The sequence below is a fragment of the Aeromonas sp. 84A genome, from assembly GCF_051919345.1.
Lineage (GTDB): Bacteria > Pseudomonadota > Gammaproteobacteria > Enterobacterales > Aeromonadaceae > Aeromonas > Aeromonas veronii.
Genome location: NZ_JBQBEW010000001.1, coordinates 367,672 through 462,500 on the forward strand (window position 1 = coordinate 367,672; position 94,829 = coordinate 462,500).

Genomic DNA, 94,829 nt, shown 5'->3' on the forward strand with positions numbered 1-94,829 from the left:
ATTAACCTCAAGGGGACTTACCACTTCGAATTGAGCGAAAAATTGCCAGATCTGGAGGCGCTTATGCGCTCAATCGAGGGATATTTACCCGTCAGCGAAAAGTAATACCCCTCTGGAGGCCACGGACGGCGCGGCCTCCAGAGCACTTTGTCGTTTTTGGACGGAAAATCCCTAGAACCCCATCTTGATGCGCGGCAGTAACTGGCTGGTTTGGTCGATCAGCGCCTGCGCCCGATCCGGCACCGCCGCATCCAGCGGGGTGATTTTCAGCCCTGACTCGGTGAGGATGGCATCGGGCAGCTCGTTGTCCTTGGCCAGGCGGGTGACGGTGGCCAACTGCTCGTCCAGCAGCTGCAAACGCTCTTCCAGGTACTGGTCGCTGTTCGGGTTGATCGCCAGGGGCAGGGCCTGCTCGCGCTTGAGTGCGGCGAACTTCTCGGCCGGCAGCAGGTAGTCGTCGAAGTCGCGGAACTGCCGCGAGCCCTTGACCCAGATGTCGCCGGAGCGCAGGGCGTTCTTCAGCTCGGACAGGGCGCAGATTTCGTAGAATTTCCGGTCGAGGCCTTCCGGGGTGATCACCAGCGGCTTCCAGCGCGGCTTGATGAAGGCCGTGGGTGCATCGGCCGGCACCTTGCGCAGGTTGTCGGCGTTCATCTCACGCAGGGTCTGCACGGCTGCCAGCACGCCTTGCGCGGCCGGCCCGTGCTGTTCCCCAACTTTTCGCTCGGCGAAGAGTATGAACATGCGCCGCCGGCGACGAATCGCCAAATCTCACCGTATCTCCCGAGCGGACGATTTCGCACCGGTCTGCCCGTCGAAGGGCTTGCGATCGAACGGGGCGACCTTTTCTATGCATGTCCGCGAGCCAGCGTCTTTTATGGCACGGCGCTCGACGCCGACCTTCGGACGCGCGGCGTAAGCACGCTTGTCATGGCCGGGATAAGCACCACCGGCGTTGTTCTTTCAAGCGTCGCCTGGGCTAGTGATGCGGACTACGACGTGCGTTTGGTCCAGGACTGCTGCTACGACCCGGATCGGGATGCCCACGAAGCTCTGTTGCGTTCCGGGTTCGGCGGACGTGTACAGGTCGTGTAATTTTCGGGCCTCGCATGATCGCGGCCATAGCCGCAGGTGGATTGGTGCGAGGCAGGGCCAGTCCAAGTCAGGGTGCGGTCATCGCGGCGCCTGCAACTCTCAAAAACCCATCGCCGTAGCGGAGGTCTTGTAATCGCATGTCATTACGCACGCCCGATTTATTGTTCACAGCGATAGCACCTGCCATTTGGGGCAGCACCTACATTGTCACCACCCAATACCTGCCGAACTTCTCACCGATGACGGTCGCGATGCTGCGGGCGTTGCCGGCGGGTTTATTGCTCGTGATGATCGTCCGACAGATTCCAACGGGAATCTGGTGGATGCGCATCTTCATCCTCGGCGCACTTAATATTTCGCTATTCTGGAGCTTGTTGTTTATTTCGGTCTACCGCCTGCCGGGCGGGGTCGCGGCGACGGTAGGCGCTGTGCAGCCGCTGATGGTCGTGTTCATCTCTGCCGCTCTGCTAGGTAGCCCGATACGATTGATGGCGGTCCTGGGGGCTATTTGCGGAACTGCGGGCGTGGCGCTGTTGGTGTTGACACCAAACGCAGCGCTAGATCCTGTCGGCGTCGCAGCGGGCCTGGCGGGGGCGGTTTCCATGGCGTTCGGAACCGTGCTGACCCGCAAGTGGCAACCTCCCGTGCCTCTGCTCACCTTTACCGCCTGGCAACTGGCGGCCGGAGGACTTCTGCTCGTTCCAGTAGCTTTAGTGTTTGATCCGCCAATCCCGATGCCTACAGGAACCAATGTTCTCGGCCTGGCGTGGCTCGGCCTGATCGGAGCGGGTTTAACCTACTTCCTTTGGTTCCGGGGGATCTCGCGACTCGAACCTACAGTTGTTTCCTTACTGGGCTTTCTCAGCCCGGGGACCGCCGTGTTGCTAGGATGGTTGTTCTTGGATCAGACGCTGAGTGCGCTTCAAATCATCGGCGTCCTGCTCGTGATCGGGAGTATCTGGCTGGGCCAACGTTCCAACCGCACTCCTAGGGCGCGTATAGCTTGCCGGAAGTCGCCTTGACCCGCATGGCATAGGCCTATCGTTTCCACGATCAGCGATCGGCTCGTTGCCCTGCGCCGCTCCAAAGCCCGCGACGCAGCGCCGGCAGGCAGAGCAAGTAGAGGGCAGCGCCTGCAATCCATGCCCACCCGTTCCACGTTGTTATAGAAGCCGCATAGATCGCCGTGAAGAGGAGGGGTCCGACGATCGAGGTCAGGCTGGTGAGCGCCGCCAGTGAGCCTTGCAGCTGCCCCTGACGTTCCTCATCCACCTGCCTGGACAACATTGCTTGCAGCGCCGGCATTCCGATGCCACCCGAAGCAAGCAGGACCATGATCGGGAACGCCATCCATCCCCGTGTCGCGAAGGCAAGCAGGATGTAGCCTGTGCCGTCGGCAATCATTCCGAGCATGAGTGCCCGCCTTTCGCCGAGCCGGGCGGCTACAGGGCCGGTGATCATTGCCTGGGCGAGTGAATGCAGAATGCCAAATGCGGCAAGCGAAATGCCGATCGTGGTCGCGTCCCAGTGAAAGCGATCCTCGCCGAAAATGACCCAAAGCGCGGCCGGCACCTGTCCGACAAGTTGCATGATGAAGAAGACCGCCATCAGGGCGGCGACGACGGTCATGCCCCGGGCCCACCGGAACGAAGCGAGCGGGTTGAGAGCCTCCCGGCGTAACGGCCGGCGTTCGCCTTTGTGCGACTCCGGCAAAAGGAAACAGCCCGTCAGGAAATTGAGGCCGTTCAAGGCTGCCGCGGCGAAGAACGGAGCGTGGGGGGAGAAACCGCCCATCAGCCCACCGAGCACAGGTCCCGCGACCATCCCGAACCCGAAACAGGCGCTCATGAAGCCGAAGTGCCGCGCGCGCTCATCGCCATCAGTGATATCGGCAATATAAGCGCCGGCTACCGCCCCAGTCGCCCCGGTGATGCCGGCCACGATCCGCCCGATATAGAGAACCCAAAGGAAAGGCGCCGTCGCCATGATGGCGTAGTCGACAGCAGCGCCGGCCAGCGAGACGAGCAAGACCGGCCGCCGCCCGAAACGATCCGACAGCGCGCCCAGCACAGGTGCGCAGGCAAATTGCATCAACGCATACAGCGCCAGCAGAATGCCATAGTGGGCGGTGACGTCGTTCGAGTGAACCAGATCGCGCAGGAGGCCCGGCAGCACCGGCATAATCAGGCCGATGCCGACAGCGTCGAGCGCGACAGTGCTTAGAATTACGATCAGGGGTCTGTTGGGTTTCACGTCTGGCCTCCGGACCAGCCTCCGCTGGTCCGATTGAACGCGCGGATTCTTTATCACTGATAAGTTGGTGGACATATTATGTTTATCAGTGATAAAGTGTCAAGCATGACAAAGTTGCAGCCGAATACAGTGATCCGTGCCGCCCTGGACCTGTTGAACGAGGTCGGCGTAGACGGTCTGACGACACGCAAACTGGCGGAACGGTTGGGGGTTCAGCAGCCGGCGCTTTACTGGCACTTCAGGAACAAGCGGGCGCTGCTCGACGCACTGGCCGAAGCCATGCTGGCGGAGAATCATACGCATTCGGTGCCGAGAGCCGACGACGACTGGCGCTCATTTCTGATCGGGAATGCCCGCAGCTTCAGGCAGGCGCTGCTCGCCTACCGCGATGGCGCGCGCATCCATGCCGGCACGCGACCGGGCGCACCGCAGATGGAAACGGCCGACGCGCAGCTTCGCTTCCTCTGCGAGGCGGGTTTTTCGGCCGGGGACGCCGTCAATGCGCTGATGACAATCAGCTACTTCACTGTTGGGGCCGTGCTTGAGGAGCAGGCCGGCGACAGCGATGCCGGCGAGCGCGGCGGCACCGTTGAACAGGCTCCGCTCTCGCCGCTGTTGCGGGCCGCGATAGACGCCTTCGACGAAGCCGGTCCGGACGCAGCGTTCGAGCAGGGACTCGCGGTGATTGTCGATGGATTGGCGAAAAGGAGGCTCGTTGTCAGGAACGTTGAAGGACCGAGAAAGGGTGACGATTGATCAGGACCGCTGCCGGAGCGCAACCCACTCACTACAGCAGAGCCATGTAGACAACATCCCCTCCCCCTTTCCACCGCGTCAGACGCCCGTAGCAGCCCGCTACGGGCTTTTTCATGCCCTGCCCTAGCGTCCAAGCCTCACGGCCGCGCTCGGCCTCTCTGGCGGCCTTCTGGCGCTCCTGCTGCGGCGTCCGCTCGTGGGCCGTGGCGCGGGTCCGCGCGCCGGCCTCGTGCGCCTGGCGCTCGCGGGCGAGGTCCAGGGCGGCCGTCTTCACGTTCTGCCTTGCGCAGATGAGATAGGGGCGCAGTGGCGGTTTTCATGGCTTGTTATGACTGTTTTTTTGTACAGTCTATGCCTCGGGCATCCAAGCAGCAAGCGCGTTACGCCGTGGGTCGATGTTTGATGTTATGGAGCAGCAACGATGTTACGCAGCAGGGCAGTCGCCCTAAAACAAAGTTAACCTCTGAGGAAGAATTGTGAAACTATCACTAATGGTAGCTATATCGAAGAATGGAGTTATCGGGAATGGCCCTGATATTCCATGGAGTGCCAAAGGTGAACAGCTCCTGTTTAAAGCTATTACCTATAACCAATGGCTGTTGGTTGGACGCAAGACTTTTGAATCAATGGGAGCATTACCCAACCGAAAGTATGCGGTCGTAACACGTTCAAGTTTTACATCTGACAATGAGAACGTATTGATCTTTCCATCAATTAAAGATGCTTTAACCAACCTAAAGAAAATAACGGATCATGTCATTGTTTCAGGTGGTGGGGAGATATACAAAAGCCTGATCGATCAAGTAGATACACTACATATATCTACAATAGACATCGAGCCGGAAGGTGATGTTTACTTTCCTGAAATCCCCAGCAATTTTAGGCCAGTTTTTACCCAAGACTTCGCCTCTAACATAAATTATAGTTACCAAATCTGGCAAAAGGGTTAACAAGTGGCAGCAACGGATTCGCAAACCTGTCACGCCTTTTGTACCAAAAGCCGCGCCAGGTTTGCGATCCGCTGTGCCAGGCGTTAAGGCTACATGAAAATCGTACATTACGAAGCGAATGCACCATGGATAGGAAGAATGAAATGCCCAAACCCAAAGTGTGGGAAGGAAACTCCTGCCTGGCAATCGAGCGGCATGAGCGACAGTTGCCCGCATTTTTTCTGTGATACTTGCTCGAATGTAATCCATAGAGAGCAGGACCATGCATTACTGTATGAAAATGAAATCAATCAAGAGCTCTTGGATCGAATAGCAGCAACTCTTCCAGATTGCCCTTGCGGGGGTAGGTTTGTTCCTGGTGCAAACCCAAAGTGTCCGAGTTGCAAGACCGAGTACGTGCACCAATGGGATGCAGTGAAAAGGTTGAATGTACCTTTTATGCCAATCTTGGATGGTTCCTGCTTGATTCGAGATAGGCTGTATTCGTATGAAGTATGCATTGGTTCTAAACCAAAATACTGGTGGCGTTTGTTCACAAATGCCTTAACAAGTTTAGGCAAGGGACGCTCCTGACGTCGCGCCCCTGCTAAAAGCGTTAGATGCACTAAGCACATAATTGCTCACAGCCAAACTATCAGGTCAAGTCTGCTTTTATTATTTTTAAGCGTGCATAATAAGCCCTACACAAATTGGGAGATATATCATGAAAGGCTGGCTTTTTCTTGTTATCGCAATAGTTGGCGAAGTAATCGCAACATCCGCATTAAAATCTAGCGAGGGCTTTACTAAGCTTGCCCCTTCCGCCGTTGTCATAATCGGTTATGGCATCGCATTTTATTTTCTTTCTCTGGTTCTGAAATCCATCCCTGTCGGTGTTGCTTATGCAGTCTGGTCGGGACTCGGCGTCGTCATAATTACAGCCATTGCCTGGTTGCTTCATGGGCAAAAGCTTGATGCGTGGGGCTTTGTAGGTATGGGGCTCATAATTGCTGCCTTTTTGCTCGCCCGATCCCCATCGTGGAAGTCGCTGCGGAGGCCGACGCCATGGTGACGGTGTTCGGCATTCTGAATCTCACCGAGGACTCCTTCTTCGATGAGAGCCGGCGGCTAGACCCCGCCGGCGCTGTCACCGCGGCGATCGAAATGCTGCGAGTCGGATCAGACGTCGTGGATGTCGGACCGGCCGCCAGCCATCCGGACGCGAGGCCTGTATCGCCGGCCGATGAGATCAGACGTATTGCGCCGCTCTTAGACGCCCTGTCCGATCAGATGCACCGTGTTTCAATCGACAGCTTCCAACCGGAAACCCAGCGCTATGCGCTCAAGCGCGGCGTGGGCTACCTGAACGATATCCAAGGATTTCCTGACCCTGCGCTCTATCCCGATATTGCTGAGGCGGACTGCAGGCTGGTGGTTATGCACTCAGCGCAGCGGGATGGCATCGCCACCCGCACCGGTCACCTTCGACCCGAAGACGCGCTCGACGAGATTGTGCGGTTCTTCGAGGCGCGGGTTTCCGCCTTGCGACGGAGCGGGGTCGCTGCCGACCGGCTCATCCTCGATCCGGGGATGGGATTTTTCTTGAGCCCCGCACCGGAAACATCGCTGCACGTGCTGTCGAACCTTCAAAAGCTGAAGTCGGCGTTGGGGCTTCCGCTATTGGTCTCGGTGTCGCGGAAATCCTTCTTGGGCGCCACCGTTGGCCTTCCTGTAAAGGATCTGGGTCCAGCGAGCCTTGCGGCGGAACTTCACGCGATCGGCAATGGCGCTGACTACGTCCGCACCCACGCGCCTGGAGATCTGCGAAGCGCAATCACCTTCTCGGAAACCCTCGCGAAATTTCGCAGTCGCGACGCCAGAGACCGAGGGTTAGATCATGCCTAGCATTCACCTTCCGGCCGCCCGCTAGCGGACCCTGGTCAGGTTCCGCGAAGGTGGGCGCAGACATGCTGGGCTCGTCAGGATCAAACTGCACTATGAGGCGGCGGTTCATACCGCGCCAGGGGAGCGAATGGACAGCGAGGAGCCTCCGAACGTTCGGGTCGCCTGCTCGGGTGATATCGACGAGGTTGTGCGGCTGATGCACGACGCTGCGGCGTGGATGTCCGCCAAGGGAACGCCCGCCTGGGACGTCGCGCGGATCGACCGGACATTCGCGGAGACCTTCGTCCTGAGATCCGAGCTCCTAGTCGCGAGTTGCAGCGACGGCATCGTCGGCTGTTGCACCTTGTCGGCCGAGGATCCCGAGTTCTGGCCCGACGCCCTCAAGGGGGAGGCCGCATATCTGCACAAGCTCGCGGTGCGACGGACACATGCGGGCCGGGGTGTCAGCTCCGCGCTGATCGAGGCTTGCCGCCATGCCGCGCGAACGCAGGGGTGCGCCAAGCTGCGGCTCGACTGCCACCCGAACCTGCGTGGCCTATACGAGCGGCTCGGATTCACCCACGTCGACACTTTCAATCCCGGCTGGGATCCAACCTTCATCGCAGAACGCCTAGAACTCGAAATCTAACGTCCGTTCGGGCATCGAGGTCCATGTCGGGGTGGGACGGGCCCGTGGCTTCAAGATCACTTGCAGTCCGACCGCGATGTCTTGGTTGCGCGAGAGGTTGTCGATATCCTCCACTTCCATCATCAACCCTGGATAATGCCGCCGCCGTCATCGCCGCCGACGCCCGTGCCGGGCTTTTCGGGCCTGTCAGGCTTGCTCGGCCTTCAGCCTGCCTGGGCGAGATCTCCGGCGGACGGATTAACGGCGGAGCTTCGCCGCCTTTCGTGCGTGTGAAGGCCGAAGATAGTTCTCTCAAAAACATCCGTTTATGAGAGATACCAAATGTCATTTTCAGAAGACGACTGCACCAGTTGATTGGGCGTAATGGCTGTTGTGCAGCCAGCTCCTGACAGTTCAATATCAGAAGTGATCTGCACCAATCTCGACTATGCTCAATACTCGTGTGGGCTCTGTTGCAAAAATCGTGAAGCTTGAGCATGCTTGGCGGAGATTGGACGGACGGAACGATGACGGATTTCAAGTGGCGCCATTTCCAGGGTGATGTGATCCTGTGGGCGGTGCGCTGGTATTGTCGCTATCCGATCAGCTATCGCGACCTTGAGGAAATGCTGGCGGAACGCGGCATTTCGGTCGACCATACGACGATCTATCGCTGGGTCCAGTGCTACGCCCCGGAGATGGAGAAGCGGCTGCGCTGGTTCTGGCGGCGTGGCTTTGATCCGAGCTGGCGCCTGGATGAAACCTACGTCAAGGTGCGGGGCAAGTGGACCTACCTGTACCGGGCAGTCGACAAGCGGGGCGACACGATCGATTTCTACCTGTCGCCGACCCGCAGCGCCAAGGCAGCGAAGCGGTTCCTGGGCAAGGCCCTGCGAGGCCTGAAGCACTGGGAAAAGCCTGCCACGCTCAATACCGACAAAGCGCCGAGCTATGGTGCAGCGATCACCGAATTGAAGCGCGAAGGAAAGCTGGACCGGGAGACGGCCCACCGGCAGGTGAAGTATCTCAATAACGTGATCGAGGCCGATCACGGAAAGCTCAAGATACTGATCAAGCCGGTGCGCGGTTTCAAATCGATCCCCACGGCCTATGCCACGATCAAGGGATTCGAAGTCATGCGAGCCCTGCGCAAAGGACAGGCTCGCCCCTGGTGCCTGCAGCCCGGCATCAGGGGCGAGGTGCGCCTTGTGGAGAGAGCTTTTGGCATTGGGCCCTCGGCGCTGACGGAGGCCATGGGCATGCTCAACCACCATTTCGCAGCAGCCGCCTGATCGGCGCAGAGCGACAGCCTACCTCTGACTGCCGCCAATCTTTGCAACAGAGCCTCCGTCGCCATGCTCACCTCGCTTTGGTGCACACGAGTATTGAGCATAGTCGGGCACTGTTGCAAATAGTCGGTGGTGATAAACTTATCATCCCCTTTTGCTGATGGAGCTGCACATGAACCCATTCAAAGGCCGGCATTTTCAGCGTGACATCATTCTGTGGGCCGTACGCTGGTACTGCAAATACGGCATCAGTTACCGTGAGCTGCAGGAGATGCTGGCTGAACGCGGAGTGAATGTCGATCACTCCACGATTTACCGCTGGGTTCAGCGTTATGCGCCTGAAATGGAAAAACGGCTGCGCTGGTACTGGCGTAACCCTTCCGATCTTTGCCCGTGGCACATGGATGAAACCTACGTGAAGGTCAATGGCCGCTGGGCGTATCTGTACCGGGCCGTCGACAGCCGGGGCCGCACTGTCGATTTTTATCTCTCCTCCCGTCGTAACAGCAAAGCTGCATACCGGTTTCTGGGTAAAATCCTCAACAACGTGAAGAAGTGGCAGATCCCGCGATTCATCAACACGGATAAAGCGCCCGCCTATGGTCGCGCGCTTGCTCTGCTCAAACGCGAAGGCCGGTGCCCGTCTGACGTTGAACACCGACAGATTAAGTACCGGAACAACGTGATTGAATGCGATCATGGCAAACTGAAACGGATAATCGGCGCCACGCTGGGATTTAAATCCATGAAGACGGCTTACGCCACCATCAAAGGTATTGAGGTGATGCGTGCACTACGCAAAGGCCAGGCCTCAGCATTTTATTATGGTGATCCCCTGGGCGAAATGCGCCTGGTAAGCAGAGTTTTTGAAATGTAAGGCCTTTGAATAAGACAAAAGGCTGCCTCATCGCTAACTTTGCAACAGTGCCGCGCGACGAGCAGCAGCACCAGGAGCAGAAGCACGTCGAGAAAAAGCAACAGCAGATCGAGCAGCGCCCACGGCGGGCCGCTCGCATCGGATAAGTCGAAAAATCCGGCTAAAGTGGCCGAGCTGCACATCAGGCCGCGCGGTTTTCCTCCCTGATCGCCGGCGCGGTTTCTTCCTCCCTGAACCGCATGCAGACTTGCCGCCTCGGACACCCCGAGGCGGTTTTTTTTCGCCTCGCTCGAGCATCGCCGCATCCGACGATGCCGAGACGACCAGGCCGCGCACGTCGAGCTGCAGCATCGCCATTGCCGACGATGGCACCAGGTCGCCGGCGGTGGCCACCGACCTCGAGCTCGCATCGCCACATCCGACGATGCGCGCCGGCGTCGACCATCGCCAGGTCTGACGATGGCGGCCGCCCTGCCCTGGATCTCGCATCGCCATTTCTGGCGATGAGATCCACGGAGCGGCCATTTAGACCCGCCAATAACGACCCGGCCAAGATAAATCGCATGACGGCCTTTTTGGCCGGGGGTAGCATGACCGGACACTTTGCGTATGCCCAAAGGAGCCCGCAAGTATGCGCAGGACGAAGCCAGTAGCCGCGCCGATGGTGGCGCGGGTCTATCTGCGCGTCAGCACCGACGCGCAGGACTTGGAACGCCAAGAGGCGATCAAGGCCGCCGGCTACTACGTCGCCGGCATCTACCGTGAGAAGGCATCCGGCGCACGCGCCGACCGGCCTGAGCTGCTGCGCATGATCGGCGACCTACAGCCCGGCGAGGTGGTCATTGCCGAGAAGATCGACCGCATCAGCCGCCTACCTTTGCCCGAGGCCGAGCGCCTGGTGGCCTCGATACAGGCCAAAGGCGCAAGCCTGGCCGTCCCTGGCGTGGTCGATCTATCCGACCTGGCGGCCGAGGCCCAGGGCGTCGCCAAGATCGTGCTGGAAGCCGTGCAGATCATGCTTTTTCGCCTGGCCTTGCAGATGGCCCGCGACGACTACGAGGACAGGCGCGAACGCCAGCGCCAAGGCATTGAGTTGGCCCGCCAGGCCGGGCGGTACAAGGGCCGCCGTGCTGATCCGAAGCGCCGCGCCCAAGTTGTCGCGCTGCGCAAGTCCGGCTACAGCATCAACAAGACCGCCGAGCTGGCCGGGTACAGTGCGGCCCAGGTGAAACGGATATGGGCCGAGGTCAGCCAGGCCGAAGCGAAGCAGCACGGCGCGTTCGTGGAGGACGCATTGACGGAAGCCGATGCCCTGGCCGCTGTCGGCCAGGATGAGCGCCAGGAGGAAAGGGCATGAAGAAGCCGAACCAAGACGACGAGCCGTTTTTCATCACCGAGGAGATTGCGGCCGAAATGATCGCCGGCGGCTATGAGTTCGAGCTGCCGCCCATTCCTTGCACCATCCGCCTACGCGACGTGCTGGAGCGCATGACCGATGCTGAGCTAGCATTGCAGCCGGGCGAGATCGCCGACCAGGAGCGTGAACGCTGCCGGCGCAAGCCGTGTTCAACCTCATGATCTGGTCATGGTATTTTTCATGGCACTGAGCCTGATAGTTCTTGCAAATTGTTGTCACTAAAGGGTTTTGTGTGCTTGTTTACAATCGAGTGGGAGTGACGGGCACTGGCTGGCAATGTCTAGCAACGGCAGGCATTTCGGCTGAGGGTAAAAGAACTTTCCGCTAAGCGATAGACTGTATGTAAACACAGTATTGCAAGGACGCGGAACATGCCTCATGTGGCGGCCAGGACGGCCAGCCGGGATCGGGATACTGGTCGTTACCAGAGCCACCGACCCGAGCAAACCCTTCTCTATCAGATCGTTGACGAGTATTACCCGGCATTCGCTGCGCTTATGGCAGAGCAGGGAAAGGAATTGCCGGGCTATGTGCAACGGGAATTTGAAGAATTTCTCCAATGCGGGCGGCTGGAGCATGGCTTTCTACGGGTTCGCTGCGAGTCTTGCCACGCCGAGCACCTGGTCGCTTTCAGCTGTAAGCGTCGCGGTTTCTGCCCGAGCTGTGGGGCGCGGCGGATGGCCGAAAGTGCCGCCTTGCTGGTTGATGAAGTACTGCCTGAACAACCCATGCGTCAGTGGGTGTTGAGCTTCCCGTTTCAGCTGCGTTTCCTGTTTGCCAGCCGGCCCGAGATCATGGGGTGGGTGCTGGGCATCGTTTACCGCGTCATTGCCACGCACCTGGTCAAGAAAGCGGGCCATACCCACCAAGTGGCCAAGACGGGCGCGGTCACCCTGATCCAGCGTTTTGGATCGGCGCTCAATCTGAATGTTCACTTCCACATGCTGTTTCTCGACGGTGTGTATGTCGAGCAATCCCACGGCTCAGCGCGTTTCCGCTGGGTCAAGGCGCCGACCAGCCCAGAGCTCACCCAGCTGACGCACACCATCGCCCACCGGGTGGGTCGCTATCTGGAACGGCAAGGCCTGCTGGAACGGGATGTCGAAAACAGCTATCTGGCCTCGGATGCGGTGGATGACGACCCGATGACACCCCTGCTGGGGCACTCGATCACTTACCGTATCGCTGTCGGTTCACAGGCGGGGCGAAAGGTGTTCACTTTGCAAACTCTGCCGACCAGTGGTGATCCGTTCGGTGACGGGATTGGCAAGGTAGCCGGGTCCAGCCTGCACGCCGGCGTGGCGGCCAGGGCCGATGAACGCAAGAAGCTCGAACGGCTGTGCCGGTACATCAGCCGCCCGGCGGTATCCGAGAAGCGGCTGTCGTTAACACGAGGCGGCAACGTGCGCTACCAGCTCAAGACGCCGTACCGGGACGGCACCACGCACGTCATTTTCGAACCATTGGATTTCATTGCAAGGCTGGCCGCCCTGGTACCGAAGCCCAGAGTCAACCTAACCCGCTTCCACGGGGTGTTCGCACCCAACAGTCGGCACCGGGCGTTGGTCACGCCGGCAAAACGGGGCAGGGGCAACAAGGTCAGGGTGGCTGATGAACCGGCAACACCAGCACAACGGCGAGCGTCGATGACATGGGCGCAACGGCTCAAGCGTGTTTTCAATATCGACATCGAGACCTGCAGCGGCTGCGGCGGCGCCATGAAAGTCATCGCCTGCATTGAAGACCCTATAGTGATCAAGCAGATCCTTGATCACCTGAAGCACAAAGCCGAAACCAGCGGGACCAGGGCGTTACCCGAAAGCCGGGCGCCACCGGCTGAGCTGCTCCTGGGTCTGTTTGACTGACGAGCCTGAAGGCCAACGATACCAATCAAAATGCTGCGTTCACAGCGCCGCGGCAGGGATCCGCCGTGCTGGTTGTCGGAAAAGGAGCCGCTAGTGGGAAAGAGGAGGGTAAATTTTCAGCGTTGCTGGCTCCCCGTCAGCCGGATTGGGTTGCATCGCAGGGGTGTCGAAAGAGTCAACTGCGGTCCAAAGCTGTTGGACTTGGGTGAAAAGGGCGTTTATTCTTCCTATACGTGCCGCGTTCCAGGCGGCGACTATGAGGGCTATGTCGATGCCCATGTGCGCCGGCTGGAGGCGCTACGCCGGGCCGGTATCGTCGAGCGGATCGACGCCGACCAATGGCGCATCCCCAATGATCTGGTCAGCCGTGCCGCCGCCCATGACGCCGGCCGAGACAGTCAGGCCAGCGTTCGCGTCCTTTCCCCGGTCGATCTGAACAAACAGATCGGATCGGACGGCGCGACCTGGCTGGACCGGCGGCTGATCCACGGCGAGACGGCCGACCTTGCGCCAACCGGCTTCGGGCAACAAGTCCGCGAAGCCATGGACCAGCGCCGCGAGCACCATATCGAACAGGGCGACGCCACCCGCAGCCGGGACAGCCGCGTCTTCTACCGGCGCAACCTTCTCGCCATCCTGCGGGAGCGCGAGGTAGCCGGCGTCGGATCGGATATGGCTTTGAGTAAGGGCCTGCCGTTCCGCGCCGCCACGGACGGCGAGAGCGTCAGCGGCAAGTTTACCGGAACCGTGCATCTATCGAGCGGCAAGTTCGCCGTGGTCGAGAAATCCCATGAGTTCACCCTTGTCCCGTGGCGGCCGATCATCGACCGCCAACTCGGCCGCGAGGTTATGGGCATCGTGCAGGGCGGGTCGGTGTCGTGGCAGTTAGGGCGGCAGAGGGGGCTGGAACGCTGAGTGCGCCCATGCCGCATTGCGAAGCAAAAGATAATCGGATAAAATGTAGCAATTCATATTCGTAAGCGTGGAGTAATCAGATGGGAAATTCCAAGTCAGCAGACAAGTAAGCCGCAACAACCAGTATTGTTGTTGCGGCGCTCTGTAAGGCTAGTCTCATCTGATTGCTGACGAGCAGACGTCGCCCGGTATTCCTTAATCGAGGGTTGATTCGTCATGACCACCACACGCCCCGCGTGGGCCTATACGCTGCCGGCAGCACTGCTGCTGATGGCTCCTTTCGACATCCTCGCTTCACTGGCGATGGATATTTATCTCCCTGTCGTTCCAGCGATGCCCGGCATCCTGAACACGACGCCCGCTATGATCCAACTCACGTTGAGCCTCTATATGGTGATGCTCGGCGTGGGCCAGGTGATTTTTGGTCCGCTCTCAGACAGAATCGGGCGACGGCCAATTCTACTTGCGGGCGCAACGGCTTTCGTCATTGCGTCTCTGGGAGCAGCTTGGTCTTCAACTGCACCGGCCTTTGTCGCTTTCCGTCTACTTCAAGCAGTGGGCGCGTCGGCCATGCTGGTGGCGACGTTCGCGACGGTTCGCGACGTTTATGCCAACCGTCCTGAGGGTGTCGTCATCTACGGCCTTTTCAGTTCGATGCTGGCGTTCGTGCCTGCGCTCGGCCCTATCGCCGGAACATTGATCGGCGAGTTCTTGGGATGGCAGGCGATATTCATTACTTTGGCTATACTGGCGATGCTCGCACTCCTAAATGCGGGTTTCAGGTGGCACGAAACCCGCCCTCTGGATCAAGTCAAGACGCGCCGATCTGTCTTGCCGATCTTCGCGAGTCCGGCTTTTTGGGTTTACACTGTCGGCTTTAGCGCCGGTATGGGCACCTACTTCGTCTTCTTCTCGACGGCTCCCCGTGTGCTCATAGGCCAAGCGGAATATTCCGAGATCGGATTCAGCTTTGCCTTCGCCACTGTCGCGCTTGTAATGATCGTGACAACCCGTTTCGCGAAGTCCTTTGTCGCCAGATGGGGCATCGCAGGATGCGTGGCGCGTGGGATGGCGTTGCTTGTTTGCGGAGCGGTCCTGTTGGGGATCGGCGAACTTTACGGCTCGCCGTCATTCCTCACCTTCATCCTACCGATGTGGGTTGTCGCGGTCGGTATTGTCTTCACGGTGTCCGTTACCGCGAACGGCGCTTTGGCAGAGTTCGACGACATCGCGGGATCAGCGGTCGCGTTCTACTTCTGCGTTCAAAGCCTGATAGTCAGCATTGTCGGGACATTGGCGGTGGCACTTTTAAACGGTGACACAGCGTGGCCCGTGATCTGTTACGCCACGGCGATGGCGGTACTGGTTTCGTTGGGGCTGGTGCTCCTTCGGCTCCGTGGGGCTGCCACCGAGAAGTCGCCAGTCGTCTAACCGACGACTGGTAGCAGGCCCGCTCCGATGCGGCGCACTAACCATCGAAACCTCGTGAATGTCGGTATCCTGTCTGGCAGGATACCGCTCATTTCCCTTGTTCAGTTCATCGCCGTCGCCGAGCATCTGAATTTTCGGCATGCGGCCAAGGCACTTGGTATCAGCCAGTCGAGCGTCAGCGCGCGTGTGAAAGCGCTGGAGGATAACCTTGGTGTCCTGCTATTTGAGCGCCATGCGCGGGGCGTTCGGCTAACAGACGCAGGCAGGCACTTCATGGAGCGTGTCACGGCGGGTGTCGATCAACTCGATCACGCAGTGAAGACCGCGGAGTGACGGGCACTGGCTGGCAATGTCTAGCAACGGCAGGCATTTCGGCTGAGGGTAAAAGAACTTTCCGCTAAGCGATAGACTGTATGTAAACACAGTATTGCAAGGACGCGGAACATGCCTCATGTGGCGGCCAGGACGGCCAGCCGGGATCGGGATACTGGTCGTTACCAGAGCCACCGACCCGAGCAAACCCTTCTCTATCAGATCGTTGACGAGTATTACCCGGCATTCGCTGCGCTTATGGCAGAGCAGGGAAAGGAATTGCCGGGCTATGTGCAACGGGAATTTGAAGAATTTCTCCAATGCGGGCGGCTGGAGCATGGCTTTCTACGGGTTCGCTGCGAGTCTTGCCACGCCGAGCACCTGGTCGCTTTCAGCTGTAAGCGTCGCGGTTTCTGCCCGAGCTGTGGGGCGCGGCGGATGGCCGAAAGTGCCGCCTTGCTGGTTGATGAAGTACTGCCTGAACAACCCATGCGTCAGTGGGTGTTGAGCTTCCCGTTTCAGCTGCGTTTCCTGTTTGCCAGCCGGCCCGAGATCATGGGGTGGGTGCTGGGCATCGTTTACCGCGTCATTGCCACGCACCTGGTCAAGAAAGCGGGCCATACCCACCAAGTGGCCAAGACGGGCGCGGTCACCCTGATCCAGCGTTTTGGATCGGCGCTCAATCTGAATGTTCACTTCCACATGCTGTTTCTCGACGGTGTGTATGTCGAGCAATCCCACGGCTCAGCGCGTTTCCGCTGGGTCAAGGCGCCGACCAGCCCAGAGCTCACCCAGCTGACGCACACCATCGCCCACCGGGTGGGTCGCTATCTGGAACGGCAAGGCCTGCTGGAACGGGATGTCGAAAACAGCTATCTGGCCTCGGATGCGGTGGATGACGACCCGATGACACCCCTGCTGGGGCACTCGATCACTTACCGTATCGCTGTCGGTTCACAGGCGGGGCGAAAGGTGTTCACTTTGCAAACTCTGCCGACCAGTGGTGATCCGTTCGGTGACGGGATTGGCAAGGTAGCCGGGTCCAGCCTGCACGCCGGCGTGGCGGCCAGGGCCGATGAACGCAAGAAGCTCGAACGGCTGTGCCGGTACATCAGCCGCCCGGCGGTATCCGAGAAGCGGCTGTCGTTAACACGAGGCGGCAACGTGCGCTACCAGCTCAAGACGCCGTACCGGGACGGCACCACGCACGTCATTTTCGAACCATTGGATTTCATTGCAAGGCTGGCCGCCCTGGTACCGAAGCCCAGAGTCAACCTAACCCGCTTCCACGGGGTGTTCGCACCCAACAGTCGGCACCGGGCGTTGGTCACGCCGGCAAAACGGGGCAGGGGCAACAAGGTCAGGGTGGCTGATGAACCGGCAACACCAGCACAACGGCGAGCGTCGATGACATGGGCGCAACGGCTCAAGCGTGTTTTCAATATCGACATCGAGACCTGCAGCGGCTGCGGCGGCGCCATGAAAGTCATCGCCTGCATTGAAGACCCTATAGTGATCAAGCAGATCCTTGATCACCTGAAGCACAAAGCCGAAACCAGCGGGACCAGGGCGTTACCCGAAAGCCGGGCGCCACCGGCTGAGCTGCTCCTGGGTCTGTTTGACTGACGAGCCTGAAGGCCAACGATACCAATCAAAATGCTGCGTTCACAGCGCCGCGGCAGGGATCCGCCGTGCTGGTTGTCGGAAAAGGAGCCGCTAGTGGGAAAGAGGAGGGTAAATTTTCAGCGTTGCTGGCTCCCCGTCAGCCGGATTGGGTTGCATCGCAGGGGTGTCGAAAGAGTCAACTGCGGTCCAAAGCTGTTGGACTTGGGTGAAAAGGGCGTTTATTCTTCCTATACGTTGTCGGCAGCGGGCCAAAAAGGAATACGTCCATGCCCATCGAGGTGAAACCGGCTGTGAGCGCGGGTTCAAGCATATAGCCCGACAGGCGCGTATCCTTGCCGATCACGACACGATGGCGGTGGTCACCGCGACGAAAGACACGGCCAGCCGCCATGCCGACGCGCAAGGCGGTTTCCGCCGTCATCGCGCCTTCGTTGGCTTTGCCACGAATACCGTCTGTGCCGAAATATTTGCGCACCATAAGGTCGATTATCCTGTCGTCGGGTCGCCCTCAAAGGGGACATGCCTGCTGAACCGCGAATATAGAGAAATATCCCGAATGTGCAGTTAACGAATTCTTGCGGTTTCTTTCAGCGCCGCCAATACCGCCAGCCCGTCGCGCAAGGGGCGCGGCTCGTGTGTGCGGATGAAGTCAGCTCCACCTGCGGCGGCGGCAAGCTCTGCAGCGAGTGTCGCGGCCCCGACATCCCCCGGACCACGGCCTGTGAGCGCGCGCAGAAAGGATTTGCGCGAAACAGACAGAAGCACCGGCAAATCGAAGCGCAGCCGCAATTCATCGAACCGCGCCAGCACCGAGAGCGAGGTTTCGGGAGCAGCCCCCAGAAAAAACCCCATGCCGGGATCAAGGACAAGGCGGTTGCGTTTGATACCGGCACCCGTCAGCGCCGCGATGCGCGCGTCAAAGAACGCCGCAATGTGATCCATGATGTCGCCAGCGGGTGCCTCGCGCCGATCTGCCTGCCCGTCTTGCACCGAATGCATAACGACGAGTTTGGCAGATGATTTCGCCAATTGCGGATAGAACGCAGCGTCTGGAAAACCGCGAATATCATTGAGATAGGCCACACCACGCGACAAGGCATAGGCTTGCGTCGCGGGTTGATAACTGTCGAGCGAGACGGGAATGCCATCTGCCTTGAGCGCGTCCAGCACCGGCGCGATACGCGCGATTTCTGTGTCGGACGAAACAGGCGCGGCGTCGGGATTGCTGGATGCCGGACCGAGGTCGATCACATCTGCCCCCTCGGCCATCAGCTTACGCGCCTGCGCAATGGCTGCGTCTGGCGCCAGATACCGGCCTCCATCGGAGAAACTGTCCGAGGTTATGTTGACGATGCCGAAAATGATGAGCGATTTATTCATGGGGGCTTCTATAATAATAATAATCGAGCATGAGTCTCATACGGATGCTCGGGTCGAAAGGGAATCCCCAGGCGAGTAACCTGTTTGCGGTGATCCATTAGCTGCAGGAGCAGAATAGCATACATCTGGAAGCAAAGCCAGGAAAGCGGCCTATGGAGCTGTGCGGCAGCGCTCAGTAGGCAATTTTTCAAAATATTGTTAAGCCTTTTCTGAGCATGGTATTTTTCATGGTATTACCAATTAGCAGGAAAATAAGCCATTGAATATAAAAGATAAAAATGTCTTGTTTACAATAGAGTGGGTATCGGAGACGAAGAAGGACAAGGTACATGCTGACCGATACCAAGCTGCGCAATCTCAAGCCCAGGGACAAACTCTACAAAGTGAATGACCGGGAAGGTCTCTATGTGGGGGTCGCCTCAGAAAACGGAATCTATGGTCACTCCCGTTTTTGCAACACCGATTTTGACGACAAGTTGGCTTGCTTGAATCTATCCGGCGTCTGAATGGGATTTTATTCCCGCGCCTCGATGAGTTCCGCGCCTGATGAACCTCCAGAAAATATACGGCTTCAATGAGCCTTTCCGTTTTACAGGTTCCTCAACAGGCCGGTGGGCCGTTAGTATCATCAATATCAGTATTCGCAAAACCAGATGAATGATTGTTTAAACTGGTGTATTTCTGCCTTTATGCTTCGTAAGTTTGCTGTCGCGCCGTCAGTGCCCAGGCTATTCTGGCCAGCTTGTTTGCCAGAGCACAGGTGACGACAAAGTTGCTTTTCCGACACAACAACTCCCTGACCCAGTCGGCCAACTTGCCAGACTGGTGTTCCAGTTTTTGTATGAATACCCTGGCACACTGAACCAACAAAGTTCGGATCTTTTTGGGGTTCTAGGGATTTTCCGTCCAAAAACGACAAAGTGCTCTGGAGGCCCCGCCGTCTGTGGCCTCCAGAGGGGTATTACTTTTTTCGAGATCCCTATTTGGGCTCTGTTTGAGTAAGATTTAGTCTTTTTGGGCTAAATCCATGGCATTCGAAGAACGTGTCCAAATCTTGTCCGAGGCAGAACAAGATGAGTTATATGGACCCCCCGCTTTCACCTCCGCCGACCAACGCTTCTTTTTCTCGCTGAACGATAAGGAACTGGCGATCGCTAAAAGCCTCCGTCATCGGGGCCAGCGTTACATGCTGGTGGTACTGCTGGGCTATTTCAAAGCCAAGCCGGTGGTGCTGAATCCCGGCTTTCATCAGATCAAGCAGGACCTCAAATACGTTTATCAAACCGTTCTACCAGGCCCAGGCTGTAGACCCTTTAATCTCACGCCAAAAGAGAACGAACGGATTTACCAACGTGTTTTCCAGCTCTGCAACTACCAGCGCTGGAATGTCAAAGACCATGGAGCGGCGTTGAGAGATTACTTATCCCAGCAAGCCAGAGCCTGGACAGCGCCTAGGCACCTCTTCGATGCGGCCATTGAATATTGTTCGGGGCAGAAGATCGCAATCCCTGCCTACAGCACGCTGCAAAAGATCATCAGTCAGGTGGTGGGAGACGAACAGGAACACATGGCCGCGCACCTTGAGCGTGCAATGTCACGCGGTCTTAAGCAAGCACTGGCGGAGCTCGTGAACGGCACAGGTCCACTGCCGTTCCGACAGTTGCGACAATCGGCTCGTAACTTCACCGGAACCGAGTTGGAGAAAGAACTGATTGTCTATCGCCATATCCAGCATTGGATGCCGGAAGTGGATCTGCTGTTGAGCACGCTATCACTGTCGCAGAAAAATCTGCAACACCTGGCAGAGAAAGTCGACTACTACGGTGCCAAACTGAAACGTCAAACCGTAGGCAGCCAATGGCTGTATTTATTGTGCTATCTTCAAACGCGATGGCAGCAAGCGCTGGAACGTATTGCCGATGGCTTTGTGCATCATGTCAGACAGACCAAACAGAAGGCAAAGGATTATGCGCAGGAAGCGGTGTTTAAGGATTGGCAAAAAGCAGCTAAAAATGTCAGCAAGGCAGCTGAAGTACTGCACCTGTTCATTGATGACAGCATTGATCTGCAACTACCGTTTGCAACAGTAAGACAGCAAGCACTGAGCCTGCTGACCAAAAGGGATCTGGAATCTGTATGTCTCTTCCTGAACGAGCAGCGACGATCGGTCGATGAAGCCATGTGGCAGTACTGCGACGAGAAAGAAAGTCTGCGGAAAGGTTTGCTGCGAGAGTTGTTCCTATGTCTGCGCTTCGAAGGCTGCGACGGCACCCAGCACTTAGCGGCCGCCTTGGCGAAAACACAAAACGAACTCAACGGCCAGGACGCTCAGTTGCAAACTGCCGACACCAGACTCCTTTCCAAAAAATCACGTGAATTCCTGCTGGATGGTGAAGGGAATATCCTGATCGATCGTTATGAGTGGTTCCTCTATCAACAGATTCCTGATCGCCTGAATGGCCAGCTGACGCTGCCTGATATCACTAAATACCGGGCACTCGACGCCGACCTGATCGACGGGGAACATTGGCGAAAAAACAAATATACGCTGCTTCAACAGAGCCATTTTACAAAATTAGCGGAGGAGCCTGAAAAGCTGATCAAACAGATGGCCATGGAATTGGATACCCGTTTGTACGAAGTCGGCGAATATCTTGAACAGGAAGACAACCGGAATATCATCTTGCGTAATCCGCAGGGTAAACGCTTCTGGCGCCTGCCTTCGGCCAGCAAACATCATCTGGTCAACAATCCCTTCTTCCAGCAAATTCCCACAACGGGGATTGCGGATGTACTGCGCATGGTTGATCGTGACACCGGTTTCATTGACTGCTTCGCTCATGTGCTGGGTTCCCAATCCAGAAGCCGTTCCCATGAATATGACCTGTTGGCAATTCTGGTCGGCAATGCAACCAATCAAGGCATTTACGGCATGGCACAGATCTCTGATCGTACCTATGATCAGCTCAGCACTATCCAGGCGAACTATCTTCGCCTGGAAACATTGAATGCTGCTAACGACAACATCAATAACGCGACAGCCAAGCTACCCATCTTCCGGTACTACAACATCCAGGAAGATGTGATCCACGCCAGTGCCGATGGTCAAAAGTTCGAAGCCCGGCGCGAGACCTTCAAAACCCGTTATTCGTCGAAGTACTTTGGCACTCAAAAAGGTGTTTCTGCCATGACCTTGATCGCCAATCACGCTGCGATCAACGCCAGAGTGATCGGCGCCAACGAACATGAATCGCACTACATCTTTGATTTGTTGATGAGCAATACGTCAGACATCATTCCGGATGTGCTCTCAACCGATACCCATGGGGTGAACCATGTGAACTTCGCGTTACTGGATCTGTTCGGATACCAGTTTGCCCCACGCTATGCCCAGGTTGGCAAAGTGATCAATGACATGTTTGATGTCAAGGAAGACAAAGAACACCGAATTCAGCTGTGCTTAAAAAAGCCAATCAATACCCATCGTATTGCGCAGCACTGGGATACCATCCAACGGATTGCAGTATCACTTAAGCAGCGGAAAACAACGCAAGCCACCTTGGTGAGAAAGCTCTCGGAGTACAAGCGCAATCACCCGCTGCTGGAAGCCCTGACGGAATACAATCGCCTGGTGAAAGCGAATTATCTACTGTGCTACATCGATGATGCCAGTTTAAGAAACTATGTTCAGCGCGCGCTGAACCGGGGAGAGGCCTATCACCAACTGCGTCGGGCCGTGAGCAGCGTCAATGGGGATCAGTTCCGGGGCAGTTCAGACGAAGAAATCCAGCTATGGAATGAGTGCGCTCGCCTGGTCACCAATGCCATCGTTTACTTCAACTCCAGGATACTCAGCCAGCTGTTGACCAGCTTCGAATACCAAGGAGATACCAAGAGAATAGATATCGTCAAACAGGCATCCCCTGTGGCCTGGCACAACATTAACCTCAAGGGGACTTACCACTTCGAATTGAGCGAAAAATTGCCAGATCTGGAGGCGCTTATGCGCTCAATCGAGGGATATTTACCCGTCAGCGAAAAGTAATACCCCTCTGGAGGCCACGGACGGCGCGGCCTCCAGAGCACTTTGTCGTTTTTGGACGGAAAATCCCTAGAACCCCATATCTGGTTTGAAGCAGAAGGCTACCTCGTCGTGCTGGATGATCGCGGAGAATATATCCTGCCGTGGACGGCATTTTTCATCGAACATGAACACGAACGGCGCAAGTACAACAAGCGCTGGAAACGGTATGGGAGTTATTGACTGCTAGGGGAGGGAATTAAGCTGGCCGCGCCCTCCGGAGAGGACGGGGCCGTAACTCCTTCTACGCTGACGCCAAAGGCTGGTAGATGAGATGCGCAAAGTGTAACGGTTACCCCGATGATTAGCAACCGACTGGCTGTATGGCGAAGTAATAAGACGTGTATGCCGACACAAAGACAGATTCAAAAAAACAACCCCGGCGTAAGTTGCAACGCAACCAAGCGGCCGGGGTCATGTTGCTGGCAACCTTAAAGATACGCCCTCTTTCAGTCAATCATTTTTACCCCATTTTGTGACGGATCTGGTGGAGCCTGATGACTTTACTGGCGGTTTCTCGCCAAAATTTCACATGTGAAAATTTTCCAGAAAACGCTGTAAGTGCCCATTTTGGGCACTTACAGCGCTCTGGATTTCGTTAGGTCCTCGGTACGCTCTTGCATGTTGATGTTTGTTACAGGGAGATCATCTGCATGCGTGAGCAAAATCCGGCTATTTACAGCGATCCTACGGGTTCGATTCTGCGTGAACTCCATGAGTTGAAACATCTAGTTCGCCAACAGGGGTTAGCACAGAGAGAGGTTCTCTCGGCTGAGGAGTGCGCCGAACTGCTGGGGGTATCGGTCAGCTATGTGTACCGGTTGACCAGCGAGAGGCGCTTACCGCACTACAAGCCGCAAGGGAAAAAAATTTATTTCAGGAGGGATGAGCTGCTGGACTGGCTGCTCTCCCATCGCATCTCGCCAGATGTTGAGCTGGCTGAGCATGTGAACACGAGGGTTCGACGAGCCCGCCATGGGGGGCGGTGAGGTATGGGGATGGAAAAAGATCTGACCACAACCTATTGGCCCCTAGATCTCCAGGTCGCATTTTCTGAGTCCCCTAGCCCAATCGATTTTGTCCTACCAGGGCTCCCGGTTGGCTGTGTTGGGGCCTTGGTGTCACCGGGTGGTGCGGGTAAATCCATGCTGGCATTGCAGTTGGCAATCCAGATAGCCGGTGGGCCGGATTGGTTAGAACTCGGCAAGTTGGAGAGAGGCTCTGTGCTCTACCTGCCAGCCGAAGACCCTCGGCCCGTGTTACATCACCGGTTGTTTACCCTTGGCCAATATATTGATACACGGCAGCGTGTTTCACTGGAGCGCGACCTTCGATTGATACCGCTTCAGGGGGCCAGTCCGAATGTGTTGAATAGCCACTGGTGGGAAGCGATTGCCATTTGGGCTGAGGGGGTCAGGTTGGTGGTTATCGATACACTGAGACGCTTTCACGATGCCGACGAGAATGCAGCCTGTGCTATGACGCAGGTGCTGGGTCAGTTGGAGCGGCTGGCCATGGGGCAGGGATGTAGCGTGCTATTTGTACACCACACCAGCAAATCCGCAGCATTCCAAGAAGCTGGCGATCTGCAGCAGGCCAGCCGAGGTTCGTCGGTACTAGTGGACAACGTCCGCTGGCAGGCCTATCTCGCTACTATGACCAAGAAAGAGGCGCAGCAGCTGGGCGTATCGGCAGAGCAGAGCCAGCGCTACGTGCGGTTTGGGGTAAGCAAAAGTAATTATGGGCAGCCACTACCAGAGCGCTGGTTGGTGCGGGGGGAAGGTGGCGTATTGTACCCCGCCAAATTGGACGAAACGCGCCGAGAGAGAGGTAAACGTGCCTTGCTTTGAATTGACCCATGCTCGGCATGACCATATGCACTGCCTGGCACCAGGATTGTTCAGAGCCATCGCTCCAGGTCAGCGCCGCCGAGACAAGCTGGATGCGGTGTATCGATTCGGTGGGGGCAATCAGATTGAGTTTTCCGGGCCAGAGCCGCTGGGTGCCGATGACCTTCGTGTGCTTCAGGGACTGGTTGCCCTGGCTGGTGTTGAGGAATATAGCGCCATCATTGAGCCCATTGCAGCTACCGGGGAGGGCAACAGCTTGCGTACCCTGCTAGAGCCTCGCTGGGCAGCCAATCAGCAACGAGTCTTGGTGGTCAAAAGCAGCCTGCACAAACTGGCCAAGGAGATTGGCTACGCCAACCCTCGTGACACCAATACGGTGCGCCGTTGTGTCGAGCGGTTATGGAAGGTGTCGGTAATAGCGCAGGTAGCAGGCCAGCGCAGCGGTTTTCGTCTGCTTGCGAACTATTCCAGCGATGCCCTGACCGACGGGCTCTTTGTAGCGCTCAATCCTTTGCTGACCTCCGCCATTATGGGCTCTGGCCGCCATGTTCGTATCGACATGACAGAGGTGCGGCGCCTGAGTGGCTGTATCACCAGACTGTTGCATCAGCGGTTATGTGCCTGGGTCGATGTTGGCCAGAGTCGGACGGTACAGCTAGACACCTTGGTTGCTTATGTTTTTCCTGAGGAAGCCAGTATGGCCACTCACCGCAAGCGGCAATCGCGAGTCCGCAAGGCATTGAATGAACTGGCTGAACTGGGCTGGTCAATCAGTGAACATGCCAAGGGGCGGTTTACCATCGGTCGGCCTGCGCTATCACGATAATGGTCACAAACCATCACGATAATGGTCACAAAGTTCACGATATTGGTCACAGGACTAATCAGTCAAACCCAAGTGCTACTTGGGCTGCAGACCGATCCTGAAATTCGATCTAGATTATCTAAGATGATCTACGCCAGCGCTGTGTAGCGCCGGCGTTTTTGTTGGCTCTTCCTGGCTAGGATTTGCTTCCTGCACTTACTGGTTAAGTATCAGTGCTGCCTGCCGGTTGGCTACTGCGGCTACTTCAGGCTTCTCACTGGCTAGGAGCTCATCAAGGGCGCGTCCCATCTTCTATCACTCCAATACGTTGGGAAAATCGAGCATGGCATCTCGGCGCCGTGATTCAAGGATGTCTGCATAGATCTCTGTGGTTCTCAACTCGCTGTGTCCCAGTAAGCGGGAGAGAGCATAGATATCGACGCCGCGGTTAAGCTGGATCACGGCGAAGGTATGACGCGCGCTGTGGAAGGTTACCTTCTTGGTTATACCCGCCTGCAACGCCCAGCGGGTGAGCTCCATGTTGTGCCAAGCCGAATACTTGAGGCCCTTGAAGATCCGCTCTGTTACCTTGCCTGGGCGCCCCATCAGCTGCATCGCCATGTCATTCAAATCCAGGTATTGCAGGCCGCTGGTCTTTTTCTGGGTGAAGACGATACGGTAATGGCCATAGAAGGGCTCCAGCTCGGCCCAGGTCAGCTTGTGAATGTCGGACCAGCGCAAGCCAGTGCAACAAGAGAACAGAAAGGCGCGCTTAAGAACGTCGTAGCGGCACTCGGCGTGGGCCAGGGCTCGAACTTCGTCTTCGGTCAGGTAAACCCGTTTGTTCTTCTCCCCCTGGATAGCTTTGACACGTCGTACCGGATTATCCGGTAGCAGCCGTTCCTGCTCTGCCTGGTTCAGGGCCGCCCTTAACTTGTTGAAATAGGCACTCTGGGTGTTGCGGCTCAGTGGTGTGCCGCTTTTGGTGCGAGCTTTGTGCATCAGGTAATGCCGAAACCCCTCCAGGAACAGCTGATCTACTTCCTCGAAAGTCAGCTCCGGCAGCTTATGGTACTGGCGTAAATGCTTGAGGGCTGATATCCAGATGGAATGGTTGCTCTTGCTGCCTGCCGCTTTTTGGTCTGTAACCTCTTGGAAGTACTCGAAGAAGCTGGCCTTGTAGGCGTTCGAGAAATCCAGATGGTGTTTACCAGTCTCGTACTCGAAGAGTCGCTTGGCGCGGATGGCTTCGGCTACTCGCTGGGTTTCTTTGTTGTGGAGCCGCTGTGCTGGGGTACGCGGCTTGTCGTATAGGAAGAGATCCAAGGGCTCTCTGCTGCGTTTGTGCTTGCGGATGCCCGTGGCTGGTTCAAGGTAGGAGCCGGCGTAATAGGTTAAGCGCAGAGCGCGCTTGCCTTCGGCGTCAGGTTCGCGGAATTCGATGCTGATCTTCATAATTGTCCCCCGAAAGTACCCCGAGAGGTTACTTCGGGGTACTCTCGGGGTAAATTCTCACGAAACAAGATCAGGCAAGAATAGCCAGTAAAAATAAAATTCAATATTTACAATGTCTTATGTTGTCACTGGCTGCTTTTTATTGCTGATTTTTCACCACATTACTTGCCGATGCAGAAGCTGGAGAAGATACGGCCCAGCAGATCGTCGGAGCTGAATTCGCCGGTGATCTCGGAGAGGGACTCCTGCGCCAGGCGCAGCTCTTCGGCCACCAGCTCGCCAGCCACGAACACTTCCAACTGCTCTTTGGCCACCAGCAGCCGCTCGGCGGCGCGCTCCAGCGCATCCAGATGGCGGCGGCGGGCCATAAAGCCCCCTTCGGTGTTGCCCTGGAAGCCCATGCAGGCTTTCAGGTGCTCGCGCAGGGCAGGCAGCCCCAGCTCGGTCTTGGCGGAGATGCGGTAGACTGCGTGGCCCTGCTCCTGGCTCGGTGCCAGATCCTCGCCGGTCAGATCGGCCTTGTTGCGAATGACGGTGAGGCCGATGTTTTTTGGCAACCGATCAACAAATTCCGGCCAGATCTCCCGCGGGTCAACCGCGTCCGTGGTGGTGCCATCCACCATAAACAGCACCCGATCGGCCTGTTCAATCTCGGCCCAGGCGCGTTCGATACCGATCTGCTCCACCTTGTCCTGAGTGTCGCGCAGACCGGCGGTGTCGATGATGTGCAGCGGCATGCCATCGAGATGGATATGTTCGCGCAGCACGTCGCGGGTGGTGCCAGCGATCTCGGTGACGATGGCCGACTCGCGGCCCGCGAGGGCATTGAGCAGGCTCGATTTGCCGGCGTTGGGACGACCGGCGATCACCACCTTCATCCCTTCCCGCAGCAGAGCGCCCTGTTTGGCTTCCCCGCGCACGTCGTCCAGCTCGGACATGATGGCGTAGAGGTCGCCCGCCACCTTGCCGTCGGAGAGGAAGTCGATCTCCTCGTCCGGGAAGTCGATGGCCGCTTCCACATAGATGCGCAGCCGGATCAGGCTCTCCACCAGTTGCTGGATTTTGCTGGAGAACTGCCCCTGCAGGGAGTGCATGGCGCTGCGGGCGGCCTGTTCGCTGGAGGCTTCAATAAGGTCAGCGATAGCTTCGGCCTGGGCCAGATCCAGCTTGTCGTTGATGAAGGCGCGCTCGCTGAACTCGCCGGGGCGGGCAGGGCGGATGCCATCGATTTTCAGAATGCGGCGGATCAGCATGTCCATGATGACGGGGCCGCCGTGGCCCTGCAGCTCCAGCACATCCTCGCCGGTAAAGCTGTTGGGTGCTTTGAACAGCAGGGCGATGCCCTGATCCAGTACCTGGCCTTGCTCATCCTTGAACGGCAGATATTCGGCGTAACGCACCCGCGGGAGCTTGCCGAGCACTATCCCGGCGACCTGTTCGGCGGCGGGGCCGGAGACCCGGACTATGCCGACGCCACCACGGCCTGGCGCGGTGGCCTGGGCCACGATCGTATCTGTTGTCATCTTGCTTGGCTCGTTTGTTCGCTGATAGGAAAACGTAGTGGGAGACATTGTAATAAAAAAGGCGGCCCGAAGGCCGCCTCTTTTGTCATCACGGGAAGATTAGCTGCGTGAATGCAGTCCTTTCTTCTCCAGCTGACGATAGATGATGGTCTGCTGGATGATGGAGATGACGTTGCTCACCAGCCAGTAGAGAGTCAGGCCAGCCGGGAACCAGAGGAACATGAAAGTGAAGATGATCGGCATGAACTGCATCACTTTCTGCTGCATCGGGTCGGTTACGGTGGTCGGGCTCATCTTCTGCAGATACCACATGGAGGCACCCATGAGGATTGGCAGCACGAAGAAGGGGTCCTTCACTGACAGGTCAGTGATCCACAGGGCAAACGGCGCGTGACGCAGTTCAACGGACTCCATCAGTGCCCAGTAAAGGGCGATGAAGATCGGCATCTGAACCAGGATCGGCAGGCAGCCACCCAGCGGGTTGACCTTCTCCTTCTTGTACAGCTCCATCATGCCCTGAGACATCTTCTGGCGGTCGTCGCCGAAGCGCTCGCGCAGGGCCGCAATCTTGGGTTGCAGCATGCGCATCTTGGCCATGGAGGTGTACTGGGCCTTGGTCAGCGGGAACATGATGCCGCGCACCAGCAGGGTCAGCATGATGATGGCCAGACCCCAGTTCTGGACGAAACCGTGGAACACGGTCAGCAGCCAGTGCAGCGGTTGGGCGATGAACCACAGCCAGCCGTAGTCGACGGTCAGGTCGAGGTGGTTAGCCACCTTGGCCATTTGGTCTTGCAGCTTGGGACCGACCCACAGCTTGCTGGTCACTTCAGCCTGTTGGCCGGCAGCCACGTCAACCAGCGGCGCTTTGTAACCGATGATGGCCTGGCCTTTGCCCGGGATCACACGGCTGTAGAAGCTGTTGGTATCGTCGGCATTCGGTGCCCAGGCAGAGACGAAGTAGTGTTGCAGCATGGCGACCCAACCACCCTTGGTGGTCTTGTTCAGGTCGGCATCCTTCATCTCGTCGAAGGTGTACTTCTTGTAGCGGGTATCTTCAGTGGAGAAGGCACCACCACGGTAAGCGCTGGCTACCATGGCATGACCTTCCTGATCCTTCGGCGTTGCTACGGTCTGCTTCAGCTGACCATAAAACTGCACCTGAACCGGCTCGGCAGATTTGTTGTCGATCTTGTAATCAACGCCAACGGCATAGTCGCCACGCTTGAGGATGAACTCCTTGGTGAAGACCACGCCCTTGCTGTCGGTCCAGGTCATCGGAACGACGACTTGATCCTGACCATCGGCCAGCTGATAGCTGGTCTGGGCGGCTTCATAGGTAGGACGACCTTCGGCCTGACTGTCCGGACCGTTGCGACCCACCAGACCGCTCTGGGCGATATAGAGGTGCTCAGGCTTGCTGGTCAGCAGCACGAACGGTTGGTCCTTGCCCTCTTCCAGTTTGTGAGACAGCAGTTCGGCAGACACGACGTCACCACCCTGGGTATCCAGGGTCAGCTTGAGCACGTCAGAGGAGACGGTGATCAGCTTGCGTGCGGCAGTCGCGTTGGCTTGCTCGGAAACCTGAGGAATATCACCGGTCTGACCGGCTTCAGGTACGAAATGTTCGGTTTGGGCCACGGTAGTCGGGGCCGGCTTCGGAGCCTTGTCGGACTCCCACTGTTGCCAGAGCAGAAAGCTCACGAACAGCAAACCGATCAGGAGTAGATTGCGTTGTGATTCCATAGTCTTCAGTTTCTTCGCTTTGGTTGCGGAACCGGGTCATAACCACCCTCGGATAAGGGATGGCATTTTAATAGACGTTTGCTAGCTAACCAAACGCCTTTTATGAAACCGTGAAGTCGGATGGCTTCTATCGCAAATTGGGAACAAGTTGGAGTAAAACGGCAGCGCGGCCCGAGCAGAGGGCTAATGATTAGCTGATACAGGCGTATCAGTTTGATAGCTACCCATTGCAACGGCGTGACAGAGTGCGCCATAGCTTTTCCAGTAACTTGAACAGTTCCTCGTTATCCATCTCTTTCACACCGGCTTTGGCGATCACCACGATGTCGATAGCGGGCAGCTGATGTTGTTTGAGGCGGAAACTTTCCCGGACCACCCGTTTGACACGGTTACGCCAGACGGCACGCTTGAGTGCTTTTTTGGGCACAGCGAGACCAAGACGAGAGTGTTCGAGTGAATTGGGGCAGGCGAGAAGCGTAATTTGCGGGGAAGCAGCCCGGACAGGCTCGGCGAAAACGCGTTTGAAGTGTTCGGGAGTTAACAGACGTAACTCCCGAGAGAAGGTGTGCTGGGTAGGCATTAAACTACCAGACGGGCACGACCCTTGGCACGACGAGCGGCCAGAACTTTACGACCGTTGGCAGTTGCCATGCGGGCGCGGAAACCGTGAGAGCGCTTGCGCTTCAGGTTGGACGGTTGAAAAGTACGTTTCATGATTCGATTCCGTATTTCTGTACAGTTTTGATTGTCACACTTAGCCGACGCGCCAGCTATAGCGTGTGACGACTAGCAAAAGAGGCCGAATTCTAAACAGAGTTCGGCTTTTAGTCAATCCGCCGTTCCCTCTCATCCTGCCGTGGTCTTGAAAAGGCCACTGCCGAGCGTGAGGATCCAGAGGATCAAGGGCTCCGGATTATACTGGCAACCCGGGGTTAAACAAGGGATCCCTCAATAAAAAAGGCGGCCAGGCCGCCAAAGAGAGAGCTATTTAAGGACTTTCCGCAAGAACTCCCGGGTACGGGGATCCTTGGGATCGACCAATATCTGATCCGGCGGGCCCTGCTCGACGATCCGCCCCCCTTCCATGAAGATCACCCGATCGGCAACATCACGAGCAAATTCAATCTCATGAGTCACCACCACCATGGTCTGGTGCTGGCGGGCCAACTCTTTCATCAGTCCCAAAACCTCGTCGACCCACTCGGGATCGAGGGCCGAGGTGGGCTCGTCAAACAGGATCACTTTGGAGTGGGCCGCCATGGCGCGACCAATGCCGACCCGCTGCTGCTGGCCGCCGGAGAGGGAGGCCGGATAGGCATCCTGCTTGTCGGCAAGACCAATGTCCTTGAGGATGCCGAGCGCTGTGGCGCGGGCCTCCGCTTTTGGCTGCTTCCAGACGGTGATCAGCCCTTCGGCGATGTTGTCGAGCGCTGTTTTGTTGGCAAAAAGGGCGTAGTTCTGGAACACGAAGGAGGCCCGCTTGCGCAGCTCGATCGCCTGCTGTTCGCTGGCCTTGGCCAGATTAAGCTCGAGATCGTCGATGGCAAGGGTGCCCGCATCCGGGGTCTCCAGCAGGTTCAGGCAGCGCAACAGGGTCGACTTGCCGGTGCCGGAGGGGCCGATGATGACGACAATTTCCCCCTTTTTGACCTCCAGATCGATGCCGTTGAGCACCTGATTGCCGTGATATGCCTTGGAGAGGCCGGTTAGCTTGATCATGAGAGCCCTCCTTTAATAGGCACGGTTGAGACGAATTTCCAGCAGATGCTGCAAGCGGGTAAAGAAGATCACCACTACCCAGTAGATAAGCGCCACCGCCATAAAGCTCTCGAAGAACTTGAAAGAGGAGGAGGCTTCCATCTGCGCTTTGCCCATGATCTCGGCCACTCCCAGGGTGAAGGCCAGCGAGGTGCTCTTGATCATGTCGATGAAGTAGTTCATCAGCGACGGGGTGGCGATACGTGCCGCCTGCGGCAGGATGATCCGCTGCATCGCCTGATAACGGCTCATGCCGATACTGAGCGCCGCTTCCATCTGGCTTTTGTGAATGCCGAGGATGGCTGCGCGGATCGACTCGGCCATATAGGCGGCGAAGTGCAGGGTCAGACCGACGATGGCGGCGGTAAAGGCATCCATCCCCACGAAGATCGGGAACAGTTGCGGCAGTCCGTAGTAGAGCAGGAACAGCTGAACGAGTAGCGGTGTACCCCGAAAGAACGAGATATAGAGCATCGCCAGCCAGTGAATCGCGGGGACGCGAAACACCCGTACTATCGCCAGGGCCAGCGAGAGTACGAGTGCCAGCACGAATCCCCACAGGGCCATTTCCATCGTGGTGCCCAGATATTTGAGCAGGATGGGAAACAGCCCCAGCGTGTATTCGAGGTCAAATTCCATCATTTATTTGTCGGTGATGTCGGAAGCGAACCATTTCTCGGAGATCTGGCGAAGGGAGCCATCCTTGCGCATGGCGGTCAGGGCCTCGTCGACCTTCTTCAGCAGCGCCTGTTTCTCCGGGGTCTTCAGGAAGGGCAGGGCGTTCTCGATAGTCTCGAACGGTGCGCCAGCCTGTTGCAGCGGCAGCTTGGACTCCTTGATCAGCTGGGCGGTGGAGACGCGGTCCATCACGAAGGCATCGATGCGACCCAGGGCGACATCCTGCTCGAAGGCGGAGTCATAGGTGCGGATGTCGATCTTCTTGTTCGGGTCGTTCTTGCGCAGCAGCTCTTCGAAGTTGGAACCCAGGTTCACGGCCACCTTCTTGCCTTCCAGATCCTTGATACCGTGAATGGTGCTGTTGCCCTTGCGTACCACAATCTGGGCGCCGTCATAGACGTAAGGTTGGGAGAAGTCGTACTTCGCCTTGCGCTCGTCGGTGATGGTGATCTGGTTGGAGATGGTGTCGATGCGGCCGGTTTCCAGCATGCCGAACAGGCCGGAGAAGCTGGCGGTCACGAATTCGACCTTGTAGCCGGTGCGCTCGCCGATCTGGTTCCACATATCCACTTCAAAGCCCTGCAGCTTGTCCTGCTTGACGAAGGTGAACGGGAAATATTTGCCAGACATGCCGACCTTGATGGTCTCCTGGGCGATGGCCTGACCGGACAGGGTGGCGAGCAGGATGGCTGCGCCGGAAATCAGTTTGATGGATGTTTTCATGGTGTTTCTCTCTCAATGTCTTGTATTTGTAGTTGTAATAACTGGTTTGGCCCTGATGTTATTGGAATAAAATTTAAAAAATAAATGACATTTGGTTATATGAAATAACAGGAGAGAAGCACGGGATCGACCAATCCGGACGGTGGATCAAGCTGTGGGTAACTTTGGGGATGAAATCCGATCCAAAGGCGCTGGATCCTTGAAAGTCAAGGATCTTATTTGCTGGATCCACCGGGCGATGGCTGGAGATCCGGCGGCTAAAAACGTAGAATAGCCGGTCTTTAGTTAATCAATCGACAGGAGTTTAGAGTGACTGCTTCGCTATGGCAGCAGTGCCTTAACCGGCTGCAAGATGAGTTGCCCTCGGCAGAATTCAGCATGTGGATCCGGCCGCTTCAAGCGGAGTTGAGTGACAATACTCTGACCCTGTATGCACCGAATCGCTTTGTTCTGGACTGGGTACGAGACAAGTATCTCATCCGGGTTAACGGCATCATCAACGAACTCTGCGGGGTCGACGGCCCCGCCCTGCGTTTTGATATAGGCAATCGTCCCCATCCTGTTGCTGTCGCCAGAGCGCCGGTACAGGGTGCCACGCCTGTGAATAACTTGCAGAAGAGCTGGGAAAGCAAGGCTGAAGCCAAGCCCGAGCCGAACCACAAGAGCAACACCAACGTGAACTATACCTTCGAGAATTTCGTCGAGGGTAAGTCCAACCAGTTGGCGCGTGCGGCTGCCCGTCAGGTAGCGGACAATCCGGGTGGTGCTTACAACCCTCTGTTCCTCTATGGCGGCACCGGCCTGGGTAAAACCCACCTGCTGCACGCCGTTGGCAATGCCATCAAGGAGAGTAAAAAAGATGCCAAAGTCATCTATATGCACTCCGAGCGGTTTGTTCAGGACATGGTGAAAGCGCTGCAAAACAACGCCATTGAAGAGTTCAAGCGTTACTACCGCAGCGTCGATGCCCTGCTCATCGATGACATCCAGTTCTTCGCCAACAAGGAGCGCTCCCAGGAGGAGTTCTTCCATACCTTCAATGCCTTGCTGGAAGGTAATCAGCAGATCATCCTGACCTCGGATCGCTATCCGAAGGAGATCAACGGTGTCGAGGATCGCCTCAAGTCCCGCTTCGGCTGGGGCCTGACCGTGGCGATCGAACCGCCGGAGCTGGAGACCCGCGTCGCGATCCTGATGCGCAAGGCAGACGAGAACCAGATCCATCTGCCGGACGAAGTGGCCTTCTTCATTGCCAAACGTCTGCGATCCAACGTCCGTGAACTGGAAGGTGCCCTCAACCGGGTGATCGCCAACGCCAACTTCACCGGCCGTGCCATCAACATCGATTTCGTGCGCGAAGCGCTGCGCGACCTGTTGGCACTGCAAGAGAAGCTGGTCACCATCGACAACATCCAGAAGACGGTGGCGGAGTACTACAAGATCAAGCTGGCGGATCTGCTCTCCAAGCGTCGTTCCCGCTCTGTTGCCCGTCCGCGCCAGCTGGCGATGGCACTGGCCAAGGAGCTGACCAACCACAGTTTGCCGGAGATAGGTGATGCCTTTGGTGGCCGTGACCACACTACCGTTCTTCATGCCTGCCGCAAGATCGAGCAGCTGAAGGAGGAGAGTCACGACATCAAGGAGGACTATTCCAACCTGATCCGTACCCTTTCTTCCTGATAACGGAATCGAGTGGACAGATGCAGCGCGAATATTCCAACCTGATCCGAATCTTTTCCTCCTAATCACAACGGAGAGCACAGATGCAGCTCGAAATTAGCCGTGAGGCCCTGTTACGTCCTCTGCAACTGGTGTCCGGCGCCCTCGGCGGCCGACCGACCCTGCCGATCCTCGGCAACGTGCTGCTTGATGTCAGCAACGGTCTGCTGTCACTGACCGGTACCGATCTCGAAGTAGAGATGATCGGTCAGGTCTATCTGAACGGGGCCAGCGAAGATGGCCGCACCACAGTACCGGCGCGCAAGCTGCTGGATATCTGCCGTGGTCTGCCGGAAGGCGCCGAGATCCGTCTCAATACCGAAGGCGAGCGCCTGATCATCCGGTCCGGTCGTTCCCGCTTCAACCTCTCGACCCTGCCGGCGACCGAGTATCCGAACATCGAGGATTGGGAATCCGTGCTCGAGTTCGATATCAGCCAGCTGGAGCTGAAGAAGCTGATCGATGCGACCCAGTTCTCCATGGCCAGCCAGGACGTGCGTTACTACCTGAATGGCATGCTGTTCGAGAGCGAAGGTCACGGTCTGCGCACCGTGGCGACCGACGGTCACCGTCTGGCCACCTGCCGCCGCGAGGTAGTAGGGGAATCGCTGCCCGATCATCAGGTTATCCTGCCGCGCAAAGGGGTATTGGAGCTGGTGCGTCTGCTGGAAGCGGAAGACAAGCCGGTGCGGCTGCAGATCGGTCGCAGTAATCTGCGTGCTGCGCTGGACGGTTTCATCTTCACCTCCAAGCTGGTGGATGGCCGCTTCCCGGACTGGCGCCGCGTCATTCCGCGCAACAGCGACAAGGCTCTGATCGCCGGCCGTGAGGATCTGCGTCAGGCGTTTGCCCGCGCGGCGATCCTCTCCAACGAAAAATTCCGTGGGGTGCGTCTCAATCTGCAGGAAAACCTGCTGCGCATCACCGCCAACAACCCGGAACAGGAAGAAGCGGAAGAGCTGCTTGACGTACAATACGCTGCTGGCGAGATGGAGATCGGATTCAACGTCTCTTATGTGCTGGACGTGCTGAATACGTTAAAATGTGAGCAAATCCGGGTTAGCCTGAGCGATTCCGTCAGCAGCGCCATTATTGAGGATTTTGAAAATCAGGATGCTCAGTACGTGGTAATGCCGATGCGGATCTAGTCGTGTCTCTGGTCAAACTCCAGCTCAGCGACTTTCGCAATATCCAGCAAGCCAGTCTCGCGTTGTCACCCGGCCTCAATATTCTGGTCGGGTGCAATGGCAGCGGCAAGACCAGCGTGCTGGAAGCCATTCACTACCTTGGTCTGGGGCGCTCCTTTCGCACTCATCTGACCGGGCGGGTTATCCGCCAGGGGGAGAGGGCGTTTACCCTGTTTGCCCAGTGCGAACTGGATGGGCGTCAGGTGCCTATCGGTCTTGCCAAGGACAAGAGTGGCGAGACCCAGCTCAAGATTGCCGGAGCGCAGGCGCAGCGATTGGCCGATCTGGCCGAACTGCTGCCGGTGCAACTCATCCATCCGGATGGCTTCAATCTGTTGACCGGGGGGCCGCAGGCTCGTCGGGCCTGGCTCGATTGGGGGGTGTTTCATCAGGAACCCACCTTCTTCGCCCTGTGGGGGCGGGTGCGGCGGCTGCTGAAACAGCGTAATGCGCTGCTGCGCCAGAGCACCCAATATCGCCAGCTGGCGTTCTGGGATCAGGAGCTGGTGCGGTTGGGTGGTGAACTGGCAGGCTTTCGCGCCAGTTATTGTCAGGCCATTACGCCCCTGATCAAGGAGATGACGGCGGATTTTCTGCCGGAATTCGATATCAGTCTTGGTTTTTACCGGGGCTGGGAGAAAGATACCCCCCTCAACGAACTGCTGGAGGCGGGGTTTGAGCGGGATCGGGCGCTGGGCTACACCGGTGTCGGTCCGCAGAAAGCCGATGTGCGCCTCAAGGCGAACGGGGTGCCTGCTCAGGATATTTTGTCCCGGGGTCAGCTCAAGCTGCTGGTTTGTGCCATGCGCTTGGCCCAAGGGCTTTATTTGAATCAACATAGCAGCCGTGGCTGTATTTTTTTAATTGACGATTTTGCCTCTGAACTGGATGTCGAGAAGCGTCGCCTCTTGGCCGCAAGGCTGAAGCAGTGCGCGTCCCAGGTGTTTATCACCGCCATCGATACCGGTCAGCTCGCAGACATGATGGATGCGAATGACTGCAAGTTGTTCCACGTGGAACAAGGCAAGATCTCCGAAACGTTAGAGAAGGCAGAGAGTAAGCTATGAGTGAAAATACTTACGACTCCTCGAATATCAAGGTGCTGAAGGGCCTGGATGCGGTCCGCAAGCGCCCGGGGATGTATATCGGCGATACGGATGATGGCTCGGGTCTGCACCACATGGTGTTCGAAGTCGTCGATAACTCCATTGACGAGGCGCTCGCTGGCTACTGCTCCGATATTCAGGTCAAGATCCATTCCGATGGCTCCGTCTCCGTGCGCGATAACGGCCGTGGTATTCCGGTCGATATTCACCCGGAAGAGGGCCGCTCCGCTGCCGAAGTCATCATGACCGTGCTGCACGCTGGCGGTAAGTTCGATGACAACTCCTACAAGGTTTCCGGTGGTCTGCACGGCGTGGGCGTCTCTGTTGTTAACGCACTCTCTGACAAGCTGCTGCTGACCATTCGTCGTAACGGCCACGTCTACGAACAGACCTATCATCTGGGTGAGCCGCAGGCTCCGCTCAAGCAGATCGGCGACAGCACTGGCACCGGGACCGAAGTTCGCTTCTGGCCGAGCCCGACCATTTTCAGCGATACCCTGTTCCATTACGAGATCCTGGCCAAGCGCCTGCGCGAGCTCTCCTTCCTCAACTCCGGTGTCTCCATCCGTCTGCAAGACGAGCGTGATGGCCGCGAGGCGCATTTCTGCTACGAGGGCGGCATCAAGGCATTCGTTGAATACCTGAACCAGAACAAGACCCCGATCCACCCGAAGGTGTTCCATTTCACCACCGAGCAGGATGGTATCGGCGTGGAAGTGGCGATGCAGTGGAACGACGCCTATCAGGAAGGGGTCTACTGCTTCACCAACAACATCCCGCAGCGGGATGGTGGTACTCACCTCGTTGGTTTCCGTACCGCGCTGACCCGTACTCTGAACTCCTATATGGACAAAGAGGACTACAGCAAGAAGGCCAAGTCTGCCGCCAGTGGCGACGACGTGCGTGAAGGTCTGATTGCCGTTATCTCCGTGAAGGTGCCGGATCCCAAGTTCTCCTCCCAGACCAAGGACAAGCTGGTCTCTTCCGAAGTGAAGACCGCCGTTGAACAGGCGATGGGTGAGAAGCTGGCCGACTTCCTGCTGGAAAACCCGGGCGATGCCAAGATCGTGGTCAACAAGATCATCGATGCGGCCCGTGCCCGTGAAGCGGCCCGCAAAGCCCGCGAACTGACCCGCCGCAAAGGCGCGCTGGATATCGCCGGTCTGCCCGGCAAGCTGGCTGACTGTCAGGAAAAAGACCCGGCGCTCTCCGAACTCTACATAGTGGAAGGGGACTCTGCTGGCGGTTCCGCCAAGCAGGGTCGCAACCGTAAGAACCAGGCCATTCTGCCGCTCAAGGGCAAGATCCTGAACGTGGAGAAGGCCCGTTTCGACAAGATGATCTCCTCGCAAGAGGTGGGCACCCTGATCACCGCACTGGGCTGCGGTATCGGTCGCGACGAGTACAATCCGGACAAGCTGCGTTATCACAACATCATCATCATGACCGATGCGGACGTCGATGGTGCGCACATCCGAACCCTGCTGCTGACCTTCTTCTATCGTCAGATGCCGGAAATCATCGAACGTGGCTATGTCTACATTGCCCAGCCGCCGCTCTACAAGGTGAAGAAGGGCAAGCAGGAGCAGTATCTGAAAGACGAAGATGCGCTGCTGCAGTACCAGACCGCCATGGCGCTGGATGGTGCGACCCTGCACGTTAACGAATCTGCCCCGGCTATCGGTGGCGAGGCACTGGAGCGTCTGGTCAACCAGCACCGCTCGGTGACTCACCTGATCACCCGCATGTCTCGTCGTGCGCCAGAAGCAGTGCTGACCCAGCTGATCTATCAGCCGGAGTTGAACGAAGCGCTGCTGAACAGCGAGAGCGATCTGCTGGCCTGGTGTCAGGGTATGGAAGCCGTGCTCAACGAGAGCAACCATGGTATCCAGTACCAGATCCAGGTTCGTCGTGACGAAGAGCGCAGCCTGTACGTGCCGCACGCCGTGGTACGTCAGCACGGTGTTGACCGCGAATACCCGCTCAGCTACGACTTCCTGCAATCCGGTGAGTACCGTCAACTGGTCTCGCTGGGCAAGGAGATCGCCAACCTGATCGAGGAAGGTGGTTTCATCAAGCGTGGCGAGAAGGTCAAGCCGGTTGCCAACTTCGTGGAAGCGGTCGAGTGGCTGATGGGCGAAGGCAAACGTGGCATCTACATCCAGCGCTATAAAGGGCTGGGTGAGATGAACCCGGACCAGCTGTGGGAAACCACCATGGATCCGGAAGCCCGTCGCATGCTGCGCGTCACCATCGACGACGCCGTAGGCGCTGACCAGCTCTTCTCCACCCTGATGGGTGATGCCGTTGAGCCCCGTCGTGACTTTATCGAGACCAACGCTCTGCGCGTAGCCAACCTCGACGTCTAATCGACGCTTTCAGCCCGATATAAAAAAGCCGCTCCCTGTGAGTGGCTTTTTGTTTTTCTGGCGGAGGATGTTGCTCGTTCCACGTGGAACATCGTGCTTTGGTATCAGGGGTTCTGGCCACGAAAAGAGCGTCGCCACTCGCTGGGGGAGATGGCAAAGCGGGCGCGGAAGTGATTGCGCAGGGAGGTGGCACTCTTGAAGCCGACCAGCTCGGCGATGCGGTCGATGGAATGGCCGCTTACCTCCAGCAGCTCCTGACTGCGCCTGAGCCGTTCCGCCAGCAGCCATTCACCCACCGAGAGGCCGGTAGCCTGATGAAAACGGCGGGTAAAGGTGCGGCGGCTCATCAGGGTGTGGGCCGCCAGAGAATCCAGGGTATGGTGGGCGGCCAAATGGGCACGCAAGTGATCGAGCAACTGGTTCATCCGGACATCGCGGGTGGAGGCGGGCACCGGCTGCTCGATAAACTGGGCCTGCCCCCCTTCCCGGTGAGGCGGGATCACTAGCCTCCGTGCCACCTTGTTGGCGATGGCCGATCCGTGGTACTGGCGTACCAGATAGAGGCAGCAGTCCAGCCCGGCGGCAGTACCTGCCGAGGTGACCAGCCCATCGTCATCCACATAGAGGGCGTTGGTATCGAGCTGCACGCAGGGAAAGCGGCGGCAGAAATCCTGTTCGTACTCCCAGTGGGTCGATGCTTTGCGACCATTAAGTAGTCCGGCGTAGGCGAGCACATAGGTGCCAAGACAGAGCCCGACCAGTCGGGCGCCTCTGGCTCTGGCGGCTATCAGGGCATCGAGCAACGCAGCGGGTGGCCGTGCTGCCGGGTCGTGCCAGAAGGGGATGACGATGATCTCCGCCTCGGCCAGCATCTCCAGCCCATGGGGCGCCTGAATGGTGAAGCCTTGCGCCGAGTGTGAGTGGTGGTTGCTATCACCGCAGCAGATCATGAGCTCGAACAGCGGCTGGCCCGGCAGGATGTCGCCGAAGATGAGGCAGGGGACGGCGCAGTGAAAAGGGCTGAAGTGATCGAAGGTCACCACGGCAACGATCGGGGTGGGCATTATGTTGGCTCCTCTCTGTGCGCAGACCACTCATCATAAGCGTCTGACAGTGAAAGCCGAAGGGCCATCTCTGGCATAGCCCCCCTGCGGATCACAGCGATATCGCCTCGCCATCTTGCGGCACCCGTACCCGATCCGTCATGCCCCGGTCCATCAGATAGTCGCGCAGCTCCTGGCGTGACAGCACGGCGTGGTTGACCGCCTCCATATGGCTGGCGATCAGCGTGGCTTGCGGTGCGGCCTGATAAACGGCGGCGACATCCTCCTTGCCCATGATGATGGAACCGAGTCCGGGCACCTGTGCATCGCCGCAGTTGAGGATGATGACCTCAGGCTGATGCTGTTGCAGGGCTTGCTCGACCGTGGGATGCCAGATGGTATCACCGGCCAGATAGAGGCACTGCTCATCGGGGTGGGAGAAGACCACGCCGCACACTTCTCCCATGCGCTCGCCCAGTACCGCCATCAACTGGTCGCTGCCGTGTTGGCCACCGGTCTGCTGCAGGCGAATGCCGGCAAACTCGGGCTGGTCGCTCAGCAGGTGTACATCCTCAAAGCCACTGGCACGAATGGCATCGGCATCTTTCTGATGTTGTACCAAGATCGGCAGATGTTTGGGGATTAGCGCTCTGGCGGCGTCATCCCAGTGGTCGGGATGGTCGTGGGTGACGATAACGGCATCCACATCGACCAGCTCATCGATCGGCAGCGGCAGCTCGACCAGCGGATTACGCAGCTGGCTGTTGGCGGTGCCCTCAAAGCCGGGGAAGGCCCCTTTGGCCGAGAGCATGGGGTCGATCAGAAAGCGGGTGCCGGCATAGTCGAGCAGCAAGGTGGCGTTACGAACCTGGGTAATCTTCATGAGATGGCTCCATGTTGGCTGGTGGATATGCAACCAATTATGGAGTGCGGAGCGCATTGCCATCAGTGGCCCACGGGTCGATTATCATCACTATCGGGCCAACAGGTTGATGTTCTACAGGTCGGTGCGGCCATTTAAAAAATTTGAAAAAATCCCCTTGAAAGGAAAAAGTGAGCCCCTATATAGGTAACAAGGCCGGAACGCTCGACAGAGGTTTCGACCAGGCGCCCGTCCATAAGGAGGGCAAACAATCCGTTATCGCTCATAAGAGGGTAATACTATGCGTTCTATCGACTTTTCTCCGCTCTATCGTTCTGCCATCGGTTTCGATCGTCTGGCCAATCTCATCGAATCTGCGGCCAGCAATGGCAATGCCGGTTATCCCCCCTACAACATCGAGCAGTTGGGTGACAACGACTACCGCATCAGCATGGCGGTGGCGGGCTTTACCCAGGAAGAGCTGGAGCTGAGCTTTCAGGAAAATCTGCTGACGGTGAAGGGCAACAAGCAGGCCGACACCGGGCGCAACTATCTCTATCAGGGGATTGCCGAACGTGGTTTCGAGCGTCGCTTCCAGTTGGCCGACTATGTGCGGGTGAAAGGGGCCGACCTGAAAAACGGCTTGCTGCACATCGAGCTGGTGCGTGAAGTGCCCGAGGCGATGAAGCCGCGCAAGATTGAGATCAACGGCTGATAGCCTGAATTCACTGAAATTTTAAAATTTCCCGGGTGCCGATGACGGGCCTGTGGAGAGTTGAACCTGTTGCTTATTAGAAGGATAGGATTATGCGTAACCTCGATTTTTCTCATCTCTATTCCAACGCTGTCGGCTTCGAGCGGATGGCCCGTGAGCTGGAAGGTTTGTTCGAGCAGAAGACCGCCGCTTACCCCCCGTACAACATTGAAAAGCGCGATCAGGATGGCTATCGCATCACGGTCGCCGTGGCTGGCTTCGAGCGCGAAGAGCTGGAGCTGGAGACCGAAAACGGCACCCTCAAGGTGAAGGGGCGCAAAGGGGCTGCGGCCGGTGAGCGTCAGTTCCTCCATCAGGGGATTGCCGAGCGTGACTTCGAGCTCGCCTTCAAGCTGAGCCAGCACGTGGAGGTGCAGGGCGCCAAGCTGGAGCATGGTCTGCTGACCATCGATCTGGCTCGCGAGCTGCCGGAGGCGCTCAAGCCCCGCGCCATCCCCATCGGCAAACCCGAGCAGCTGGCGCTGCCCGGCTAAGTAAACCGGATCGCGATAGACAACAAAGGCCTGCATCTGCAGGCCTTTCTGTTTTTGGGTGGCCGGACTGACTTAGCCGGCGTAGAGGGTGTTGATTTCGTCGGCCAGAATGGCGATGCCGCGACGCACCAGCTCCTCGCTCTGGGAGTAGTTGAGGCGAATGCACTCCTGACTGTGGCGCCACTCGGGGTCATCAATGCCGGGGAAGAAGTAGTGACCCGGCACGATCAGCAGGTTCTTCGCTTTCAGTCGCTCATAGAGCTCCTGACAGTGGATCGGCAAATCTTCAAACCAGAGCCAGAGGAAGAGGGCGCCTTCCGGCTTGTGGATATGGAAGCGCGGGTCGGGGATCGCCTCGCGCAGCAGTTGCACCGCCAGCTCCGCCTTCTGCTGATAGAAGGGCTTCACCACCTGTTCGCTGAGGGCGATGATCTCGCCGCTCTCGATCATCGGGATGGTGATGGCGGGCCCCAGACTGCCCGGCGCCAGATTGATGATGCCGCTCAGGTTGGTGATGGCCTGGATGATCTTCTCGTCGGCGATGACGATGCCACAGCGGGTGCCCGGCAAGCCCAGCTTGGAGAGGCTCATGCAGAGGATGGTGTTGGCATTCCAGAACGGCTTGGCTTCGCTGAAGATGATGCCCGGGAAGGGGACGCCGTAGGCGTTGTCGATCAGCAGCGGGATCCCCTTGTCGCGGGCGATCTGATCGAGGTGTTCGATCTCTTCGTCGGTCAGCACGTTGCCGGTGGGGTTGGTGGGGCGGGAGACGCAGATCACCCCGATATCGTCACCCACCTGCAGGCTCTCGAAGTCCACATGGTATTTGAACTGGCCATCGGGCAGCTTCTCAATGGTGGGCTTGTAGGCCACGAAGTAGTCGTCGGCCAGCGCCGAGTCGGCATAGCCGATGTACTCGGGGGCGAGCGGGAACAGCACCTTCTTCTTGCGGCCATCAGCAAATTCACCGGCCAGCAGGTTGAACAGGTAGAAGAAGGCATTCTGGCTGCCGTTGGTCAGGGCGATATTGCGGGCTGAGATATCCCAGCCCAGCTCCTTGCTGAGCAGTCCGGCTAGCGCCCTGGTGAACCTGTCTTTGCCTTGCGGGCCATCGTAGTTGGCCATCGCCTTCACCAGTTCGCCGTTGTCGAGCAGGGTTTTGGCCTCGGCCTGAAAGCGCTCCAGCATGGCGGGGATCGGGGCCGGATTGCCGCCACCCAGCATGATGGCGTCCGTATTGGTCAGCCCCTGATTGAGGTCATCCATGAGTTGGGTAATGCCGGCGTGGCGAGTGAACTTCTCGCCGAACAAGGAAAATTCCATTCAGTGACAGATCCAGATTTGAGTTACGGGGATGTAGCACCATAGCTCAGTTTAAAAGCGGGTGTCGATCAAAATGATGGGACGTTCCACGTGGAACATGGTGCAAAAATCAAGCGTGGTTAAAATCACCAACTGTTGGTTTAAAAATGACTGGGCGGGATGCATTTTGCGACTCAATTTGGTATCGCAAGATAGTTAATTTAAACAAAATCATCATGTTATGAATTGCATGAGGATTGGCACAACTATTGGAATAGCTATCTGGTCATCTCAACCATACCGGAGCAAACCTGATGAAAAGCCTGATCGCTACCCTGATTGTGAGTGCCCTGAGCCTGAACGTGATGGCCAACGAAAACCCGCGGCCCGAGCTGGAGAGTGCCCAGCTGGAGCAGGATGTGCAGAGCGAGTTGCAACAGGCATCCCATGCCGTGGTGCAGGATGCGCTGCACAACCTCAAACCGCTGGCGCTGGATACCCTGGTGGTGGAGGCGAGCCAGGCTGTGGCGACTCACCCCGAGAGCTGAGGTAGCGCAGGGGGGTCTGTCCCGTATGTTGTTTGAAGAAGCTGATAAAGGCGCTGTCGCTGGAGAACTCCAGCGCAGCGGCAATCCGGCTGATGGACTCGCTTTCTGCCAGCAGCTCCATGGCGCGCAACAGCCGCCACTGCTGGCGCCACGCCTGATAGCTCATGCCGGTCTCCCGCATAAAGATGCGGCCAATGGTCTTGTCACTGGCACCCACCCGTTCGGCCAGCCGGTTGAGCCGATCGGGCAGGGCATCTCCCCGTTTCAACTGCTGTAGCCAGCCGCCCAGTCTGGGATCGGTTGGCAGCGGCAACTGCCACGACTCCCGCGGCGCCTGCCCCAACTCCTCCATAAACAGAGCCACCGTCCGTTGTTGCTGCTCTTGCGGTTTGTCCCACGGCCAGAGCGCCATCCGTTCGATCAGTTCGTGCAGCAGCGGATTGACCGCCAACACCTCTACCGTGCCGGGCAACTCGGGGTGCGGCTGGAAGTAGAGAGAGCGGTAGGCCACCACACCGCGCATCAAGATCCTGTGGGCGGTGCCCGCTGGCAGCCAGGCGGCGCGGGTGGGTGGCAGCAGGCAGACCCGACCTTCCAGCTCCATGGTCATGCAGCCGGATTGGGCGAACAGCAGCTGATGGCGTTGATGTTGATGCAGGCCCGAGTCGTGCCAGCCGAGGGCGGAGGCGATGCCGATCACGCTGCCCGTCAGCTGGTCGGGGTCAAAAGGGTGATCGGGAAGAATAAAGGCCATATGTCCGATTTTTGATGTTTATAGTCCTGATTATTGTAATCAGACAGTCGGCATCTCTCTAGAATGGCGACCTCTTGTGAAGGAGGTTTGTCATGAACAACAAGTTGCCACCGCTCTGGCTGGTGGTGGGATTGATGATGTTTCCCCAGATTGTGGAGACCATCTACAGCCCGGTACTGACCCACATCGCCAGCCAGTTTCAGGTGAGCGAGGGGCAGGCATCCCAGACCCTGTCGGTCTATTTTCTGGCGTTTGCGGTGGGCGTGGTCTGCTGGGGACGGCTCTGCGATCTGATCGGGCGCCGTCCCGCCATGCTGGCGGGTCTGCTCACCTATGGCGTCGGCACCCTGCTGGCGCTGCTGGCCAACCAGTTTGAAACCCTGCTGCTGGCCCGGGTCATCTCGGCCTTCGGCGCAGCCGTGGGATCCGTGGTGACCCAGACCATGCTGCGCGACAGTTATCAGGGCAGCGATCTGGCGCGGGTCTTCTCGGTGATGGGCATAGCGCTCTCACTCAGCCCGGTGCTGGGGCTGCTCAGTGGCGGGCAGCTGGCGAGCCGGTTCGGCTATCTCGGGGTATTCAGCGGTCTGCTGATACTGGCTGTAGGCTTGCTGCTGGTGGCCTGCTGGCAACTGCCGGAAACCCGTCCGGCCACCACCCGGCAAGTCGCACTCTGGCCGCTGGCGTGCCGGATGATGAAGGATGGCGGGCTCTGGCGCAGTGCCATGCTGGTCGCCCTGTTCAACACCATGCTGTTTGGTTACTACAGTCTGGCGCCGTTCCTGTTTGCCGGATTGGGATTGAGCACCGGAGAGTTTGGTTACTCGGGGATCTTGCTGGCACTGGCGACCCTACTTGGCAGCCTGCTCAACAAGCATCTGCTGGGGAGGGGGTGGCTGCCGTCCTCTCTGATCAGACTGGCTTGCGTTTTGGCACTGGTTGCCGGGCTGCTGGTCTGGACGACTCAGGCCAGCCTCTGGTTCCTGCTGCCCATGATGGGAATCGTGGTGGCCTTCGGACTGGCGATCCCCAACGTGCTGAGTCAGGCACTGTTGGCCTATCGCGAGGTAGCAGGCAGTGCAGGCGCTCTGTTCGGGCTTGGCTACTACCTGCTGTTCAGTCTGGGATTGGCGGTGGCGGCCGGATTGCAGGATCTCGGCCTGTTGCTCAGTGGCTGCGGTCTGCTGGCACTGATTTGCAGCGGGCGTCGTTCCACGTGAAACGTCAGTTGCCGATAAAGCGGTAGCCAATACCTGATTCGGTCTCGATAAGCGTCGGTTGCTGGGGGTTATCCCCCAGTTTTTTGCGCAGGCTGGCGATAACGATGCGCAGGTAGTGGGTGTCCTCCTTGTGGCTTGGCCCCCAGATGTCGTTGAGCAGCTGGGTCTGCATCACCAGCTTGCCGGGGTGGCACACCAGCGCCTGCAGCAGGGCGAACTCCTTGCGGGAGAGGGGGATCTCCTCCTCCTTCATGGTCACCTTGTGGCTGCTGATATCCAGCGTCAGGCCGCATTGGGGGAAGTGGCGCCGCTCGCCACTGCTGACGCCAGCCCGCTGGCGCAAGAGTACGCGAATGCGGGCCATCATCTCGCCGATGCCAAACGGCTTGCTCATGTAGTCGTTGGCACCAGCATCCAGCAAGCGCACCTTCTCCTGCTCCGAGTCACGGGCCGACAACACCAGCACCGGGTTGGGGTGGTGTTCGCGAATGGCCTGCAATACCTGAATGCCATCGCCATCCGGCAGACCGAGATCGAGGATCACCAGATCGGGGTTGAGGTGGCGATACTGCTCCAGCCCCTCGGTGACGCTGACCGCTTCGCTTACCTGATGCCCTTCGGCAATCAGGCTGATCCGCAGAAAGCGACGGATCGCCGCTTCATCATCTATGACCAGAATGTGCGCCATCAAACCTCCGGTGAATTGAGCGCGAGCGGCAGGGATATGCGCATGCAGGTGCCGTTGCCATTGGGGCCGGAGAAGGCCCAAATTTTGCCGCCGTGGGCCTCTATCATAGCGCGGGAAATGGCGAGGCCAAGCCCGGTGCCACGGCTGCCGCAATCGCCCACCGGCTGGGTGTAGAAGAGGTTGAAGATCTTCTCCCGATCCGACTCGGCGATACCGACCCCGATATCGATGATATCGATGATGAGATCGGGTTCGGCCACCATCACCTTGAACTCGATGGGGGTGCCTGCCGGCGAGTAGCGGGAGGCGTTATCGAGGATGTTGACCAGCACCTGCTCGATCAGGGCGCCATGGACATAGAGCTGTGGCACATGCTGATCGATGTGTACCAGCAGCTTGTGCTGGCGCCAGGAGGAGTCGAGCCGCTTGCGGGCGCTCTCCACCAGATCGGTCAGGTCGACCCAGTCCCGCTTCAACTGGAAGTCGGGGGAGCCGATACGGGTCATATCCAGCAGGTTCTGTACATAGCTGTGCAGGCGGCGCGCCTCGTCCTGTACCGAGTGGAGCAGTTCGTTGCGATCATCCGGCGGGATCCGGTCACCATATTCCAGCAGGGTGCTGCCGGCCCCCATGATGGTGGCCAGCGGTGTCTTCAAGTCGTGGGAGACCGAGGAGAGCAGGGCGGCCCGCATTCGATCTGTTTCCGCCTGCAGCTGGCTGTCAGCCAGCCGCTCGTTGAGGTCGATCCGCGCCAGCGCGGCGCGAATGTCGGTGAGCAGCGCCTGCAGCTGATGCTCGGCAGAGGAGGAGAGCGGATTGGCCAGCGTTATGCCAATCACCAGATCATCGCTGAGGTGGTGATACTGGGCCTCGGCGGCATTGAGGGTGGCGGTGTGGGCACCGGCGCTCTGCTTCTGGGCCAGACACCAGTCGATGGCCGCCTTGTCGGTCTGGCCGGGTCTGTGCTTCTCGTTGCCGAGGCGGTCGTGAAAATCCTTGTCGATCACTACGGTCGGCTGGCCAAGCGCCAGCGAGATCGCTTGTGCCCCTTGTCTGAGCACCTCCTCCGGGCTATTGGCGGTCGCCAGCCCCTGACTGAGGGAGAGCAGGGCATTGCCCAGCTGCTGGGTCTCGCGCAGGCCGATCAGCTGCTGGCGCTGGCGGGAGGCGAGGCGTCCCGCGGTCATGCCGACGATAAGCAGCACGAACAGGGTGAGCAGGTCGCTGTGGTTGGCGACGCTCAGGGAGAAGTAGGGGGCGGTAAAGAGCAGATTGTGGGCGATAAAGCCCAGCACGGCCGCCAGCGTGGCGGGCACCAGACTGGTGGTAAGGGCAGTCGCCAGCACCCCCAGCACGAAGATGAGCGGCAACGCTGCGGGGGGCAGCCAGTAGGAGAGTCCCCATGCAATGGCCGAGGTGATCCCCATGATGGCCACCGCCAGCAGGCTGTGGTGAATATCCTTCGGCGTCGGGGAGCGCATCCCCACTCTGTGTTTTTGCTTCTCGGTATCGACCAGGGTGATCTCCAGCCCCTGTGCCTGCTTGAGCAAGTGCTGCACCAGCGAGCGACGCCACGGTGCCTTGTGGGGTTTGCCAAGCAGCAGCTGGGAGACCTGCTGCTGCTCGGCAGTCTCCAGCAGGGTATTGGCGACCGCCGGACTGGAGAGGGTCAGCACCTTGGCTCCCAGCTGGGAGGCGAGCGCCAGCGCCTGCTCCACATCGGCCGAGCTGTGGCCATTGCTGTCCACGTGCACCACCAGCCAGGGCAGCTGGCGACGCTGGGCAAAGCGGTGGCCATAGCGCACCAGCGCAGCCCCGTGCTGGTTGCCGAGGCAGACCATCAGCTTGCCCCGCAGCGGCAATGTGGTCTTGCCCGCCGCCTGCCATTGCAGTTGCAGATCGCCCTCCACATGGCTGGCTGCGGTCTGCATCGCCAGCTCCCGCAATGCGGTGAGGTTGTTGAGGGAGAAGAATGATTGCAGGGCTGCTTTGGCCTGATGAGGGACATAGACCTTCCCCTCGCGCAGGCGGCCGAGCAGCTCCTTGGGGGGGAGGTCGATAAGGATAATGCTGTCTGCATCGAGCAGAACCTGATCGGGCAGGGTCTCTTTGACCCTGACCCCGGTGAGCTGCCACACCAGATCGTTGAGGCTCTCCAGATGCTGGACGTTGAGGGTGCTGTAGACGTCGATACCGGCGTTGAGCAGCTCCTCCACATCCTGCCAGCGCTTCTCATGGCGGCTGCCGGGGGCGTTGCTGTGGGCCAGCTCGTCCACCACGGCGATGGCCGGTTTGCGCGCCAGCAGGCCGTCGAGATCCATCTCCTCCAGTCGCTGCTGGCGGTGCATGTGGATCTTGCGCGGCATGATGGCGAGCTTGTCGAGCAGGGCCAGGGTCTCCTGCCGGCCGTGGGTCTCCACCACGCCGATCAGGATGTCGACCTCCTCTTTGGCCTGTTCCCGCACAGCCTGCAGCATGGCGTAGGTCTTGCCCACGCCGGGAGCGGCGCCGAGAAACACCTTCAGCTTGCCCTTGTGCTCCTGTTCCAGGCTCGCCAGCAGGGCGTCGGCCCTTACCTCATCACGCATCCCCATGCTCCTGCATCAGAATCGCCAGCAGGGCGTCGGCGCTTGCTACATCAGCCATTGTTATCCCTATCGAGCCAACCGCCCGTTGCGAAAATCGAGGTCATCACCAAACCGGAATGGGCACCATCAGGCGCCCTTTTGATGATCCAGTTGCAGATTCAGCTGGAGAATGTTGACCACCTGCGGGCCAAGGATACCAGCTTGTGTGGCCGACTTGACCTGCTCCGTCAGTTGGGCGGGATCCAGTCCACGTTCTTTGGCGACGCGGTCCACCTGAGCCAGCACCGCATCCAGCGGCAGGTGGGGATCGAGGCCGGAGGCGGAGCGGGTCAGCATGGCGGGGGAGCGGGTTCCCAGCTGTGCCTTGGCCACCTGTTCGGCAAACTCTGCCCGCAGCGGTGAGCTCATCCCCAGATTGCTGGCGCTGCCGCCAATGGTGTTGAAATCGCTGGCGGAGGGACGGGGATGGAAGTAGTCAGCCCGCTCGAATTTCTGCCCCAGCAGGGCGCTGCCGATGAGCTGTTGTTTGCTGTCGGTCAGCTGGCTGCCGTTGGCCTGCCAGGGGAACAGCAGTTGGGCCAGCCCGGTGACGGCCAGTGGATAACCCACTCCCAGCAGCAGGGTCAGGGTCAACAGGGTTCTGATTGCTATCATGATTCTCTTGCTCCAAAGGATGGCTGGGGATGCGGATCTGACCCGCATCCCGGTTATGTCGTTACACCAGACCCAGGCCGGTGATGACCAGGTCGATCAGTTTGATGCCGATAAACGGCACCAGCAGGCCGCCGACACCGTAGATCAGCAGGTTCCGGCGCAGCAGGCTGGCGGCCGAGCCTTTCAGGTCGACACCACGCAGTGCCAGCGGCACCAGCGCCACAATGATCAGGGCGTTGAAGATGATGGCCGACAGGATGGCGCTCTGCGGGCTGCCCAGCTGCATCAGGTTCAGTGCCCCCAGTTGCGGGTAGGCGGCGATGAACAGGGCTGGCAGGATGGCGAAGTACTTGGCCACGTCGTTGGCGATGGAGAAGGTGGTCAGGGCGCCACGGGTCACCAGCAGCTGTTTGCCGACCAGCACCACATCCAGCAGCTTGGTGGGGTTGGAGTCGAGATCCACCAGATTGCCCGCCTCCTTGGCGGCCTGGGTGCCCTCGTTCATGGCCAGACCCACGTCAGCCTGCGCCAGTGCGGGCGCATCGTTGGCGCCGTCACCGCACATGGCGACCAGACGGCCATCGGCCTGCTCCTGCCGGATATAGGCGAGCTTCTTCTCCGGCGTCGCTTCGGCGATGAAGTCATCCACCCCGGCTTCGGCGGCGATGGCGGCGGCGGTTTTCGGGTTGTCACCGGTGATCATCACGGTACGGATCCCCATGTGGCGCAGGATCTGGAAGCGAGCCTTGATACCGGGCTTGATGATGTCCTTGAGGTAGACCACCCCCAGCAGTTTCTCCTGAGTGCAGACCAGCAGCGGAGTACCCCCCTGACGGGCGATGCTGTCGACCGACTTGAGCACCAGCTCAGGCACCGCCTTGCGGTCGAGGCTGAGGTAGTTCAACACGGCATCCACCGCACCCTTGCGATATTGATGACCGTTGCGATCCAGTCCGCTCAGGCGAGTCTCGGCGCTGAAGGGGATCACCTTGTCGCTCTCCAGCTGGCTCGGCTTGGCCATGCTCTTGCTGGCCAGAGTCAGGATGGATTTGCCCTCCGGAGTGTTGTCACCCAGCGAGGCCAGCATGGCCGCTTGTGCCAGCAGGGCGGGGTCGACACCCGGTGCCGGGATCAACTCGTCGGCCATCCGGTTGCCGAAGGTGATGGTGCCGGTCTTGTCCAACAGCAGGGTGCGCACGTCACCGGCCGCTTCCACGGCACGGCCAGACTTGGCGATGACGTTCAGCTTCACCAGTCGATCCATACCGGCAATGCCGATGGCGGAGAGCAGGCCGCCGATGGTGGTCGGGATCAGGGTGATAAAGAGAGCGATCAGGTAGAGACGCGGGACCTGGGTGCCGTTGTAGTCGAGGAACCAGGGCAGGGTGGCGACCACCAGCAGGAAGATCAGGGTCAGGCCCACCAGCAGGGCGTCGAGCGCCATCTCGTTGGGGGTCTTTTGGCGCTTGGCCCCTTCCACCAGTGCGATCATCCGATCCAGCGTACTTTCGCCCGGATTGTTGCTGACGCGCACCCAGATCTCGTCGGAGACGACCGTCGTGTTGCCGGTCACGCCGCTGCGGTCGGTGCCCGACTCGCGGATGACGGGGGCGGATTCGCCGGTGATGGCGGCCTCGTTGACCGAGGCGATACCGGCGATCACTTCACCGTCGGCCGGGATCATCTCGCCGCTGCGTACCAGCACCAGGTCCCCCTTCATCAGGCTGGTGGCGGGTACCCATTCGCCCTGACCATCTTTGGCATTCGCCACACGACGGGCCTTGAGCTGGCTCATGCCCGCCTTCAGGCTGTCGGCGCGGGCCTTGCCGCGTCCCTCGGCCAGGGTTTCCGCGAAGTTGGCAAACCAGAGGGTGAGCCAGAGCCAGGCGGTCAGCTGCCAGGCCAGTGAGGGAGCAACGCCGGAGAAAGGCTGCCCCAGCAGGGACTCCACCGTCGCCATGACTGCGGCCAGCCAGAGGGTGAACAGGATGGGGCTGCCAAACAGCGCCTTGGGATTGAAGCGATAGAGGGCCTCAACCATTGCCTGGATGATCTGTGATTTCTGTTTTTTGCCCTTCACCAACATGGTGTCGGTGCTCATTGCAGTGGACTTGCTCATTGGAAAGCTCCCAGCATCAGATAGTTGGCCATTGGCATCCGGATGGTGATCGACAGGGTCAGGTTCATCAGAATGCTCCTCCGATCAGACTCAGATGTTCGGCCACCGGGCCCAGTGCCAGCACCGGAAGGAAGGAGAGGCCACCTATCAGCAGGACGGTGATGATCAGCAGGGTAACGAACAGCGGGCCGCTGATGGGGAAGTCCCCTTCGCTCGTCTCCTGACGGGGCGCACGGGCCAGCTGACCGGCGATGGCCAGTACCGGAATGATGTAGCCGAAGCGACCGAGCAGCATGACCAGACCGATGGCGATGCACTGCCAGTTGTCACCGGCGGCAAAACCGGCGAAGGCGGAGCCGTTGTTGCCGGCAGCCGAGGCGTAGGCATAGATGAGGCGCGACAGACCGTGCGGGCCATCATGGCCGATGATGGTGCTGGCATCCGGCATCAGTAGGGTGACACCACCGATCACCAAAACACCCACCGGCATGACCAGCATGCTGGCGACCACCCACTTCATCTCGGTGATGCCGAGTCGTTTACCCAGATAGGTCGGGGTACGTCCCACCATCAGGCCGCACAGGAACACGGTCAGAAGCACAAACAGCATCATGCCGTAGATACCGGAGCCGACCCCGCCGAAGATGACCTCACCCAGCAGCATGTTGATCATGCCCACCATGCCGCCGAGCGGAGTAAAGCTGTCGTGCATGGCGTTGACGGCACCGTTGGAGGCTGCAGTGGTTGCCACTTCCCAGATGCTGGAGAGCACAGGGCCGAAGCGGCTCTCCTTGCCTTCCCAGTTGCCAGTCATGTTGCTGGCGTCAGTGGTGAGGTGGGCGAGGGCGTAATCCGGTTTCAGCTCCTGGGAGAGGGAGATGAAGAGCCCCAGCACCAGCATGAGGGTCATGGCACCGAGAATGGCGCGGCTGTGGGCCATGTCCTTCACATAGCGGCCCAGAGTAAAGACCATGGCGGCGGCGATGGTGAGCAGGGCGACCATCTCCAGCCAGTTGGAGAGGGCGGTCGGATTCTCGAACGGATGTGCCGAGTTGATGCCGAAGAAGCCGCCGCCGTTGGAGCCAAGCTGCTTGATGGCGATCTGCGAGGCTGCCGGGCCGAGGGGCAGCAGTTGCTCCTGACCTTCCACACCGTGGAACGGCAGATAGGCGGAGAGGCTTTGCGGCACCCCTTGCCATACCAGCACCAGCGCCATGATCAGCGCGATGGGCAGCAGCACATAGAGGCAGAAACGCACCAGATCCTGCCAGAAGTTGCCAAGGTTGATGGTCTGCTGGCGGGCGATGCCGCGGAACAGGGCAATGGCGACGGCGGCGCCCGTCCCTGCGGAGACGAAGTTCTGGGTGGTCAGCCCAACCATCTGGCTGAAGTAGGAGAGGCTGGCCTCACCGGAATAGGCTTGCCAGTTGGTGTTGGTCATAAAGCTGACCGCGGTGTTGAATGCCAGTTGCCAGCTCAGACCCGGCAGTTGTTGCGGGTTGAGGGGCAGCAACCCCTGCGCCATCAGGATCAGGAACAGCAGACCGAAACCGGCGCCGTTGAAGGCCAGCAGGCTGAGGGCGTAGGACTTCCAGTCCTGCTCCCGTCCATCGGTGCCACAGCAAGCCAGCGTGGCGCGCTCGACCGGTGCCAACCAGCGGATTTTGCCTTCAAATACCCGGTAGATGTAGTTGCCCAGCAGCGGTGCCGGCAGCAGAACCAGCAGCACGAAGGCCACCGGATAGATTATTTCTTGCCACATGTTCTAGTTCCTCACTCGTGGTCACGGTGCGTCAGGGCACGCATTGGATTGCTCACGAGGCTCGGCAGTTTGCTGGCCACCGGGTAGATAATTTCTTGCTGCATATAGGTAGTCCCTCACTCGTGACTGCGCGTGAGTGCGCGCATCAGATAGGCCATCAAGGCGAGGACGAGCAGCAGATATAGCCAATTCATATCGACTCCATTGAGATAATTAGCTGCGAGAGCCGATGTAAGACCATATCGGCTCTGTTGGTGTCATTGACGCTGAAAAGGGTATGTAAAACAGGCGTAAAGGCGCCATAAAGCGCCATGTGGCAGGCGTAAAATCGGCGTAAAGAACGACGGATTTGCGAGAGAAATGGCGAGGAGGGATCAAAAAACCCGGCCTGAGCCGGGTTTGGGAGAAGGGGTTAGATGGTTGTCGAAGCCGGCTCCTCGTGAAAGGTCAACTTCAAACGTACCTATCGCATTGTCACGAACTCTTCAGCGCTGGTGGGATGAGGCATGGGAACGCAGTTGTTGAAGTTGGCCTGATAATGACAGGCCTGCTTCAAACGTGCTTATCGCATTGTCACGAACTCTTCAGCACTGGTCGGATGGATAGCCACGCAGTTGTCGAAATCAGCCTTGGTGGCACCCATCTTCATGGCGACGCCGAAACCTTGCAGGATCTCGTCCATCGCAAAGCCGATACCGTGCAAACCGACCACCTTCTCTTCCGGGCCGACGCAGACCAGCTTCATCCGGGTGGGCTGGCGATGCTGGGTCAGCGCCGAGTACATGGCGGTGAACTGGCTGCGGTAGACCTTCACCTGGTCCTCGCCGTATTCGGCGATGGCTTCAGGTTCGGTCAGGCCTATGGTGCCGATGGGCGGGTGGCTGAACACCACGGTCGGCACCAGATCGTAGTTGAGGTGCTCGTTCGGCTTGTTGTTGAACAGCCGTTCGGAGAGGCGACGGCCCGCAGCGACGGCCACCGGGGTGAGCTGGATGCGACCGGTGTTGTCACCCACTGCATAGATGTTGGCGACGGCGGTGTTCTGGAACTTGTCGGTCGGGATAAAGCCCTTCTCGTCCAGCGCGATGCCTGCGGCGGCCAGATTCAGGTTGTCGGTAGCCGGTACCCGGCCGATGGCCCAGATCAGGCAGTCGACGGTGAGGTGGCGACCATCTTCCAGTTGCAGGGTCAGGCTGTTGTCAGCGTTTTTGAGCACGGCTTTGGGAATGGCGTGGGTGTGCAGCTTGGGCCCTTCCTGCGCCATGATTTCGACCAATGTCTCGTGGATCATGGGGTCGAAGTTGCGCAGCGGCGCGTGCTTGCGCACCACCAGATGGGTCTCGGAGCCGAGCGCCTGCATCACCCCTGCGATCTCGACTGCGATGTAGCCCGCACCCACTACGGCAACCCGCTTGGGTTGGCTTTGCAGGTCAAAGAAACCGTCGGAGTCGATACCCAGCTCGGCACCCGGGATCGCCGGAATTTCCGGGCGGCCACCGGTGGCGATCAGGATGTGATCAGCCGTGTAGTGCTCGCCATTAACCTCGATGGTGTTGCTGCTGACGAAGCGGGCGAAGCCCTTGATGACGGTGATCTGGTTCTTGCCCAGCACGTTCTGATAGGACTGGTGAATGCGGCCGATGTAGGCCTGGCGGGACTCGACCAGCTTGGCCCAGTTGAAGTGGTTGAGGGTGGTGTCAAAGCCGTAGTCGGCACCATATTTCAGGGCATCGGCGATCTGGCCTGCATACCACATGGCCTTCTTCGGTACGCAGCCTACGTTGACGCAGGTTCCACCCAACTCTTTGGCTTCAATCAGGGCAACTTTCTTACCGTACATGGCAGCACGGTTGGCAGAGGCGATACCGCCGCTGCCGCCGCCGATGGCGATATAGTCAAAATGCTGTGCCATTGCGAGGTTCTCCGCTCATTAAGAATGCAATCACAGCATGATGGGGATAAAGCGGCTGGCTCACAAGAGCCAGCGCTCAGTTATGTTGGATCGGCAGGCGAATATGGAACTGGGCGCCCTGGCCCGGTTCGCTGGCACAGCTGATACGGCCTTTTAGCAGTTGTACTACCAGGTTGTAGATGATGTGAGTGCCCAGACCGCTGCCCCCCTGACCCCGCTTGGAGGTGACGAAGGGATCGAAGATGCGCGGCAAGATTTCGGGCGGGATGCCGCGGCCGTTGTCCGAATAGTCGATAAACAGCTCCTCTCCCTGCTGTTCCACCTTGATGGTGATCTTCTTCGGTTTGTCCCAGCTGTCGAACCCGTGGTTGATGGAGTTGAGGATCAGGTTCGAGTAGATCTGGGTAAAGCTGCCCGGGAAGGAGAAGATTGACAGCTTGGGATCGCACTGGATATCCACTTCGCACTGGCTCTTCTTCAGTTTGTGGCCAAGCGAGACCACCACCTGATGGAGGTTGTCGGCGAGGCTGAAGTTGTAGCGTGCTTCCGATGACTGGTCGACAGCCACCTGTTTGAAGCTGGCGATCAGCTCGGAGGCGCGCCGCAGGTTGCTCTGCAGCAGTTGCATCGACTCGTCGAGGTTGATGGTGAACTCGTTGAGATAGGAGCGCGACAGCTGCTTGGAGTCGATATGGGACTTGAAGTCGGCGACCCGCTCCTGCAGGTAGGAGGAGGCGGTCACGCTGATGCCGATCGGAGTGTTGATCTCGTGTGCCACCCCGGCCACCAGCGAGCCGAGGGAGGCCATCTTCTCGGACTCCACAAGGGTCTGCTGGGCCTGTTTCAGGTCGTCGTACGCCTTGCCGAGCTGGTTGTTGGCTTCGCTCAGGCTGCGGTACGCTCCACCACCTTGCCTTCCAGCTGTTCGTTGAGCTGGATTATCTCCCGCTCGACCTTTTTCAGCTGGGTGATGTCGTAGCCGAAGCCGATCTGGTACTTGAGGTTGGGGCCATCGTAGAAGGGGACGAAGGTCCATTGCAGTACCAGCTCATGGGCCTGCTGGTCATGCATGATGACCTCTTTGTCAGCCAGTGAACCTTCCGCCGCCAGAATATCGTTCAGCTCTTCCCGTTGCGCCGGGCTGACAAAGAGATCCAGCCAGTTGTGCTGCAACAATTCTTGCTGGTGGTAGCCGGTCAGCAGTATGGCTGCCGGGTTGATGCTGGCGATGGTCAAATCCGGTTCCATGCAGCAGATGACCATGTTGGCGGAGTTGATCAGGGTGGCGGAGAAGTCCCGCTCCTTTTGCAGCTGTTCGACCGCCTGATGGCGGGCAACCAGCTCGTCACGCAGCCGGGTACGCATCTGGTTGAGGGTGGAGACCAGGGTATCCAGCTCATCGGGTTTCTTGCGTGGCTGCGGGCGGCCTTCCAGCTCCAAAGCCATGTCGAGCCGATCGAGGTTGAACTTCTGGGCGTAGTTGGCGATGCGGTTGATGTGCCTGACTACAAGATAATAAATGATGATCAGGATGCAAAATGAGACCACCAGGGTCTTGATGGTCTGGCTGACCATGATCAGCACCGATTTTTCGATGAGGCGCTGGTAGATCTGCTCGAGAGAGGCGGCAACGAACAGCTTGCCGACGATTTCACCCTGATAGGTGAGGTTGAATTCGCGGGAGATATCATAGCTCTCCCGCTCGACCCCCTGGGTCAGCAGCGGGACTTCGGAGTTGCCGAGCATCTCCTTGACCATCACGAACTGCATGTTGGGCAGGTTCATGATCCCTTCAATTTGCACTTTGACCTGCTCTTCATCCAGGTTCCACAAGCTGGCGGCGATGGGTTGCAGGAACGAGGCCTCGATCTGGCCGATGCTGTCTTCGATGACGGCAACATCCTTGCGGTAATCCCAGGCGAGTTGCAGCGCCGTAATGATCATCGCCAATACGGTACTGCAGACCAGAATGTAGGAGAGCAGGCGATATGAGAGTCCGTTGCGGCCTACGGCCCTGGCGGTCTTGGAGAAGAGTCCTGACATGGCGTCCTTGCGGTCTGGATGTGGTGTTTTTTAGTTTAACTGCTTCATGCACTTATGTCGTCTTTCCTGCGAAGCATAAAAAAGGCCCCGTATCGGGGCCTTCGCATGTGATTGATGATTAATGTCCGCCGTTTGCTTTGGGCGGAATGGTTTCATCGAATACCGGCAAGGGTTTGTGCTCGGAAGCCAGATAGGTGTATATCACCGGAAGCACGAACAGGGTGAACAGGGTACCGATGGCAAGACCTGCCACGATGACGATACCGATGCTGAAACGCTGTGCCGCACCGGCGCCTGCGGCGTAGAGCAGCGGGATCAGACCGGCAATCATGGCGGCAGTGGTCATCAGGATCGGACGCAGACGCACCTTGGCGGCCTGCATCACGGCTTCCATCCGGTTCATGCCGCGCAGCAGCTGCTCTTCCTTAGCTACTTCACAGATCAGGATACCGTGCTTGGTAATCAGACCCACCAGGGTGATGAGGCCCACCTGGGAGTAGATGTTCATGGTCGCCATACCCCATGCCAGGGCAATCAAGGCCCCGCTGATGGCGAGCGGTACAGAGACCATGATGACCAGCGGGTCACGCACCGACTCGAACTGGATTGCCAGCACCAGGAAGATGATGGCCAGTGCCAGTGCGAAGGTGGCATAGAGCGCATTGCCTTCGGTGACGAACTGACGGGCTTCACCCATGAAGTCGTAACGATAACCTTGCGGCAGCTTCTCGTCAGCGGTGGTCTGGAACCAGTTGATCGCATCACCCATGGCCACGCCCGGAGCCGGAACGGCGCCTATGGTGGCGGAGTTCAGCTGGTTGAAGTGAGGCAGGGCGCGGGGCTCGCCAACCACTTCAATGCTGATCAGGCTGCCGAGCGGGATCGACTTGCCGTCTGCGGCCCGCACGTAATAGCCCTTGATGGACTCCGGATTGAGACGGTATTTGCGCTCGACCTGCGGGATCACCTCGTAGGAGCGGCCATCCAGGTCGATACGGTTGACGTAACCGTCCGCCATCATGGTGCCCATGGTGATTCCGATATCCTGCATGGTGATGCCGTAGGCACCCGCCTTGTCCTTGTCGATGCGGATCTTCATGGTGGCGGAGTCGTAGTTCAGATCGAGATCCGAATAGACGAACTGACCGTTACTCTGCGCCGCTGCCAGAATTTCACCGGCCACCAGGAACAGGCTTTCGAAGCTGTTCGGGGTGGTGATGACGAACTGGATAGGCAGACCACTCGATGCACCCGGCAGTTCCGGGAACTGGAAGGTGGTGATGGCCATACCCGGGATGTCTTTCACCAGATTGGCGACCCGGTCCAGTACCTCTTTCTGGCTCGCTTCACGCTGGCTCCAGGGCACCATGGAGGCGATACCGAACGCCTGGTTGGCGTTGAACACCCCTGAGAAGACCTGGGAGAAGGCGATCTCGGGCTGGTCGTCCAGGATCTTGTTCACATCCGCCATGGTGTTTTCGATGTAGTCCAGGTTGGCGTTGGACGGTGCGGTACCCAGCACGGCCATTACCCCCTTGTCCTCTGACGGTGCAAGTTCGCTCGGGATGAACTTGAACAGCAGCGGCAGGCTGGCGAAGACGATGACGGCGAACACCACGATGACGGGGCGCTTTTTCATCACGGCGTGCAGCATGCTGTCGTAGCGATCGGTCATCCGCTCCAGAAGGTGGTGGACTGTGCTCTCGAACTTGCCTGGCTGCTCGTTGGCCTTGAGCATCTTGGAACACATCATCGGTGACAGAGTCAGGGCGATGATGCCCGAGACGAACACGGCGCCAGCCAGGGTCAGGGCAAACTCCTTGAACAGGGAGCCGGTGATACCACCCATCAGGGCAATAGGCGCGTATACCGCCGCCAGCGTAACCGTCATGGCGATAACCGGCACCGCAATTTCACGGGTACCGATAATGGCGGCCCGGAACGGTTCTTCCCCCTCCTTGATATGACGGTCGACGTTCTCCAGCACCACGATGGCGTCATCCACCACCAGACCGATCGCCAGCACCATCGCCAGCAGGGTCATCAGGTTTATCGAGAAGCCGAACATATCCATCATCATCACCACGCCGATAAGACTGAGCGGAATGGTGATGATCGGGATGATGACCGCGCGGAACGAACCGAGGAACAGGGTGATGACCACCAGAACGATGGCGGCTGCCTCCAGGATGGTCTTGATAACCTCGTGGATGGACTCGTTGATCGCCACGGTGGAGTCATACATCACGTTGAGACGCATGGTGCTCGGCATGTTGCGCTCAAGGCTAGGCAGCAACGCCAGCACATCGTGGGCGATGTTGATGGGGTTGGCTGTCGGCGCGGCGTTGACCGCCATGACCACGGCTTCGCGGCCGTTGGCGCTGGCGCGATAGATGTCGTGGCTCTTCTCGAGGGTCACCTTGGCAATGTCGGAAAGGCGGATCACCTTGCCGTCACGGGTAGCAACGACCAGACGCTTCAGTTCGTCGACATCCTTGACCTGGGTCTCGGCGTTGCCGTTGAACAGGGTAAAGTAACCGGTCGCCTGACCTGTCGCGGACTGATAGTTGTTGCTGTTGAGCACCGTCATCACGTCACTGGCAGTCAGGTTGAAGGCCGCCATCTTGGCCGGATCCAGCCATACCCGCAAGGCAAACTCGACACCGCCGTAGAGGTCAACCTTGGAGACCCCGCCGACAGTAAAGAGCTGCGGCTTGATAACCCGCTCCAGATAGTCGGTGATCTGGCTGGAGTTGAGCTCCGGGCTGGTAAAGCCGAGGTAGAGCACCGCCGTGGTTGAACCGGTGGAGGAGGTGACCGACGGGTCTTCCGCCTCTTTCGGCAACTGGGAGCGCACCGAGTTCACCTTCGCCAGGATGTCGGACAGCGCGGCGTTGGGGTCGGTGTTGAGCTTCATGTACGCAGTGATGGTGGAGCTGCCCAGCTGGCTGGAGGAGGTCATGAAGTCGATGTTGTCGGCTTGCGCGACCGCCTGTTCCAGCGGCTGGGTGATGAACCCCTGGATCAGATCAGAACTGGCGCCATAGTAGCCAGTGCTGACGGTGATCACCGTGTTGGTCACCTCGGGGTATTCCCGTACCTGCATCTTGAAGATGGCCTGAAAGCCCAGCAAGGCGATCAGGAAGCTGAGCGAGATCGCCAGCACAGGCCGTTTTATAAATATGTCAGTAAATCGCATCGCAGATCTCCGCGCTTACAGCATCGGGGTTTGTGCCGGAACGGCCAGGGCATCGTTCTCGACCACATGCACCTTGGTGTCGTTGCTCAGGCGAACCTGACCCGACAGTACGATCTGGTCACCGGCCTGGATGCCGGAGAGCACATGCACATCGTTGCCACGGCGCTCACCGGCCTTGACCACAACCTGCTTGGCTCGCAGCACTTTCACCTTGTTACCCTCTTTGTCGGTCTCTTCGCCCTCTTTGAGCACGTAGACGTTCTGACCGTAAAGGGTGAAGGAGATAGCGGTTTGCGGGATCACAATCTGATCTTTCACCGTCGGCAGAATGATGCTGGCGCGGGCGAACATACCGGAACGCAGCTGACCGTCGTTGTTCGGAATGTCTGCCTGTACCTGGATCAGGCCGCTCTGGAAGTTGACCGCAGGCTCTATGGCGGTGATGTGACCGTCAAACTGGGTTTGTGGATAGGCATCCACATTGATCTTGATGGTCTGGCCCAGCTTGATTTTGGAGATATCGGTCTGGGGCACGGTGAAGCGCAGGCGCATCACGCTGGTATCTTCCAGGCGCACGATATCTGTGCCCGGCTGCAGATACTGACCGAGGAACACATTGCGCAGGCCGACCACGCCGCTAAAGGGCGCACGGACTTCACGACGGGCAATGGTCGCCTTCAGACTCTCGATATCTGCTTCCAGCGAGCGATAGGCAGCTTCAGCTTCATCCAGCTGTTCTTTGGAGATGGAGCTGGTTTTGTAGAGGTTCTGGAAACGATCGAACTTGGCTTTTGCCGCCGGCAGCTTGGCCTGGGAGGCGCGCAGATTGGCCCGCTCCACGGTGGAGTCCAGGCTCAGCAGCAGCTGGTCAGCCTTGACCGGTTTGCCTGATTCAAAGGTGATGGCGTCAATGGTACCGGCCAGTTCGGTGGAGAGGGTCACCCCCTGATTCGGCTCGATGAAGCCGATCGCTTCGATGGTCGGTACCCAATCCTGCGCCTTGGTCACCATGGCGGTGACGGGGAACTCGGGTTCCGGCCGGTTGGCCATATATTGGGCAATCATCTTCTGTTTGAACAAATTGAAGCCGATGACGCTGCCAAACAAGGCGATCGCTATCAGCAACATAATGGCCATCCACTTTTTCATGAACAGGCTCCTGAGGTGGAAAGATTGGGGGATAAAATGGCATTCCAGCTGGCCCGGATCGCGGTTTCCAACTGCGATTCGGTCAGCGTGATGTTGTGCACCCTGCACTGCAGGGCCAGATGCATGACACTGTCCAGACTCAACACCTGGAGTGCCCGTATCGGTAAATCAATAAACAATCCTTGTTCAACGCCCTGTTCAAAAAATCGGTCCAGAGGCTCCCAGGCAGCCAGAATGACAGGATTGGTCTCCAATTCTGCCCCTAGCGGAGAGCTCTCGTACTGCAATTTGCACCGGATAGCGTTGGGTTCGTTAACAAAAATGGCATGAATATTGAGCCATAATTGGCGAAATTGTTGAAATGAAACTTTATCGATTGCTACATCGGCCATGACCATGGGCACACACTGCAAGATAGTGTGCTGGTGCAGTTGCCGGATCAGATCATCTTTGTCGCCGAAGTAGCGATAGATGGTGCCGGTGGCAACATTGGCCTTCTTGGCGACTTCCGCAATCGACAGACCATGAAAACCCCGTTCACCCAATACCTCATGGGCCGCGTTGAAGATGCTCTCTTTTTTATCCAGAATCATCAGTGTGACTTTCGATTGAATGAACGTTCATTCATTCTAGATGGGCATCAAATCAAGTCAAGGCAGCAAGGTGATTTGCGACTGCGATCTGCCCCTTTTCGGCTGTCAGCAGGGGAATAGTGGAAGAAAAGTGCGCAATGTGCTTGAAAAAACAACGAACAGTGTTTCGGTGACAGAAAAGTGTAGACAAACCAGCAACCATCATTAATAATGCGCCCCGTTCGACAGCGTAGCGCCCGTAGCTCAGCTGGATAGAGCGCTGCCCTCCGGAGGCAGAGGTCACAGGTTCGAATCCTGTCGGGCGCACCATCAAAAGTGCGTCGGTTAAACGGGCGTTGTTGTGGAACGAAAGCAGCTGTGGTGGCTGTAGCTCAGTTGGTAGAGTCCCGGATTGTGATTCCGGTTGTCGTGGGTTCGAGCCCCATCAGCCACCCCATTTTACAGCTTGTCAGGTACGCGAAGGTGGCGGAATTGGTAGACGCGCTAGCTTCAGGTGTTAGTGCCCCCCGGGTGTGAGGGTTCGAGTCCCTCTCTTCGCACCATACTTGCTGTATGACGAGGATGACCATCAGGTCGTCTTTGTTTTTTTGAAGTAAACTATTTTGAAAGAAATAGCCTCGGTGATTAGCGCAGTCCGGTAGCGCATCTGGTTTGGGACCAGAGGGTCAAAGGTTCGAATCCTTTATCACCGACCACATTTAGAAAAACCTCGCTTCGGCGGGGTTTTTTGCTTTCCGGCCTCCGCTGGGCCAGCACTCTCTCCCTGTTACGTCTGTTTACACTCTATTTGGGCAGCGCGCCCCGCCTTTCGGTTATGCTTCAGCCTCGAGTCACTGACAACCGGATGTCATCGGCCCATTTCAGGCATTTTTCCATGAATAACAAAATTTCCTTTGCTTGCTCTCCCGCCCTGCTGGCTGCCTTGCTGCTGGGTGGTTGTACCATCAAGCCGCCATCCACCGATGTGATGATGGGCTCCATTGCTTCACAACCGCAGGAGGAGCGTTCTCTCTCCCCCTTGCTGACCAGCGGTGATTTTTGCGTTGCGGTGTCCCAACAGAAGGTGTTGGCACAACCTTGCAGCGGAAAAGACGATCAACTGTTCGAGTGGGATCTGGGTGAGTTGCGCCTGCAGGATCTCTGTTTGCAAGCCAAAAACGACAGCGAGTTGATGCTGGCACCCTGTGACGGTCAGGCGCAGTGGGAGTGGCAGAAAGACAGGCTGTTCAACAGCAAGGTTGCCCGTTGCCTCGATGTGGCCGGGCGACGCCATACTCCCGGCACGCCGCTGCGGTTGGCTGAATGCTACGGCGGGGCGAACCAGAGCTTCAGCTGGCAGCGGCCCAATCCCTGGCTGGAAACCCTGAAAAAACAAAGCCTCACATGGTGAGGCTTTGCTGAATCGGATGGCGGGCTGAAGAGGATCAGGCTGCGCTGACGCTCTCCAGCTCGAACAGCTTCTCCAGATAGACGGCGACGCCATCTTCATCGGAGGTGAGGGTCTGCTCATACTCCGGCAGCGCCATTTTCAGGCGGTCATGGGCGTTGCCCATCACGATGCCGCGTCCCACCATGGTCAACATCTCGAAGTCGTTCATGCCATCGCCGAAGGCGATCGCCTCCGACATGTCGAACCCGTTCTGCTCCAGCACGGCTCGCACCGCATTACCCTTGTGAACCCCGGCGTGCATGACTTCGAGGCAGTCCGGCAATGAGAAGGTGACGTTTAGCTGATCGCCGTAGCGCTGGTTGAGGTGCGCCTCGATCTTCAGCAGCTTCTCGTGGTCGCCGATGTAGAAGACCTTGTTGATCTGCTCTTTCGGTTCCTGTTTCAGGTCATCGACCAGACGGTAGGTGAACCCTGACTCGTCGTGGAACTGCAGCAGCCAAGGGAGCTCTTCTTCCACCACCCAGTCATCACCCTGATAGACATTGAGGTGGATAGAGGGGTCGCGCTCCAGCGCAATCAGTTCGGCGGCGATCTCGGTCGGCAGCGGCTGGTTGAAAATCAGCTGATCCTGTTTGTCATGGACCACGGCGCCATTGGAGGTAATGAGGTAGATGTCCATCCCCAGCGCATCGCGGAAGCTGCGAACGTCAACATGATGACGGCCGGTGGCGACCACGAATTTCACACCTTGTTCTACCAGGCGGTGCAGGGTATCCCGGGTACGGGGAGAGATCTGGTGCTGCTTGTTGAGCAGAGTGCCATCGAGATCGGATACAACTACCTTGAACATCATTACCTCGGCATCGATTGAAAACAGGGGCAGTTTACCTTAGCCCGCACTGTCACCCCATTTATTTAGGGTTACAAAAAATAGCCAGCTCAGAAGCGGGCGAAAAAGTCGACCATCGCGGTCAGGGCGGGCTGGCGCTTGTCATCGGATTCGATAAACAGCTCGTGCCAGGCCCCCTCGATGCGCAGTGGTTTGCCCCCTTCGCACCTGGCAATGGTGCAGAAGCGATCCTGCGCGGCATTGTCCACCACGCTGTCGTTGCCAGCTTGCAGCACCAGCAGCGGGGTTTTGATGGCGCCCGCATCGGCGATGGCGGCATCGGCACCGGTGATCCCCTGATAAATCCAGTGGGCGGTGGCGCCACCCAGCTTGATCTGCGGGTGCTGCTCGTAGATTTGGCGGAAGGCCTGATAGCGGGGCTGGCTGTGAGTCAGTTCGTTATCGGCAAAGCCGTGATCCTGATAGGCGCCCTGACCGGGGCCGTAGGGAGGCTCGCCAAGCCAGCCGCCGACCGTGCCTATGGTGCTCGCCAATCCCTTGGCCAGCCACTTGGGCAGACCGCCGAGATTGATGCCCAGCATGGGGGAGGAGAGCACGGCTGCCTTGATATCATCGGGCCAGCGTTCCATATAGCGGGCCGAGATGGCGCCGCCCATGGAGTGGGCCAGCAGGAACAGCTTGGCAGGCTGGTCCGCCATGATGATCTGGTCGTGAAACTGCTTGAGATCGACCACATAATCGTCGAACTGGTCGACATATCCCTTCTGCGGGTCATTCAGCATCCGGTCGGACATCCCCTGACCACGATGGTCGATGAGATAGAGGCTGTAGCCCTGACGCCAGAGATCCCACGCCAGCTCCTGATACTTGAGGTAGCTTTCGACCCGGCCATTGACGATCAGGATGGCGCGATCAACCTTGGCTTGCCGCAGCGCAGCATAGCGGATGGTCACCCCGTCCTTGCCCTTGAACTCCCCTTCAACCGCATGCTGGCGCCAGAAGTCGGGCAGGGTTTGCTGGTAGAGGCTGGGTACATCGGCTTCGCTGGTGAGCTGATAGGTATTGGTCACGGCAAGGGCTCCGGCAGAAAACAGGGTCAGGGCCAACAGGGAAAGAGAGAGGGATTTCATCAGGCACACTCCTGTTGCCAATGGTGATAAAGGGCGGCGATATCCCCCGAGCAGAGTAGCGCCATGCTGGCTTGCAAGCGGGGCAGGGGCCAGTCCCACCACTGCATCTCTTGCAGCATGAGGATCTGCTCATCGCTGAAACGACGGCGGATTGGTTGGGCCGGGTTGCCGCCGACTATGGTGTAAGGGGCCACATCTTTGGTCACCACGGCGCGGGTGGCGATGACGGCGCCATCACCTATGGTGATGCCGGGCATGATCATCGCTTCCGAGCCGATCCAGACATCGTTGCCAATCCGGGTGTCCCCCTTGCGCAGAAAGCCGCTGCGGGCCCCTTCGCCAAAGGTGTCGGGGTTGAACGGGAAGGTGGAGACCCAATCCAGCCGGTGGCCCTGATTGCCCGCCAGCATGAAGGTGGCGCCCGAGCCGATGGAGCAGAACTTGCCAATGATCAGCCGATCCACCTCGCCCCAGAGGCCGCTCTCCCAAGTGTCGCGGGTCGAGCCATCGCCGAGCAGGTAACGGACGCAGTGATCCTCGAACGGCTTGCCGTGGTAGTAGCCGGAGTAGTAGCTGTAGTCGCCGACCTCTATGTTCGGGTTGGTCAGGTGATCCCGGATGATGCGGGATTCCAGCCAGCTGCCAAAAGGGTTCTCCATCACTCCTCCTGTAGGTCGTCCTGCTCGCTCTGCTGCGCCCACCCTTTGCGGGTCAGCTGCATCCGTTGCCACCACTCTTCGTCCGCCAGAATTTCACCGGCCGGGCCGAGCTGGGGGTGGGGCATCTCTTTCTCTTTGCAGAGCTGGGCATAGATAGGATAACCCCCCTCGAACAGGATGCTGTTCTGCTCCTCCAGTGTGAGCGGGCAGCCGCGCTGATAGCAACCTGCCAGCTCGCGCTGGCGCTGCGCCTCGTAGAGGATGGCAGCGGCAGCCACCGAGACGTTGAGGGACTGCACCATGCCCACCATGGGGATGACGATATGGTGGTCGGCCAGCGCCAGCGCCTCTTCACTAATGCCATGCTTTTCCTGACCCACCAGAATGGCGGTTGGTTTGGTGTAATCGATGGCGCGAAAATCTACCGAGCTGTCTGAGAGGTGAGTCGCCAGGATCTGCATGCCGGAGGCTTTCAGCTCGGCAACGGCTGTGCCGATATCCGGGTGCAGTTTTACATCCACCCAGTTCTGGCTGCCGCGGGCGGTGCCCTTGCGCTTGTGGATCCAGGTTTTGGGCCAGACGGCGTGTACCCGGTGGATGCCGATGGCATCGGCGGTACGCACGATGGCGGCCAGATTGTGAGGTTTGTGGACCTCTTCCATACAGACGGTCAAATCGAGCTGACGCTGGGCCAGCATATCGGTGATGCGCTTGAAGCGTTCGGGGGTCATGGCTTGTCTCTATAAAAGCAGCAGGCGGCTTGCGCCGCCTGTGTTCAGTTCTTCTGTCGGCTCACCTTGAGCACGTTGGGCATAACGCGGATCTTGCGCATGATGTTGGCCAGGTGGATGCGGCTCTTGGTGGTGATGAGCAGGCTGACCTGATAGACCCGGCCATCCTTCTCTTCGGTGCTGATGGCGTGAATATTGGCGCCGGTGGCGGCAATCACGTTGGCCAGCTCGGCCAGCGCACCCTGATGGTTGACGATCTCGATGCTGATGCCGGTGCGGAACTCCTGTTCCTGCTCCTTGTCCACTTCCCACTGCACCGGCAGGTACTTGTCCGGCTCCTTGCTGTAGCCCTTGATGTTGCGGCAGGCTTCCTGGTGGATCACCAGACCCTTGCCCGGGCTGATGTGGGCGATAATGGCATCTCCCGGGATCGGACGGCAGCAGTTGGCGAAGGTGACCAGCATGCCGTCGGCACCCTTGATCGGCATCTTCTTGCTGCTGGACTTGGGTTGCTCTTCCGGCGGCAGTTCATCTCCCAGCATGCGGCGCGCCACCATGACACTCATGGCGTTGCCGAGGCCCACATCGGCCAGCAGCCCCTGCAGGTTCTCATGCTTGGTATCGGCCAGCACCTGCTTGATGCGCGGCTCGGGGATGTCTTCGATATTCTTGGCGCCCAGCGCATGGTTGAGCAGGCGGCGACCCAACACCACCGACTCTTCGGTGCGCAGGTTCTTGAGGAACTGGCGGATCTTGGAGCGCGCCTTGGTGGTCACCACGAAGTTGAGCCAGGCCGCGTTGGGGCGAGCGCCCGGCGCCGTGATGATCTCCACCGTCTGGCCCGAGTGCAGCGGGCTGCTGAGCGGGTAGGGGTGGCGGTCGACCCGCGAACCGACGCAAGCGTGGCCGATGTCGGTGTGCACCGTATAGGCGAAGTCCACCGGCGTGGCGCCAGCGGGCAGCTCCATGATGCGTCCTTCCGGCGTGAACACGTAGATCTCGTCGGGGAAGAGGTCGGTTTTGACCCCTTCGATGAATTCAAAGGAGCTGCCGGCGCTTTGCTGCAATTCCAGCAGGCTCTGCATCCAGCGCTGGGCGCGGATCTGGGCGGTAGTACCCGAACTGTCGCCATCCTGCTTGTAGGCCCAGTGGGCGGCAACCCCTTTGTCGGCCATCTGATCCATGAACTCGGTGCGAATTTGCACCTCGACCGGTACCCCGTGCGGCCCCACCAGCGAGGTGTGCAGCGACTGGTAGCCGTTGGTCTTGGGGATGGCGATGTAATCCTTGAAGCGGCCGGGGCGCGGTTTGTAGAGGCTGTGCATCTGTCCCAGCACCCGGTAACAGGTATCTATGTCCTTCACCTTGACACGAAAGGCGTAGATATCCATTACCTCATGAAATTGCAGCTCTTTTTTCTCCATCTTGTTGTAGATGGAGAAGAGATTCTTCTCGCGGCCACTGACCTGATGCTCAATCCCCGCCTCTTTCAGACGACCGCTGATTTCGCTCTGGATGGAGTCGATGATCTCGCGGCGATTGCCACGGGCGCGGCGCACCGATTCGCGCAACACGCGGGATCGCATGGGATAGAGCGCCTCGAAACCCAGCTCTTCCAGCTCGTTCTTCATGGTGTGAATACCGAGGCGGTTGGCGATGGGGGCGAAGATTTCGAGGGTTTCCCGGGCGATGCGGCGGCGTTTGTCAGGGCGCAGGGAGCCCAGGGTGCGCATATTGTGGGTGCGGTCGGCCAGCTTGATCAGAATGACCCGGATATCCTGGGTCATCGCCATCACCATCTTGCGGAAGTTCTCGGCCTGCGCCTCTTTGCGATCGCGAAATTTCAGCTTGTCGAGCTTGGAGACCCCGGCCACCAGTTCTGCAACCGCATTGCCGAATTGTTCGGCCAGATCGGCCTTGGTGACAGAGGTGTCTTCGATGACGTCGTGCAGCACGGCGGCCATCAGGGTTTCATGATCGAGGCGCATGTCACCCAGGATTCGGGCAACGGCAACAGGGTGGGTGATATAGGGTTCGCCACTGGAACGCATCTGGCCCTGGTGGGCATCACGGGCCACCACATAGGCTTGCTTGAGCTTCTCAACCTGCTCTGGCGGCAGGTAGGAACTGGCTATTTCTTTAAGGTTTTCAAATAAATACAAGACAGTCCCCGCAGCGGTGAAACGGCAATTCGTGGAATTGAGGGTATAGCCCTGAGTTTGCGAGGTTTTCGAGCGGTTGTAAATGGGGATGAACAGTCGGCACCCGGGCGGGTGCCAACCGGAGGAATAACTTAACCGCGGCCTTCGGCGATGGCAGCAACGGCAGCCAGCTCGGCGGCTTCCTGCTCTTGCTGTTCGTAGCGGTCCTGGGTGTCCATCACTTGATTGTTCACCAGACCCAGCTCGATCTCACGCAGGGCGATCACAGTCGGCTTGTCGTTCTCTTCGTCGACCAGGGGATCTTTGCCTTGTACCGCGATTTGACGAGCGCGGCGCGCGGCGACCAGCACCAGGTCAAAACGGTTACCTACCTGTTTTACAGCATCTTCTACAGTAACGCGTGCCATGCAGGACTCCAGTGTTTGGGCTTTCTGTATTTAGAAAAGCAGTGTTTAAAAATGACGCAAAAGTTTACTTGTTTTTGGCTTACTCTGCCAGTAGCTGTTGCAGCAAGTTTTTTTGAGCCTGTTGCTGGTGACGCATCTCCAGCCGTTGGCACTCAATAATGGACCTGAGCTGGAACAGCGCCTGCTCGAAGTCTTCGTTGATAATGACATAGTCATACTCGTCGTAGTGCACCATTTCGGCAATGGCTTTCGCCATCCGGCCGGCAATCACTTCGGCGCTGTCCTGACCGCGCCCAATCAGGCGGCGTTCCAGCTCTTCGCGGCTGGGGGGCAGGATGAAAATGGATTTGGTCGGCATCTGCTCGCGGATCTGGCGGGCACCTTGCCAGTCGATGTCGAGGAATACGTCGATCCCCTTGGCCAGACAGGCTTCGATGGCGGCGCGTGAGGTGCCGTAGTAGTTGCCGAACACTTCGGCCCACTCCAGAAAATCACCGCGCTCGATCAGCGCCTTGAACTCTTCCACCTGGACGAAGTGGTAGTGGACGCCGTGCTCTTCGCCAGGACGGGTGGCGCGAGTGGTGTGGGAAACCGACAGCTGCATCTTGCCCGCAGCGTTATGTTGGGTCAGCAAGGCATTGAGCAGACTGGATTTACCCGCGCCGCTCGGAGAGGAGATGATATAGAGAGTGCCTTGTTGCGCCATATTATTACCTTTAATCGAAACCGCTGTTTTGGTTGTAGCAGAGACCGCCGTCTTGTGCCCGAAAGGGAGACAGCCAAACGCAAAACGCGGAAAATTCTTGAGTCAGGAGGATGTAAAGGCGGCGAATTTTACCAGAATGCGGCGAATAAAAAAACGGCCGGAATCATATTCCAGCCGATCAAAGTATTCGTAGCTTGCTGCGGGAGCGTAACCCACATCAGCCTGCATTGTGCCTTTGGCTGAGGGCAGAGGCTATCAGGTTATCCCTGCCTGATGGCTCGGAATTCCCGAGGTGCTCTGTCACTACGGCAGCTGACGATCTGCACAGAGGCGGTCGAATGCGGCGATCACCTGCTCGCTGGTGATTTTTCGCATGGCCTCCGGGTCTTTGAGACGGGTGCGCCAGCTCAATTCGGCCAGCGGCTTGCCGGTCTCCTGCTCGACCAGCTCCTGATAGACGCTGACCACGTAGTCGCGGCACAGATATGGGCCGGTGCGGGCCGGATTGTGGTGGGCATAGAGACCGATCACCGGCGTGCCCACTATGGTGGCCATATGGGTGGGGCCGGTATCGGGGGCCAGCACCAGACTCGCCTCGCCAATCAGCGCCAGCAGCTGCTTGAGGTTGGTCTGCCCCACCAGATCGACCGGCTTGCTCTGGCTTAAGCGCTGGATGTCGGCAGCCAGATCCCGCTCCAGTTTGGCAGGCCCGCCACAGAGATAGACCTGAAAGCCCTTGTTGGCGGCGTGATCCGCCAGCGCGGCATAGCCTGCGGCCGTCCAGTTTTTGAATGCCTTGCTGGCGGCTGCGCAGATCAGCAGAGTCGGTTTGCCGCCAATCTTCTCCCTTGCCCACGCCTGATGATCGGCGCTGATGGACAGTTGCCAGTCCGGGGTCAGATCCTGGATGCCGAGCTCTTTGGCGAAGGCGAGGAAACCGTCCAGCACATGGGGGGAGGCAGGCGAAGGCACCTTGTGGTTGGTGAACAGCCACTGGCCGTCGTTGGCCCGCTCCCGATCAAACCCGAGTTTGACCTTGGCGCTGATGCCGAGGGTGGCGATGCTGGCCCGCATCGCCGCCTGAAGGTGGAGCAGGGCATCGAATTTGCGTCCCTTGAGGGTCTGCCAGAGATCGCGATAGCCGCGCCACCCCTTGCTCTTGTCGAAGGGGATCACCTCGACGCCGGGCAGATCGGCAAACAGGGTTGCCTCGATTTTGCCGGTGATCCAGGTGATACGGGTCTGTGGCCACTCCCGCTGGATGACGCGCACCAGCGCCAGTGCGTGGCAGCAATCCCCGATGGCGGAGAGCCGCAGGATGCAGATGGAGGAGGGGGGCGTTTGAAATAGCGGCATGTTGTGGCGCACGGCTGGCAAAAAGGGTGGATGGCATTATGCAAACTCCCCTCTGGATTGTAAAATTGCGCACAATCGTCAGCCAGGATAGGCCGGGCCCAGCGCCATGACCTGTCTCTGCACGTCGTTGATTAAAGGCCACTATTGCGGGCATGCCAGAGCGGCAGCCTCATCGCCAATTGAAAAATTGCGATCCATGACCCACCGAGCGGGATCTCCACGATGCGAGTACAGACCGAACACAACCAGATCTGCTGGTATGCCGAAGGGGCCTTTCGCGACCCCTCTCCCCAGTTATTCGATCCTGCCTGGTGGCAGAACAACCGTCAGGTGGTGGGAACCTCCATCGGGCGGGGGGTGACCTGGTTTGTCAAGGATGAGTCCCGCCATCTGGTGCTGCGCCACTACTATCGTGGCGGCATGGTGGGCAAGGTGGTGCGGGATCGTTTCTGGTTCGAAGGGGTCGAGTCGAGCCGCGCCATGGCCGAATATACCCTGCTGGCCAAGCTGTGCGAGCTGGGGCTGCCGGTGCCGCGTCCGTTTGGTGCCCGCATGGTCAAACAGGGCCCCTTCTATCGTGCCGATATCCTGATCGAGCGAATTCGCGGTGCCAAGGATATGGTGGCGCTGCTCAAGCAGGGGCCGGTGGCGACCGAGGTGTGGCACAAGATAGGCCAGACGGTGCGCCAGCTGCACGATGCCGGGGTCTATCACGCCGATCTCAACAGCCACAACCTGCTGCTCGATAAAGAGGGCAAGGTGTGGGTGATCGATTTTGACAAGGGTGCGATCCGCTCCCCCGGCGAATGGCAGAAGGCCAATCTGGAACGCTTGCTCCGTTCATTCAATAAAGAGTCTCAACTGCATACCAGTTTCCACTTCGTACCGGAGAACTGGCAGACCTTGATGAACGGGTATCAGGGAAAAGCGCTCTGACCCTGTTGCTCGGCGTGAACGCCAATGTTACTTATTGAGCAGGTATTCAGATCCTGTTTCGAGGCGCCCCATGGAAATGCTCAAGACACCTTTAGTCGATGTGACTGCCCGGCTTGATCCGGGTCTGCTGTCTGATGCCATGGCGCTGCTGGAGGCGGGGATCTGGAGCTGGTCAGCCCAACATGGACTGCAGCGTGATCCCTCCTGCCTGCGCCTGCTGGGATTGGGAGAGTGCTGGCCGGATGATCTTGGCTGGCTGGATCGGGTTCATCCCGACGATGTTGCCCGGCTGGAAGATGCCCTGCTCGCCTGCCAGAGCGGCCGCAGCAGCGGTCTGCGCCTCGAATACCGCATTCTGCATCATCACGGTCACTACATCCGGCTGGAAGAGCGGATGCGTCGCGATGAGCGGGGTTATCTGCTGGGGGTCGTCCGTCACCTCGATCCCGCTGCCGTGCTGGTGGAGGAGCGACATGGCACCGATCCGCTGACCGGACTGGAGAGCCGTGGCCGTTTCGAGCAACTGCTTGAAGAGCGGCTGGCGACCGAGAGCGGCACTTTCAGTCTGCTGCAGTTTTCGGTCGATCACATGGCCAAAATCCAGCAGTTGTTTGGTGAAGCGGCTTGCGACGCCATGCTGGCCAAGCTGGCGCGTATCGTACGCCACGAACTGCGGCGGGAAGATCCCTTCGCCCGCTGGGATGAGGACGGTTTTATCCTGATGCTCTCCCAGACCGAGCGGATGAGTGCGCTGGAGATCGCCGAGCGGCTGCGCCTCGAGATTGCCGATGCCAGCCTGCTGTCACAGCGGCCGGTCACCGTCAGCATCGGGCTGGTGCAGAGTCAGGCTGGCGAGCAGCTCGATCACCTGCTGGCCCGGCTGGCCAGCTGTCACAGTCAGGCCAGACGGGAGCACAACACCGTCGTCGGCTGAGTGTGGTCAGGGTTGGCCGCGCTTGTCACGCTGGCAGATCCAGAGCGAGGCCAGCATCAGCAGGCCGCCGATGGTCAGCCGGGTCAGGTCGGTATCCTTGCCCCAGAGCAGCAGATTGACCAGCAAGCCGGCCGGAATGAGCGCATTGTTCATGATGGCCAGCACCCCGCTGGTGACCAGCGTCGCCCCCTTGTTCCAGAGGAAGTAGCCGAGGCCGGAGGCACCTACCCCCAGCCAGAGCAGAATGCCCCACTGCAACCCTGACGTTGGGTATTGTGGCTTGCCCAGCAGCCACCAGGCGGGCAGTGCGATCATCAGCGCCCCCAGATAGAAGCAGCCGAACACCGCCAGTTGCGGTGGTTGCTCCGCCTCCCGCGCCAGCAGTACCTTGTAGCCCACCTGACCCAGCGCGAAACAGAGGTTGGCCCCCTGCACCACCAGAAATCCCAGCACATAACTTTCGGTCAGGCCGTCGAAGCGGATGACGGCTGCCCCGATCACCGCCAGCAGGGCGCCCCACAGATAGGTAGGCTTGAAGCGGCGCTCCAGCAGATCGTGGAGCAGGGTGACGTAGATGGGGGTGAAGATGGTAAAGACCAGCACTTCCGGCACCGTCAGCAGCAGGAAGGAGTGGTAGTAGAAGAGATACATGATGCCGAGCTGGATGGCGCCGAGGGCCATCAGCTTGGCCGCCAGATCGGGGCGCAGCCAGCGGCGGCGCAGGAAGGGCAGAAACACCAGACTGGCGAGGGCGATTCGGGTCAGCACCGAGAAGTAGGCATCCACCTGACCGGCGAGGTAGACCCCGATCAGGCTGAAGGAGAATGACCAGAGCAGGGTGACCCCTATCAAGTAGTTCATGTGTTTGATTTATCGTCAGTTGTCAATTTTAAGGGGGCTATGATGGCCGAGATGGAAGCGGCAATCCAGCGTTTATGGGCGCGATTGCCACAGGTCGGAGCATTTTCCTTTACCGCCAGCAATGGCGAGGGGTCGGCGACCGACTGGAATGGTCGGGGCGAGGGGCGTGTACAGGTGACCGATCATCAGGGAGACTGGCTGTTTAACGAGCAGGGCCGTTACATCACGCCTCATGGCAGGGAACTCGCCATGCATAACCGCTTCTGGTGGCAGCGTAGCGAGCGGGGGATCCGCCTTTCTCACCTGCGTTATGAAGCGCCGGTCGAACTGTTCGAGCTGCTGCCGCAGGGGGATGGCCGCTGGCTGACCGCCGAGCCCCATCTGTGCGGGGCGGATCACTACAGCGCCGAGTTGACCGAGATCGACGGTGGTTTTCTGCTGAGCTGGCAGATTACCGGGCCGCGCAAGAACGAGCGACTCAGCTATCGCTATCTGATCTGACGCCGGCTGGCAGGCATAAAAAAACCGGCGCAGAGCGCCGGTAGCGGGGGACAAATCGGAGGTTTTTTAAAACAGTCCCAAAAACAGGAGAGATAGACTCTCGTCACACATTCAGAGATGGACTTCAGGCATTCAGGGCATAGCTCAGCATGGCTTGCAGCTTGCTATCGAAGAACCAGGGCAGCAGTACCATCAGCAGGCCCAGGATCCCGGCCAGCCGCTGGCGATACTGCCAGCCGGCAATCAGTACCAGACCACCGCACAGTGTGGTCAGGATGCCTGACATAGGGAGACCTCGCGCTGCATGCGACGCTGCTGCGCCCACTGGTTCATGGCGACCGAGCCGAGGATCAGGGCCAGAGCAACACCTGTGGTGGGATGGATCTGCTCGCCGAGGAACAGGGCACCCAGCATCACGCCGAACAGCGGCACCAGATAGTTGCTGAAGGAGGCGAACGTCGGGCCGGCCTTCTGGATTAGTGCCATGTAGAGGAAGTAGACCAGACCGGTACAGAGGGTACCCAGCACGGTAATCGCGCTCAGGGCCTGGGTGCTCGGCAGGGTCAGGCTGCCGAGATCAACCATGAAGGGGGCGACCAGCAGCAACTGGATTGCCGAGGAGATCAGGATATTGCGGGCGACCACGACCGGATGGTCCTTGGCGAAGCGCTTGATCATCAGCAGGCCGATGGCGAAGCAGCTGGCACCCAGCAGGATGGCCATGGCACCGAGCAGACCGGCGTTCATGCCCTGGGAGAGTTTCGGCCAGAACAGGGTGAGCACACCGGCAAAGCCGATGATCACGGAAAGCAGGCCGGTTTTGGTGATTCTTTCACCAGAAATAAACAGCGGTGCAGCCAGAATGGTCACAAACGGGATACAACCCATGACCACGGCAGCGATGGCGCTATCCACATACTGTTGGCCCCAGGCGACCATGATGAAGGGGATGGTGGCATCCAGCAGGGCGATCAGCATATAGGTGCGCCACGGGGTGTGCTCACTCTTGAGCCGCATGAACAGGCAGAGCAGACCCAGGGTCAGGCTGCCGCACAGGGCACGACCGGCAGCCACCAGAATGGGGGGCAACTCGGCAACGGCCTGGTGCATGAAAATGAACTGGGAACCCCACAGCAGGCCAATGGCCAGCAATAACAGATAGCTACGCATTTGAATCTCCGATGTATTAAGCCAGCGCATTCTAGGCAATCTGTTACTATGGTAAAAATGAATTGTTGGCATTTAACTATGGCTAATATCGATGGATAGCTCGCTCGCCCGTCTCGACCTCAACCTGCTCGCCGTATTCGACATGCTGATGCAGGAGCGCAATGTCACCCGTGCCGCCGAACGGCTGCATCTCTCCCAGTCCACCGTCAGTCACGCCTTGGGGCGGCTTCGAGTGGCGCTGGATGACCCGCTGTTCGTGATGAGTCGGCGCGAGATGATGCCGACCGAGCGGGCCAAGGCGCTGGCCGGGCCGGTACGGCAGGCGCTGGCGATGCTGGAGCAGGGATTGCGGCAGGCCAAAGGGTTTGATCCCGCCACTGCGCGGCGGATTTTCCGCATCGCCACCCCGGGTTCGGTAGAGCACGGGCTGGTGCCAATGCTGGTGGAGCGGCTCCATCGGCAGGCCCCTCACTGTCGGCTTGAGGTGTGCGAGCTGGCGGACAGCGACTACGAGCGGGAGTTGGAAAAGGGTGAGCTGGATCTGGTGATCGGTTTCGCCGGGGCGAATCACCTCTCACCCCGTTTGTGGCGGGAGGAGTGGTTCAACAACCCGCTGGTTTGCCTGTCGCCGCTCGGCAGCGAATTGCCCGATGTGCTGACTCCGGTCGAGCTGGTGAGCCGCCCCCACATCCACACCTCCAGCTGGGGTCACAGTCAGGCGATGGTGGAGCTCTGGCTGGCCCGCTTCGGGGTGGAGCGGGAGTTGGGCGTGCGGTTGCCGAGCTTTATGGCGGTGCCGCCGCTGATGGCGACTGGCCGCTATCTGGTGGTGGTGCCCGAGATGATCGGGCGCCACTTCTGCCGCTACTACCCGCTGCGGATGCACCAGCTCGACCCCGCCATCCCTATCGTCTACCTGATGGCGGGGCACCCGCTGACCGCTCACGACGAAGCGATCGGCTGGTTCAAGAGCCTGCTGCACCAGCTGGTGTTCGACCTCTATGGCGACGATGCGCTCGGGACTCCCGCTCAGCGGATGCTGGCGAAGTAGTCGAGCCCCATGGCGCTTTTCACCTCCGCCAATACCTCATCGGTGATGATGCGAGCCTGCTCGGTGCCCTGATAGAGCAGTTCCAGCAGCATCTTCTTGTCGGCAATGGCCGCGGCACGGCGCTCCCGCATCGGGGCGAGCAGGGTCTGCAGGCAGTCATTGAGCACCTGTTTGCAGCGCATGTCCCCCAGTCCGCCTCGTCGGTAGTGGGCCTTCATCTCGGCGACCAGCGCCTTGTCGGGGTGGAAGGCATCGAGATAGGCGAACACCGTATTTCCCTCCACCTGACCCGGATCGCTCACCTTGAGGTGGTTGGGGTCGGTATACATGGCGAACACCGCCTGTTTGACCTCTTCCGCCGACATGCCGAGCTCTATGGTGTTGCCGAGGGATTTGGACATCTTGGCCTTGCCGTCGATGCCGGGCAGGCGGCCGGTGTCGCTCAGGATCGGCTGGCATTCGGTCAGCACCTCTTTGCCTACCAGAGAGTTGAAGCGGCGGACGATCTCGTTGGTCTGCTCCAGCATCGGCAGCTGATCCTCCCCGACCGGCACATGGCTGGCGCGAAAGGCGGTGATGTCGGCGGCCTGACTGACCGGATAGACCAGAAAACCGGCCGGCAGCGTGCGTTCGAACCCTTTCTGCTGGATCTCCGCCTTGACGGTGGGGTTGCGCTCCAGCCGGGCGACGCTGACCAGATTGAGGTAGTAGCAGGTGAGCTCGGCGAGGGCGGGCAGGGCGCTCTGCAGGCAGAAGGTGGTCTTGGCCGGGTCGAGGCCGACCGCCAGATAGTCGGCCATTACCTCCAATACGTTGTCGGTCACCTTGGCCGGGTTGTGGCCGTTGTCGGTCAGCGCCTGCAAGTCGGCGATCATCACGAATTGACGGTAGTGGTGCTGGGCTTCGACGCGCTGGCGCAGGGAGCCAACATAGTGGCCGATGTGCAGTTTGCCGGTGGGACGATCGCCAGTCAGGATTACGGGGTTGTGCATGTCACTCTCTCCAGTTGGGTGAGCCGGGAGGCGACAAAGGGATAAAAACAGTTGACCGCCTCTCGGCGGTCACGGTGTTTTCTTTGGGAAATTTACAATAGAAACGCGGTGCCGCCTGTTTAGGAGCAGCACCACCAGTAGTTGTGATTGAGTGCGGTCATGTTCATAGCAAATCAAACTACGCCGGTTTCATTACTTCTGCAAGGGGACGACCAGCAGATCGCAGGGCACCGTATTCATCAGCTGACGGGCGCTGGAGGTGAGCAGGCTCCAGAAGCTCTGGCGATGGCCGCACACCAGCAGGTCGATCTCGTACTCCTTGACCGCCTGATTGACCCGCTCGCTCAGATCGCCGCAGATCACCAGCTTCTTCTCGATGGGATAGTCCACCGAGGCCAGAAATGCCTCCAGCTTCTCTTTCGCTTCGGCGATCACCTGATCCTGCACGTTGTCGATGTCGATATCGATCATCTCGGTGTAGAGATCCTTGAGGTCCACATCGACATGGATAACCGACAGCTTGGCGCCGTTGGAGCGGGCTCTGTCCACCGCTTTGTCGATCACCTTGCGGTTGTCTTCAGAGAGGTCGATCGCGGCCAGAATATGCTTGTAATAGGTTGTTCCACTCATGGGGGTTCTCCTTACCGATCCTTCAGCCCACTATACCAATCTCTGCTGAAACTAAAATGGTGCCTCAGGCACAGTTTTGGGATTTAAATGAGTTTAATGACGTGTGACACAGGGTCAGTCACTCAGTTATTAACCACTATTTGCCTATAAATTAAACAATAGTTTGACGCCGGTCACACCCCCCGGCTTGCCGATCAGGGGGGAGAGGCATAGGATGGGCCCGTGCTTCGCAATGAACACAAAACAACAAAAAGCATCTGAATACCGCTTTGGGGAGCCACGTGCTCCCTTTTGTTTTTCTGCCTCAATTCCCGCGGCTTTTCTGACTGATAGCGATCCGGCATCAAGTTAATCTCTTTCGATTTGGTTATGCTGTAGCCAGTTTCTTTGGAGGCCTTCCCATGATCATTCATCCCCAGATTCAAGGTTGTGTTGCCCGCAACTGTCATCCCATCGGCTGTCGCGCCGCCGTGCAGCAGCAGATCGAACGTATCAAGGCTGCTGGCTCGTTCAACGGCCCCAAGCGGGTGCTGGTGCTGGGTGCCTCCTCCGGGTTTGGACTGGCGTCGCGCATTGCGCTCGCCTTTGGTGCCGGTGCCGACACCATTGGTATCTCCTTCGAACGTGGCCCTTCCGACAAAGGATTGGGTAGCGCCGGCTGGTACAACAACATCTGGTTTCGCAAGGAGGCGGAGCAGGAGGGGCGTATCGCCATCAACCTGATCGGTGATGCCTTCTCCGACGGGATGCGCCAGCAGGCCATCGACACTATCCGCCAGCAGCTGGGGCAGGTGGATCTGGTGATCTATTCGCTCGCGAGCGGCATCCGGGTGCTGCCCGATGGCACGCAGGTGCGTTCGGTGCTCAAGACCACCGGCCAGCCGTTCAGCGGTTGGGGGTTGGATCTGGAACGCGATACCTTGGTGCAGCAGTCGCTGGCGCCCGCCACGCCTGAGGAGATCCGCGATACCGTCACTGTGATGGGGGGCGAGGATTGGCAGCTCTGGATGCAGGCGTTGCAGCAGACCGATTGTCTCGCCCCCGGTGCGCAAACCGTGGCCTACTCCTACATCGGCCCCGAATCCACCTATCCCCTCTATCGGGATGGCACCATCGGTTATGCCAAGGAGCATCTGCACGCCACCGCCGAGACCATCAACCTGCAACTGGCCGAGATTGGCGGCCATGCCTGGGTGTCGGTCTGCAAGGCGCTGGTAACCAAGGCGAGCGCCTATATTCCGGTGCTGCCGGTCTATCTCGGCTTGCTGATGGGGGTGATGAAGGAGCGCGGTGTGCACGAAGGCTGCATCGAGCAGATGCAGCGACTGTTTGCCGCCAAGATGTACGGGGCCAATGGGGTGGTGGCCGATGGTAACCGGCTGATCCGGATGGATGACCACGAGCTCGACCCGGCCATTCAGGCCGCCGTCTCGGCGCTCTGGCCCAAGGTGACGCCGGACAATTTCCACGCGCTGGGGGACTTTGCAGGGCTGCGGCAGGACTTCATGCAACTCAATGGCTTCGAGCTGCCGGGCGTCGATTATGCTGCGCCGGTGGATGTCGCCTCCCTTGGCGAGCTGACCCCCTGAGCTGAAAGAAACGGGATCTCCCTCTCGTTGGCGGGTTGATTCGCGGCGGGAGTGTGGCGACAATCGATACCAAATCACTGAGGAGAAACAAGATGCTGGCCCAAGCCATGATCGAGAAGTTGAACGAGCAGATTAACCTGGAGTTCTACTCCTCCAATCTCTATCTGCAGATGAGCGCCTGGTGCGAAGACAAGGGCTTTGAAGGGGCGGCGACCTTCCTGCGCCAGCACGCAGTCGAGGAGCGCCAGCACATGGAGCGTCTGTTCACCTACGTGAGCGAGACCGGTGCCATGCCAAAACTGGGTGCCATCGATGCCCCTCCCCACGAGTTCAAGTCGCTGGGCGACGTGTTCCGTACCACCCTGGAGCACGAGTATCACATCACCAAGTGCATCAATGGTCTGGCTCACGTAGCCTTCACTACCCAGGACTACTCCACCTTCAATTTCCTGCAGTGGTATGTGGCCGAGCAGCATGAAGAGGAGAAGCTGTTCAAGAGCATCGTCGACCGTCTGGGTCTGGTGGGTGAAGATGGCAAGGGCCTCTACTTCATCGACAAGGAGCTGGCCGAACTGGCCAAAGGCGCCCCTGCCAGCATCATGGACAGCAACGCCTGATAGTCGTGGACACTTAGTGTTCAGCCAGTACAATAACGGCCCTTTTAAGGGCCGTTGTTTATTCTGGTGGGCAGCCACTATGGTTGTGTTCCGCCAGAGGCAATCTCGGTTCTGGCCAGGTGCCGTTTCTATTTTTGATAAGTGAGTGATGATGAAGCAGGTCGATGTGGTGGTGATCGGGGCCGGTGCGGCCGGATTGATGTGTGCAGCGCAGGCGGGCTACCGTGGCCGCTCCGTGCTGGTGCTCGACAACGCCAAGAAGCCGGGCCGCAAGATCCTCATTAGTGGCGGTGGTCGCTGCAACTTCACCAACCATCAGGCTGGCGCTCACGCCTACCTGTCGGAGAATCCCCACTTCAGCAAGTCGGCGCTGGCCCGCTACACCCAGCAGGACTTTATCGATCTGGTGGACCGCCACGGGATCAACTATCACGAGCGCACCCTGGGGCAGCTGTTCTGTCTCGAGAGCGCCAAGGATATCGTCGATGTGCTGCTCACCGAGTGTGACTGGGCTGGGGTGACCCTGCAGTTCCAGACCGAGATCCTCACCGTCAGCAAGCAGGATGAGGGTTTCGTGCTGACCACCAGCAAGGGTGAGATCGGCTGTCACTCGCTGGTGGTGGCGACCGGCGGTCTCTCCATGCCCAAGCTGGGGGCGACCCCTTATGGCTTCAAGCTGGCGGAGCAGTTCGGCCTCAAGGTGCTGCCGACCCGCGCCGGTCTGGTGCCCTTTACCCTCCATCAGGCGGAGAAAGAGGCGTTTGCCGATCTGGCGGGCATCAGCCTGCCGGTAGCGGTCACCGCCGAGGATGGCACCTGCTTCAAGGAGGCGATGCTGTTCACCCATCGCGGCCTCTCCGGCCCCGTTATCCTGCAGATCTCCTCCTACTGGCATGCGGGTGAGAAGATCCACATCAACCTGCTGCCGGAGCTGGATATTCCAGCCGCCCTGCGCGAATGGGCGCTGGCGCACCCGGCGCAGGAGCTGAAAACCGTGCTGGGGCGCGAGCTGCCCAAGCGCTTCATCGACAAGCTGGTGGAGCTGGGTCAGCTGGTCAGCAAGCCGATGCGCCAGTACAACGAGCGGGAGTTGGAAGCGGTGGCCAACCTGCTGGGTGACTGGCAGATCCTGCCCAACGGCACCGAGGGGTATCGCACCGCCGAAGTGACCCTGGGGGGCGTCGATACCAACGAGCTCTCCTCCAAGACCATGGAGGCGCGCAAGGTGCCGGGCCTCTACTTCATCGGCGAAGTGGTGGACGTGACCGGTTGGCTCGGTGGCTACAACTTCCAGTGGGCCTGGTCCTCCGGCTGGGTGGCCGGTCAGTACTGTTGATGTCACAGGGGCTGGTTTATCCGGCCCCGATTTATTGGTCGGGGTTATGGTGATCGGTCGGGTTGCCGCAAGGGGGCGCAGATGCTTGAAAATCAGATGATGTTGTTGGCGGTGTTCGAACGGGCGGCGCTGATGCTGATGACCCTCTTCTTCCTGACCCGCACCCGGCCGTTCCAGCGGCTGTTCCAGAAGCGGGATCACACCCCGGCGGAACTGGTGCTGGTGGCCTCCATTTTCGGCCTGTTTGCGGTGTTCAGTACCTACACCGGCATTCCGGTAGAGGGGGCGCTGATCAACGTGCGGATCATTGCCATCATCTCGGGCGGCATCCTGTTCGGCCCCTGGGTCGGCATCCCGGCCGGGGTTATCTCAGGCCTGCACCGCTACCTCATCGATATGGATGGTCACACTTCCATCCCTTGCCTTATCGCCAGCATCATCGCCGGCCTGCTCGCCACCTGGCTGCACCTGCGCTGCCGCAAGTCGCGGCTCTGGCTCTACGGCATTCTGGCGGGGATGCTGTGTGAAGGGCTCACCATGCTGCTGATCTGGCTGCTGACCGAGCCCCACGAAGTCGGGGTGGAGATCGTCAACCACATCGCCTATCCGATGATCGCCGGGGCGCTCTGCATCGGCCTTATCATCAAGCTGGTGCAGGATCTGGATGACGAGAAGGAGCTGATTGCCGCCAAGCAGGCCAAGCTGGCGCTCGATATCGCCAACAAGACGCTGCCTTTCTTCCAGAACATCGATCGCCACTCCCTCAGTCAGGTGTGCGATGTAATCCGGCGCGACATCAGCGCCGATGCGGTGGCCATCACAGATACCCATGACGTGCTGGCTTATGTCGGGGTGGGCAAGGACTATTACGAGCTGGATGAGCACCACGCCATCAGTGGCATGACCCAGCAGGCGGTGCTGCTCGATCAGATCATCATCAACAACGATTTGCGCCAGTATCACCTCTCTGATTTCCACTCGGTCATCATTATTCCGCTACGGGAAAACGGCGCGGTGAGCGGCACCCTCAAGATCTACTACCGCCGCACCCACAGCATCACCAGCTCGCTGCGGGAGATGGCGGTGGGCCTCTCCCAGCTCATCTCCACCCAGATGGAGGTGTCGCGCATCGAGCAGCTCAAGGAGATGACCCGCAAGGCGGAGTTCACCGCCCTGCAGAGCAAGATCAACCCGCACTTCCTGTTCAACGCCCTCAACGCCATCTCATCCTTGATCCGCATTCGCCCCCAGCAGGCGCGCCAGCTCATTGCCAATCTGGCGGACTACCTGCGCTACAACCTCAACAAGGGGGATGAGCTCATCGACATTCAGGAGGAGCTGCAGCAGGTGCGCGACTACGTGGCCATCGAGCAGGCCCGCTTCGGCGACAAGCTGGAGGTGGTGTTCGAGGTAGACGATGTGCATATTCAGGTGCCGAGCCTGTTGTTGCAGCCGCTGGTGGAAAACGCCATCCTGCACGGCATCCAGCCCCGCAGCGCGCCGGGTCGGGTCACTATCGAGGTGAAACAGCTGGCGGGCGGCATCCGGGTATCGGTGCGGGACACCGGTTACGGCATCAGTCAGGCGGTGATCGACGGGGTGGCCGCCGGTCGGGTGGAGAGCCGCAGCATCGGCCTGATGAACGTGCATCAGCGGGTTAAGCTGCTCTATGGCGACGGCCTGCACCTCAAGCGGCTGGAGCCGGGTACCGAAGTGAGTTTCTATCTGCCGGATCAGGAGTCGATGCCATGCTGAGTGCCATCATGGTTGAGGATAAGTGTGTGCCGCGAGAGGTGTTGTCATGCTGAAAGCGATCATTGTGGAAGACGAGTATCTGGCCCGTGAAGAGCTGGCCTATCTGGTGGGGCAGCACAGCCAGATCGAGATAGTGGCGAGCTTTGAGGACGGGCTGGAGGCGTTCAAATACCTGCAGGATCACGAGGTGGATGTGGTGTTTCTGGATATCCAGATCCCCTCCATCGACGGCCTGCTGCTGGCCAAGAACCTGCACAAGTCGAGCCATCCGCCCCACATCGTCTTCGTCACCGCCTACAAGGAGTTTGCGGTGGAGGCGTTCGAGCTGGAGGCGTTCGACTACATCCTCAAGCCCTACAACGAGCCCCGCATCATCAATCTGCTGCAAAAGCTCGAGCATGCGGGCAAGTCGCAGCCAGCCACCACAGGGGAGGCGAGCGGCGAGGGGAGCAGCCCCCACAATCGCACCGTCAATCTGGTGAAGGGGGAGCGCATCATCGTCACCCCCTGCGAGCAGATCTACTACGCGGAAGCCGACGAGAAGCTCACCTATGTCTACACCCGCGACGATCGCTACGTGATGACCATGACCATCAGCGAGTTTGTCAGCCGCCTGCCTGCCGAGGGGTTCTTCCGTTGCCACCGCTCCTACTGCGTCAACATCAACAAGATCCGCGAAATAGTCCCCTGGTTCAACAGCACCTATCTCATCCGGCTCCATGATCTGCCGTTCGAGGTGCCGGTCAGTCGCAGCAACATCAAGGCGTTCCGTCAGCTGATGCGGCTCTGATTGTCATTCATTCCCGCCGATCTGCATTTCATGCCTTAATCGATCGGCGCGAACTGCGTCTTGTCTATAGTGGCCTCAATTTCCTTAAGGCCATCGACCGAGACGCATCATGACCATCGATCTGAACCGCACCCGGTACCTGACACTGATCGGTACCATTATCACCCAGTTCGCACTGGGTTCCGTCTACACCTGGAGCCTGTTCAACGCCCAGCTCTCCGACAAGCTGGACGAGCCGGTGAGTCAGGTCGCTTTCGCTTTCGGCCTGCTCAGCCTGTCGCTGGCAGTTGCCTCCTCCATGGCGGGCAAGCTGCAGGAGCGGTTCGGGGTGCGTAACGTGACCCTGGGTGCTGGCGTGCTGCTCGGCATCGGCTTCTTCCTCACCGCTCACGCTAGCAATCTGGCGATGCTCTACCTCTGCGCGGGCATTCTGGTTGGTTTTGCCGACGGTACCGGCTACCTGATGACCCTCTCCAACTGCGTGAAGTGGTTCCCGGAGCGCAAGGGGCTGATCTCCGCCTGCTCCATCGGGGCCTATGGTCTCGGCAGTCTCGGTTTCAAATACATTAACCTGCTGCTGCTCTCCAGCTCCGGCCTTGAGACCACCTTCCAGCTGTGGGGCTTGATTGCGATGTCCATGGTGCTGGTGGGCGGCATGCTGATGAAGGATGCGCCCAAGCAGGCCGCCTCCGTGCAGCAGAGCGAGAGCCGTGACTTCACCCTGGCTGAGGCGATGCGCAAGCCGCAGTACTGGATGCTGGCGCTGATGTTCCTCACCGCCTGCATGAGTGGCCTCTACGTCATCGGTGTGGCCAAGGATATCGGCGAGAAGATGGTGGGTCTGCCTGCCGTGGTCGCCGCCAATGCCGTCGCCATCATCGCCATGGCCAACCTGGGTGGCCGTCTGGTGCTGGGTATCCTCTCTGACAAGATGTCCCGTATCCGGGTCATCACCATTGCCCAGCTGATTACCCTAGCGGGCATGGCGCTGCTGCTGTTCGTGCCGCTCAACGCCAACCTGTTCTTCGTGGCGGTGGCCTGTGTGGCCTTCAGTTTCGGCGGCACCATCACCGTCTACCCCTCGCTGGTGAGCGACTTCTTCGGTCTCAACAACCTGACCAAGAACTACGGCGTCATCTATCTGGGCTTTGGTCTGGGCAGCATCATCGGTTCCATCGTGGCCTCCCTGTTTGGCGGCTTTATGGCGACTTTCCACCTGATCCTGGTGTTGCTGGTGGTGGCGCTGGTGCTCTCCCTCACCATCCGCCTGCCGGCACCGGTAGCGGTCGAGCGGGCCTGATAAGTCTCCCTGCCACAGCAAGCAAAAACAGAGACCCGGGCCATGCCCGGGTCTTTGCATTTCCGATGCTCGATCAGCGTGGCGCTAGCCCCAGCAGCTGGCGGGCCTGACGGCAGCTCTCTTCCACCGTTGACCACTCGTCACCGGTCACCGTGATATGGCCCATCTTGCGGCCGGGGCGGGGTTCGCCCTTGCCATAGAGGTGCAGATGCAGGCCGGGCAGCGCCAGCAGGGCGGCCCAGTCTGGCGTGCCGTTCTGCCAGAGATCCCCCAGCAGGTTGATTAACAGGGCGGGCCGCACGGCGTTCAGCTTTGGCAGCGGCAGATCGCACAGGGCCCGCACCTGCAACTCGAACTGGCTGCATGCGGCGTTGTCGAGGCTGGGGTGACCCGAGTTGTGGGGGCGGGGCGCCAGCTCGTTGACCAGCAGTCGCCCCTCCACCAGAAAGAACTCCACCGTCAGTACCCCCACGTAATCGAGGGCGGCAATCAGTCGCTCAGCGATCCCTTTGGCTTCGCTCTCTAGCACCGGCACATTAGCCGGGGAGCGAGTCTGATCGAGGATGCCGCCGCTGTGCCAGTTCTGTACCAGCGGCAGGGTGCTGATGGCACCGTTCGGGCTGCGGGCCAGGGTCAGGGCAAACTCCCCCTCCAGCGCCAGCCGTTGTTCCAGCACGCAGGGTACGCCACTGGCTGCCAGCGCCGTCGCCAGCTCATCTAGGTCGCTCACCTGCCACTGTCCCTTGCCGTCGTACCCTTCGCGGGCCGTCTTGAGAATGGCGGGCAAGAGTTCGCTGGCCTGTGCGGGGATAGGCTCTTCCGGCAGTAGCGCCAGATAGGGGGCGACCGGGATGTCAGCACCGCGCAGAAAGGCTTTCTCCTCGCGGCGATCCTGACAGACCCGCACAGCGCTGGCGGCCGGGCGCACCGGCTTTTGTTTTTCGAGCAGCGCGAGGGTGGCGGCAGGCACGTTCTCGAACTCGCAGCTGATGGCCTCGCTGCGGCTGGCCAGCTCGAGCAGGGCGGTCTGGTCGTCATAGGGGGAGACAATATGGTGATCGGCGGCGGCACCGGCGATGCTGGCCGGGTCGGGATCCAGCACCACCACCTTGTAGCCGAGGCGGTGGGCGGCCATCACGAAGTAGCGGCCGAGCTGGCCGCCCCCCAGCATGCCGAGGGTGGCGGGTGGCAGGATCATGTCGGCTCCTCCAGTTGCAGTGCCAGCACCCGATCTCGCTCGTGGTTGCGGAAGTCGTCGAGCTGCTGCCGGTAACGGGGTGCGTCGTCATCCCGCGCAACCGAGAGCAGAGAGACGGCGAACAGAGCGGCGTTGGCCGCTCCCGCCTCGCCGATGGCGAAGGTGGCGACAGGGACCCCCTTGGGCATCTGCACGATGGAGAGCAGGGAGTCCATCCCCTTGAGATGACGGGAGGGAATGGGCACCCCCAGCACCGGCAATGTGGTCTTGGCGGCGACCATACCCGGCAGGTGAGCGGCACCACCTGCTCCGGCGATGATGGCGCGCAGGCCGCGCTCGCGGGCAGTGGCGGCATACTCGAACAGCAGATCCGGGGTGCGATGGGCCGATACCACCTGCGCCTCGTAGGGCACGCCGTGCTCCTTGAGGATGCGGGCGGCAGCCTGCAGCACTGGCCAGTCGGAGTCGGAGCCCATTACCAGGCCGATCAATGGAGGGGTGTTCATGTGTATTGGTTCCTTGCTGTTAAACGTTTGCTTTTAGTGAGCAAAAAGAGCCGGCAAGCCGGCTCAGAATTTCTCGGGTCGCACGATTTCGACCGGTTGCAGAAAGGCGATCATGGCGTAATCGGGGTAGTAGCGACTCTGCAGGTGGGCCAGTAGCCGCTCCGCCTGCTCCCGGCTGCAGATCGCCTCCAGCCGGATGTTGCCGCTCTCGCTCCAGCTGGCGTTGCGCTCACCATGATCGCCACGACCTCGGGCATCTGTGATGGTGTAGCCGCGCAGCCCCTCGCGGGTGAGGGTGCGCAGCAGGGTCGGCTCCAGATTGGCTTCCGTAATGACGGTCAGCAGGGTGCGGGTCTCGGTCTGCATGTGGCTACTCCGTGAAGTGGCGGGCCCAGCTGTGGTAGAGCGGGATCCCCAGCATGATGTTGAACGGGAAGGTGACCCCCAGCACGGCGCTGAGAGAGAGCCCCGGGTTGGCCTGGGGCACGGCGATGCGCATGGTAGCCGGCACGGCAATATAGGAGGCGCTGGCCGCCAGGGTCGCCAGCAGGGTTAGTCCGCCGAGAGAGAGCCCCATCAGCTGGCCAGCTGCCAATCCCAGTCCAGCCGAGGCGAGCGGCATCAACAGGGCGAAGCCGAGCAGGAACAGGCCATGGCGGCGCAGATCCTGACACTGACGGGCGACGATGAGGCCCATCTCCAGCAGGAACAGCGCCAGCGCCCCCTTGAACAGGTCGACAAACAGCGGTTTGAGCGGGGCAATTCCATCCGGCCCGGCCAGATAGCCGATGGCCATGCCGCCCAGCAGCAGGGTCACCCCTTTGCCGAGAAAGGTTTCGTGGGCCAGCATGCGCCAGCGGGTCTCGCGACTGATGCCGCGGGCCAGCACTATGCCCACCAGAATGGCGGGGATCTCCATCACCGCCAGGAAGATGGAGAGCTGGGATTCAAAGCTGATGCCCCGCTCGGTGAGCCAGTTCACCCCGACCGCAAAGGTGGCGACGCTGACCGAACCATAGTGGGCGGCGGTGGCAGCGGCATCGACCCGGTTCATCTTGAGGCGCAGCACGGCAAAGCCGAGCAGGGTCTGCACCACGCCGAGCAGGATCACCAGCGCCAGTTGTGGCAGCAGAGGTTGCAGGGATTGCTGGGCCAGACCGACGCCGCCCTTGAGGCCGATGGCCAGCAGCAGAAAGAGGGAGAGAGTGTCGTAGAGGGCGGGCGGCAGCTTGAGCTCGGAGCGTACCAGACCGGCCAGCAGACCAAACAGAAAGAAGAGAACAACAACGTCCAGCATGATGGTTCGCAGGGCAGTTCAGATAATGGTTGCATGCTAGAGCCCGCAATGTTTCGATAAAATCAGATTCTCGCTGATAGTTGTTCGGTAAAAACTGATAGGGAACGGCATGCTCAACTACAAACAGCTCTACTACTTCTGGCATGTGGCTCGCAGCGGCAGCGTGACGCAGGCCGCCGAACAGCTGCATCTCACGCCGCAGACCATCAGCGGTCAGGTCGCCGAGCTGGAGCAGTCCCTCGGAGTGGCGCTGTTCAACCGGGTGGGGCGGCGACTGGTGCTGACAGCCGCCGGGCGGCAGGCGCAGGAGCAGGCGGGGGCGATTTTCTCGCTCGGTGCCGAGCTGGAGCACACCCTGCGCCACGCCAGTGAGGAGTTGACCATGCAGGTGGGGATCGCCGATTCGGTACCCCGCACCCTGGCGTTCGAGCTGCTGGCTCCCGCCATGGCGCTGGCGACTCCGTTGCGGCTGGTGTGTCATGAGGAGCGGGCCGAGCAGCTGTTCAGCGAGCTGGCCCGCCACAAGCTCGACATGGTGCTGATCGATCGCCCGCTCCCTCCCGACAGTGGTGTGCGCGGCTACAACCACGAGCTGGGGCGTAGCCCGCTGGCGCTGTTTGCCAGCCCCGAGCTGGCGGCGCGGGCGCGGGACGGCTTTCCCGCCTCGCTGGAGGGGTTGCCGTTGCTGATCCCCGGAGAGAAGTCTGCCACCCACGATCGGTTGCTGGAGTGGTATCGCCAGCAGGGCATTCATCCCCATCTGGTGGGGCAGTTTGATGACTCCACCCTGATGAAGTCATTCGGCAAGGCGGGGATGGGGATCTTCCCGGCGCCGCTGGCGATGGCTGACGAAATTGGTCGCCTCTACGGGGTGGAGCGGATTGCGACCCTCACTGACGTCACACTCTCTTACTATCTGGTCTCGGCAGGGCGCCATCTATCCCACCCCGGGGTGCAGGCGGTGATGGAGGGGGCTCAACAGCGGCTGGCGGCGCTGGCGGGTAACAAATAGAAATCTGGATGGCTATACATCCAGCTTGGCTCTGCCTATAATCCTCCCGCTTTGGCGCATCATGCTTAATAGGGAATCCGGTGAAAATCCGGAGCTGGCGCGCAGCGGTAAGGGGGAACGAAGCGACATCAGGGCACTGCCATCAGGCGGGAAGCCGTCGCCGTAGGCTATCAGCCCCCGAGCCCGAAGACCTGCCAGAGTTCGTATTTCGGGCCGAGAGAAACCGGCCACGAAGTAGATACTTACGCGAACTTAAGGATCTCTCATGTCGAAGAAATTTCTGGCGGCTGCCCTGTTGCCGACGGCGGCGTTTGCCCAGCAGCTGACCATTCCCGTCAATCCCACCATGGTGGTGACCGCTACCCGCGTCGCCCAACCTGCCTCCAGCGTGCTTGCCCCGGTCAATGTGGTGACCCGGGACGAGATCGATCGCCTGCAAGCCCAGACCGTGACCGATGTGGTCAAGACCCTGCCCGGTGTGGAAGTGGTCAGCAATGGTGGCCGAGGCCAGCTCAGCTCGCTGCGGGTGCGTGGTGGCACCTCTTCCCAGACGCTGGTGCTGGTGGATGGGGTACGCAGTGCCTCCCTGACCGCCGGGATGACCGAACTGAACAATCTGCCACTCAATCAGGTCGAGCGGATCGAGTATATCCGCGGCCCGCGCGCCACTATCTACGGCTCCGACGCCATCGGTGGGGTGATCAACATCATTACCCGTCCCGACAAGGGGACAAATCAGCACAAGTTCAATATCGGTGCTGGTTCCCATCAACAGCGTCAGGCCGCTTTCAGTAGTGCCAGCCAGGTAGGTGAGGCGGGTCAGCTCAAGGTGGCTGGTGGTTTTGATGATGAAGAGGGTTACAACGTACACCCCTTGCCCGGCATCAACGATGGTGACCGTCACGGGCATCAGGGCTACAACGCCATGCTGGACTACCAGCAGGCGCTCGGCAGCAATTGGGATCTGTTCGGTACAACCCGCTGGTTCCGCAATGTCGCCCAGTACGACCGCTCTTCTGCGGCTTCCGCCTGGGGGCCTGCCACTCATCAGCGCAACGAAACCTGGACTGAAAACCAGAGCTATCAGCTGGGGTCGCGCTATCACGACGACCGCTATCTGAGCGAGCTGCGTGGCGCCTTCTCCAAACAGGATGCTTACGACTATCAGGACAACAGTGGCCGCGATCAGGCTGATAACCGGACCTATACCCGCCAGTACAGCCTGAACTGGGTCAACAGCTTGAAATTGAACGAGAGCTGGACCTTGGGAGGCGGGGCCGATTGGCAGAGTGATCGACTGGATGATCGCTCCCGCTCCTCCGGCGCCACATATCCATCCGACGCCAAAGAGCGCGACAACACTGGCCTCTATGCCCTTGCCCAGTTTGACAACCAGACCTGGCAGGCCGAGCTGAGCGGCCGTAGCGACGACAACGAGCAGTTTGGTCGCCACAACACCTGGCAAACCGGCGCAGGCTGGCGTTTTGTCGAGGATTACCGCCTGAGTGCCCGTTACGGTACCGGTTTCCGCGCCCCGACCTTTAACGATCTCTACTATCCGGGCTCTGGCAATCCCGACCTGAAGCCGGAAGAGTCGAAGAGCAGCGAGCTGATGCTGGATGGTCAAACCGCTGGCGTGGAGTGGCGGGCCACCGGTTATCGCAACGACTTCGAACAGATGATCCAGTGGGCACCCAACAGTCAGGGTATGTGGACACCACAGAACGTTGGCAAGGCGCGCATTGAAGGGATCGAGCTGGAAGGGGAGTTCGACACTGGCTGGTTGAGCCATCGGGTCTCTGCCGAGTACAAGGACCCCAAAGACAAGGTGACCGATAAACAGTTGCAGCTGATATCCCGAAAAGGGGCCAAATGGGTAACTCAGGCGCAGTGGCAGCAGCTTGATGGTTCCTTGAGCTGGATCTATCAGGGGGAGCGCTATGGCGATGTGGCTAACACCACCAAACTCGGTGGCTACAGCGTGTGGAATCTGGCTGTCGGCTACAAGGTCACCCCGGCGCTCAAAGTCTCTGGCAAGATCAACAACCTGCTGGACAAGGACTATCAGACGGCAGTGGGTTACCCTGCCGATGAGCGCGCTTACTACGTGACAATGGATTACTCACTCTAAGCCGGACTCGGCCAAGCGGAAAAATCAGGGGCCCTGCCATTGGCAGGGCCTTTTCTATTGGCGGCAGGCGGGAGTATGATCGCCGCCTTGCACCAAAGGGGAGCTCAAGTGGCCAATATTCTCGTGTTTGATTCCGGTATGGGTGGCCTGACCATCTACCGCGAGATCCGTCGCGTTCTGCCGGCACACAACTATTTCTACTGCTTCGACAATGCCAACTTCCCCTATGGTGAACTGAGCGAGCCCGCCCTCATTGCTGCTTGCACCCGCTTGGTGACCACCATGGTGGCCCGTCATCAGATCGATCTGGTGGTGATTGCCTGCAACACGGCCAGCACCATAGCGCTGCCGGCCTTGCGTGAGGCGCTGGATATTCCCGTGGTGGGGGTGGTGCCAGCCATCAAGCCCGCCGCAGCCCAGACTCGCAACGGTTGTATCGGTTTGCTGGCTACGCCAGGCACTGTGAGTCGTGACTATACCCACGAACTGATCGCCCAGTTTGCTCCCGGCAAGCGGGTGCTGCTCAAGGGCACCACCGAGCTGGTCATAGAAGCCGAACACAAGCTGGCGGGCCTGCCGGTCAACATGGCGTTGTTGAGCGAAGTATTGGCCGACTGGCTGGAGGGGGAAGAGAAGCCGGATACGCTGGTGCTCGGTTGTACTCACTTCCCGCTACTTAATGAAGAGATTGGGCAACTGATGCCGCAATGCCAGCTTATTGACTCGGGCAGTGCTGTTGCCAAACGGGTGGCCTGGTTGCTGAACAATGGCGGGCATGCCACCGTGCAGCCTGTACATATAGAAGAGGTAATTGCCAGGGCTTACTGTACCCGGCTGGATGGGGAGGCTCAAAAACTGACAGCCCCCTTGCAAGCATGGGGGCTGTCATCACTGGAAGAGGTGAAGTACTGACGAGCGGTTAGGCGTCAGTTTCGCTACCTTCTCTTTCCTCTTTATCACGTTTGTCATTCGCTTCACGCACCTTGAGGGTGCGCTGCTGATACTCTTTGTCATTCAAAGCGGCAATCGCCTTGGCGGCATCGGCGGCGGGCATCTCCACGAAACCGAAACCTCTGCGCTTGCCGGTTGCCTTGTCCTTCATCAACCGCACGGAAATGACCTGGCCCTGTTCGGCAAACAATTCGCGCACTGCGATCTCATTGGCGCGATAGGGCAGGTTGCCTACATATAAGGTGCAAGTCTCCTGATTGGCGATCGACTCGGCGACATTAGCCGGGGTTCGCTTCAGGAACAGCGGTACCACGAAACCGCCGATGGCCAGACCTGCTGCAAAAATCACTTCCGCTTTCAAAGAGAACTGCAGGGCCTGGGCAACCAGGTAGCCAACCACTGCCAATACCAGAGCAAGGATTGCGGCCTGCATATATACGGGAAACTTGGATAAATTCATCTTAAAAGACCTTTTGTAAATGAAAGCAAAAAAGGTGCAACACTATATTCACCTCCATGGTAACCAGCTTTCCTGATTGG

Annotated in this window: 87 protein-coding genes, 4 tRNA genes, 4 pseudogenes and 1 riboswitch (1 of these 96 running past the window's edge); of the genes and pseudogenes, 49 read left to right on the top strand and 46 right to left on the bottom strand. The window is 59.1% G+C overall.

What is annotated here, in order from left to right; translation table 11 throughout:
• On the top strand, positions 1-105 hold the 3' end of the coding sequence (locus ACTG20_RS01740; protein ID WP_439987425.1) for a Tn3-like element IS3000 family transposase. The gene continues 2,913 nt to the left of window position 1, outside the view; the window shows 105 of its 3,018 coding nt (coding positions 2,914-3,018); its start codon lies off the left edge, out of view; it ends in the stop codon at positions 103-105.
• A gap of 75 nt (positions 106-180) precedes the next feature.
• Here the strand turns inward: ACTG20_RS01740 and ACTG20_RS01745 are convergent.
• A pseudogene (locus tag ACTG20_RS01745) lies at positions 181-699 on the bottom strand (Tn3 family transposase); the annotation flags it as partial.
• A 3-nt stretch (positions 700-702) separates the two neighbouring features.
• Here ACTG20_RS01745 and ACTG20_RS01750 point away from each other — a divergent pair.
• Both ACTG20_RS01750 and ACTG20_RS01755 read left to right on the top strand, forming a co-directional pair.
• Positions 703-1,095, top strand: coding sequence for a cysteine hydrolase family protein (locus tag ACTG20_RS01750; RefSeq protein ID WP_001351729.1), 393 nt, complete (start codon positions 703-705; stop codon positions 1,093-1,095).
• A gap of 137 nt (positions 1,096-1,232) precedes the next feature.
• Positions 1,233-2,117, top strand: coding sequence for a DMT family transporter (locus tag ACTG20_RS01755; protein WP_000058717.1), 885 nt, complete (start codon positions 1,233-1,235; stop codon positions 2,115-2,117).
• A gap of 31 nt (positions 2,118-2,148) precedes the next feature.
• Here the strand turns inward: ACTG20_RS01755 and tet(A) are convergent, their stop codons facing one another.
• Positions 2,149-3,348: a tetracycline efflux MFS transporter Tet(A) gene (gene tet(A), locus ACTG20_RS01760; RefSeq protein ID WP_000804064.1), complete on the bottom strand. Its 1,200-nt coding sequence runs from the start codon at positions 3,346-3,348 to the stop codon at positions 2,149-2,151.
• Between the two features lie 105 nt (positions 3,349-3,453).
• On the opposite strand from tet(A), the gene tetR(A) reads away from it, so the two are divergent.
• The 15 genes from tetR(A) (at position 3,454) to ACTG20_RS01835 (ending at position 17,277) form a co-directional block, all read left to right on the top strand.
• Positions 3,454-4,104, top strand: coding sequence for a tetracycline resistance transcriptional repressor TetR(A) (tetR(A), locus tag ACTG20_RS01765; RefSeq protein WP_000164043.1), 651 nt, complete (start codon positions 3,454-3,456; stop codon positions 4,102-4,104).
• Positions 4,105-4,580: 476 nt separating this feature from the next.
• Complete coding sequence (dfrA1, locus tag ACTG20_RS01770; protein ID WP_000777554.1) at positions 4,581-5,054, top strand: trimethoprim-resistant dihydrofolate reductase DfrA1; 474 nt, start codon at positions 4,581-4,583, stop codon at positions 5,052-5,054.
• Positions 5,055-5,757: 703 nt separating this feature from the next.
• Positions 5,758-6,105, top strand: a complete 348-nt coding sequence (locus tag ACTG20_RS01775) for a quaternary ammonium compound efflux SMR transporter QacE delta 1 (RefSeq protein WP_000679427.1) — start codon at positions 5,758-5,760, stop codon at positions 6,103-6,105.
• The gene (gene sul1 / locus ACTG20_RS01780; RefSeq protein ID WP_000259031.1) at positions 6,099-6,938 is read left to right on the top strand and encodes a sulfonamide-resistant dihydropteroate synthase Sul1; all 840 of its coding nucleotides are present in this window, start codon (positions 6,099-6,101) and stop codon (positions 6,936-6,938) included. The genes ACTG20_RS01775 and sul1 overlap by 7 nt, the downstream gene beginning before the upstream one ends.
• 127 nt (positions 6,939-7,065) lie before the next feature.
• Positions 7,066-7,566, top strand: coding sequence for a GNAT family N-acetyltransferase (locus ACTG20_RS01785; RefSeq protein ID WP_000376623.1), 501 nt, complete (start codon positions 7,066-7,068; stop codon positions 7,564-7,566).
• Positions 7,567-8,072: 506 nt separating this feature from the next.
• Complete coding sequence (locus tag ACTG20_RS01790) at positions 8,073-8,837, top strand: IS6-like element IS6100 family transposase (RefSeq protein WP_001389365.1); 765 nt, start codon at positions 8,073-8,075, stop codon at positions 8,835-8,837.
• Positions 8,838-9,006: 169 nt separating this feature from the next.
• The gene (locus ACTG20_RS01795) at positions 9,007-9,711 is read left to right on the top strand and encodes an IS6-like element IS26 family transposase (RefSeq protein WP_001067855.1); all 705 of its coding nucleotides are present in this window, start codon (positions 9,007-9,009) and stop codon (positions 9,709-9,711) included.
• A 5-nt stretch (positions 9,712-9,716) separates the two neighbouring features.
• A complete protein-coding gene (locus ACTG20_RS01800) occupies positions 9,717-9,857 on the top strand; it encodes a hypothetical protein (protein WP_001044210.1) in 141 nt (46 codons plus the stop codon).
• 485 nt (positions 9,858-10,342) lie between these two features.
• Positions 10,343-11,068 (top strand): recombinase family protein, encoded by a 726-nt coding sequence (locus tag ACTG20_RS01805; RefSeq protein WP_118854412.1) that lies wholly within the window; start codon positions 10,343-10,345, stop codon positions 11,066-11,068.
• Positions 11,065-11,289 carry a hypothetical protein gene (locus tag ACTG20_RS01810; protein WP_000743213.1) on the top strand — a complete coding sequence of 75 codons (225 nt, stop codon included), beginning with the start codon at positions 11,065-11,067 and terminating at the stop codon, positions 11,287-11,289. Before ACTG20_RS01805 ends, ACTG20_RS01810 begins: the two co-directional genes overlap by 4 nt.
• Before the next feature lie 210 nt (positions 11,290-11,499).
• Entirely contained in the window at positions 11,500-12,993 is a 1,494-nt protein-coding gene (locus ACTG20_RS01815) for an IS91-like element ISCR2 family transposase (RefSeq protein ID WP_001120888.1), read from the top strand.
• Positions 12,994-13,023: 30 nt separating this feature from the next.
• Positions 13,024-13,908, top strand: a complete 885-nt coding sequence (locus ACTG20_RS01820; protein WP_021598067.1) for a DUF3363 domain-containing protein — start codon at positions 13,024-13,026, stop codon at positions 13,906-13,908.
• A gap of 216 nt (positions 13,909-14,124) precedes the next feature.
• Positions 14,125-15,339 (top strand): chloramphenicol/florfenicol efflux MFS transporter FloR, encoded by a 1,215-nt coding sequence (gene floR / locus ACTG20_RS01825; RefSeq protein ID WP_023300759.1) that lies wholly within the window; start codon positions 14,125-14,127, stop codon positions 15,337-15,339.
• 54 nt (positions 15,340-15,393) lie between these two features.
• Positions 15,394-15,672: a LysR family transcriptional regulator gene (locus tag ACTG20_RS01830; protein ID WP_001100557.1), complete on the top strand. Its 279-nt coding sequence runs from the start codon at positions 15,394-15,396 to the stop codon at positions 15,670-15,672.
• Between the two features lie 111 nt (positions 15,673-15,783).
• Complete coding sequence (locus ACTG20_RS01835) at positions 15,784-17,277, top strand: IS91-like element ISCR2 family transposase (protein WP_001120888.1); 1,494 nt, start codon at positions 15,784-15,786, stop codon at positions 17,275-17,277.
• Positions 17,278-17,452: 175 nt separating this feature from the next.
• Here ACTG20_RS01835 and ACTG20_RS01840 read toward each other — a convergent pair whose 3' ends face one another.
• Both ACTG20_RS01840 and sul2 read right to left on the bottom strand, forming a co-directional pair.
• On the bottom strand, positions 17,453-17,755 hold the full coding sequence (locus tag ACTG20_RS01840; protein ID WP_000251875.1) for a phosphoglucosamine mutase: 303 nt from the start codon (positions 17,753-17,755) through the stop codon (positions 17,453-17,455).
• A gap of 86 nt (positions 17,756-17,841) precedes the next feature.
• Positions 17,842-18,657 (bottom strand): sulfonamide-resistant dihydropteroate synthase Sul2, encoded by an 816-nt coding sequence (sul2, locus tag ACTG20_RS01845; protein ID WP_001043260.1) that lies wholly within the window; start codon positions 18,655-18,657, stop codon positions 17,842-17,844.
• Positions 18,658-18,986: 329 nt separating this feature from the next.
• On the opposite strand from sul2, the pseudogene ACTG20_RS01850 reads away from it, so the two are divergent.
• Positions 18,987-19,091, top strand: a pseudogene (locus ACTG20_RS01850) (Arm DNA-binding domain-containing protein); the annotation flags it as partial.
• A gap of 253 nt (positions 19,092-19,344) precedes the next feature.
• On the opposite strand, the pseudogene ACTG20_RS01855 reads toward ACTG20_RS01850, so the two are convergent.
• Positions 19,345-19,542: pseudogene (locus ACTG20_RS01855) on the bottom strand (IS110-like element IS5075 family transposase); the annotation flags it as partial.
• A 142-nt stretch (positions 19,543-19,684) separates the two neighbouring features.
• Between ACTG20_RS01855 and ACTG20_RS01860 the strand changes: the two are divergent.
• From ACTG20_RS01860 to repC, 4 genes are all read left to right on the top strand, one after another.
• Complete coding sequence (locus ACTG20_RS01860) at positions 19,685-22,702, top strand: Tn3-like element IS3000 family transposase (RefSeq protein WP_439987425.1); 3,018 nt, start codon at positions 19,685-19,687, stop codon at positions 22,700-22,702.
• A 689-nt stretch (positions 22,703-23,391) separates the two neighbouring features.
• Entirely contained in the window at positions 23,392-23,727 is a 336-nt protein-coding gene (locus ACTG20_RS01865; protein WP_324042803.1) for a helix-turn-helix domain-containing protein, read from the top strand.
• A gap of 9 nt (positions 23,728-23,736) precedes the next feature.
• A complete protein-coding gene (locus ACTG20_RS01870) occupies positions 23,737-24,588 on the top strand; it encodes a helicase RepA family protein (protein ID WP_257124057.1) in 852 nt (283 codons plus the stop codon).
• Positions 24,589-24,634: 46 nt separating this feature from the next.
• Entirely contained in the window at positions 24,635-25,414 is a 780-nt protein-coding gene (repC, locus tag ACTG20_RS01875; protein ID WP_257124058.1) for a replication protein C, IncQ-type, read from the top strand.
• Positions 25,415-25,708: 294 nt separating this feature from the next.
• On the opposite strand, the gene ACTG20_RS01880 is transcribed toward repC, so the two are convergent.
• The 9 genes from ACTG20_RS01880 to ACTG20_RS01920 all read right to left on the bottom strand — a co-directional run bounded on the left by ACTG20_RS01880 (position 25,709) and on the right by ACTG20_RS01920 (position 33,276).
• Positions 25,709-26,848, bottom strand: coding sequence for a site-specific integrase (locus ACTG20_RS01880; RefSeq protein ID WP_429102835.1), 1,140 nt, complete (start codon positions 26,846-26,848; stop codon positions 25,709-25,711).
• Between the two features lie 161 nt (positions 26,849-27,009).
• Positions 27,010-28,371, bottom strand: coding sequence for a tRNA uridine-5-carboxymethylaminomethyl(34) synthesis GTPase MnmE (mnmE, locus tag ACTG20_RS01885; protein ID WP_019445516.1), 1,362 nt, complete (start codon positions 28,369-28,371; stop codon positions 27,010-27,012).
• 99 nt (positions 28,372-28,470) lie between these two features.
• Positions 28,471-30,117 (bottom strand): membrane protein insertase YidC, encoded by a 1,647-nt coding sequence (gene yidC, locus ACTG20_RS01890; protein WP_005355794.1) that lies wholly within the window; start codon positions 30,115-30,117, stop codon positions 28,471-28,473.
• A 5-nt stretch (positions 30,118-30,122) separates the two neighbouring features.
• Positions 30,123-30,371 carry a membrane protein insertion efficiency factor YidD gene (gene yidD, locus ACTG20_RS01895; RefSeq protein ID WP_010672280.1) on the bottom strand — a complete coding sequence of 83 codons (249 nt, stop codon included), beginning with the start codon at positions 30,369-30,371 and terminating at the stop codon, positions 30,123-30,125.
• The gene (gene rnpA, locus ACTG20_RS01900) at positions 30,338-30,697 is read right to left on the bottom strand and encodes a ribonuclease P protein component (RefSeq protein ID WP_005339313.1); all 360 of its coding nucleotides are present in this window, start codon (positions 30,695-30,697) and stop codon (positions 30,338-30,340) included. Before rnpA ends, yidD begins: the two co-directional genes overlap by 34 nt.
• Positions 30,697-30,831, bottom strand: coding sequence for a 50S ribosomal protein L34 (gene rpmH, locus ACTG20_RS01905; protein WP_005307156.1), 135 nt, complete (start codon positions 30,829-30,831; stop codon positions 30,697-30,699). Before rpmH ends, rnpA begins: the two co-directional genes overlap by 1 nt.
• 270 nt (positions 30,832-31,101) lie before the next feature.
• Complete coding sequence (locus tag ACTG20_RS01910; RefSeq protein WP_005339311.1) at positions 31,102-31,836, bottom strand: amino acid ABC transporter ATP-binding protein; 735 nt, start codon at positions 31,834-31,836, stop codon at positions 31,102-31,104.
• A 12-nt stretch (positions 31,837-31,848) separates the two neighbouring features.
• On the bottom strand, positions 31,849-32,517 hold the full coding sequence (locus ACTG20_RS01915) for an amino acid ABC transporter permease (RefSeq protein ID WP_013724235.1): 669 nt from the start codon (positions 32,515-32,517) through the stop codon (positions 31,849-31,851).
• Positions 32,518-33,276, bottom strand: coding sequence for an amino acid ABC transporter substrate-binding protein (locus tag ACTG20_RS01920; protein WP_005339308.1), 759 nt, complete (start codon positions 33,274-33,276; stop codon positions 32,518-32,520).
• Between the two features lie 309 nt (positions 33,277-33,585).
• Here ACTG20_RS01920 and dnaA point away from each other — a divergent pair, with 309 nt between their 5' ends.
• From dnaA to gyrB, 4 genes are all read left to right on the top strand, one after another.
• Positions 33,586-34,956, top strand: coding sequence for a chromosomal replication initiator protein DnaA (gene dnaA, locus ACTG20_RS01925; RefSeq protein ID WP_123174080.1), 1,371 nt, complete (start codon positions 33,586-33,588; stop codon positions 34,954-34,956).
• Between the two features lie 83 nt (positions 34,957-35,039).
• A complete protein-coding gene (gene dnaN / locus ACTG20_RS01930) occupies positions 35,040-36,143 on the top strand; it encodes a DNA polymerase III subunit beta (RefSeq protein WP_194495382.1) in 1,104 nt (367 codons plus the stop codon).
• Positions 36,144-36,145: 2 nt separating this feature from the next.
• Positions 36,146-37,249, top strand: a complete 1,104-nt coding sequence (gene recF, locus ACTG20_RS01935) for a DNA replication/repair protein RecF (protein WP_033115255.1) — start codon at positions 36,146-36,148, stop codon at positions 37,247-37,249.
• Complete coding sequence (gyrB, locus tag ACTG20_RS01940) at positions 37,246-39,657, top strand: DNA topoisomerase (ATP-hydrolyzing) subunit B (RefSeq protein WP_194495384.1); 2,412 nt, start codon at positions 37,246-37,248, stop codon at positions 39,655-39,657. Before recF ends, gyrB begins: the two co-directional genes overlap by 4 nt.
• Positions 39,658-39,761: 104 nt before the next feature.
• On the opposite strand, the gene ACTG20_RS01945 is transcribed toward gyrB, so the two are convergent.
• Positions 39,762-40,721 carry a helix-turn-helix domain-containing protein gene (locus ACTG20_RS01945; RefSeq protein WP_194495386.1) on the bottom strand — a complete coding sequence of 320 codons (960 nt, stop codon included), beginning with the start codon at positions 40,719-40,721 and terminating at the stop codon, positions 39,762-39,764.
• 91 nt (positions 40,722-40,812) lie between these two features.
• A complete protein-coding gene (locus ACTG20_RS01950) occupies positions 40,813-41,583 on the bottom strand; it encodes an MBL fold metallo-hydrolase (protein WP_194495388.1) in 771 nt (256 codons plus the stop codon).
• 280 nt (positions 41,584-41,863) lie between these two features.
• Between ACTG20_RS01950 and ACTG20_RS01955 the strand changes: the two genes are divergently transcribed.
• Both ACTG20_RS01955 and ACTG20_RS01960 read left to right on the top strand, forming a co-directional pair.
• Positions 41,864-42,277, top strand: coding sequence for an Hsp20 family protein (locus tag ACTG20_RS01955; RefSeq protein WP_005339298.1), 414 nt, complete (start codon positions 41,864-41,866; stop codon positions 42,275-42,277).
• A 92-nt stretch (positions 42,278-42,369) separates the two neighbouring features.
• Entirely contained in the window at positions 42,370-42,810 is a 441-nt protein-coding gene (locus tag ACTG20_RS01960) for an Hsp20 family protein (RefSeq protein ID WP_005339297.1), read from the top strand.
• 72 nt (positions 42,811-42,882) lie between these two features.
• Here ACTG20_RS01960 and ACTG20_RS01965 read toward each other — a convergent pair whose 3' ends face one another.
• Positions 42,883-44,133, bottom strand: coding sequence for a valine--pyruvate transaminase (locus ACTG20_RS01965; RefSeq protein WP_194495390.1), 1,251 nt, complete (start codon positions 44,131-44,133; stop codon positions 42,883-42,885).
• A gap of 293 nt (positions 44,134-44,426) precedes the next feature.
• Here ACTG20_RS01965 and ACTG20_RS01970 point away from each other — a divergent pair, with 293 nt between their 5' ends.
• Entirely contained in the window at positions 44,427-44,660 is a 234-nt protein-coding gene (locus ACTG20_RS01970; RefSeq protein ID WP_005342304.1) for a hypothetical protein, read from the top strand.
• Here the strand turns inward: ACTG20_RS01970 and ACTG20_RS01975 are convergent.
• Positions 44,590-45,414 carry an AraC family transcriptional regulator gene (locus ACTG20_RS01975; protein ID WP_194495392.1) on the bottom strand — a complete coding sequence of 275 codons (825 nt, stop codon included), beginning with the start codon at positions 45,412-45,414 and terminating at the stop codon, positions 44,590-44,592. The genes ACTG20_RS01970 and ACTG20_RS01975 overlap by 71 nt on opposite strands.
• A gap of 92 nt (positions 45,415-45,506) precedes the next feature.
• On the opposite strand from ACTG20_RS01975, the gene ACTG20_RS01980 reads away from it, so the two are divergent.
• On the top strand, positions 45,507-46,634 hold the full coding sequence (locus ACTG20_RS01980) for a multidrug effflux MFS transporter (RefSeq protein ID WP_194495394.1): 1,128 nt from the start codon (positions 45,507-45,509) through the stop codon (positions 46,632-46,634).
• A gap of 4 nt (positions 46,635-46,638) precedes the next feature.
• On the opposite strand, the gene ACTG20_RS01985 is transcribed toward ACTG20_RS01980, so the two are convergent.
• The 10 genes and pseudogenes from ACTG20_RS01985 to ACTG20_RS02030 all read right to left on the bottom strand — a co-directional run bounded on the left by ACTG20_RS01985 (position 46,639) and on the right by ACTG20_RS02030 (position 63,341).
• Positions 46,639-47,322 (bottom strand): response regulator, encoded by a 684-nt coding sequence (locus ACTG20_RS01985; protein WP_033115265.1) that lies wholly within the window; start codon positions 47,320-47,322, stop codon positions 46,639-46,641.
• The gene (locus tag ACTG20_RS01990; RefSeq protein WP_194495396.1) at positions 47,322-49,910 is read right to left on the bottom strand and encodes a sensor histidine kinase; all 2,589 of its coding nucleotides are present in this window, start codon (positions 49,908-49,910) and stop codon (positions 47,322-47,324) included. The genes ACTG20_RS01985 and ACTG20_RS01990 overlap by 1 nt, the downstream gene beginning before the upstream one ends.
• Before the next feature lie 126 nt (positions 49,911-50,036).
• Positions 50,037-50,564: a potassium-transporting ATPase subunit C gene (locus ACTG20_RS01995; protein WP_047439859.1), complete on the bottom strand. Its 528-nt coding sequence runs from the start codon at positions 50,562-50,564 to the stop codon at positions 50,037-50,039.
• Between the two features lie 61 nt (positions 50,565-50,625).
• A complete protein-coding gene (gene kdpB, locus ACTG20_RS02000) occupies positions 50,626-52,683 on the bottom strand; it encodes a potassium-transporting ATPase subunit KdpB (protein WP_005355771.1) in 2,058 nt (685 codons plus the stop codon).
• A 67-nt stretch (positions 52,684-52,750) separates the two neighbouring features.
• Positions 52,751-54,445 carry a potassium-transporting ATPase subunit KdpA gene (gene kdpA, locus ACTG20_RS02005; RefSeq protein WP_194495398.1) on the bottom strand — a complete coding sequence of 565 codons (1,695 nt, stop codon included), beginning with the start codon at positions 54,443-54,445 and terminating at the stop codon, positions 52,751-52,753.
• A 562-nt stretch (positions 54,446-55,007) separates the two neighbouring features.
• Entirely contained in the window at positions 55,008-56,357 is a 1,350-nt protein-coding gene (gene gorA, locus ACTG20_RS02010; protein ID WP_005339280.1) for a glutathione-disulfide reductase, read from the bottom strand.
• Positions 56,358-56,433: 76 nt separating this feature from the next.
• A pseudogene (locus tag ACTG20_RS02015) lies at positions 56,434-58,400 on the bottom strand (ATP-binding protein).
• Positions 58,401-58,518: 118 nt separating this feature from the next.
• Positions 58,519-61,599 (bottom strand): multidrug efflux RND transporter permease subunit, encoded by a 3,081-nt coding sequence (locus tag ACTG20_RS02020; protein ID WP_005355755.1) that lies wholly within the window; start codon positions 61,597-61,599, stop codon positions 58,519-58,521.
• 15 nt (positions 61,600-61,614) lie between these two features.
• On the bottom strand, positions 61,615-62,748 hold the full coding sequence (locus ACTG20_RS02025; protein ID WP_005355753.1) for an efflux RND transporter periplasmic adaptor subunit: 1,134 nt from the start codon (positions 62,746-62,748) through the stop codon (positions 61,615-61,617).
• The gene (locus ACTG20_RS02030) at positions 62,745-63,341 is read right to left on the bottom strand and encodes a TetR/AcrR family transcriptional regulator (protein WP_005339267.1); all 597 of its coding nucleotides are present in this window, start codon (positions 63,339-63,341) and stop codon (positions 62,745-62,747) included. The genes ACTG20_RS02025 and ACTG20_RS02030 overlap by 4 nt, the downstream gene beginning before the upstream one ends.
• 232 nt (positions 63,342-63,573) lie before the next feature.
• Here ACTG20_RS02030 and ACTG20_RS02035 point away from each other — a divergent pair.
• From ACTG20_RS02035 to ACTG20_RS02055, 5 genes are all read left to right on the top strand, one after another.
• Positions 63,574-63,650 (top strand) — tRNA-Arg (locus ACTG20_RS02035).
• A 51-nt stretch (positions 63,651-63,701) separates the two neighbouring features.
• Positions 63,702-63,777: transfer RNA gene (locus ACTG20_RS02040), tRNA-His, on the top strand.
• A gap of 20 nt (positions 63,778-63,797) precedes the next feature.
• Positions 63,798-63,883: transfer RNA gene (locus ACTG20_RS02045), tRNA-Leu, on the top strand.
• Between the two features lie 76 nt (positions 63,884-63,959).
• Positions 63,960-64,036 (top strand) — tRNA-Pro (locus ACTG20_RS02050).
• A gap of 179 nt (positions 64,037-64,215) precedes the next feature.
• Positions 64,216-64,731: a ricin-type beta-trefoil lectin domain protein gene (locus ACTG20_RS02055; RefSeq protein WP_194495402.1), complete on the top strand. Its 516-nt coding sequence runs from the start codon at positions 64,216-64,218 to the stop codon at positions 64,729-64,731.
• A 34-nt stretch (positions 64,732-64,765) separates the two neighbouring features.
• On the opposite strand, the gene ACTG20_RS02060 is transcribed toward ACTG20_RS02055, so the two are convergent.
• From ACTG20_RS02060 to ACTG20_RS02095, 8 genes are all read right to left on the bottom strand, one after another.
• A complete protein-coding gene (locus tag ACTG20_RS02060; RefSeq protein WP_005339262.1) occupies positions 64,766-65,581 on the bottom strand; it encodes a Cof-type HAD-IIB family hydrolase in 816 nt (271 codons plus the stop codon).
• Positions 65,582-65,670: 89 nt separating this feature from the next.
• Positions 65,671-66,711, bottom strand: coding sequence for an alpha/beta fold hydrolase (locus ACTG20_RS02065; protein ID WP_439987428.1), 1,041 nt, complete (start codon positions 66,709-66,711; stop codon positions 65,671-65,673).
• Positions 66,711-67,370, bottom strand: a complete 660-nt coding sequence (locus tag ACTG20_RS02070) for a CatB-related O-acetyltransferase (protein ID WP_194495406.1) — start codon at positions 67,368-67,370, stop codon at positions 66,711-66,713. Before ACTG20_RS02070 ends, ACTG20_RS02065 begins: the two co-directional genes overlap by 1 nt.
• Positions 67,370-68,101 carry a tRNA (guanosine(18)-2'-O)-methyltransferase TrmH gene (gene trmH / locus ACTG20_RS02075; protein ID WP_194495408.1) on the bottom strand — a complete coding sequence of 244 codons (732 nt, stop codon included), beginning with the start codon at positions 68,099-68,101 and terminating at the stop codon, positions 67,370-67,372. The genes ACTG20_RS02070 and trmH overlap by 1 nt, the downstream gene beginning before the upstream one ends.
• 44 nt (positions 68,102-68,145) lie before the next feature.
• The gene (spoT, locus tag ACTG20_RS02080) at positions 68,146-70,263 is read right to left on the bottom strand and encodes a bifunctional GTP diphosphokinase/guanosine-3',5'-bis pyrophosphate 3'-pyrophosphohydrolase (RefSeq protein WP_019446267.1); all 2,118 of its coding nucleotides are present in this window, start codon (positions 70,261-70,263) and stop codon (positions 68,146-68,148) included.
• A gap of 131 nt (positions 70,264-70,394) precedes the next feature.
• Positions 70,395-70,670 carry a DNA-directed RNA polymerase subunit omega gene (gene rpoZ, locus ACTG20_RS02085; protein ID WP_005307060.1) on the bottom strand — a complete coding sequence of 92 codons (276 nt, stop codon included), beginning with the start codon at positions 70,668-70,670 and terminating at the stop codon, positions 70,395-70,397.
• Between the two features lie 79 nt (positions 70,671-70,749).
• Positions 70,750-71,376, bottom strand: coding sequence for a guanylate kinase (gene gmk / locus ACTG20_RS02090; protein WP_005357125.1), 627 nt, complete (start codon positions 71,374-71,376; stop codon positions 70,750-70,752).
• Between the two features lie 303 nt (positions 71,377-71,679).
• Positions 71,680-72,732 (bottom strand): glycosyltransferase family 9 protein, encoded by a 1,053-nt coding sequence (locus tag ACTG20_RS02095; protein WP_194495410.1) that lies wholly within the window; start codon positions 72,730-72,732, stop codon positions 71,680-71,682.
• Positions 72,733-72,954: 222 nt separating this feature from the next.
• On the opposite strand from ACTG20_RS02095, the gene ACTG20_RS02100 reads away from it, so the two are divergent.
• Together ACTG20_RS02100 and ACTG20_RS02105 are read left to right on the top strand one after the other, a co-directional pair.
• Positions 72,955-73,668 carry a 3-deoxy-D-manno-octulosonic acid kinase gene (locus ACTG20_RS02100; protein WP_005339249.1) on the top strand — a complete coding sequence of 238 codons (714 nt, stop codon included), beginning with the start codon at positions 72,955-72,957 and terminating at the stop codon, positions 73,666-73,668.
• A 70-nt stretch (positions 73,669-73,738) separates the two neighbouring features.
• Complete coding sequence (locus ACTG20_RS02105) at positions 73,739-74,602, top strand: GGDEF domain-containing protein (protein ID WP_040069586.1); 864 nt, start codon at positions 73,739-73,741, stop codon at positions 74,600-74,602.
• A 6-nt stretch (positions 74,603-74,608) separates the two neighbouring features.
• Here ACTG20_RS02105 and ACTG20_RS02110 read toward each other — a convergent pair whose 3' ends face one another.
• Positions 74,609-75,463, bottom strand: coding sequence for a carboxylate/amino acid/amine transporter (locus ACTG20_RS02110; protein ID WP_194495412.1), 855 nt, complete (start codon positions 75,461-75,463; stop codon positions 74,609-74,611).
• 39 nt (positions 75,464-75,502) lie between these two features.
• Between ACTG20_RS02110 and ACTG20_RS02115 the strand changes: the two genes are divergently transcribed.
• Positions 75,503-75,964: a DUF6314 family protein gene (locus tag ACTG20_RS02115; RefSeq protein ID WP_194495414.1), complete on the top strand. Its 462-nt coding sequence runs from the start codon at positions 75,503-75,505 to the stop codon at positions 75,962-75,964.
• A gap of 124 nt (positions 75,965-76,088) precedes the next feature.
• On the opposite strand, the gene ACTG20_RS02120 is transcribed toward ACTG20_RS02115, so the two are convergent.
• Complete coding sequence (locus ACTG20_RS02120; RefSeq protein WP_005339236.1) at positions 76,089-76,250, bottom strand: hypothetical protein; 162 nt, start codon at positions 76,248-76,250, stop codon at positions 76,089-76,091.
• Entirely contained in the window at positions 76,235-77,134 is a 900-nt protein-coding gene (locus tag ACTG20_RS02125; RefSeq protein WP_005357113.1) for a DMT family transporter, read from the bottom strand. Before ACTG20_RS02125 ends, ACTG20_RS02120 begins: the two co-directional genes overlap by 16 nt.
• Positions 77,135-77,225: 91 nt before the next feature.
• Here ACTG20_RS02125 and ACTG20_RS02130 point away from each other — a divergent pair, with 91 nt between their 5' ends.
• Positions 77,226-78,185 (top strand): LysR family transcriptional regulator, encoded by a 960-nt coding sequence (locus ACTG20_RS02130; RefSeq protein WP_127007941.1) that lies wholly within the window; start codon positions 77,226-77,228, stop codon positions 78,183-78,185.
• Here ACTG20_RS02130 and trpS read toward each other — a convergent pair.
• Both trpS and ACTG20_RS02140 read right to left on the bottom strand, forming a co-directional pair.
• On the bottom strand, positions 78,164-79,177 hold the full coding sequence (gene trpS, locus ACTG20_RS02135; RefSeq protein ID WP_042054381.1) for a tryptophan--tRNA ligase: 1,014 nt from the start codon (positions 79,175-79,177) through the stop codon (positions 78,164-78,166). The genes ACTG20_RS02130 and trpS overlap by 22 nt on opposite strands.
• 192 nt (positions 79,178-79,369) lie before the next feature.
• Complete coding sequence (locus ACTG20_RS02140; protein ID WP_005339229.1) at positions 79,370-79,807, bottom strand: universal stress protein; 438 nt, start codon at positions 79,805-79,807, stop codon at positions 79,370-79,372.
• A 401-nt stretch (positions 79,808-80,208) separates the two neighbouring features.
• Here ACTG20_RS02140 and fabV point away from each other — a divergent pair, with 401 nt between their 5' ends.
• The 6 genes from fabV (at position 80,209) to ACTG20_RS02170 (ending at position 87,194) form a co-directional block, all read left to right on the top strand.
• Positions 80,209-81,396 (top strand): enoyl-ACP reductase FabV, encoded by a 1,188-nt coding sequence (gene fabV, locus ACTG20_RS02145; RefSeq protein ID WP_149151864.1) that lies wholly within the window; start codon positions 80,209-80,211, stop codon positions 81,394-81,396.
• 92 nt (positions 81,397-81,488) lie between these two features.
• The gene (gene ftnA / locus ACTG20_RS02150) at positions 81,489-82,013 is read left to right on the top strand and encodes a non-heme ferritin (protein WP_005339225.1); all 525 of its coding nucleotides are present in this window, start codon (positions 81,489-81,491) and stop codon (positions 82,011-82,013) included.
• Between the two features lie 151 nt (positions 82,014-82,164).
• On the top strand, positions 82,165-83,349 hold the full coding sequence (locus tag ACTG20_RS02155) for an NAD(P)/FAD-dependent oxidoreductase (RefSeq protein ID WP_196783476.1): 1,185 nt from the start codon (positions 82,165-82,167) through the stop codon (positions 83,347-83,349).
• Between the two features lie 81 nt (positions 83,350-83,430).
• Positions 83,431-85,104 carry a sensor histidine kinase gene (locus ACTG20_RS02160; RefSeq protein WP_047439828.1) on the top strand — a complete coding sequence of 558 codons (1,674 nt, stop codon included), beginning with the start codon at positions 83,431-83,433 and terminating at the stop codon, positions 85,102-85,104.
• A 46-nt stretch (positions 85,105-85,150) separates the two neighbouring features.
• On the top strand, positions 85,151-85,894 hold the full coding sequence (locus tag ACTG20_RS02165; RefSeq protein ID WP_194495417.1) for a LytR/AlgR family response regulator transcription factor: 744 nt from the start codon (positions 85,151-85,153) through the stop codon (positions 85,892-85,894).
• A gap of 109 nt (positions 85,895-86,003) precedes the next feature.
• Positions 86,004-87,194, top strand: coding sequence for an L-lactate MFS transporter (locus ACTG20_RS02170; protein WP_005339218.1), 1,191 nt, complete (start codon positions 86,004-86,006; stop codon positions 87,192-87,194).
• 73 nt (positions 87,195-87,267) lie between these two features.
• Here the strand turns inward: ACTG20_RS02170 and ACTG20_RS02175 are convergent, their stop codons facing one another.
• The 4 genes from ACTG20_RS02175 to ACTG20_RS02190 form a co-directional block, all read right to left on the bottom strand.
• Positions 87,268-88,392, bottom strand: coding sequence for a 5-(carboxyamino)imidazole ribonucleotide synthase (locus ACTG20_RS02175; protein WP_194495419.1), 1,125 nt, complete (start codon positions 88,390-88,392; stop codon positions 87,268-87,270).
• On the bottom strand, positions 88,389-88,898 hold the full coding sequence (gene purE, locus ACTG20_RS02180; protein WP_156854476.1) for a 5-(carboxyamino)imidazole ribonucleotide mutase: 510 nt from the start codon (positions 88,896-88,898) through the stop codon (positions 88,389-88,391). Before purE ends, ACTG20_RS02175 begins: the two co-directional genes overlap by 4 nt.
• Positions 88,899-88,961: 63 nt before the next feature.
• The gene (locus ACTG20_RS02185; protein WP_005321666.1) at positions 88,962-89,264 is read right to left on the bottom strand and encodes a P-II family nitrogen regulator; all 303 of its coding nucleotides are present in this window, start codon (positions 89,262-89,264) and stop codon (positions 88,962-88,964) included.
• A 4-nt stretch (positions 89,265-89,268) separates the two neighbouring features.
• On the bottom strand, positions 89,269-90,195 hold the full coding sequence (locus ACTG20_RS02190) for a sodium-dependent bicarbonate transport family permease (RefSeq protein WP_005342109.1): 927 nt from the start codon (positions 90,193-90,195) through the stop codon (positions 89,269-89,271).
• Between the two features lie 109 nt (positions 90,196-90,304).
• Between ACTG20_RS02190 and nhaR the strand changes: the two genes are divergently transcribed.
• The 3 genes from nhaR (at position 90,305) to murI (ending at position 94,250) form a co-directional block, all read left to right on the top strand.
• Positions 90,305-91,207, top strand: coding sequence for a transcriptional activator NhaR (gene nhaR, locus ACTG20_RS02195; RefSeq protein ID WP_194495421.1), 903 nt, complete (start codon positions 90,305-90,307; stop codon positions 91,205-91,207).
• A gap of 35 nt (positions 91,208-91,242) precedes the next feature.
• A riboswitch (cobalamin riboswitch) is annotated at positions 91,243-91,420 on the top strand.
• Positions 91,421-91,472: 52 nt separating this feature from the next.
• The gene (locus ACTG20_RS02200; protein WP_194495423.1) at positions 91,473-93,338 is read left to right on the top strand and encodes a TonB-dependent receptor domain-containing protein; all 1,866 of its coding nucleotides are present in this window, start codon (positions 91,473-91,475) and stop codon (positions 93,336-93,338) included.
• A gap of 108 nt (positions 93,339-93,446) precedes the next feature.
• Positions 93,447-94,250, top strand: coding sequence for a glutamate racemase (gene murI / locus ACTG20_RS02205; protein ID WP_194495425.1), 804 nt, complete (start codon positions 93,447-93,449; stop codon positions 94,248-94,250).
• 7 nt (positions 94,251-94,257) lie between these two features.
• Here murI and ACTG20_RS02210 read toward each other — a convergent pair whose 3' ends face one another.
• Positions 94,258-94,749, bottom strand: a complete 492-nt coding sequence (locus ACTG20_RS02210) for an RNA recognition motif domain-containing protein (RefSeq protein ID WP_005339200.1) — start codon at positions 94,747-94,749, stop codon at positions 94,258-94,260.
• Positions 94,750-94,829 lie beyond the last annotated feature (80 nt).

Excerpts from the sequence above, each read along its gene's own strand:
- ACTG20_RS01755 (WP_000058717.1), top strand. The coding sequence starts at position 1,233 with ATGTCATTACGCACGCCCGATTTATTGTTCACAGCGATAGCACCTGCC.
- ACTG20_RS01775 (WP_000679427.1), top strand. The coding sequence starts at position 5,758 with ATGAAAGGCTGGCTTTTTCTTGTTATCGCAATAGTTGGCGAAGTAATC.
- sul1 (WP_000259031.1), top strand. The coding sequence starts at position 6,099 with ATGGTGACGGTGTTCGGCATTCTGAATCTCACCGAGGACTCCTTCTTC.
- ACTG20_RS01785 (WP_000376623.1), top strand. The coding sequence starts at position 7,066 with ATGGACAGCGAGGAGCCTCCGAACGTTCGGGTCGCCTGCTCGGGTGAT.
- ACTG20_RS01790 (WP_001389365.1), top strand. The coding sequence starts at position 8,073 with ATGACGGATTTCAAGTGGCGCCATTTCCAGGGTGATGTGATCCTGTGG.
- ACTG20_RS01795 (WP_001067855.1), top strand. The coding sequence starts at position 9,007 with ATGAACCCATTCAAAGGCCGGCATTTTCAGCGTGACATCATTCTGTGG.
- ACTG20_RS01805 (WP_118854412.1), top strand. The coding sequence starts at position 10,343 with ATGCGCAGGACGAAGCCAGTAGCCGCGCCGATGGTGGCGCGGGTCTAT.
- ACTG20_RS01810 (WP_000743213.1), top strand. The coding sequence starts at position 11,065 with ATGAAGAAGCCGAACCAAGACGACGAGCCGTTTTTCATCACCGAGGAG.
- ACTG20_RS01815 (WP_001120888.1), top strand. The coding sequence starts at position 11,500 with ATGCCTCATGTGGCGGCCAGGACGGCCAGCCGGGATCGGGATACTGGT.
- ACTG20_RS01820 (WP_021598067.1), top strand. The coding sequence starts at position 13,024 with ATGCTGCGTTCACAGCGCCGCGGCAGGGATCCGCCGTGCTGGTTGTCG.
- floR (WP_023300759.1), top strand. The coding sequence starts at position 14,125 with ATGACCACCACACGCCCCGCGTGGGCCTATACGCTGCCGGCAGCACTG.
- ACTG20_RS01835 (WP_001120888.1), top strand. The coding sequence starts at position 15,784 with ATGCCTCATGTGGCGGCCAGGACGGCCAGCCGGGATCGGGATACTGGT.
- ACTG20_RS01840 (WP_000251875.1), bottom strand. The coding sequence starts at position 17,755 with ATGGTGCGCAAATATTTCGGCACAGACGGTATTCGTGGCAAAGCCAAC.
- sul2 (WP_001043260.1), bottom strand. The coding sequence starts at position 18,657 with ATGAATAAATCGCTCATCATTTTCGGCATCGTCAACATAACCTCGGAC.
- ACTG20_RS01860 (WP_439987425.1), top strand. The coding sequence starts at position 19,685 with ATGGCATTCGAAGAACGTGTCCAAATCTTGTCCGAGGCAGAACAAGAT.
- ACTG20_RS01865 (WP_324042803.1), top strand. The coding sequence starts at position 23,392 with ATGCGTGAGCAAAATCCGGCTATTTACAGCGATCCTACGGGTTCGATT.
- ACTG20_RS01870 (WP_257124057.1), top strand. The coding sequence starts at position 23,737 with ATGGAAAAAGATCTGACCACAACCTATTGGCCCCTAGATCTCCAGGTC.
- ACTG20_RS01880 (WP_429102835.1), bottom strand. The coding sequence starts at position 26,848 with ATGAAGATCAGCATCGAATTCCGCGAACCTGACGCCGAAGGCAAGCGC.
- mnmE (WP_019445516.1), bottom strand. The coding sequence starts at position 28,371 with ATGACAACAGATACGATCGTGGCCCAGGCCACCGCGCCAGGCCGTGGT.
- yidC (WP_005355794.1), bottom strand. The coding sequence starts at position 30,117 with ATGGAATCACAACGCAATCTACTCCTGATCGGTTTGCTGTTCGTGAGC.
- yidD (WP_010672280.1), bottom strand. The coding sequence starts at position 30,371 with ATGGCGCACTCTGTCACGCCGTTGCAATGGGTAGCTATCAAACTGATA.
- rnpA (WP_005339313.1), bottom strand. The coding sequence starts at position 30,697 with ATGCCTACCCAGCACACCTTCTCTCGGGAGTTACGTCTGTTAACTCCC.
- rpmH (WP_005307156.1), bottom strand. The coding sequence starts at position 30,831 with ATGAAACGTACTTTTCAACCGTCCAACCTGAAGCGCAAGCGCTCTCAC.
- ACTG20_RS01910 (WP_005339311.1), bottom strand. The coding sequence starts at position 31,836 with ATGATCAAGCTAACCGGCCTCTCCAAGGCATATCACGGCAATCAGGTG.
- ACTG20_RS01915 (WP_013724235.1), bottom strand. The coding sequence starts at position 32,517 with ATGATGGAATTTGACCTCGAATACACGCTGGGGCTGTTTCCCATCCTG.
- ACTG20_RS01920 (WP_005339308.1), bottom strand. The coding sequence starts at position 33,276 with ATGAAAACATCCATCAAACTGATTTCCGGCGCAGCCATCCTGCTCGCC.
- dnaN (WP_194495382.1), top strand. The coding sequence starts at position 35,040 with ATGCAGCTCGAAATTAGCCGTGAGGCCCTGTTACGTCCTCTGCAACTG.
- gyrB (WP_194495384.1), top strand. The coding sequence starts at position 37,246 with ATGAGTGAAAATACTTACGACTCCTCGAATATCAAGGTGCTGAAGGGC.
- ACTG20_RS01945 (WP_194495386.1), bottom strand. The coding sequence starts at position 40,721 with ATGCCCACCCCGATCGTTGCCGTGGTGACCTTCGATCACTTCAGCCCT.
- ACTG20_RS01950 (WP_194495388.1), bottom strand. The coding sequence starts at position 41,583 with ATGAAGATTACCCAGGTTCGTAACGCCACCTTGCTGCTCGACTATGCC.
- ACTG20_RS01955 (WP_005339298.1), top strand. The coding sequence starts at position 41,864 with ATGCGTTCTATCGACTTTTCTCCGCTCTATCGTTCTGCCATCGGTTTC.
- ACTG20_RS01960 (WP_005339297.1), top strand. The coding sequence starts at position 42,370 with ATGCGTAACCTCGATTTTTCTCATCTCTATTCCAACGCTGTCGGCTTC.
- ACTG20_RS01965 (WP_194495390.1), bottom strand. The coding sequence starts at position 44,133 with ATGGAATTTTCCTTGTTCGGCGAGAAGTTCACTCGCCACGCCGGCATT.
- ACTG20_RS01970 (WP_005342304.1), top strand. The coding sequence starts at position 44,427 with ATGAAAAGCCTGATCGCTACCCTGATTGTGAGTGCCCTGAGCCTGAAC.
- ACTG20_RS01975 (WP_194495392.1), bottom strand. The coding sequence starts at position 45,414 with ATGGCCTTTATTCTTCCCGATCACCCTTTTGACCCCGACCAGCTGACG.
- ACTG20_RS01980 (WP_194495394.1), top strand. The coding sequence starts at position 45,507 with ATGAACAACAAGTTGCCACCGCTCTGGCTGGTGGTGGGATTGATGATG.
- ACTG20_RS01985 (WP_033115265.1), bottom strand. The coding sequence starts at position 47,322 with ATGGCGCACATTCTGGTCATAGATGATGAAGCGGCGATCCGTCGCTTT.
- ACTG20_RS01990 (WP_194495396.1), bottom strand. The coding sequence starts at position 49,910 with ATGCGTGATGAGGTAAGGGCCGACGCCCTGCTGGCGAGCCTGGAACAG.
- ACTG20_RS01995 (WP_047439859.1), bottom strand. The coding sequence starts at position 50,564 with ATGATAGCAATCAGAACCCTGTTGACCCTGACCCTGCTGCTGGGAGTG.
- kdpB (WP_005355771.1), bottom strand. The coding sequence starts at position 52,683 with ATGAGCAAGTCCACTGCAATGAGCACCGACACCATGTTGGTGAAGGGC.
- kdpA (WP_194495398.1), bottom strand. The coding sequence starts at position 54,445 with ATGTGGCAAGAAATAATCTATCCGGTGGCCTTCGTGCTGCTGGTTCTG.
- gorA (WP_005339280.1), bottom strand. The coding sequence starts at position 56,357 with ATGGCACAGCATTTTGACTATATCGCCATCGGCGGCGGCAGCGGCGGT.
- ACTG20_RS02020 (WP_005355755.1), bottom strand. The coding sequence starts at position 61,599 with ATGCGATTTACTGACATATTTATAAAACGGCCTGTGCTGGCGATCTCG.
- ACTG20_RS02025 (WP_005355753.1), bottom strand. The coding sequence starts at position 62,748 with ATGAAAAAGTGGATGGCCATTATGTTGCTGATAGCGATCGCCTTGTTT.
- ACTG20_RS02030 (WP_005339267.1), bottom strand. The coding sequence starts at position 63,341 with ATGATTCTGGATAAAAAAGAGAGCATCTTCAACGCGGCCCATGAGGTA.
- ACTG20_RS02055 (WP_194495402.1), top strand. The coding sequence starts at position 64,216 with ATGAATAACAAAATTTCCTTTGCTTGCTCTCCCGCCCTGCTGGCTGCC.
- ACTG20_RS02060 (WP_005339262.1), bottom strand. The coding sequence starts at position 65,581 with ATGTTCAAGGTAGTTGTATCCGATCTCGATGGCACTCTGCTCAACAAG.
- ACTG20_RS02065 (WP_439987428.1), bottom strand. The coding sequence starts at position 66,711 with ATGAAATCCCTCTCTCTTTCCCTGTTGGCCCTGACCCTGTTTTCTGCC.
- ACTG20_RS02070 (WP_194495406.1), bottom strand. The coding sequence starts at position 67,370 with ATGGAGAACCCTTTTGGCAGCTGGCTGGAATCCCGCATCATCCGGGAT.
- trmH (WP_194495408.1), bottom strand. The coding sequence starts at position 68,101 with ATGACCCCCGAACGCTTCAAGCGCATCACCGATATGCTGGCCCAGCGT.
- rpoZ (WP_005307060.1), bottom strand. The coding sequence starts at position 70,670 with ATGGCACGCGTTACTGTAGAAGATGCTGTAAAACAGGTAGGTAACCGT.
- gmk (WP_005357125.1), bottom strand. The coding sequence starts at position 71,376 with ATGGCGCAACAAGGCACTCTCTATATCATCTCCTCTCCGAGCGGCGCG.
- ACTG20_RS02095 (WP_194495410.1), bottom strand. The coding sequence starts at position 72,732 with ATGCCGCTATTTCAAACGCCCCCCTCCTCCATCTGCATCCTGCGGCTC.
- ACTG20_RS02100 (WP_005339249.1), top strand. The coding sequence starts at position 72,955 with ATGCGAGTACAGACCGAACACAACCAGATCTGCTGGTATGCCGAAGGG.
- ACTG20_RS02105 (WP_040069586.1), top strand. The coding sequence starts at position 73,739 with ATGGAAATGCTCAAGACACCTTTAGTCGATGTGACTGCCCGGCTTGAT.
- ACTG20_RS02110 (WP_194495412.1), bottom strand. The coding sequence starts at position 75,463 with ATGAACTACTTGATAGGGGTCACCCTGCTCTGGTCATTCTCCTTCAGC.
- ACTG20_RS02115 (WP_194495414.1), top strand. The coding sequence starts at position 75,503 with ATGATGGCCGAGATGGAAGCGGCAATCCAGCGTTTATGGGCGCGATTG.
- ACTG20_RS02120 (WP_005339236.1), bottom strand. The coding sequence starts at position 76,250 with ATGTCAGGCATCCTGACCACACTGTGCGGTGGTCTGGTACTGATTGCC.
- ACTG20_RS02125 (WP_005357113.1), bottom strand. The coding sequence starts at position 77,134 with ATGCGTAGCTATCTGTTATTGCTGGCCATTGGCCTGCTGTGGGGTTCC.
- ACTG20_RS02130 (WP_127007941.1), top strand. The coding sequence starts at position 77,226 with ATGGATAGCTCGCTCGCCCGTCTCGACCTCAACCTGCTCGCCGTATTC.
- trpS (WP_042054381.1), bottom strand. The coding sequence starts at position 79,177 with ATGCACAACCCCGTAATCCTGACTGGCGATCGTCCCACCGGCAAACTG.
- ACTG20_RS02140 (WP_005339229.1), bottom strand. The coding sequence starts at position 79,807 with ATGAGTGGAACAACCTATTACAAGCATATTCTGGCCGCGATCGACCTC.
- fabV (WP_149151864.1), top strand. The coding sequence starts at position 80,209 with ATGATCATTCATCCCCAGATTCAAGGTTGTGTTGCCCGCAACTGTCAT.
- ftnA (WP_005339225.1), top strand. The coding sequence starts at position 81,489 with ATGCTGGCCCAAGCCATGATCGAGAAGTTGAACGAGCAGATTAACCTG.
- ACTG20_RS02155 (WP_196783476.1), top strand. The coding sequence starts at position 82,165 with ATGAAGCAGGTCGATGTGGTGGTGATCGGGGCCGGTGCGGCCGGATTG.
- ACTG20_RS02160 (WP_047439828.1), top strand. The coding sequence starts at position 83,431 with ATGCTTGAAAATCAGATGATGTTGTTGGCGGTGTTCGAACGGGCGGCG.
- ACTG20_RS02165 (WP_194495417.1), top strand. The coding sequence starts at position 85,151 with ATGCTGAAAGCGATCATTGTGGAAGACGAGTATCTGGCCCGTGAAGAG.
- ACTG20_RS02170 (WP_005339218.1), top strand. The coding sequence starts at position 86,004 with ATGACCATCGATCTGAACCGCACCCGGTACCTGACACTGATCGGTACC.
- ACTG20_RS02175 (WP_194495419.1), bottom strand. The coding sequence starts at position 88,392 with ATGATCCTGCCACCCGCCACCCTCGGCATGCTGGGGGGCGGCCAGCTC.
- purE (WP_156854476.1), bottom strand. The coding sequence starts at position 88,898 with ATGAACACCCCTCCATTGATCGGCCTGGTAATGGGCTCCGACTCCGAC.
- ACTG20_RS02185 (WP_005321666.1), bottom strand. The coding sequence starts at position 89,264 with ATGCAGACCGAGACCCGCACCCTGCTGACCGTCATTACGGAAGCCAAT.
- ACTG20_RS02190 (WP_005342109.1), bottom strand. The coding sequence starts at position 90,195 with ATGCTGGACGTTGTTGTTCTCTTCTTTCTGTTTGGTCTGCTGGCCGGT.
- nhaR (WP_194495421.1), top strand. The coding sequence starts at position 90,305 with ATGCTCAACTACAAACAGCTCTACTACTTCTGGCATGTGGCTCGCAGC.
- ACTG20_RS02200 (WP_194495423.1), top strand. The coding sequence starts at position 91,473 with ATGTCGAAGAAATTTCTGGCGGCTGCCCTGTTGCCGACGGCGGCGTTT.
- ACTG20_RS02210 (WP_005339200.1), bottom strand. The coding sequence starts at position 94,749 with ATGAATTTATCCAAGTTTCCCGTATATATGCAGGCCGCAATCCTTGCT.